Genomic DNA, 112,369 nt, shown 5'->3' with positions numbered 1-112,369 from the left:
ACGGCCGGATCACGCGGCCACCTGATATCGGGCATGACCCCGATTGGCAAGGACAACGCGGTTATCGAACCATACAGCCGTTACCTAACCCCGAATTAGCTTCCCAAACGTGACAGAAACCCACGCCAGCCGCCCACCTGGGCCTTGGGCGGGCCGATTTGTTCCGCAAATTCGTCCACCGGGCCGTCCTCGTCGACCCCGGGGTCGTCGGGGGCCCGGATGATCGGGATCACGGCCGGAATCGGCGCAGGCGCTGCCTTGGGCAGGTCGGTGCGGGACCGGAACGGGGGGGCCGGCGCCGGGGGCGCCGATTCGGCGACCGGAGGGGGAGCTGGTTCCGGCGCGGCGGGTTCGGCCGGGGCCGGGGCGGGCTCGGCCTCGATGGCCGCCGGGAGCGGGGCGTTGTCCTGCATCGTCGGCGCGGCCGGCTCCAAGGGCTTGACCTCGACTGGCTTGACCTCGACTGGTTTCACCTCGGCCGGCTTGACCTCGACCGGCTCAACCGGCCTGGCCACTTCAGGCTCGCTGGCGACTTCCTTTGGCGGCTCGACCCGGCGCGGCGCCAGCATCGCCTCCTCGAAGGGCGAAGGCTCGATCGCATGGCCCTTGTCGGACGGCAGCGCCGCCACCGGGGTCTGCCACTGGAAGGCATCGAGCCGGCCGCTGACCGGCGAGACCGGACGCCAGCGGTCCGAGACATAGCCGTCGGCGGTCCAGACCGGATCGTGCAGTGCGCGCACGGCGCGCAGGGTCCAGGCGCGCGCCCGGCCGCTGTCGCCATGCTCGGTGCGCTCGATCTCGGCCATCAACAGCGCGACGCGTTGCGTCGGCGCCGCGACAAACGGCTCCAGCGCCGCGCGCGCCTTGGCGAACTCGGCGGCGTCGATCGCGGCGCGCGCGATCGCCAGCGCGCCCTCGATATGGCCCGGCGTTTTCGCCGCCAGCGTCTCGACCCGCACCAGGCGCTGGCGAGCGGAATCGCCGAGCCGCACATGCGAATAGGCGTCGGCGAGATCGGGATGCGGCTGCGCCAGCCACGCGGTCTCGACGATGCGCATCGCGCGACGCACCTGATGCGCCTCGCTCTCGAACTTCGCTGCGAGCACGGCGGCCGGGATCAGCGTCGGCGCCAGCTTGACCGCCTCCATCGCGCTCGCGCGCGACAGGTCGCGATCGACGGTCTCGAACTCCAGCGCCCGCGCCGTCAGCAGCACGCCGCGCTGCCGCCGATAGGTCGCCTTGTCGATCAATCCGGCACTCTGGTTGTTGTCGATGATCGACAGCGCGCCGGCCCAATCGCCCTTGGCGCAGCAGAAGCCGAGCACCGCATGCGAGGCCCATGACGACGACGGCGACATCTTCAGCGCTTCCTCGGCGATCATCACGGCCGCAACCGGATCGTCGGCGCGCTGCGCCTCGATGAACAGACCGCGCAATCCAAGCAGCCGCGTGTCCTCGCGCTCGGCCATGGCGCGGAAGGCGCGCTGCGCGCCGTCGCGATCGCCGTCGAGCTGCGCCGATTGCGCGTGCAGCAGCAGCGCCAGCGGATCGTTTGCGGCGTGGCGCCGCGCCACTTCGGCATGCGCGCGCGCCGCCGAAGAATCGCCATGCCCGATCGCAAGCAGGCCTTGCGTGATGGCGTGGCGGCCGCGGGCGTGACGCCGCTCGCGCCGGCCGCGACGGATGTGCCCGGGAATCTTCCAGAGTCCGCGCAGGATCACGCCGGCGATCATCGCGACGACGACGACGAGGCCGAGCAGATACATCGGCTGCTTGGACGTGAAGCGCAAGCCGCCCCAATTCAGCACGAGATCGCCGGGCTGATCGGCCATCCAGGCCGCACCCGCTGCAGCGAGCGCGATCAGCAGCAGGAACAGAATGATCCGGATCATCAAAGACCTATTGCAAAGACTTACTGGTTGACCGTGGCGAGCGCCGCCATGGCGTTGTCGGCAAATTTACGCGACGCGTCGAGCGCGGCGCGGCGCGCGTCCACCTTGGCGAGCCAGGCTTGCGCCGCCGTGCGATCCGCGGGCGGCAGCGACTTCAGTTCACGCTCGGTCAATGCGAGGTCATTATGCAGGGCGGCCGATGTCACGCGCGCGACGATGCTGCCGCGATCGGTCCCCGTGCCGTCGGTCCGCTCGATCTGGATCAGCGTGGAGGCACCGGCCTTCAGACGATCGACCAGCCCGGCGCTGGCCGCCGCAGCCTCAGGCGGAGGCGGCGCAAGTTTCGGCACGATCTCGATCAGCTCGCGGCACAGCGCGTTCGGGTTCGGCACGCCCGACGTCGCAAACGTCGCGAGCGGCTTCAGCACCTCGGCATCATCCGACAGCGCCTTCGCGGCTTCGAGCGCGGAGGCATAGGGATCGCCGTGACGCACCGCGACGTCGAGCAGCGATGCCGCGACGACGCGGCGCAGCGGCACATCGTCGGCCTTCGCCTCGGCCTTGGTGTCGGCGATCTTGCCGTCCTGCCTCGCGATCGCAGCACCCTGCGCCTTCACCGCGCCCTCGACCTTGTCGATGCGCGCCGTGATGCCGGAGATATCAGCCGCAGCCGCGCCATCGCGCGGCGCGGCTTTCGCGTCATTGACCGCCGCCGCAAGCTTGTCGGATTGCGCCCGCGTCGCGGCGAGTTCGGTGCGCAGTGCGGCGATCGATTTGTCGAGCGCCTCCAGCCGCGCCGTCGCCGCGGGATCGGCGGCCGCCGCGACCGGCCTGCCGGCTTTCGATTCCAGCGCACTCAGGCGCGTGCCGAGTTCGTCGATGGCGGCACTGGGTTGCGGCGCCGAGACCGGCTGCACGACCGGCCAGCCGAGCAGCCAGCCGACCCCGATCACCAGGGCCGCAGCGACGGCGCCGGATATCGGAGCCACCACCCAGGGCGATACCGGCCGCGCCGGTTCGGCGTCCGGCGCCGCGGAGGCGGTCTCGGGCTGCGGCTCCGCTTGCGGTGCGGCGTCGCCTTGGGGCTCGGCCTCAGGCGTCGCCGCGTCCGCGGACGCCTTGCCGGCATCCTGGTCAGCCTCCCTGGCGGCTTCCTCGGCCCCCTCCGCCTTCGACGGTTCGCTGGAGATTTCGGTCGCCTGAAGATCGATGGTCGGCGGCGCGCGCTTGGGCCGGGAATCCGACGAAGATCCTGGGTCGTCTGGCCTTTCTTCAGCCATCGCGGGGGTCCTCAAAACTACTGGCCGCATACTCTACCAGAATCGGCCCAGGTTCTTAGAGCACGATCCGAATAACCGAGCATTGCCTAACATCATGGTCAGACGAAAGAATTATTCCGGTCTCGGTCGCAGGGTGCGGCTGAGCGCCTCCAGCAGGGCATTTTCGTCCGGCCGCGCCGCCACCACCACCTTGGTCGCGCCGGCGTCATGGAGCACCGCGGCGACGGCCGCCGAGATGCAGCATTGCGGCAAGGCGAGCGCCGAAATCTCGATCCCGTCGGCGCGCACGGTGTCCAGAAAGGCCTGCGCGCTGCGGCGGGAATAATGCAGCACCGCGGTGATCCGGTTCGCCATGAAGGCGTCGCTGACTTCCCTCGGGAAGCCGGCCACCGGCGCCATCCGGTAGGTGGTGTGGGTGACGACGCTGAGCCCGCGCTCGCCGAGCTCGCCCGCAAGATCGCGCGACAGGTCGGCGCCGGCGAGATAGAGCAGCGTCGCAGACGCCGGCAGTTCGCCGGCCTCGACCCGTGCGAGCACGAGATCGCGCAGCGAGACTGCATCGCCCTTCGCCACGATCAGCTTGTCGAAGCCCGCGGCACGCGCCGCATCGGCGGTGTGTGCCCCGACCGCAAACAGCGGCAGCCGCAGCAAGCGGCTGGTCGCGAGATCGACCGCGCGCAGCGCATTGGCGCTGGTCAGGATGACGGCATCATAATCCGCATCGTCGTCGCCGCGGAACGGCAACGGCTCGAAGCGCAGCACCGGCGCCGACAGGGCGTCAAAGCCGCGCTGGCGTAGGGTCGCGAGCGTCGCGTCATTGTCCGGATGCGGTCGTGTGACAAGGATTGTCAGGGTATCAGGCCTCCAGCCGTATAAATTGGACGTTGGCGACCGATTGCACTTTAAGACCTCGCAATGCTACCCCGGAGCGGACATTTTGATGAGCATCATCTTGCCGGAAACCGGTTCCGGCCGCCCGGATCATGCTCGTAGCACAAGGACCGAAATTGGGACACGAACCACCGATGCTGGTGCTGGGGATCGAAACCACCTGCGATGAAACCGCGGCCGCCGTGGTCGAGCGCGAGGCTGACGGGCAGGCGAAAATCCTCTCCAACGTCGTGCGCTCGCAGACCGACGAGCACGCCCGCTTCGGCGGCGTGGTGCCGGAGATCGCGGCGCGCGCCCATGTCGACCTGCTCGACGGCATCGTCGCCTCCGCGATGAAGGAGGCCGGCGTCGGCTACGGACAATTGTCGGCGGTCGCGGCAGCCGCGGGCCCCGGCCTGATCGGCGGCGTGATCGTCGGCCTCACCACCGCGAAGGCGATCGCGATGGTGCACGATACGCCCCTGATCGCGGTGAACCATCTCGAGGCGCACGCGCTGACGCCGCGGCTGACCTGCGCGCTGGCGTTTCCCTATTGCCTGTTCCTGGCCTCGGGCGGACACACCCAGATCGTCGCCGTGGTCGGCGTCGGTGAATATGTGCGGCTCGGCACCACGGTCGACGACGCGATGGGCGAGGCGTTCGACAAGGTGGCGAAGATGCTGTCGCTGCCCTATCCCGGCGGACCGGAGGTCGAGCGCGCGGCCGCCGGCGGCGACCCGACGCGGTTTGCCTTTCCACGCCCGATGCTCGGCCGCCCCGATGCGAATTTCTCGCTGTCGGGACTGAAGACGGCGGTGCGCAATGAGGCCAGCCGGCTGGAGCCGCTGGAGCCGCAGGACGTCAGCGATCTCTGCGCGAGTTTCCAGGCCGCGGTGCTGGAATCGACCGCGGACCGGCTGAGCGTCGGCCTAAAGCTGTTTCAGGAGCGGTTCGGCACGCCGCGCGCGCTGGTCGCGGCCGGGGGCGTCGCCGCCAACCATGCGATCCGCAGCGCGCTGCAGGAGGTTGCGGCGAAGGCGCAGACCACGCTGATCATCCCGCCGCCGGCGCTCTGCACCGACAATGGCGCGATGATCGCCTGGGCCGGTGCCGAGCGGATGGCGCTTGGCCTCACCGACACGATGGAGGCGCCGCCGCGCGCGCGCTGGCTGCTCGACGCCAACGCCAAGGCGCCGGCCGGCTACGCCAACAGCCGCGCCGGATATTGAACAATGTACGACGGGGCGCGCATCAGGCACCGTCGCACCTCGCCCCGCTTGCGGGGAGAGGTCGGATTGCGCAGCAATCCGGGTGAGGGGGTACAGGTCTCAACACTCGGCTCGCTCGCGGATAAAGCCCCTCACCCCAACCCTCTCCCCGCAAGAGCGGGGAGAGGGAGCGAAGACAGGCCCGCCTGATGCCGGCGCATATGTCAGTGAGCGTGATCGGAGCCGGCGCCTGGGGCACGGCATTGGCCGATGTCGCGGCGCGCGCCGGGCGCAAGGTGACGCTGTATGCGCGCAACGCCGAGCATGCCGCGCAGATCCAGGCGACGCGGGTCAATCCGCGGCTGGCTGGTGTCCAGCTTCATCCCGGCATCGCCGTGACGTCGGACATCGCCGCCGCGGCACAGGCCGACATCATCCTGGCCGTGACACCGGCGCAGCATCTGCGCGCGGCGGTTGGGCATCTTGCGCCGCATCTCAAACCCGACACGCCTGTCATCGCCTGCGCCAAGGGCATCGAGCACGGCACGCATAAATTCATGACCGAGGTGATCGCAGAAGCCGCGCCGCGCGCCGTCCCTGCGATCCTGTCGGGGCCGAGCTTTGCCGACGACGTCGCGCGCGGATTGCCCACCGCCGTCACGCTGGCCACCAGGGACGAAGCGCTGGCACGCGCGCTGGTCCAGGCGCTCGGCTCGGCGACCTTCCGGCCCTATCACACCACCGACGTGCGCGGCGTCGAGATCGGCGGCGCGGCCAAGAACGTGCTGGCGATCGCCGCCGGCATCGTGGTCGGCAAGAATCTCGGCGCCTCCGCGCTCGCCGCGCTGACCACGCGCGGCTTCAGCGAGCTCGCAAGATTGGGCCGCGCCTGCGGCGCGCGCACCGAGACGCTCTCAGGCCTGTCGGGATTGGGCGATCTCCTGCTCAGCTGCTCGACCGCGCAATCGCGCAATTTCGCGCTCGGCCTCGCGCTCGGGCGCGGCGAAGCCGCACCGATCGGCAAGCTCGCCGAAGGCGCGTTCACCGCACCGGTGCTGTGCGAGCTCGCCGCTGCGCAAAAGGTCGACATGCCGGTGTCAAACGCGGTCGCCGCGATCCTGGGCGACCGGCTGACCGTTGACGCAGCGATCGAAGGCCTGCTGACGCGGCCGTTCAAGGCGGAGTAACGCACGTCACGGTCGCGCGTGGCGGAGCTTCACGATCCGTGCGCGGCATACTAGCGTGGCGGCGAACCGTCGGATCCCGGTCCAACAAATCGAAAAACGGATCCCAAGGGAAAACCCATGCGTCAACCGCATCGCGCCATCCTTTCGATCAGCCTCGCCGTCGCATTCACCGCCTCATCCGCCATAGCCCACGCCCAAACGGCCGCCACCTACGACGACCTTGCCAAGAGCGAGGCCGCCGCCAATGCGGACAACGGCAAGCGGGTCGCGCCGCTCAAATCGATCGGCAACCCAACCGCCGACGTGTCTGCCGAGATGCAGGCAATGATCGGCGCACCCTATCCGCCGCATTTCAATGCCGACCCCAAAACCCCTGCGGAATGGAAGGAGTTGATCGATCGCCGCGCCAAGCTTCTGATCGCGGGTGTTCCGGCGCTGAAGGCGAAGCTCGGCGTCAAGGTCGAGGAAACCAGGCTTGCCGGCGTGCACTGCTACATCGTCACCCCGAACAAGATCGCGCTCGAGAACAGGCGACGCCTGCTGATCCACGTCCATGGCGGGGGTTACGTGTTCGGCCCCGGCGAAGCCGCGTTGCCGGAAGCCATCATGATGGCGGGCTTTGGCGGCTTCAAGGTCCTCTCGGTCGACTACCGGATGCCGCCGGACTTCCCCTATCCGGCCGCGATGGACGACGCGATGGCGGTCTGGAAGGAGGTTCTGAAATCGCACGAGCACCGCCGGCTGGCCATCTTCGGCACCTCGACCGGCGGGGCGATGACGCTTGCGATGGTATTGCGGGCGAAGGATGAGAGGCTGCCGCTGCCCGCCGCCATCGCGCCGGGCACGCCGTGGTCCGATATCGACAAGATCGGCGACAGCTACGCGAGCAATGAATGGGTCGACAATGTGCTGGTGACCTGGGACGGCTGGCTCGGCCGCGCGGCGAAGCTTTATGCAAACGGCACCAGCCTGAAGAATCCCTACATTTCGCCGATCTATGGTGACTTCAAGGGCTTCCCGCCGACCATCCTGACATCGGGCACGCGCGATCTGTTCCTCAGCAACACGGTTCGCACGCATCGCAAATTGCGCCGCGCCGGCGTGATCGCCGATCTCAATGTCTATGAGGGGCAGTCGCACGCCCAGTACCAGTTCAACGCCGACGCGCCCGAGACCAAGGAGGCGTTCACCGACATCGCCAGGTTCTTCGATCGATATTTGAAACAGTGAGTGCTGCGCTTCTTGATTTGACGCGTTTTCTTCACGCGAACCGGCATCCATCCCGCATCAAGTGCGGGACAGGCTTCGCTTGAAAACGCTCTGGATCGGGTGCCCGCGCTTGTCGCGGGCATCCACGTCGCTGTAGATTGCAGCGCAATCGAACGGGGTGAGTTGCGATGAATTACTGGCTGGTGAAATCCGAACCGTCGGTCTGGTCCTGGGACCATCAGGTCGCCAAGGGCGCGAAGGGCGAAGCCTGGACCGGCGTGCGCAACTTCACGGCACGGCAGAATCTCGTCAACATGAAGAAGGGCGACAAGGCGTTCTTCTATCATTCCAACGAGGGCAAGGAGATCGTCGGCATCGCCGAGATCATCAAGGAAGCCTATCCCGACCCGACCGACAAGACCGGCAAGTTCGTCTGCGTCGACATCAAGGCCGACAAGCCGCTGAAGACGCCGGTGACGATGGCCGCGATCAAGGCGGACAAGAAGCTCGCCGACATGGCGCTGGTCAAATATTCGCGGCTTTCGGTGCAGCCGGTGACCGCGGAGGAGTGGAAATACGTCTGCAAGATGGGCGGGCTGTGATGTCTCGTCCAACTCTACTGTCGTCCCGGCGAAGGCCGGGACCCATTACCCCAAATGTCGATTGCTGAAACGAGCTGGGGCCACAGCGAATTCTAATCACAGGCGGCTGTGGTTATGGGTCCCGGCTTTCGCCGGGACGACGATAGGGGACGCGGACCTACGCCCCGGTCGCCATCACCACCTGCGCCAGCAATTGCTCGCGCTTGCTTTGGGTGCGGTAGCCTCCCATCGTCGCGGCGAAGCGCTCGAGGATGCCGTCCTCGAACGCGGTGACGATGGTGTCGTGGACATAGCTCTTGCGGCAGATCGCCGGCGTGTTGGACAGCTGGTCGGCGGCGGCGCGGATCGCATCCAGCACCTGGCGCTTGCGGCCGCGCTGGCTGGTGGCCGGCGTGATCCGCGACAGCGATTCCACGACGACCGCCGACGCCATCAGGGTGCGGAAATCCTTCAGCGAGATCTTGATGCCGGCGATCTCGCGCAGGAACGCGTTCACCGCCGTGGTCGAGGCGGCCCGCACCACGCCGGAGCGGTCGCGATACTGAAACATGCGCTTGCCCGGGACGCCGCGCAGGATGCCGATCGCACGCACCAGCTTGGCCGCATCGCATTCCTTGCGCACGGCCTTGCCGCCCTTGGCCTTGAAGGTCAGCACCAGGGAATCGTCCTCCAGCGTGACGTTGGACTTCAAGAGCGTGGTGGCGCCGCGGGTGCCGTTGAGGCGCGCATAGGATTCGTTGCCGGGCCGGATCGCGGTGCGCGCGATCAGCTCGATCACCGCCGACAGCGCGAACTCGCGCGTCGGCTCGTCGCCGGACAGAAACGCCGAGACCTTGCGCCGGATCTTCGGCAGCGCGGCCACCAGCTTGGCGAGGCGATGCGCCTTGCGCTGCTCGCGGACCTTCTCCCAGTCGGCGTGATAACGATATTGCAGCCGACCCGCGGCATCGCGGCCGACCGCCTGCAGATGCGAACTCGGATCGCTGGAATAGCGCACCTGGCGATAGGCCGGCGGGACCGCCATCGCGTGCAGCCGGCGGATGGTGCGCGCATCGCGAATCCGCGAGCCATTGGCACGGACGAATGAATAGGTCTTGCCGCGCTTGATGCGGCGGATGGTCAATTCGTTCTGGTCGCCGAGCCGCAGGCCCAGATCGCGCGCCAGTTCTTCAACCGTCGTTCTGATGGCAGCGGGCGCGTCGAGCTTGAGTTTTGCCGGCGGCTGCAGCCTGGCCCGCGGCGGCTTGGACGGCCACTGGCCCAGTGCCTTTGCCAAGGCGACAGCGGGATCGGCGGAAACGGGCCGCACAGCCGCGATATTCTGCTGATCCATCATTACTCTCGCAAGACGCCTTGTTCCGCTGTTCTCCCGGTAATGCCGTTGCTTCGGGCTTCGTTCCGGTGGGCCGCCTAGCCTCGGAAACGCGATTTAGGGCGTCGGGGCCGACATTGCGAGTCGCGAATCAGTTATTGACTGTATTATATTACCTTTCATGGGTGCCATTCGCCCGCTAACGTTGATTTTGGACTGCCCGGGATCGGACAAAATGACGCGAGCGCGGTACCGGAAACCGGCCTTTGAACGCAGCCGGAGGTCCACCGCGGTCCCCCAGATCAGGTCAGCGACCTTGCCCTTTCGGGCGCCGCTCTCGCCGGGGCGCGGCTCGAGCTCGGCAGCCACGGGCCGGTCCAACCGCTGGCCGCAATCAAGGATTATGCGGTCACGAACGTGTTGGCGCAGCTCATCACCGCGGCGTCCGACAATTCGTTCAATTGTGCCCGAAGCCGTCGATCAAAATCGGCGTCAGCGCATCGTCGTCGCACGCGGCACCACTGCAGCGACGGCGAACGCGCAGAGAACGATACCACTACGACCAAGAGACCAGTGACCCCGAGCAAGCGATGGCGCATAGGTTTCTCTCGTCGATGCGTTGCGGTAAGCCGTCCTATCACAAGCGGAAGCCGGCGGACTATCCGGCGGCTTCAACGCGACGAAAGTGACAGTCCTTTTTCCTTGCCGGGCCGGAATGCGGCAACGCATAATCGCGGCAATGATCAAGACGGCTTGCCGTCGCGTCGTGCGCGATCGGCAATGAGTGGAGGAAAATGATGTCCGAGAAGATCTATGACGTGTCGGCCGACTGGGCCAAGCGCGCCTATATCGATGACGCCAAATATCGCGAGATGTATGCGCACTCGGTCAAGGACCCGAACGGCTTCTGGGCCGAGCACGGCAAGCGGATCGACTGGATCAAGCCCTTCACCAAGGTCGAGAACGTCTCCTTCGCACCGGGCAACATCTCGATCAAATGGTTCGAGGATGGCGTGCTGAACGTCGCCTGGAACTGCATCGACCGCCATCTCGACAAGCGCGGCGACCAGACCGCGATCATCTGGGAGGGCGACGATCCCTCCGAATCCAAGCACATCACCTACCGCCAGCTGCACGACGAAGTCTGCAAGATGGCCAACATCCTGCGCACGCGGAACGTCAAGAAGGGCGATCGCGTCACGATCTATCTGCCGATGATTCCGGAAGCGGCCTACGCCATGCTGGCCTGCGCGCGGATCGGCGCCATTCATTCGGTGGTGTTCGGCGGTTTCTCGCCGGACAGCCTCGCGCAGCGCATCAAGGACTGCGACTCGAAGGTGGTGATCACCGCCGACGAGGGCCTGCGCGGCGGCAGGAAAGTGCCGCTGAAGGCCAATGTCGATGCCGCCATCGCCAAGACCGGCGGCGTCGATTGGGTCGTGGTGGTGAAGCGCACCGGCGGCAAGATCGACATGAACCCGACGCGCGACCTCTGGTATCACGAGGCCGCTGCCATGGTGACGACGGAATGCCCGGCCGAGCATATGCACGCCGAGGACCCGCTGTTCATCCTCTACACCTCGGGCTCGACCGGAACGCCGAAGGGCGTGCTGCACACCTCGGCCGGCTACCTCGTATTTGCGTCGATGACGCATCAATATGTGTTCGATTATCACGACGGCGACATCTATTGGTGCACCGCCGACGTCGGCTGGGTCACCGGCCACAGCTACATTCTCTACGGGCCGCTCTGTAACGGCGCGACCACGCTGATGTTCGAGGGCGTGCCGAACTATCCGGACAATTCGCGCTTCTGGAACGTGGTCGACAAGCACAAGGTCAACATCTTCTACACCGCACCGACCGCGATCCGCGCGCTGATGCAGGGCGGCGACGAGCCGGTGAAGAAGACCTCGCGCAAATCGCTGCGCCTGCTCGGCTCGGTCGGCGAGCCGATCAATCCGGAAGCCTGGGAGTGGTATTACCGCGTGGTCGGCGACGACCGCTGCCCGATCGTCGACACCTGGTGGCAGACCGAGACCGGCGGCATCCTGATCACGCCGCTGCCCGGCGCGACGAAGCTGAAACCCGGTTCGGCGACACGGCCGTTCTTCGGCGTTGTGCCGGAGATCGTCGATGCCGACGGCAAGACGCTGGACGGCGAGACCTCGGGCAATCTCTGCCTGACCAGGTCATGGCCGGGCCAGATGCGCACGGTCTATGGCGACCATGCGCGGTTCGAGCAGACCTATTTCTCGACCTACAAGAACAAGTATTTCACCGGCGACGGCTGCCGGCGCGATGCCGACGGCTATTACTGGATCACCGGCCGCGTCGACGACGTCATCAACGTCTCCGGCCACCGCATGGGCACCGCCGAGGTCGAGAGCTCGCTGGTCGCGCATGAGGCGGTGTCGGAAGCCGCTGTCGTCGGCTACCCGCACGACATCAAGGGCCAGGGCATCTACGCCTATGTCACGCTGATGAAGGGCACCGAGCCGACCGAGGCGCTGCGCAAGGAGCTGGTTGCCTGGGTCCGCAAGGACATCGGCCCGATCGCCTCGCCGGACCTGATCCAGTTCGCGCCCGGCCTGCCCAAGACCCGCTCCGGCAAGATCATGCGCCGCATCCTGCGCAAGATCGCCGAGGACGAGTCGTCGAGCCTCGGCGACACCTCGACCTTGGCCGATCCGGCGGTGGTCGACGACCTCGTGCAGAACCGTCAGAACAAGAAGGGCGCGCCAGCGTAAGGCCAGCAGCAGCAAGGATCAGAAGACCAAAGAAGGGCCGCGCGCGATCACCGCCGCGGCCCTTCCCCGTTTGCTGCAACGGGCGCTTCACGGGATTGTCATAGGCAAGGCATGATTGAGGCGCGTTTGTGGCCAAGTGTTGTTTCCAGGTCATTTACTTTAATCCGAACTTTTCATTCTCTCCCGCCATCAGGACGTGTCTTGCGGCCGGTGTGAAACCACCCGGTTAACACACGCAGTTAATGTTGCGTGCGTGAGACCGGCAGGCCCGGTTTTTCAAGGGCTCTGCATTTTCGTTTTTGGCTTCCTTGCGGGAGCTGTTGGGAAGTGGAGAGGTTGATGTCGATGAAGTTTGCGGTGGCGCTGGCTGCCACAGCTGCTGTTACCCTTGGTGCTGTTGTCTTGACGTCGCAGGCGGCCGAAGCCCGGCCGGAAATGGTGGGAATACACGCCGACAACTATGAGCCAGGCACCATCGTGGTGAAGACCAACGAACGGCGGCTCTACCTCATTCTCGATTCCGGCCACGCGATGCGTTACCCGGTCGGTGTCGGCAAGTCCGGCAAGCAGTGGGCCGGCACCACGAAGATCGACGGCAAATATCGCAACCCCGCCTGGTCGCCGCCCGCCGAGGTCAAGCGCGACAAGCCGAGCATCCCGAACGTGATCGCCGGCGGCTCGCCGCATAACCCGATGGGCGTCGCTGCGATGACGCTGGCCGGCGGTGAATATGCGATCCACGGCACCAACGTGCCGGGCTCGGTTGGCGGCTTCGTCTCCTACGGCTGCATCCGCATGCTCAACACCGACATCACCGATCTCTATTCGCGCGTCGAGATCGGCACGACGGTCGTCGTCACCCGCTGATCAGGCAGAACGCTTCGCCGATAGAAAAGCCGCGCAACTGCGCGGCTTTTGGTTTGCCCGGTCCGGTTTGACGCTGTCGTCTAGCGTGCGAAATACCCGCACCAGCCGAACCGGTGCCCGCCATTGTAGGCCCGCGCATGACCGGCCGCGAGCAGCGCGGCCGAGACGTTGTCGGTCTTCCTGGTCGCGACGTCGGCGACGACACGGCCTTGATATTTGTCGGGACCGACATTGTAGATCGCGACGTCGCCCTGGCCGAGCAGGTCACGCAGCGCCACCGTCGCCGCTTGCGCCATCTGCAGTTCGCGCGCACACGACGCCTTCAGCTCCGGCGCATCGATGCCGCGTAGCCGGACTCGCGTGTACAGATCCGGGCCCGGCGAGAAATGCACCCGCGCCTCGAACGTGTCACCGTCGATCGTCCTGATCACATCAACGTTGTGCCTGATGTCGGGCGCGCCGGCCCGCTGCCAGATGATATCGGTGTCGCGAGACCTGCTCAGCGACCAATGCGGTGGCAGATGCACCCATTGCCGGATCGGCAGCGTACTGCCCACGGCGATGCCGAGAACGAACACCCATGGCAGCGCCGCCGAGACGCGCCGGCCCCAGGGTGATCTTCGGAAGGGCGGACGTCCCGTCCCCCGATAAGCATTTATTCTTTCGTATGGGGACATTTTCCCAGACTGGCGCGAGTCGAGCCGTCAGGCAAGGCTCTCAGAAGTCCGAGGCGATGCCCTTGGTCTCCCAATCGCCATAACGCGTCGGTTCCGGCCCCTTCGGACCCTGGAACTCCTTCGGCCGCGCGGCCGCGTTCTGCGCGGCTGCCTCCTCGGCGGCCTTGCGCCGCGCCGCGGCCTCGGCGAGCGCGCGTTGCGCGGCCGGCGTCAGCGGCTTGCGCGGCGCGGCCTCCGGCGGCGATGACGACGGCGATTTATCAGACATGGCAAAACTTTCTGCCTGCGGATTCCGTATCTCTGCGCCGGCTCAGTGACGACATCACGATCACGAAATCCCGCAAGGCGATTCTTACATTTGGCATATTCGCATGCCAGAGATGCTATGGAGTTGATGGGCATGAGCCGAATGTAACTCAGCACCTTCGAGATATCTCCGCTTCATGCCTCCTTCAAGATTTGCAGTACCTGCCGAAGTCCCCGGTCTCGCGGCTCGCCGCATCGCGGCCGACATCCTCGATGGCGTGCTGCACAAGCACCGCACGCTCGACGACCAGCTCGACGGTGCCGGCGCGCATCCCGGCCTGAAATCGCTCGCCGATCGCGACCGCGCGCTGATGCGCCGGCTGGTGTCGACCATCTTGCGCAAGCTCGGCACGCTCGGCCATCTGCTGTCGCGCCTGCTCGATCGCGGCATCCCGACCGATGCGCCGCGCGCGCAGAGCGCGCTCCTGATCGGCGCGGCACAGATTCTCTGGATGGACGTGCCCGATCACGCCGCGGTCGATCTCTCGGTGCGGCTGGTGCAGTCCGACCGGCGCGCCGCGAAATATGCCGGGCTCGTCAACGCCGTGCTGCGCCGCTGCGCGCGCGAGGGCCAGGGCCTGATCGACGAGATCAGCATGCAGACGCTGGACCTGCCGCCATGGATGCTGGCGCGCTGGAACGCGCATTACGGCGAAGCTACCGCGCGCGACATGGCGCTTGCGCTCGGCCACGAGCCGTCGCTCGATCTGACGGTGAAGTCGGACGCGGCGCAATGGGCGGCCCGCCTGCACGGCGAGACGCTGCCGACGGGAACCGTGCGCACGCTGCTGCAGGGTTCCGTCACGATGCTGCCCGGCTTTGCCGAAGGCCAGTGGTGGGTGCAGGACGCCGCCGCCGCGCTGCCGGTGCGGCTGTTCGGCGACATCAAGGACAAGGCGGTCGCGGATCTCTGCGCCGCGCCCGGCGGCAAGACCGCCCAGCTCGCGCTGGCCGGCGCGCACGTCACCGCAGTCGACCGCTCGCCGGCGCGTGTGGCGCGGCTGCGCGACAATCTCACGCGTCTGGCCTTGCAGGCCGAGACCGTCGTTGCCGACGCCGCCGAATGGCCCGCCGAGGCCGCAAGCTTCGACGGTATCCTGGTCGATGCGCCCTGCAGCTCGACGGGAACCATCCGCCGCCACCCCGACGTCGCCTGGCTGCGGCAGGAAGGCGACATCGCCGCGCTGTCGGCGCTGCAGAAGCGGCTGCTGCAAAAAGCCGCCAATCTGCTGAAGCCCGGCGGCACGCTGGTCTACTGCACCTGCTCGCTGGAGCCGGAGGAAGGCGAGCACGCGATCGCCGCGCTGCTGGCGAGCGAATCAGGCCTGCGCCGTGCGCCGGTCGAGACAAGCGAGGTCGCCGGCCTCGACGACATCATCACCGCCGACGGCGATCTGCGCACTTTGCCGAGCCATTTGCCCAATGCCGACCCGCGGCTCGGCGGGCTGGATGGATTTTACGCGGCCCGGCTGGTTAAATCCTGATTTTAAACTTCAGTCCTCTAAGCTCGAAGTGATTCGTGCGGTATCAAGAGGGTGCCTGGGCAAGTTTCTTGGCAGGTGTCTTGGCCGCGTTTCCGGACTAAATAAGGATTCGTTGAAAATTCCCTCCCCGCAAGGTTAGGCGTGTCGGTCGCTCAAAGCAGACGCATCTCGACGCTGATTGCTGGCCGCTTTGCCCGCAGCATGCTCGCACGCGCCAGCGGGAGCACGGTTGCGCTGTCGCGGCTCTGGCCCGGCCGCACCGACCGGCTGGTCATCGCCCCGCACGATCTGCGGACCGCCGACGCCACCCGCGCGGCCGAGATCTATGCCGGACGATTCGTCTTCGCCGGCAAGATCGTCACCTGCCACGGCCGCTCGATCTTCGATCTCGAACCGCCGTCGGAGGATTGGGAAGCCGCCCTGCTCGGCTTCGGCTGGCTGCGCCACCTGCGCGCCGCCGACACCGCGCTGACCCGCGCCAACGCCCGTTCGCTGGTCGACGACTGGATCTCCAACCAGGCCCGCAAGCGGCCGCTGGAGCGCCGCGCCGATGTGCGCGCGCGGCGGGTGATCTCGCTGCTGTCGCAGGCACCGCTGGTGCTCGGCGACACTGACGGAAAATTCTATCGCAAATATCTGCGCGGGCTGGCGCGCGAAATCCGCTATCTGCGCCACGCGACGCTCGACAATGACGGCGTTCCGCGCCTGCAGGTGCTGATCGCGCTGTGCTACGCCTCGCTCTGCCTCGCCAACCAGGCGCGCAACATCAAATCGGCGACGCGCAAGCTGTCCGACGAATTGCAGCGCCAGATCCTGCCCGATGGCGGCCACATCTCGCGCAATCCCGGCGCGCTGGTCGAGCTGCTCAGCGATCTCCTGCCGCTGCGGCAGACCTTTGCTGCACGGAATATCGCGCCGCCGCCGGCGCTGCTCAAACGCCATCGACCGCATGATGCCGATGCTGCGCTTTTTCCGTCACGGCGACGGCAGCTTCGCGCTGTTCAACGGCATGAGCACCGCGCCGTCCGATCTCGTCGCGACGCTGCTCGCCTATGACGACACCCGCGGCGTGCCGATGGCGAGCATGCCGCACACCGGCTTCCAGCGCCTTGATGCCGGCAACACCGCCTTGATCATCGATACCGGCCCGCCGCCGCCGGCCAGCGTCAGCCAGGACGCGCATGCCGGCTGCCTGTCGTTCGAGCTGTCCTCCGGGGTGAGCCGCATCGTCGTCAATTGCGGCATGCCGAGCACCGGCCGCGACAATTGGCGGCCGTTCGCGCGCTCCACCGCGGCGCATTCGACGCTGACCTATCGCGATACGTCGTCATGCCAGTTCGTCGAGCTGTCGGCGATGAAGCGGCTGCTCCGCGGCGCGCCCATCACCAGCGGCCCGAGCAATGTCGAGAGCTACCGCGAAGCCGTTCCCGACGGCGATGTGCTGACCGCCTCGCATGACGGCTATCTCTCGCGCTTCGGCGTGATCCACCGCCGCGTGCTGATGGTCTCCCAGGACGGCACGCGGCTGGAGGGCGAAGATTCGCTGTCGCCGGCGCCGGGCGGCCGCATCAAGGGCAGCGAGGCCGATTTCGCGCTGCGCTTCCATTTGCATCCTTCCGTGAAGGCGAGCCGGCTGTCGGATGCCCGCGGCGTGATGCTGGTGCTGCCCAACCGCGACGTCTGGACCTTCGAGGCGATGGACGACAAGGTCGATCTCGAGGACAGCGTGTTCCTGGCCGGCAATGACGGCCCGCGCCGCACCTCCCAGATCGTGATCCGGCAGGACGCGAGGCAGGCCAGCACCATCCGCTGGAGCTTCGTGCGCTCCTCGACCTCGGCCTCCGCCACCAACGCGCGCCGCAACGCCCGCCGCGAGCCGGAACTGCCGCTGTAGGACGGGTGAGTCCTCCGACCCGTCATCCTGAGGAGCCGCGAAGCGACGTCTCGAAGGATGCACGGCCCCGCCGGTGGCCGTCGACCCTTCGAGAGGCGCGGAGCCTGTCATCGGGCCGCGCTTTGCGCGGACCCGGTGGCGCTCCTCAGGGTGACGGGGAAAGAATACCGGACCACCCTCAATTTGCGGGGAATCAGGCGCATGTACCGGTTTCGTACCGCACAAAACCATGCTACCCGGCTGCCTTAACAGCCAGGGATTTTCCGATATGACCGAGCAGCTTCGCCGCGTGACCCGCGCTCTGTTGTCCGTTTCCGACAAGACCGGACTGATCGATTTCGCCAAGGCGCTGGCCGACCATGGCGTCGAGCTGGTCTCGACCGGCGGCACCGCCAAGGCGATCGCGGCGGCGGGGCTGAAGGTCAAGGACGTCTCCGAGCTCACCGGTTTTCCGGAGATGATGGATGGCCGGGTCAAGACGCTGCATCCAAAGGTGCATGGCGGCCTGCTCGCGATCCGCGACAACAAGGAACATGCCGCGGCGATGGCCTCGCACGGCATCGCGCCGATCGACCTCTTGGTCGTCAACCTCTATCCGTTCGAGGCCACCGTCGACAAAGGCGCCGGCTTCGAGGAGTGCATCGAGAATATCGACATCGGCGGCCCCGCGATGATCCGCGCCGCGGCCAAGAACCATGACGACGTCGCCGTGGTGGTCGAGGCGAACGACTATTCTGCCGTGCTCGACGAGCTCGCCGCGCACAAGGGCGCGACCTCGCTTCAGTTGCGCCGGCGGCTCGCCGCCAAGGCCTATGCGCGCACCGCGGCCTATGACGCCGCGATCTCGAACTGGTTTGCCGTGCAGCTCGACACCAAGGCGCCGGATTTCCGCGCCTTCGGCGGCAAGCTGATCCAGTCGTTGCGCTATGGCGAGAATCCGCACCAGACCGCGGCGTTCTACGCCACGCCGGAGAAGCGGCCGGGCGTTGCGACCGCACGCCAGCTGCAAGGCAAGGAACTGTCCTACAACAACATCAACGACACCGACGCGGCCTATGAATGCGTCGGCGAGTTCGATCCGCAGCGCACCGCGGCGTGTGTGATCGTCAAGCACGCCAATCCGTGCGGCGTTGCCGAGGGACCCGATCTCGCCACCGCCTATGCCCGCGCGCTCGCCTGCGACTCCACCTCGGCCTATGGCGGCATCATCGCGGTCAATCGCACGCTCGATGCGGATGCCGCGCGCGCCATCATCGGCATCTTCACCGAGGTGATCATCGCGCCCGACGCAACCGAGGAGGCGATCTCGATCATCGCCGGCCGGCGCAATCTGCGCCTGCTGCTCGCCGGCGGCCTGCCGAACGCGCGCGCGGTCGGCCTCACCGCCAAGACCGTCGCCGGCGGCCTCTTGGTGCAGAGCCGCGACAATGCCGTGGTCGAGGACATGAACCTGAAGGTCGCGACCAAGCGTGCGCCGACCGACGCCGAGCTGCGCGATCTCAAATTCGCGTTCCGCGTCGCCAAGCACGTGAAGTCGAACACCATCATCTACGCCAAGGACCTCGCGACCGTCGGCATCGGCGCCGGCCAGATGAGCCGGGTCGATTCCGCGCGCATCGCCGCGCGCAAGGCACTGGATGCGGCCGCCGAGCTGAAGCTCGCCGAGCCCCTGACCAAGGGCTCGGTGGTCGCCTCCGACGCGTTCTTCCCGTTCGCCGACGGCATGCTGGCCTGCATCGAGGCCGGCGCCACCGCGGTGATCCAGCCCGGCGGCTCGATGCGCGACGACGAGGTGATCAAGGCCGCCGACGAGCACGGCATCGCCATGGTGTTCACCGGCGTGCGGCATTTCCGGCATTGAGTACGACCTGTAGCCCGGATGGAGCGTAGCGAAATCCGGGGCGGTTTCTCCGCGGACCAAAGACCCCGGATTGCGCTTCGCTCCATCCGGGCTACAAACCTGTCGTCCCTGCGAAAGCAGGGACCCATAACCACCCATGTTGCTTGGTGAGGGACAACTAGCCCCAGCGCGCCTTCGATGGATCACGCGGTATGGGTCCCGGCCTGCGCCGGGACGACGGCGGTAGTTTACTCCCGGACCTTCGCCAGTAGCGCCAGTCCCGCCACGAAGAACGCCACCAGCACCGCCATGCCGGCCTTTTGGCTCGCGGTCGCCGCGGTGATCGCGCCGATCAGGAGCGGGCCGATGAACGACGTCACCTTGCCGGTGAGCGCGAACAAGCCGAAATACTGCGCAATGCGATCCTTCGGCGCGAGGCGGATCAGGAGCGAGCGCGAGGCGGCCTGCAGTGGCGCACCGGTGGCGCCGATCAGGCAGCCCAGCACGATGTAGGCGCGCTCGGCGGCGCCCGCGAACAACGCACCGCCAGGCACCGGCGGCGCGACCTGGATGAACAGGACGGAATCCTTGTTCACGGTGAGGATCACGACGATCGCAAACAGCAGGATCAGCAAGCTGGCGGTGATCACGCGCTTCGGTCCGAATGCATCATCGAGCTTGCCACCGATCCAGCCGCCGAACGTGCCGGCCACCGCGAGGATGATGCCGAAGGTACCGATCCGGATCGTGTCCCAGCCGAACGTGCCGGCGGCATAGATGCCGCCGAACGCAAACAGCGAGACCAGCCCGTCGGTGTAGATCATGTTCGCCAGCAGGAAGCGCGCCAGTGACTTCTGCTTCGGCAGGCTCGACAACGATTGCCTGAGCTCGCGCAGGCCTTCGCCGAGCGCCGCGCGCATCGGGCGCTTCGCCGGATAGTCCGGCGTGAACAGGAACATCGGCGTCACGAAGATGATGAACCAAAGCCCGGTCAGCGGCCCGGTGATGCGGTCGCCTTCATGCATGGCGGGATCGAGACCGAACAGCGGCGTGAAGCCGAACAGCGTCTTGCCGGTCTCGGCATTGGCGGCAAGGAAGCCGAGCACGAGAACAAGACTCAGGATGCCCCCGACATAGCCGGTGGCCCAGCCGGTGCCTGACAGTCGCCCGATCCGGTCCGGCGGCACCAGGGTCGGCATCATCGCATTGTTGAACACGGTCGCGAACTCGACGCCGACGCTCGCAATCGCATAGGCGAGCAGCAGCGCCGGGATGATGTCGGGATTGCCGGGCTTGCCGATCCACATCGCGCTGGCGCCGATCACGAGCAGCGCGCCGAAGCCCGCGATCCACGGCTTGCGCCGGCCGCTGGCATCGGCGATCGCACCTAGCACCGGGGACAGCAGCGCGATCGCAAGTCCGGCCGCCGCGGTGGCAAAGCCCCACAGCGCCTGGCCGCTCGCGGCATCAGGCGCGACGAAGCTCGCGAAATAAGGCGCGAACACAAAGGTCGTGATCAGCGTAAAATATGGCTGCGCAGCCCAATCGAAGAAGATCCAGCTGATGACGGCGGCGCGGCCAGGATAAACCTTGGTGGTGGCCTTCGCGTCACCGGCGCCCGTCTGCATTGTTGCCGTCATCGCGAAAGATATTCCCCAACTCGAACCACAGGCAGGCTTTTGCCGCTCCAATCCGCTCCCATATAGCATGGGCCGGTTTGACTGATACGGCGATGAACAGGGCAGGACATTTCGATGGCGCTGACGGCAACGATGTCGCGACGGCTGTTTGCCGCTCTCCTGGTGATTGGTATCGCGACGCCTGCCCTCGGCCAGGTCCAGCGCCGCTTCTATGAACCTTTAGCCGCGGACACGATTCGCAGCATTCACGCCGAAAACGGCATGGTGGTGGCGCAGGAGAAGCTGGCTGCGCAAGTTGGCGCCGACATCCTGCGACAGGGCGGCAACGCGGTCGACGCCGCGGTCGCCACCGGCTTCGCGATGGCGGTGACCTATCCGCGCGCCGGCAATATCGGCGGCGGCGGTTTCATGGTGATCCATCTCGCCGGGCGCAATGAGGATGTCGCGGTCGACTATCGCGAGACTGCGCCGCAGGCCGCTACCCGAGACATGTTCCTGAACGCCGACGGCAAGCCCGATCCCGACAAGTCGCGCAACTCCGCGCTCGCGATCGGCGTGCCCGGCACGGTCGCGGGCCTTTCGCTGGCGCTGGAGAAATACGGCTCCGGCAAGTTCACGCTGGCGCAGATCCTCAAGCCGGCGATCGATCTCGCGCGCGACGGCTTCATCGTCACCGACGACACATCGGACACGCTGAACGACATGTATCGCCGCATGTCACGCTGGCCGAATTCGGCCAGGACGTTCTCGCACGCCGACGGCACGCCGCTGCGCGAGGGCGACCGCCTGATCCAGGGCGATCTCGCCGGCGTATTGGCTGATATTGCCGAACAGGGCCCGCGCGGCTTCTACCAGGGCGCCGTCGCCGAGAAGCTCGTCAGCGGCATCAAGAATGCCGGCGGCATCTTCACGCTCGAGGATCTGAAATCCTACCAGCCGGTGATCCGCACGCCGATCCGCGGCAGCTATCGCGGCTACGACATCGTCTCGATGCCGCAGCCCTCCTCCGGCGGCGTCGTGCTGCTGGAGATCCTCAACATCCTCGAAGGCTTTCCGATGTCCGACATGAAGCAGGGCTCGGCCGCCTCGCTGCATGTGATGATCGAGGCGATGAAACGAGCTTATGCCGATCGCGCGCGCTATCTCGGCGATCCCGCCTTCGTCGACGCGCCGACGCAATTGCTGATCGACAAGGACTATGCCGCCAAACAGCGCGCGACCATCGATCTTGCCCGCGCCACGCCCTGGACCGATGTGCGCAACGCCAAGCAACCGCACGAGGGCGACAACACCACGCATTATTCGGTCGTCGACGCCGGCGGCAACGCCGTCAGCAACACCTACACGCTGAACTTCCCCTACGGCGTCGGCCTCGTCGCCGACGGCACCGGCGTGCTGCTCAACAACGAGCTCGACGATTTCACCGCAGCGCCCGGCGCCTCCAACGCCTTCGGCCTGGTCGGCTTCGAGGCCAATCTGCCGGGACCCGGCAAGCGTCCGCTGTCGTCGATGTCGCCGACCATCGTGCTGAAGGACGGCAAGCCGGTGCTGGTGACGGGCTCGCCCGGCGGCAGCCGCATCATCTCCGCCGTGACGCAGATCATCGTCGACGTGATCGACTACAAGATGGACATCGCGGCCGCGGTCGCCGCGCCCCGCATGCACCATCAATGGCTGCCCGACGAAGTCCGGATCGAGCGCGGTTTTCCCGACGCGGTGCTGGGCGATCTGCGCGCCAAGGGCCACAAACTGGTCGAGCCGCTCGGCTACTCCTCCGCGAACTCGATCCTCGTCACGACCAGCGGTCTGCTCGGCGCGCCGGATCCGCGCACGCGTGGCTCGGAGGCCGCGGGATACTAGTGTCCTGAACCAAAAGTTCATGGCATTTTATGCCTTGGCGGGCAGATTGTAAGCGCAGAAGCGTTCGATTGAGCCGAGAATGTCGTCAGCTGATTTGGTCCATCGGAACGGCATTGGGTCAGCGTTGTGATGGTCGATGAAGGAGGCAATCTCGGCCCGTAGCGCCGCCACACTGCGATAGATGCCGCGCCTAATCTTACGCTCGGTGATGAGTGCAAAGAAGCGTTCGACCTGATTGAGCCAGGATGAACTGGTTGGCGTCAGGTGGACGTGCCAGCGCGGCCTCTTTGCCAGCCAGTTGCGGATCAACGGCGTCTTGTGGGTTGCGTAATTGTCCATGACGAGGTGGACGTCCAGATCGTCTGGAACCGCAGCTTCGATCTCATCGAGAAACTTGCGGAACTCTTTGGCACGATGGCGTCCATAGCATTTGCCAATGACCCGGCCGGTTGCGACGTCGAGGGCGGCAAACAGCGAGGTGACGCCATGGCGTTTGTAGTCGTGACTACGGCGCGCCGGCTGGCCTGGTCGCATGGGCAGCATGGGCTGGCTGCGATCCAGCGCCTGGATTTGCGACTTCTCATCGACACACAGTACGATGGCGCGCTCGGGCGGAGCTACGTAAAGGCCGACGATGTCGCGAACCTTGGCGACAAAGTCGGGGTCGGTTGAGAGCTTGAAGGTCTCCAACCGATGCGGCTGCAAGCCGAAAGCGCGCCATATACGCTGTACTGTTGAGACTGACAGCCCGCTGGCCCGCGCCATGCTGCGCGAACTCCAGTGGGTGGCCCCGGGAGGCTGGGTCTCAAGGGTGCGAACGATCACCGCCTCGATCCGGGCATCCTCAATCGTGCGTGGCGTCCCCGATCGCGGCTCGTCCCAAAGACCTTCAAGCCGATGCTCGGAGAACCGCCGCCGCCATTTGCCGACCGTGTCGGGATCGACAGCCAAACGGGCCGCCACGACCTTGCTCTGCTCGCCCTCAGCACAGGCCAGGACGATCCGAGCCCGCAGCGCCAACGCCTGAGCAGTGCTTCGACGCGACGCCAACGATGTCAACTCAGCACGTTCCACCTCATCAAGCTCCAGCGGAGCAAAGCGCCGACCCATCGCCAATCCTCCCCAAATCAGGAGAGTCCGCTATCATCGAGTCGATTTGGAGTCCGCCGAACTTTTGATTCAGGACACTAGAACGTGATGGGATCCGGTTGAGCTGGAGCGGCGGTGCAGGCTCACCTCTCCCTTGGGAGCGGTCGGTGCATAGCGCCGGGTGAGGGGTTCCGCTCTCTCGTTGGAGCTGCAGTCCCTCACCCGATTTGTTGCGCAAATCACCTCTCCCCGCCGGGGAGCGGTGAGCGTGCGCGGGGCCAATTCGATTCAATCTTCATCTCGTTCTAAGAGCCTTGCAAACGCGGCTTTGCCCCGCCTGCAACATCGCGATAGATTGGCGGTCCGCGCACCTCCGGCCGCGGATCGCAAACAGCCGGTGAAAGATTTCTCCGGGGAACGCGCATGAGCACGGCCGAATCCAAGTCAATGGAAGTCGCAGAGATCGAGGACACCAGCCTCCTCGCCTTCTATCGCGACATGAACCTGCAGGAGCGGCGCACGTTCTGGGCCTGCGCGTCGGGCTGGACGCTCGACGGCATGGATTTCATGATCTATCCGCTGGTGATCGGCACCATCATCACGCTCTGGAAAGTTGACCCCGGCACCGCCGGCCTCGCGGGCACGGTGACGCTGCTGGCCTCGGCCGTCGGCGGCTGGCTCGGCGGCTATCTGTCCGACCGGATCGGGCGGGTGAAGACGCTGCAGCTCACCATCATCTGGTTCTCGTTCTTCTCGCTGGTCTGCGCATTGGTGCAGAATTTCGATCAGCTCCTGATCGCCCGCGCGCTGCTCGGGCTCGGCTTCGGCGGCGAATGGGCGGCCGGCGCCGTGCTGATCGGCGAAGCGATCCGCCCGCAATACCGCGGACGCGCGGTCGGCTCGGTGCAGTCGGGCTGGGCGGTCGGCTGGGGCCTTGCGGTGCTGGCGCAGGCGATCCTGTTCTCGGTGCTGCCGGCGGAGAACGCCTGGCGCTGGATGTTCGTGATCGGCGCGCTGCCGGCGCTGCTCGTGTTCTATCTGCGCCGCTACGTCACCGAGCCGGAAATCTCCGCCGCGACCATGGCGCAGGCGCAGGCCTCTGGCAGCGGCCCTGCCGCGTTGTGGGAGATCTTCCACGGACCGATCCTGAAGACCACGCTGCTGGCCTCCCTGGTCGGCACCGGCATGCAGGGCGGCTATTACGCCATCACCTTCTGGGTACCGCGCTTCCTCACCACCGAGCGCAAGCTCTCGGTGGTCGGCTCGACCGGCTATCTCGCGACGCTGATCATCGGCTCCTTCATCGGCTATCTGGTCGGCGCCTGGCTCGCCGACCGGATCGGTCGGCGCAATCTGTTCCTGATCTTCTCGATCGGCGCCATCGCGGTCGTGCTGCTCTACACCCAGCTGCCGCTGTCCAACGAGGTGCTGTGGGTGCTGGGCTTCCCGCTCGGCTTCTTTGCCTCGGGCTATTTCTCCGGCATGGGCGCATTCCTGACCGAGCTGTATCCGACCCGGTTGCGCGGCTCCGGCCAGGGCTTTTGCTACAATTTCGGCCGCGGCATCGGCGCGCTGTTCCCGTTCCTGGTCGGCGCGCTGTCGACCACGACCACGCTCGCCAACGCGATCGCGATCTTCGCGGTGGCGGCCTACGGCGTGTTCTTCCTCGCCGCCTACGCGCTGCCGGAAACGCGTGGGCGTGTGCTGCATGCGGATGGCTGAGATTGAGTAACGATCGTCGGACTTGCGCCGCTTCGCCTCTCCCCTTGTGGGAGAGGCCGGATTGCATCGAAGATGCGATCCGGGTGGGGGGTTGCGGTCTCTCCATGCAGTATGCCGTGTGGAGAGATACCCCTCACCCCCAACCCTCTCCCACAGGGGGAGAGGGAGCCTGACATGGTGCGTCCCTAACTGGAGGTCCCTACCATGACGTCGCTCAAAGGCAAGACGCTGTTCATCTCGGGCGCGAGCCGCGGCATCGGGCTGGCGATTGCGCTGCGCGCCGCGCGTGACGGCGCAAATGTCGCGATCGCGGCGAAGACCGCCGAGCCACATCCGAAGCTGAAGGGCACGATCTACACCGCCGCCGACGAGGTCCGCGCCGCCGGCGGCAAGGCGCTGCCGGTGCTCTGCGACATCAGGGACGAGGCGCAGGTGATGGCGGCGATCGAGCAGACCGTCGCCGAGTTCGGCGGCATCGACGTTTGCGTCAACAATGCCAGCGCCATCAGCCTGACCAATTCGCAGGCGACCGACATGAAGCGGTTCGACCTGATGATGGGGATTAACACCCGCGGCACCTTCATGGTGTCGAAATACTGCATCCCGCACCTGAAGAAGGCGGAGAATCCGCACATCCTGATGCTGTCGCCGCCGCTCGACATGAAGACGAAATGGTTCGAGCACTCGACCGCCTATACGATGGCGAAGTTCGGCATGAGCATGTGCGTGCTCGGGCTCGCGGGCGAATTGAAATCGGCCGGCATTGCCGTCAACGCGCTGTGGCCGCGCACCACGATCGCGACCGCCGCGGTCGGCAACCTGCTCGGCGGCGACGCCATGATGCGCGCGAGCCGCACGCCCGAAATCATGGGCGATGCGGCCTACGCGATCATCACCCGGCCGTCGCGCGAATTCACCGGGCATTTCTGCATCGACGACAAGGTGCTCTATGCCAATGGCGTCCGCGACTTCGAGCGCTACCGCGTCGATCCCTCGGTGCCGCTGATGTCGGACTTCTTCGTGCCCGACGACGACGTGCCGCCGCCCGGCGTCACCGTGCAGCCGCTACCGTCACACTAGGCTACACCGCGAACGCATTCAGCTCCGCGCGCCAATGCTGCACGCGCTCCTTCAGCAGCGTGTCGCGCACATAGGTGAGCTCCTCGTCCTCGATCCGCTCCAGCGTTTCGAGTGAGAGGTTGTCCGCGCCGTGGGCCGTCCAGGCGCGCTGCAGCTCCGCGTTGCGATGACTGCCCATCCGCAGCGTGAACCAGATGCGGTTCTCGATCTTGTCGAGGTCGAGCGCCTGCCCGACCCAGACCTCACCGGTCGCGCGGCAGCGGATCGCGAATACGCCGGCAACGCTCGCGCGCTTCTTGTAGTCGGCGATGGCTTGCTTGCGGTCCTCGGTCTTCATGGTGGCTCCTGTCATCCCGTCGGGCTATTTATATCCGGGTATTATTGACAAGGCAATTATGTCCGGGTAAAAAGTGCCGTCAACCTTCGATGGGACAACCGACATGGACACCGCCGCCTGCTATCTCGAGCCGACCTGGAACGCCGGCCGCGACTTTGCCCAGCGCGAGATCGCGGGCGAGCTGGTGATGCTCAATTTGCTGCGCTTCCGCGCGATCGCCGACTATTCGCAAAGCCCGGAGCTCGCCCCGCCGCAGCCGATCGCGGGAGCTGCGGCCTACGACCGCTATGTCGCGCACACGCTCCCGCATCTGCGCAAGAGCGGCGGCGACATCCTGTTCATGGGTGAAGGCGGCCCGTTCCTGATCGGGCCCGAGGGCGAGCGCTGGGACCGCGCGATGCTGATCCGGCAGAAGAGCCGTGGCGCGTTCCTCGCCTTCGCGGTGGCGGAGGCCTACCTCGCCGGCATCGGACACCGCACCGCGGCGCTGGCGGATTCGCGGCTGCTGCCGCTGGTCGAGCTGCCGCGATGAGCGCGAATTTACCGGCCGACCTGATACGGCCCGCCCTTCTCCAGCGCCCGCGCATAGGCCGGGCGGGCGTGAATGCGCTCCAGGAACGCGACACACTTGGGATGGCCGTCCTCGAGCCCGCCGCGCGCCGCGGCGGCCTCGAGCGGAAAGCTCATCTGGATGTCGGCGCCGGAAAACTCGCTGCCGGCGAACCATTCGCTCTTGCCGAGCTCGCCTTCCCAATAGGCCATGTGCTGCTTGAGCTGCGGATTGACCAGCGTGGACAGCGCCGTGTTGGATACCTTGCGCACCAAGGGCCGCAGCAGCGCCGGCGCGCGCTTCGGCATCAGCGTGAACAGGAGCTTCAGCAGCAGCGGCGTCATCGCCGAACCCTCGGCGTAGTGCAGCCAATAGGTGTAGCGCAGCCGCTCCGGCGTATCGGCCGGCGGGATGAGGCGCCCGTTGCCGTAGGTCGCGATGATGTATTCGAGGATCGCGCCGGATTCCGCGATCGTGTGGCCGTTGTCGGTGACGACGGGCGACTTGCCGAGCGGATGGATCGCGCGCAGCTCCTTCGGCGCCCGCATGTCGGGCTGCCGCTGGTAGCGCACGATCTCGTAGGGCACACCCAATTCCTCGAGCAGCCACAGTACGCGCTGCGAGCGGGAATTGTTGAGGTGATGAACCGTCAGCATGGGCATCCTCTGAAAGATCAGCGCAATCGGGCGACGTTTGGTGCCAGCGGGAAACCAGAAAGTCGAGATCCACGCGCCGCGATTGCCAAGAATTATCCGGCCAGTATGTCGCGCAATCTGAGAGGTCTACCATGAATCCTGCCTATGTCGCGTTCGAAGGCGAGCACCGCATCGGGGCCGGCGACCTCCCGGAGGTTGCGCGCGCCGCCAAGCAACACCTCGACCAGCGCAAGGACGCCGCGATCCTGGTGTTCAACGGCCGCACCTCGGCGCTGGTCGATATCGATTTCCGCGGCTCGGTCGACGATGTGCTGGCGCGGCTGCCGCAGCCCGCACCTGCGCGCGACGAGGAGCCGACGCCGACCGCGCCGCGCGGCCCGGGACGTCCGAAGCTTGGCGTCGTCGCGCGCGAGATCACGCTGTTGCCACGGCATTGGGACTGGCTCGCGCAGCAGAAGGGCGGTGCATCGGTTGCGATCCGCAAGCTGGTCGACGAGGCGCGCCGCGCGAGCGGCGACAAGGATCGCACGCGCAGCGCGCAGGACGCCGCCTATCGCTTCATGACTGTCATGGCCGGCAACCGGCCGAACTATGAAGATGCGATCCGCGCGCTGTTCGCCCACGACCGGCGCCGCTTTGCGACGCTGATCGCGGACTGGCCGGCCGACATCCGCGATCACGCGATCCGGCTCGCCTATAGCGATCAAGCGGACTGACTGGTTTCGAGTGACATGGATGGCGGCCCGGCCTGCCGGCGATTCGGTTCTGATCGAACTGAACCGCAGCCCCTGGTCCGCCGCCGTCCCTGACGTCGCAATTTTTGGAAGTTGAACGTGTCCAACCCTCCCTCCCTGCGCAAAGCCTTCCTCGCCTTCCTCGCGCCGATGCTGCTCAGCAACGTGCTGCAGTCGCTGTTCGGCACCATCAACGGCGTCTATCTCGGCCAGATGATCGGCGTCGACGCGCTCGCCGCCGTCTCGGTGTTCTTTCCGGTGATGTTCTTCTTCATTTCCTTCGTGATCGGCCTGAGCGCCGGTGCCTCGGTCATGATCGGCCAGGCCTGGGGCGCCGGCGAGCCCGACCGGGTGAAAGCGGTCGCCGGCACCACCATGACCGTGACACTGCTGCTCGCGCTAGCGATCGCGGTCCTCGGCGGCCTGTTCGCCCGCCCGCTCTTGATCGCGCTCGCGACGCCATCCGACGTCCTCGACGCTGCCGTGGCTTATGCGCGGATCATGATGATCACGATGCCCATAACCTTCGCATTCCTGCTGCTGACGGCGATGATGCGCGGCGTCGGCGACACCGTGACGCCGCTAGTCGCGCTGACGGTCTCGACCGCCATCGGCCTGGTGGTGACGCCGGCGCTGATCCGCGGCTGGCTCGGCCTGCCGATGCTCGGCGTCGCCAGCGCTGCGGTTGCCTCCGCGGTCTCGGGCGTGGTCACGCTGCTGTGGCTGCATGTCCATATGCTGCGGCACCGCCATGCACTGGCCTTCGACGCCGCGTTTCTGCGCGCGATGCGGCCGAACGGCGCGCTGCTGCGCATCGTGCTGCGGCTCGGCATTCCGACCGCGATCGGCATGGTGGTGGTCTCGCTTGCCGAGCTGGTGCTGCTCGGCCTCGTCAACGGCTTCGGCTCGGACGCCACCGCGGCCTATGGCGCGGTCAACCAGGTGATCGGCTATGTGCAGTTTCCGGCGATCTCGATCGCGATATCGGTGTCGATCTTCGGCGCGCAGGCGATCGGCCGCGGCGATTCCGCCCGGGTCGGCGCCATCGTCCGGACCGGGATCGAGATGAATCTCGCGCTGACCGGCGGGCTGGTCGTGCTCGGCTATCTCTTCGCGCGGCCGCTGATGGGCTTCTTCATCGTCGACAATGCCGTGCTCGGGCTGGCGCAGCAGCTGTTGTACATCGTGCTGTGGAGCATGGTGCTGTTCGGCATGGCGACGGTGTTTTCGGGCGCGATGCGCGCCGGCGGCACGGTGTGGATGCCGCTGTTGCTCTCGACGCTGGCGATCGCGGTGGTCGAGGTGCCGGTCGCGATCCTGCTCAGCCGCTCCATCGGTGTCAGCGGCATCTGGATCGCCTATCCCGTCACCTTCGCAACCATGTTCGTGCTGCAGATGGCCTATTACGCCCTGGTATGGCGCAAGCAGACCATCAAGCGGCTGATTTGACATCGCGCGCCGCGGCTCACATGATGACTATCATATTCTACTGATGGCGCCTGTGACAGCAGGTCCATGCTAAACAAGCCCAAACGAGACAGGCCGAGGGAGAGACCGCCGTGAGCCAAAATCCGCAATTCCTGTTCGATTTCGGCAGCCCCAACGCTTTCCTCAGCCATGAAGCGATCCCGGCGATCGAAAAACGCACCGGCGTCAAGTTCGAATATGTCCCGATCCTGCTCGGCGGCATCTTCAAGGCCACCAACAACAAGTCGCCGGCCGAGACGCTGGCGGGCGTCAGGAACAAGCCGGAGTTTCAGAAGATCGAGACGGAACGCTTTCTCAAGCGCTTCAACGTCAAGCCCTACACCTGGAACCCGTTTTTCCCGGTCAATACGCTGAACCTGATGCGCGCCGCGGTCGCCGCCCGGTTTGAGGGCGTGTTCGAGAAGTATATCGAGGCCGCCTTCCACCACATGTGGGTCGAGCCCAAGAAGATGGACGATCCTGAGGTCGCCGGTAAAGCCATCGCCTCCTCCGGCCTTGACGCCGCGAAACTGTTCGCCCGCGCACAGGACGCGGATGTGAAGGCCAAGCTGATCGAATATACCTCATCCGCCGTCGAGCGCGGCGCGTTCGGCTCGCCGACCTTTTTCGTCGGCAACGAGATCTTCTTCGGCAAGGAGCAGCTGCGCGAAGTCGAGGAAATGGTATCGGGAAAGTGAGATGAGCGAATGGCCAATAGCGAGTAGCGAATAGTCGAACAGTATCCTTATCTATTCGCTACTCCCTATTCGCTCGCCTCCTCGGGCAACAACAAAGAAGGACAAATTCCCATGCGCGTTCTCGTGGTCGGCGCCGGTGCGATCGGCGGTTATTTCGGTGGCCGGCTGCTTCAGGCCGGCCGCGACGTCACTTTCCTGGTGCGCCCCCGCCGCGCTTCCGAGCTCGCCTCCGCCGGGCTCGTGATCAAGAGCCCGAACGGCGATGTCACCCTGAACAACCCGCCGACCGTGCAGGCCGACAAGCTGTCGGACAAGTTCGACGTCGTGCTGTTGAGCTGCAAGGCGTTCGATCTCGAGGGTGCGATCAAGTCCTTTGCGCCCGCCGTCGGCAACAAGACCGCGATCATCCCGCTGCTCAACGGCATGCTGCATCTCGATGCGCTCGACAAGACGTTCGGCGCTCAGCATGTGCTCGGGGGTCTGTGCGCGATCGCGGCGACGCTGAACGAGAAACGCGAGGTGGTGCAGCTGCAGCCGATGCAGTCGCTCGGCTTCGGCGAGCGCGCCGGCGGCCTGTCGGACCGGGTGCGCGCGATCGCTGAAACTTTCTCGGCGATCAACGGCGCCAACGCCAGCGAGCATGTGATGCAGGACATGTGGGAGAAGTGGGTGTTCCTGGCCTCGCTCGCCGCCTCCACCAGCCTGATGCGGACCTCGGTCGGCAACATCCTGGCCGCGCCCGGCGGCAAGGATTTCCTGCTCGGCATCCTCGACGAATGCAGCGCGATCGCCGCCGACGCTGGCCATGGCCCGGGCGGCCCGTTCTTCCAGCGCACCCGCGGGCTCCTGACCACCGAGGGCTCGCCGATGACCGCATCGATGTTCCGCGACATCAAGGCGGGGCTGCCGGTCGAGGCCGATCACGTGATCGGCGACCTGATCGTGCGCGCCGACGCCGCCAAGATCCCGGTGCCGAAGCTGCGCACGGCCTACACGCATCTCAAGGCGTATGAGAAGCAGCGGGCTGGGTGATCTTGTAGCCCGGATGGAGCGGAACGAAATCCGGGAATCATCTCGCGGCAGATAGAGCGCCCCGGATTGCGCTGCGCTCCATCCGGGCTACGCACATTTTTCGTACCTACAAATGCGCCAGATAATGCGCGAGCGCGGTGATCTCTTCGTCGCTCAGCGGATAGGCAACATCGGCCATCGCGGCCTGGGCGCCGCCGGAGCGCTGGCCCGACTTGTAATCGTGCAGCGCCTTGACGAGATATTCCTCGCGCTGGCCGGCGATGCGGGCCACCGCCTTGGTGCCGGCAAACGTATCGCCATGGCATGAGGCGCAGCGGCGGCCGGCGGCGGCCTGCTTGCCCTTTTCGGACAAGTCCGGATTGTCGTCCTTGCCGCCCTTGAACGGCGTCAGCGACGCGAAATAAGCGCCGAGATTTCGGATGTCGTCGTTGTTGAGCTGCTCGACGATCGGCTGCATCTGCTCGTTCTTGCGCGCGCCGGCGCGGAAGAACACCAGCTGCCATTGAACGTACTGGTCGAGCTGGCCGGCGAGCGAGGGAATGTTCTCGGTCTGCGAGATGCCGTTGTCGCCGTGACAAGCGGCGCAGAGTTCGGCCTTCGCCTTGCCGGCGGCGACATCGGCGGCGTTGGCGGCGTTGGCGGACGACGCAACTGCGATCACCGCCGCGAACAGGATTGCAAAGAACGCAACACGCATTGCCAGTTTTCTCCACGGGTCATTGCCGGGCTTGGCCCGGCAATCCATCTGGCTTGCAGAAGGGTTTTTGTTTGGATGGATGCCCGGATCAAGTCCGGGCATGACGAATCTGTTCCGTCGTTGGGCTTGCCGAACCACGTAAACGGGGCTGCGGGTGCCTGATCGGCCACCGCAGCCCCGCATTGTTTCAACCGTTACTTCTTGCTGTAGCTGATGCGATAGATCGCACCGGCCCAGTCGTCGGCGACGAGGATCGAGCCATCCTTGTCGAGCAGGATGTCGGCGGGACGGCCGAGATAGCCCTGGTCACCCTGGATCCAGCCGTCGGCGAAGATCTCCTGCTTGGCGTTCTTGCCGTCAGGGCTCGCGGTGATCTTCACGATGCGGCCGCCCTGGTACTTATGCCGGTTCCAGGAGCCGTGCTCGGCGATCAGGATGCTGTTCTTGTACTCGGCCGGGAATTGGCTGCCGGTATAGAACTTCATGCCGAGCGGCGCGACGTGCGCACCGAGATTGTAGACCGGCGGAGTGAACTCCGAGCACTTGTGACCCATCGCGAACTTGGTGTCCGGCAGGTTGCCCTGGTGGCAATAGGGATAGCCGAAGTGCTCGCCGATCTTCGAGATCATGTTGAGCTTGTCGCTCGGCAGATCGTCGCTGATCCAGTCGCGGGCATTCTCGGTGAACCAGTACTTGCCGGTGCGCGGATCGACGTCGCCGCCGACCGAGTTACGCACGCCGAGCGCCCAGATTTCCGCGTTGCCGGTCTTCGGATCGACGCGGCGGATCTGCGACACCGAGGTCGGCGGAATGCCGATGTTGAAGGGCGGTCCGAACGGAATGTAGAACCAGCCTTCCTTGTCGACGGCGATGTATTTCCAGCCATGCGCCGCGTAGGACGGCATGTCGTCATACACCACCTTGCCGCTGCCGAGATTGTCGAGATTGGCTTCGGCGTTGTCGTACTTGATCAGCTTGTCGACCGCGATGACGTAGAGCGCGCCGTCGCGGAAGGCGAGGCCGGTCGGCATGTTGAGGCCCTTGAGGATGGTCTTGACCTCTTTCTTGCCGTTGTTGTCCTTGATCGCGTAGACGTTGCCGAGCCCGAACGAGCCGACGAACAGCGTGCCCTTGTCGCCCCAGGCCATCTGCCGCGCCGCGAGCACGTTCGAGGCATAGACCTCGATCTTGAAGCCCGGCGGCAGCTTGATCTTCTTCATCATCGCCGCGAGCTCGGAATCGGACGCGCCGGTCGGCGGACCGGACGGCGGGGCAAGGCCCTTCTGCGCTTCGGTCTCGTCGCCGAGGAACCAGTCATCCGGCGGATGGGTCCAGAATTCCTTGGTGCCCGATTCGTACTTCTTCAGCGCACGATTCTTGTCTGTCTGTTGCTGCGCACTGGCGAAGGTCGTCCCCGCCAGCAGCGCGATCGCCGCGAACGCAGTTATTGATCGATTGAAAGCGGATTTCATCGCGTCACTCCCCTACGCAAGCCGTTGCAGCTTGCCTGTTATTGATTTTGAACGCCCTGAGAGATGATGGTGGCGGTCTGTGAGGTAGGTCAGACGGCAAAATGGTAGCACATCCATCGAGGCTGAAAAGCGCGTGGAGCTGTGTGCGCTGCGTCAAAACTAGTTGAGACGATATTTGAGACGAAATTTTCCTGAGCAGTCTGCCTGATAACAAGGCATTCTGCACCGCAGCGTGATATTCGAATGAAGCTAACGCTCGTGATCGCCTCTATCGCGACGACAGGCGCGCCAGACCGAGCGCCTGCGCCTTGGCCTTCGACAGCGGCCTGAACAACACGCTGCGCCGCTGCCCGCTCGTGATCGCCGCGATCTTGAAGCCGTCATCGGCGGCGATGATGTCGCCGGTCCGAAGCGTCATGTCGTCCTCGATCGCAATCGGCGACAGGCCGGTGGACGCGCCGGCGCTGCAGGAGCATTGCGGCACCATCTCGCGCTGGAAGCGGAATGCATTGGCGAGCGCCTTGTAGGTCTCGCCCGCTTCGGTTCTGGCGCTGTCGATATCGGAGCCGGAGTACAGCTTCACCTCGGCAGCGGGACAGGCCGCCTCGCATGCCTTGACGTCCGCCGTCTCGCTGACGCGCGGCAACGGAAAGAAGCGGCCGTCGCAGGTCCTGACGCAGAAATTTTGCTGGCCGCCCCGGTGCGACCGCGCCGTGATGTAGACCCGAGCTCGCGGCCGTTCGGCCGGCTCGAAGTCAGGCGCCGGCCCAAAGCCAGGCATGGGAGAGAAGCTGGGCGCCGGGGCATACGCCGAGTCGCTCGGCAATTGCTGCGCTGATGCGCCCGAACATGTCCAGACGCCGACGAGCACGACCAGCGCAGCGACGTTTGCGCGAGCCAAGCGGCGATTTAACCCGGGAGCCGGCTTCCAACAGATCGACATCGTTCACGCGCTTGCCGCCCGGCAAAACCGGCGGCAACCATTCCAACACCAACACAACCACAGATTTCTGTCAGTTTTGAGAATGCAACGTTTGCCGGTTAACAAAAGCCGGAAACCGCCACGGCGGGCCGCGGCAGCTTGACCTCGCGATCGCGGCCTGGAGATGCGACCTTGGGCCGGACAGCAAAAAGCCCGCGCCAGTGGGCTGGCCTCATCAGCGGGCCTTCATCAGACTGTCAGCTCGGTCAGCGAGAAGTTTTGGAGCGGGCGAAGGGGCTCGAACCCTCGACCCCGACCTTGGCAAGGTCGTGCTCTACCACTGAGCTACACCCGCATCCGAAATGGCGGCGATCGCTCGCCGGCAACGGCAGACCTATGCCAAAAGCTGTCTGTGAATGCAACACAAGAGCGCGGTCCGAACCTCACGAAATCGCACGGTTTCTCTAAAAATTGACCCCGAATCGGCCGAAACCGGCTGCGCCGCCGATTTCTTTTTAGATTTCCGCCGGAACCGGCCTCAGGGCCATCTCGTCCCGGAGCGATTCGAGCCAGGTCGCGAACCAGCCGGCCAGCGTCTGCGCCAGCTCGACGCGGCGGGTCGGGTCGCAATCGAACACGGCCCACCATTCGATAAAGGCCCGGTCGCCGTCGATCACCGGGGTTACCCGCAGGGTCGCACTGAAATCCGTCACCGGCAGGGTCGGGGTGTCGACGAATTCGTAGGTCTGGAAGCGCTCGACGTCGGACTGCGCGAGCAGCCGCTGCCGGATCCGCCGCCCCCGGTACAGCACATTGCGCACGGCCCCGACGGTATTGCCGGATTTGCCGTCCTCGATCTCGCTCGCCCCCGCGCCCTGGACCCAGACCGGGTAATTGTTGAAATCGCGTATGATTTTCCAGACCTCGCCGGCCGGCTGTTCGAACACCGTGCTGTAATAGGCCTTTGCCACGGGCGCTCCCCTGCTGTCATGAAGGATCGCCATCATCGGCCGTTCCGCGGCACCAACCCACCCGATCTCCGATGGAACGGGACAGGCGGCCAAGCGATTGAATTTTGCCGGCTGACTGCCATTTACGGAGCATGATCCCGGAAACCGGTTCCCACTTTTCCGGGATCATGCTCTAGCTGACAGAACGGCTGAACGTGCCGTTCCGGGCGTGCTAGAACGCCCACCGGATTTCCGACCTCAGAAGCAGGCGAGGACAACGTGACGATAATGGAGCAGGGCGGCCCCACGCCCGAGGCAGCGCCCGATCTGATCAAGGAGACGACGACCCAGACCTTCGTCAAGGACGTCATCGAGGAATCGCGCCGTCAGCCGGTCATGATCGACTTCTGGGCGCCGTGGTGCGGTCCCTGCCGCCAGCTCACGCCGATCCTGGAAAAGGCGGTTCGCAACGCCAAGGGCCGGGTCAAGCTGGTCAAGATGAACATCGACGAGCATCCGCAGATCCCCGGCCAGATGGGCATCCAGTCGATCCCGGCCGTGATCGCCTTCGTGAACGGACAGCCCGCCGATGGCTTCATGGGCGCGGTGCCCGAGAGCCAGGTCAACGCCTTCATCGAGAAGATCACCAAGGGCGTGCCGGCCGCCGGCGAGCCCAATCTCACCGAGATCCTGGCCGAGGCCGACGCCGTGCTTGCCGAGGGCGACGCCGCCCAGGCCGCGCAGATCTATGCCGAGGTGCTGGCGCACGACGCCACCAACATCGCGGCGCTCGCCGGCCTCGCCAAGTGCTACGTCACGTCGGGTGCGATGGAGCAGGCCAAGCAGACGCTGGCGATGGTTCCGGAATCCAAGCGCAACGACGCCGCGGTGAAGGCGGTGCAGGCGGCGATCGATCTCGCCGAACAGGCGGAAGCGGTCGGCCCGGTCGCGGAGCTGGAACAGAAAGTCGCCGCAAACCCACTCGATCATCAGGCCCGATTCGATCTCGCCACCGCGCTCAATGCGATGGGCAAGCGCACGGAAGCGACCGAGCAATTGCTCGCCATCGTCAGGCGTGACCGCAAGTGGAACGACGACGGCGCGCGCAAGCAGCTGGTGCAGTTCTTCGAGGCGTGGGGCGGCACCGATGAGGCAACCGTCGAGGGGCGCAAGCGGTTGTCGACCATCCTGTTCTCGTAAAGCACGCCCGTCACAGCAGCGGGACCGCAGATGCCGATCAATGCCGAATATCGCGGACCCGGCGAGCTCCCGGAGGTGATTCCGGTGTTCCCGCTGCCCGGCGCGTTGCTGCTGCCGCGTGGCCAGATGCCGCTCAACATCTTCGAGCCGCGATATCTCGCGATGATCGACGACTCGTTGCGCGACGGCCATCGCCTGATCGGCATGATCCAGCCCGACGTGGCGCATTCGCAGAACGAGGCAAAGCCGGCCCTGTTCCGGATCGGCTGCGTCGGCCGCATCACCCAGCTCGCCGAATCCGGCGACGGCCGCTACATCCTCGAACTGACCGGCATCGCGCGCTTCAAGGTGGTCGAGGAGCTCACCGTGCAGACGCCGTACCGGCAGTGCAAGGTCGACTTCTTCTCCTTCGTCGGCGACTTCACGGCGCGCAAGGGCGAGGAGGCCGTCGACCGCAAGGCGCTGCTCGAAGTGCTGGCCGATTTCCTGGAAGCCAACAATCTGAAGGTCGACTGGGAAGGTATCGAGTCCGCGCCCAACGAGGCGCTGGTCAATGCGCTGGCGATGATGTCGCCCTATGGTCCCGCCGAGAAGCAGGCGATGCTCGAGGCGCCGGACCTGAAGACCCGCGCCGAGATCCTGATCGCGGTCACCGAGATGGACCTCGCCAAGAAGCGCACCTCGGGCGACCCGCCGGTGCAGTAAGGCGCTTCGAGTGAAGCGGCTACCGGCTCGCGTGAAGAAAACGCGTCAGACCAAAAAGGTTCCCGCCGATCAGCGATTGCGCAGTTGCTTGCGGCCGGTGAACATCGCGCGCACCAGGTTCTGACGCTGCAGCAAGCCGACCACGACGACGCCGAGCACGTGCAGCCCGACCAGCACCATGACCGCATCCGAGGCATAGGCGTGGGTGTCCTCGACCCACCAGACTCCGAAGAAGGTCACGGTGACCTCCATCACGCCCGTGATTGTCGAGATCGCAAGCAGGAACAGCAGCGCCACCAGCATCACGGTGCCCGCCGGATTGAGTCCGATATAGCGCCCGGTGATGCCGCGCCGGAGATTCCAGATGTAGCGCGGCGCGGCGCGCAGGCGAATGCCGAGCCTGCCGAAACGCGCGTAGCGCGTGCCGGCAAAGCCCCAGATCAGCCGGAACGCCAGCAGGGCGATCACCGAATAACCCGCCAGCCGGTGCAGCCGGTCATAGGTGCTGGGCGTCACCCAGGCGACCAAGACGAGGATGGCGAGCGCCCAGTGCCACAGCCGCAGCGGCAGGTCCCAGACCTGCACGCTGGTCGCGCCGCGGGCGCCCGGCGCCGCCTCCGTCATCGCGCCTGCTTCACTTCGCGATCGTGTGCTTCAGGCTGAGGTCTTCCGGGCTGTAGAACAGCTCGTAGAGCTTGCCTTCCTTGACGCCGTACACCTCGTAGCAGGAGCCCTCGATTTTCGACCGGCGCACCTCGTAGCCGAGCGCCTTGGCCTTGGCTTCGGCCTCGCTTGCCGGCTTCCACGACGCCTTGTCGAGCTTGGTGCAATTCTTGTAGCCGTCGGCGAACGCCGCCGATCCGGTCAGCCCAAGAACGCTCCCAAGAACGCATGCTGCAAGCGCAGCGCTCAAAATCACTCTCACGCGCATATCCCCTCCGTTGACAGTCATACCCACAACGCCTTCGCGCAGGGCACATGCGTGAAGAATGCTGAGGCGATTGCCAAGTCAAGGAAGCGCCGCGACGGCTGGCTTTAGAGGAATTCTAACGGCCGTCAAAACCGCTTTGCGCTCCACGCGCAGTTCGGTTTTGACGGCGTGCTGCGGCCTTACGCCTCATGCGTATCGGGACCGCCGGCGCAGCCCATCGATCAGGACGCGGCACCCGCCATTGCAAGACGGACCGCAGGCCGTTCGGCCGCTGCCGGAGTTCGCCCGCCGATCATCTGCGCGACCTTCTCGCTCTGGACCGGCGGGCTGAAGTGGAAGCCCTGCACTTCAACGCAGGCATCGGCGCGGAGAATGTCGAGCTGCTCCCTGGTTTCAACGCCTTCGGCCGTCGTGGTCTTGCCGAGGCTGACGGCAAAGCGCACGATCGCGCGCGCGATCCGGCGCGACTCGTCGCTCGCTCCCGAGAGTTCGGACACGAAGCTGCGGTCGATCTTGACCTTGTCGAACGGAAACTTCTGCAGAAAGCTCAGCGACGAGTAGCCGGTGCCGAAGTCGTCGAGCGCGATCCGCACCCCGAGATCGTGCAGTTGGCTAAGCGCGGTAAACACCGCTTCGCTGTCCTGAATGATGGCCGTTTCGGTGACCTCGAGCTCGAGGCGCTCCGGCGAAATTCCAGCACTCGCCAGCGCGTGCACGATCACCGGGACCAACTCCGGACTCCTGAATTGCACAGGCGACAGGTTGATCGCGATCTTGAGGTCGTCGGGCCATTTGGCGGCCTCCGCGCACGCGGTGCGCAGCACCCATTCCCCCAGCGGCACGATCAGGCCGGTCTCTTCCGCCAGCGGAATGAACTGCGCCGGAGATACCATGCCGCGGTGCGGATGGTGCCAGCGAAGCAGCGCCTCGAAGCCGCAGGTCTCCCCGCTCGCGACGTGGATGAACGGCTGATAGTGCAGCTCGAACTCGCCATTGGCGAGCGCACTGCGCATGTCGCGCTCGAGGCTGCGCCGGGCCTGCAGCAGCCGATCGAGCTCCGGCTCGAAGAAGCGGAATGAGCCGCGCCCGCCGCTCTTGGCCGAATAAAGCGCGAGATCGGCGCTGCGCAGCACCTCGTCCGAATCGGTGCCGTCGCGCGGCGCGATCGCAATGCCGATGCTGGTCGTGGTGGTCACCCGATGATCACCGAGATCGATCGGCTCGCTGAGCGCCTTCCTGATCTTCTCGGCGAGCAAGCCCGCTTCCGTGACCGGATCGCTGACATGGTCGATCACCGCGAACTCGTCGCCGCCGAGCCGCGCGACCAGCGTCGTATCGCTGACGGATCTGCGCAAGCGGGCGGCCACCGACTTCAGCAGCGCATCGCCAGCCGGGTGCCCGAGCGTGTCGTTGACGTCCTTGAAGCGGTCGAGATCGAGCATCAGCACCGCAAGGCTCGGTCCGCCGCACCGGGCACCGGAGAGCGCGCGCTCCATCCATTCCTTGAGCAACACGCGATTCGGCAGATCGGTCAGCGCGTCGTGCTGCGCCATATAAGTGATCTTGGCCTCGGAGCGCCGCTGCTCGGTGACGTCGCGATGCGTCGCCACCCAGCCGCCGCCGGGCATCGGCTGCCGCGTCACGCAGATCAGGCGACCGTCGGCGAGCTCGTCGACCCGGCTGTTGATCTCGCCGGCCGGGAGCGCGTTCAGTGTCGCGAGCACCTGCGTCGCGGCGCTGTCGCTGGTCTCGCCCTTGAGAATGCCGTTGGCGATGCGATGCCTGATGATCTCGCGATGGGCCGTGCCGGGCAGCAGCAATTCCGGCGGCAGCCGGTACATCTTGGCGTAGCGATCATTGCAAACGACGAGGCGCTTCTCCGCATCGAACATGCAGAGGCCCTCACCCATGTGGTTGATCGCCGTATCCAGCCGGAACCTCTGCTCCTCCAGCTCCTTCTGCGACGCCTCGACCTGCTGTCGCGCCGACGAAAGCTGGCTGATGATCTCCTCGAAGCGGCGGGTGCGAAGCGCCAGCCGGCGATCCGCGAGCACGCCGACCAGGCTCATCCCGAGCACCGACAGCGCCACGCCGGCGATCACGATGGCGAGGAAGGCAGGCGAGAGCGACAGGGCCGCCGGGGCCTGCAACGGATCCGGAACGATCTCGACCGCGCCCATCGCGGTGAAATGATGCGACACGATCGCAAGCGTCAGCAGCAGCGCCGCGACGAGCGACATCCAGCGGTCCTGACGGCGGACCGCGATCGCCAGCGCGGCGTAGCCGAACAGCATGCCGAGCACGACGGAGGCCGCCACGAGATCGAGCGACCAGACCACGTGGCCCGGTACTTCCAGCGCCCACATCCCGAGATAGTGCATGCTGGCGATGCCGGCTCCGATCACGGCGCCGCCGACCGGCGCGCGCCAAGGGCTGGAGTCGCTGGCGGCAAGGCCGAGGCCGCCGGATGTCAGCATCATCGCCGCGGCGAGCGACAGCGCGGTGAGGACGATGCCGTAGCCGGTCGGGATTCCCGGCTCATAGGCCAGCATGGCGATGAAATGCGTTGCCCAGATGCCGTAGCCGATCGCGGCTCCTGCGATCGCAATCCAGATCAGCCGGGTCCTCGCCTGCGATGCAATTGCACGATGAAAAATATTGACCGCCACAATACTGGCAACGAAGCAGACCAGTCCGGCGAGCAGAACGAGCCGCCAGTCATGCTCACCTGAAAGGCACGTAAGAACACGAAACATGCGTCGGTCCATGGTTGTCCGTACGCACAGGCTAGGCTGATTGAATTGTCTTCTCGATAATATTCTGCAACTTTCAGTGGCATGGTTATCCGCGCGTAAGCCGATTCCGCACCGAAATTGATGGCTCCATAAATTTCACAGCGATGCGCGATCCGCGCAGCTCAGCCTGCCAGCGGGACGAGTACGGTTTCACCGGTTGCAACCAACGAGGCTTCACCCTGCTCGTTCTCCGCAAAAAGTTCCGCGCGCGCGAAGACCTGCCTGCGTCCGGCACGCAATGTGGTTCCTCTGGCGATGAAGCAGCGGCCCAGCGCGGGCTTCAGGCAGTTCATCGAGAAATGCGATGCAGTGACGGAACCTACGATCGACGCCGCGGCGAAGCCGCAGGCGGTGTCGAGCAGCGCCGCGATCACGCCGGCGTGCATATGGCCCGCATATTGGGCGAGATCGTCGCACCACCGCATCCGTAGTTCCACCGTGCCGGCGCCGGCGGTGACGACCTCGAAGCCGGCAAGCCGATTGAAGGCCGCCGACGCATTGGTCGCAACGAGACGTTCGAGATCGAAGCCCGGGCCAATCGTCATGTAAAGCTCCATTGCGGGGGCCGCCGTTCGAGATTCGCCCTGACGGCCTCGATGTGATTGGGCGAGCCGAGCAGAAGCGCCTGTTCGGCCGTTTCGGCCGCGAGTCCGGTCGCCGCATCGCGATCGGCTGCACGATTGAGCAGCCGCTTGGCGGCGCGGATCGCATCCGGGCTGCGGTCCGCGATCACGCGCGCCGTCTCCAGCGCGGCCTCGCGCGGCTGTTCGACGATCCGGGTGGCGAAGCCATGACCAAACGCATCGTCCGCGGAAAAGACGCGCGCGGTGTAGGTGAGTTCACGGACCACATCCTCGCGCGCGAGATGGCGCATCAGCTGCGTGCCGGCCATGTCGGGCACCAACCCCCATTTGGCCTCGATGATCGCAAGGCGCGTGCCGGGTGCGAGATATCTGATGTCGGCACCGAGCATCAGCTGAAAGCCGCCGCCGAACGCAACGCCATGAACGGCGGCGATCACCGGCACCGGCAGCTCGCGCCAGAGCCACACCAGATGCTGCGCAAAGTTGGCAATGCCGTGGGTCCGCCGGCCGAGATCGGCAAAGGGCAGGATGGACTCGCCCTCCGTCGTTGCGACCAGCCGCTCCATGTCGAGGCCTGCGCAGAAGGCCTGCCCTTCGCCCGAGAGCACCACAGCGCGGAGCTTGCGGTTGTCCGCAAGCTGCGCACCGATCTCGGCGATCGCGGCGAACATCGCCGGATCGAGCGCATTGAGCTTGTCCGAGCGGTTGAGCCTGACGTCCGCGACGCCATCGGCGATGCTCAGGCTGATGCGATCAGTCGTCATGATCGCCCTCGCTAGTAGCCGGCGGCGGCGAGCGCCACCACGGCGCTCATCGCCATCCAGCCGAAGTGGCGGAAGCGGGTCGCCACCGCGTTGGCGAGCGCCGCGATGCCGAACACGACGCCGAGCGTCGCCACGATCCAGTGCCGCGCGGCATCGGAGGCCATCGCGGGCGCGGCGATCAGCAGCACGCCACCGCCGATCCAGGCGACGGTACCGGCCTGATAGACCAGGCGAAGCAAGATCCGCAGCCGCGGCGGCTCGACGGTGGCGCGCGCGAATATCCTGGTCTCGCCGAGCACGCCATGGATCAGGCTGACCAGAATGGCGGTGACGCCGGCGCCCTGCAGCAGAAGATCACGCATCGCGATGCCTCCATACACTACTGTATGGATATGATACCGGCCGCTGGCGCCTGTCAATACACTTGTGTATGGTGACGGCGGGACGGGGAACCATGACGGAACAGCTCTCGGTCAAGGACTGGCTCGATCAGGGCCTGAAGACGCTGGCGCGGCGCGGCTTCACGGCGCTCAAGGCCGAGCCGCTGGCCAAGGCCATGGGCGTCTCGCGCGGCAGCTTCTACTGGCATTTCGCCGACATCGGCGCCTACCGCGCCGCGGTCCTGACCCATTGGCGCGAGGTCGCGGCCGAGCAGGTGATCGCGGAGCTCGAGACCATTCCGGAAGGCGGCGACGCGCTGGCGCTGTTGCTGCGCCGTGCCTTCTCGGCGCGGCTGGCGCTGGAACGCGCGGTGCGCAGCTGGGCCACCGCCGATGCCGTGGTGCACGCCGCCGTGCTCGAGGTCGACGAGCGCCGGATCGGCTATATCGAAACCCTGCTGCGGCAGGCCGGATTCCCGGACGACGTGGCGCGCGGCCGCGCGCAGATCTTCTACTGGGCGTTCATCGGCTACGCGCTGTCCGAGCAGGCGCTGCCGAAGCCGCGTCAGCAGGCCGCGATCGATGAACTGCTGCGGATGGCCAAGCGCTGACAGCGCTTATTTGGATGTGCTACATCACGGCGAGCCGGAGACTCCCATGAATTCCACGACCGACCATCTCGAGAGCACCGCCGACCCAAAACTGCTGGAAATCCTGGTGTGCCCGATCACCAAGGGGCCGCTCGAGTTCGACGCCGCGCGGCAGGAGCTGATCTCGCGCTCGGCCAAGCTCGCCTATCCGATCCGCGACGGCATTCCGATCATGCTGCCGGAAGAGGCGAGGAAGATCGATTGATGTCAGCGCGTGGCCCGGATGAAGCGCCGCGCAATCCGGGAAAGTCTCACCGCGGATAGTCTGCCCCGGATTTCGCGGAGCCTGTCATCGGGCGCGCATTCGCGCGACCCGTTGGCTTCATCCGGGCTACGAGGGCTAAAGCGCCTCGCCCTTCAGCAGCCGCGGCACCTCGCCTGACAGTCCCGCCGCTTGGCGGATGAACATCTCCTTCAACGGCGGCGCGCGATCGACGAGACCGAGGCCAATGTCGCGCACGGTGCGCAGCAGTGTCGATTCGTTGGAGAACAGGAAGTTCAGCGAGTTGGTGGCGACGCCCATCGCCATCGTGTCGAAGCGGCGCCAGCGCTGGTAGCGCTCGAGCACGTCGGCCTGGCCGAGGTCCATGCCGAGCCGCGCCGCATCGACCACGACCTCGGCGAGCGCAGCGACATCCTTCAGGCCCATATTGAGCCCCTGCCCCGCGATCGGATGGATCACATGCGCGGCGTCGCCGATCAGCGCCAGCCGTTCGGCGATGAACGAGCGCGCGACGAAATAGCCGAGCGGGAAGGCGCGCGGCTTGTCGAGCGGCTTGATCTCGCCGAGATGCAGGCCGAAGCGCTGCTCGAGCTCGGCGTGGAATTGCTCTTCGTTCAAGGCGACAATGCGCGCGGCATCGTTGCGCGTCTCGGTCCACACCAGCGACGAGCGATTGCCGGTCAGCGGCAGGATCGCGAACGGCCCGGCGGGCAGGAAATGCTCCTCGGCGCGGCCGTGATGTTCGCGCTCGTGCCCGACCGTGACCACGATGCCGGACTGGTTATAGTCCCAGCCATGGGTCGCAATCCCGGCGCGCTCGCGCAGCTTCGAGCGGGCGCCGTCGGCGGCAACCAGCAGGCTCGCATCGATCACGGTGCCGTCGGCCAGCGTAACGCTGACGCCGTCGGGCCGCGACGCGAAGCTCGACACCGCGGCGGCACGCAGCTCGACGCCCTCGGCCTCGGCACGGCTCGCGAGCGCATCGATCAAATAGCGGTTCTCGACCATATGGGCGAACGGCTCGCCGGGCGCGACATTGCCAGCGAAGGTCAGGAATACCGGGCGCGTCGCGTCCTCCAGCTTGGAGTCGGTCACGACCATATCCGTGATCGGCTGCGCCGTCGGCGCCACCTGGCCCCAGACGCCGAGGGTCTCGAACAGCCGCCGGCAGGCCGCCACGATCGCGGTCGCGCGCGGATCGCGGCTCGGGCGCTGGCTCAGCGCCGGATCGGCCACGATGACCGGGATGTCGGGCCCCAGCCCCTGGCGCAGCGCCACGGCCAGCGCCAACCCTGCAAATGCGCCCCCGCAGATGACAATACTTCGCTGTGCCGGCATTGCCCTTCCCTTACGCGCCTCACGCTCTCAGACTATGCTTGCTACCTGATAATAGCTGGGCGAAACAGGGGCCAGAAACAAGGTCACGAACCTAACGGACGTCATTCCGGGGCGATGCGTCAGCATCGAACCCGGAATCTCGAGATTCCGGGTTCACGCTTGCGCGTGCCCCGGAATGACCGTTCAAGTCAAACCGAAAGCCGCCGATGTCCAAGAGCCTGATCGACCTGCTGTCCATCCTCGATCTCGAGCAGCTCGAGGTGAATTTGTTCCGCGGCAACAGCCCGAAGACGAGCTGGCAGCGCGTGTTCGGCGGCCAGGTGATCGGCCAGGCGATGGTGGCGGCCTGCCGCACCGTCGAGGGCCGCCTGCCGCACTCGATCCATTGCTACTTCATCCTGCCCGGCGATCCGCAGATCCCGATCATCTACCAGGTCGAGCGGCTGCGCGACGGCAAGAGCTACACCACCCGCCGCGTCACCGCGATCCAGCACGGCAACGCGATCTTCTCCATCATGGTGTCGTTCCATGCCGAGGAGGAGAGCAACTTCAATCATCAGGAGAAGATGCCCGACGTGCCGCCGCCGGAGAAGCTGACCGCGGAGGAAGTGTCGAAGCAGCCGATGTTCAAGGAGATGCCGGAGTTCATCCGCCGCTATTACGAGAGCGACCGGCCGATCGAGCTGCGCCCGGTCGAGCTCGGCCGTTATTTCGGCCAGAAGATCGACGACGGCCGCATCCATGTCTGGATCCGCACCGCGGCCAAGCTGCCCGACGATCCCGCGCTGCATCTGTGCGCGCTCGCCTATGCGTCGGATTTCTCGCTGCTCGATGCCGTGATGGCGCGCTACGGCCGCACGCTGTTCGACAAGCGCATGATGCCGGCGAGCCTCGATCACGCGATGTGGTTTCACCGCCCGTTCCGCGCCGACGAATGGCTGCTCTACGCGCAGGATTCGCCGAGCGCGCAGTCGGGCCGCGGCCTGACGCGCGGCCTGATCTTCAAGCCCGACGGCACGCTGGTGGCGTCTGTCGCGCAGGAAGGATCGGTGCGCGAGCGAAAGGCGTAGCGCTCACAGCGCGATCCGGAAAAAGCGCGGAGCGGTTTCCGGAGGCCTCACGCTCGAACAAAGCCGGTCGGCACGATGCGGTCGCGCTTACTGGCCGGCGTAGGCACCGCGCTCGGTCAGCGCGAATTGCGAGACGAACCAGTTGCCGTACCAGCGCAGCACCCACGGAATCGGGATCAGGAAGCCGCAGGCGATGGTGAACACGATGGTTCGCCACAGCACCTCGATGCCGGACGCATTGAAGCTGACCTCGCGGCGCGTGCCGTCGATGTTGCGGCAAATCCAGCGCATCCAGGCGGTCAGCACCCAGGCCCAGCCGATGATGGTGATGGCCGAGACCACCATCGCCACGTACCAGCCGACATAGGCGACCGGGCTGCCCTTGAACGAGATCGGCAGGTCCTGGCCGCTCGAGCTGAGATGGCCGATGATCCAGCGCACGATCATCCAGCTCAGAAAGCCCTGCAACAGCAGCGAGAGCAACGTCACGATGTTGCTGTTGGCCGCGCCGGCATAGGTCAGAAGGCCGAGCACGATGAAGACCCACCAGATGTCGAGCGGCTGCCCGGTGAAGGCGAAATGCGGGCGGCCCGGCACGCGGATATAGGGGATCGCAAAGCGGTACAGGCCGGTCGCGGTCCACGGCGCCGGGATGACGAGAATCTGGCCGATGAACATCAGGAGGCTGCGGCCGAACAGGCCCCAGATCGGGAAGTCGGCGGACAGCGTGCCGCCGCTATAGCTTCCGGACGCCACCACCGGCGGCGGTCCGCCGGCCTGCGGAAATGCCGGCGGCGCGCCGGCGCTCGGGACGAGGCCCGGAATCTCCCCGGCCTTCTGCCAGCCGGCCATGCCCTCGGTCCACACCAGGGTGTCGGCCCCCACCGTGCCCCGGGTGATCAGGTCGCGGAGCTGGGTTTCAGGCAGGGGGCCCTTTTGCTGGCCTTCGGATGCATAAAACCAGTTTCGGTTCGACATTTCTTGTTTCCTCGGGGCGCGCGCACAGGGACACGCGATAGGCGAAACGAACCAGCAAGAGCGCTGGCCGGGGCGGGAAAGCCACATTGTGGCCGAGCGTTTCCATTCCGTACAGTGAGGGAGCACACGCGCTGCGCATGTTTTCCGCTTCAACCTGCAAGTTTTTTATGCCATTTGCCCAGAAAGCTGCCAGATTTGGCGGACGCGAAGTGCCGCTCGGGGATGGCAAATTGCCGCTCCGGGAGGCAGCAGGTGCCGGCTCGCGGGACGGCAAGTGCCGCTCCGGGACGGGCGCACACGGAAAACCTCAAGGGAATGAAGGCCTGAACCATGAAACTCGTCGTCGCGATCATCAAACCGTTCAAGCTCGATGAGGTGCGCCAAGCGCTGACCGCGATCGGCGTCCACGGCATGACTGTGACCGAGGTGAAGGGCTATGGCCGCCAGAAGGGCCACACCGAGATCTATCGCGGCGCCGAATATGTCGTGAACTTCCTGCCCAAGCTTCGGATCGAGATCGCCGTCGATACCGAGCTCGCCGACAAGGCGGTCAGCGTCATCACCGAGCACGCCCGCACCGGCCAGATCGGCGACGGCAAGATCTTCGTGACGCCGATCGATCATGCGCTGCGCATCCGCACCGGCGAGACCGACAACGACGCGCTCTGAACCCTGGAGCCTGATCCCTCGCGACAAACGCGGAAAGCGTTTGCGCGGAGATCATGCCCAAACAAAACGATCGAGATCATCGCCGGCAACGACGCCGGCGCACGCCACAACCGCACACCAAGAAACGACGACCGCCGGGGAATGATGATGGGGGCACGAGCTCTTCGTGCAGCGATATCAGCTGCGCCGATCACTGCTGCAATCCTGTTCGCGCAAGCCACGCCGGCCTTCGCGCAAGACTCGGCATCCAGCGCCGGCGTCAACGCCGCCGACACCGCCTGGATGATCGTCGCCACCGCGCTGGTGCTGATGATGACGATCCCCGGACTGGCGCTGTTCTACTCCGGCATGGTCCGCAAGAAGAACGTGCTGGCGACGATGGCGCAGAGCCTCACCGCCGTTGCGCTCGTCTCGATCCTCTGGGTCACCTTCGGCTATTCGCTGAGCTTCGTCGGCGACGGTCCTTGGCTCGGCTCGCTCGATCGCTGGTTCCTGGCCGGCATCACCATGGACAGCATCAATCCGGCGGCGAAGACCATCCCCGAAGCGCTGTTCATGCTGTACCAGATGACGTTCGCGATCATCACGGTGGCGCTGGTCGCAGGCTCGGTCGCCGACCGCATGCGGTTCTCCGCCTATGTGCTGTTCTCGATCGGCTGGTTCATCTTCGCCTATGTGCCGCTGGCGCATTGGGTGTGGGGCGGCGGCTTCCTGGCATCAGCGGGCGTGCTGGATTTCGCCGGCGGTCTCGTGGTGCATCTCTCCGCCGGCATCAGCGGCCTGGTCGCGGCCAAGGTGATGGGCAACCGCCACGGCTATGGCCATGACAATCTTTCACCGTTCGATCTGTCGCTCGCGGTGGTCGGCACCGGCCTGCTCTGGGTCGGCTGGTTCGGCTTCAACGGCGGTTCGGCACTCGCGGCCAATTCGCGCGCGGTGATGGCGATCACCGCCACCCATCTTGCGGCCTGCGCCGGCGCGCTGACCTGGGGCGCGATCGAATGGGCGACGCGCCGCAAGCCGTCGGTGCTCGGCATGATCTCGGGCGCGGTCGCGGGGCTCGGCACCATCACCCCGGCATCCGGCTTCGTCGCGCCGTGGCACGGCGTCGTCATCGGCATCATTGCCGGCCTGGTCTGCTTCTGGGCCTGCACCTGGCTGAAGCATCGCTTCAAGTATGACGACTCGCTCGACGTGTTCGGCGTGCACGGCATCGGCGGCCTGACCGGCACGCTGCTTGCCGGCGTGTTCGCGGCCTCGGCAATCGGTGGCACGTCCGGCCTGCTCGAGGGCAATCCGAAGCAGCTGCTGATCCAGCTCTACGGCGTCGCGGTGACCTTTGTCTGGTGCGGCGGCGTCACCTTCGTGCTGCTCAAGCTGGTCAGTGCCTTCGTCCCGCTGCGCGTCTCGATGCAGCAGGAGCTCGAAGGTCTCGACATCTCCCAGCATGGCGAGGCGCTGCAGTAAGCGGTCCGGCTCGACCTGTCCTGAACGTCGAGCCAGTTCAGGCTTGCGCAACACATAAGTGTGTGCTTATGTGTTGTCATGGTCGACACCGACATCTTCAAGGCTCTGGCCGATCCGACCCGCCGCAAGGTCTTTGAGAAGCTGGCCGGCGGCAGCCTGAACGCCAGCGCCTTGCGCGACGGACTCGAAATCAGCCAGCCGGCGATGTCGCAGCATCTGGCGGTGCTGCGCGCGGCAGGACTGGTGCGCGAGCAGCGGCAGGGCCGCTTCGTGAATTATGAGGTCGACCCGGACGGCATCGCCAGCATCGGCACTTGGCTCGCCCGCTACCGCGCCTATTGGCCGAAGCGCATCGAAGCGCTCTCCGATCTGCTGAAGGACATGGATCAATGAGCGACACAGTTGAGCCTGATCATGCCGACGCCGACCTAGTGCTCGAATACGAGCTCGATGCACCGCCTGAAAAAGTATGGCGCGCGGTGACCATTCCGGCCCTGCGCGAACGCTGGCTGCCGGATTGCGATCTCGCGGACGCTGAACCCCTGTCATCGATCGCTGGCGAAGAGGTGCGCTTCCGGCTGCGCGAGTCCGAGCCGCCGTTTCGCGAAAGCCATGTCACCTTCCGGATCGAGCCGAACGAGGCCGGCGGCACAAGGTTTCGCATCATCCAGCAAGCCTGCGACATCAGGGCAAAACAGCCGCAACCGGCCAACAGCAACAACCGCACAATGATGCGCGCGGCCTGATCCCCAACCTCACCTACCGAGACTTCATCACCTGCAGCAATGGAGGTCGCCGATGCGCGACATGATGCAACTCGTCCCTATGGTCGTCGAACAGTCGAGCCGCGGCGAACGTTCCTTCGACATCTATTCCAGGCTGCTGCGCGAGCGCATCATCTTCCTGAACGGCGAGGTCAATGATGCGATGTCCGGCCTGGTCTGCGCCCAGTTGCTGTTCCTCGAAGCCGACAACCCTAACAAGCCGATCAACCTCTACATCAACTCCTATGGCGGCGTGATCACCAGCGGGCTTGCGATGTACGACACCATGCAGTTCATCAAGGCGCCGGTGCACACGCTGTGCATGGGCACGGCGCGCTCGATGGGGTCGTTCCTTTTGATGGCCGGCGAGCCCGGTCACCGCGCCGCGCTGCCGAATGCGAGCCTCCACGTGCATCAGCCGCTCGGTGGCTTCCAGGGCCAGGCGTCCGACATCCTGATCCATGCCACCGAGATGCAGGAGACCAAGCGGCGCATCATCCGGCTCTATGCGCAGCACTGCGGGCGCACCGAAGCCGACGTGGAACGGACCCTGGATCGCGATCACTTCATGTCCGCGCAGCAGGCGCTCGAATGGGGACTGATCGACAAGGTCTTCGCCGAACGCGACGCCGCCGAAAAACATGATCCGGTGCCGCGCTGATCTTCGTAGCTCGAGCGGCCAAACCGTTTCATGACAGCGCCATCGATTTAGGCTTCACCTCGGCATGCTGCGCCGTGACCCGCACGGCATCGGGACGGCTCGATCCTCCGCGCCTGCCGCCGCCGCGGTGGTCGATCAGGCGCGCGACGACGGCGCGCCGCGCATGACGAGGCGTCAGCGAATGGTCGGCGTTCGGCAGCGTCAACCGCGTCACTCCAGGGATGCTTGTGAGCCGTTTGCCGTCCTGACCGAAATGCCGTGCGATCTCCTGCAGGCTGAGATCGCCGTCCGAAGTGACCATGAGGACGCGCACGCCGCGGCTACAAAGCTCGCGCATCCAGCGCTCGACGCGGTTACGACCAAGCAAGGCGGACGGATGCATCGCCGACAGCGTCGACTTGACGGCTTCCAATCCGCGCCGCACCAGCCGCCTGGCACTATCTGACACTGACAGCTTCCAGGCGGACCTGGTCGTCATCGCAGGCCCCTCAGCCGGACCGATCTGCTGCTGGCTTCCGCGATTCGCCTTGGAGGCTTCGTATGCTTTCCAGGCCGTAAGCTCCAGCGCGTAGGAACTGTTCCAGGCAAAGCAGAGCGGGTTGATCATGGTCAGGGCGCGGACGCGGCGGTCCGCGCGCGCAGTGTGAAAGGCTTGGAAGGCGCCCGAGCATATGCCCACAAGCTCGACTTTGGCAAAGCCCGCCCGCTGCATCCAGTCAATCGCCGCGCCGACGTCGAAGCGGGTGCGGGAATCATAGAGGAACAGCCGATTGCTCCCGGCATCGTCGCTCAGGCCGAGGCCCGGCAGGTCAATGCGTAGCGACGCCACGCCGGCGGCGGCAAGCTCGCGCGCCGCCTCGACCGTGCCGCGCGCCCAACCCACATGCGGCACGCCGCCAGAGTTGAGGAAGATGACCGGATCGGCCGCAGCATGGCCGTCACGTGGCCGGGTCAGCACGCCACAGATCAATGGCGCCTGCCTGATCACAACCGGCTCTTCCGTGTAGTGCGATCCCTCCAATAGCTCGCGGCCGGTCAGGGACTCGACGCCCTGAGCTACGCCGGCGACGGCCCGGTCGGACAACCAATCCGCCCAGCAATCGACAACGTCGGCCGGGATCCGGTTCGCGGTCGGGTCGCACATGAGCAGGTGATAGTCCTTGAACTCCGCGATTGTCGCGCCTTCGAAAGAAGTTCGACCGTCGCGGATTTCAGAGCCTGCCAACGGCTTTCCGTTCGCGATCAAAAGCATCGGCAGGGGCGGAAGGGCCGCGACGGCCCGCCGCCAATCCAGCCTCGACAGATCGGCGAGCGTCTCATGCGAAAGCCGGAAGCCGACGGCCTCGCGGCCCTCGGCGAACGTCGCGTCGCTTGCCGCGCTGTTGGCGAGCGATCCATCGATCACGCGCGACATCGCGGTGATTTCGCGCACATAGGTTTTTCCGGAACTCGGTGGCGCAAGCAGCGCAAGGCCTGCCACGTCGTCCCGCCCCGCCGCAGCGAGCGGGGCCAGCAGCGCGCCGAGACGGAAGCCGGCGAGGATGACATCCTCCACGCCGCAATCCCGCTTCAACCGGTCGATCGCCGCGCCGATGCTTGCGGTCCAGGCCATCACCCGGCCCGGCGCCGAATGGTCGCCGGCAGCGTCGCCACAACCGGGATAGTCAAACAGCAGGACAGGCAGGCCCCCCGCGGCCGCCCTGTCGGACAACAGCTTCAGGAATCGGCGACTGCACAGATCCTCATGACCATGCGCGCCGGCAATGACAACGCCCCGCCGCCCCTTCGCTACGTTCAGCCAGCCGATGGTATCGGCAAAGACAACTGGTTTCATGTCATGCTCCCGGCGGACTCCTTTGTCCGCACGACTTCCAATTCTTCCGCTCTCGGCACCTCGTAGCTCGCGTCGCGATCGGCATTGAGCGCTGTCACCGCGCCGCCGGGCGTCGCCAGGGGCGGACCGTCAAGGCCGACCTCCCGCTCGATGCCCGGTATCAGGTGGAAATTGTTCTCCGTTGGAACGAACCGATCATCCTGGATGGAGACGTGGTAGGCCGCGCGTTTGCAGGCCAGCCGCAGCCGCCACGCGTCCTTCCGACGCACCAAACTCACGGTCAGGCCAACGTCGCGCTGCGCGGTCATGACACCCGGCAGCACATGGAAGGCCTCGGCAAAGACCTTCCCGTCGTCGCCTTCCAGCCTTGCAACGGTGACTTCATGGCCGGGCGGCCCGAAGCGATAGGCGTAGGAAATATCGAAAAAGGCGCCGAGTACCGAGACGGCCGAAAGCGACAGGCCGCCGTGCGCCGGCACGCTGATCGGTTGGCGCGCTGACACCACCGGCGTGACGCCGTCCCGCAGACAGGTCAGCGATAATGTCGCCCGAACGGTCTTCGCGGTATCGTTGACGGCATGGACGGTCAGCCCGTTGACGCCCTCGTCGCTCAGGATCAGCCGTAGCGGGGCAAATGCCCGCCTCAGCCCGTGCCAGACGGGCTTAGGCCGGCCGGTCGAATCGACCACGCCCCAACCCGCGCCCGGCCGCAAGTCCTTCCAGAAGAACAGCAGCGCTCCGGCTGTCGGCGAACAGGGTCTGCGCCATTCGTCGATGGTGCGCTCCACCACCTCGGTCGTCACCGCACGGGAGAGTTCGAGATAGCGTCTGGTATTTTCGATGCGCAGCCGGCGCGCGTCGACGGAAAAAAGCGTTTCCAGATAGTGCTCGCGCACATCCTCGAAGTCCCACGACGCGCCTACGTCGCGCGGCACACCCGCCTTCCAGCGCGGATCGTGCACCGGCGGCACCGGCAGATGCGCATCCAGCGTTGCCTGGTCAGGCACATTGGCAAAGGCAAGGCATTCGCTCGCGAAGCGTACTTCGGCGCGGCGCGCGTCATCCAGCGGACGGCAATAGGCGCCGACCCCGTAATAATGCATCGGCCCGCCATCAGCCGTGAAAGGCAGGTTGCCGCCGGATGGCGATGACGTCACAAGCACCAGGTCGGGACGCTTCGCTTCGGCGATGGGGCGCACCACCTTGTCGAACCAGGGCGTCGGATCCATCGACATCGGCATGCCCATCATCGCCGCCTGCTGCGCCACCTCGCTGCCGCCGCACAGAACGGCGAGTGATGGCGAATGCCTGAGCCGCCCGAGCAAATTCCCGACCTCGCGCGAGAGCGACGCGCACCAGGCCTCGTCCTTCGCCGGATAGTCGAAATTGGCGAGCATCAGATCCTGCCAGACCAGGATGCCCATCTCGTCGCAAAGCTCGTGAAATGCGTCGCTCTCATAGACGAACGTGCCGCCGATCCTGAGCATGTTGACGCCCGCCCGTCGTGCAAGATCGAGGTCGCGCGCGATCTCTTCGCGTGAGGACGGCAGCCGCACCGGATCGGACGGCGTCCACACCGCGCCGCGGCAAAAGACGGATACGCCGTTGACGACCAGCCGAAAGCCGCGTCCGGCGGTGCCGCGATCGATCTCGATATGCCGGAAGCCGACGCGGCCGAGCACTACTCGCATCGAGCCGAGCGTGACGACAACCTCGTGCAGCGCCGGATCGCCATGGCTGCTCGGCCACCATGGCGCAACGTTCGCAATATCCAGTTTCGCCGTCAGCCGCGTCGCTGTCTCCGAGGTCAATGCGGCGACAGCGCCCGCGCAGGCGACCGTGGCCGGCGCGTCATCAAACGGCTCGTCCAGCGTGATCGCGATGGAAAGATGCCCTGTTGTGCCGGCGAGGTCGGCCTGCATTTGCACATCGCGCACGCCTTGCCGGTTGGTATCGCGGATCAGCTTGATCGGTCGCCATGGTCCGACGATGTCGAAGCCAGGGGACCAACCCGGCATATGGCCGATCAGCGTGGTCCGTACGAGCCTCAGCCGCTGATCGTCGATCATGCACGGCCGCCAGCGCGCACGCGGACCAGTCAGGGTTTCCAGATGGCGGTCGAGGCTGCGGAATGCGATGGCCAGTTGCTCGCCGCCGGCAAGCGTCAGGGCCACATCATGGCGCTCGAACATCGAGGTCGAGGACAGCACGAGGCGATCGTCGAGCCAGACCTCTGCAACCGTCGCCAAGCCGTCAAATACGAGACGGGCCGGGCCGGTGACATCGAGCCGGCGACGATACCAGACGTCCTGGTCGTGCAGCGGAGTAGGATGGTTGCGGTCCCAGCGGCCAAGCCGCTCCAGCGCAGCAGCGGCCGTGCCGGGGCACGCCGCCTCCAGCCATTCGGCGCTGCCGTCGATCGCCGCCGGAGACGCCCACGCGCCAGCCGGCGAGACGACCATGCACCAGCCGCTGTCCAGAGGCTCGGCCGTGTCGGTCGTCGACACCAAAGCGTCCATACACATGCATTCCCATGACCGGCAGGCCGGTCCTACGCTGCCTTGCTGGCGAGATCCGCCATGCGACCGTCCAGAGCGTCCATCACCGTTTGCCAGGCCTTGGCCATCGGCCCGATGGCGTCCGCGAGCCCATCGAACCGATGCCGGGCCATGGCGCGGGCGAGCTTGAATTGCATGACCTTGGCGCCCTCGGCGATTGCCGCGGCGGCTTCGATCGCCTCGGCCAGACCGGCCTCGCCGTGCCGTCCCAGCCATTCCAGATGACTGGAGAGGAGTTCGAAATTGGCGCCCACCTGCCGCAACGTGTTGAAGGCGTAGACGTGAAAATACTCCGGTGACCGGGCGGCCAGTGCCTCGGCATGGCCGCCGAACACGGCCGCGTAGGCATCGAGCGGATTGCGCTTCGGCCTCCGCCGCAGATGCTGCGCGAGGATTTCCGTGGCCGCACTGACCGGATCGCGCGAGGGGCGCATGGTGTCGAACTTGACGAACTCGGCATAGGGAAATAGCGGCAGGCCGCCGGCCGGCGCGTCGTTGCGCTGCCCGAAAATGCCGTCATAGTCCTCGCCGTCCAGGGCGAAGTAGCCGTCGTTGTGGAAGTAGGCCATGTGGCGGCGCCCGGGAACGAGCACGTTGACGCCGATCGTCGTCTTGGAATGGCCACTGCGATAGGTGATGCCCTTCGTGTCGGGCAGGTAGAAGGCATCGACCTCGACCAGCGGCAGCCGCCCGCGCTCGATCTGATTGAGAACGTGCGCCTCCAGACGATCGAACACGGACAGTTCCTGGATATCCAGGCCGGCCAATCGCTGCAGGTCGGCCGTCGGGAACTTGAAGAACGTGAACTGGTCGCCTTCGAAATCCTGCGCCACGGTGAAGCCGAGCGCAGCGACCGGGTCATTCCCGTTCGCATGCATGACTTCGATCAGAAGATCGACATAGCAGTTGGTCTGCGGCCATCGCCGCTCCGCGTCGTGTAGCAGGTGCGGCTTGTAGTCGGCCGGATCGAGCCCGGCGATGGCACTCTGCATTTCAGTTGCCCCAAAGCGTGTCACGCACGGAAGCCGGCCATGCCTCGACCTCAGGGCCGTGATGGCGGAACAGCGCGAGCGCCACGCGCTCCAGCCCGAAGCCGACGCAGGCCGAGTGGCACAGGCTGCCATCCGCGAACTTCAGGCCCCAGGTCTGGCCAAAATGGTCGCGATGATAGTTGAAGGACAAGCAGGCCGTCGGTTTCTCGATACTGGTTACCGGGATCAGCAGCTCGAACTTGAGTCCCTCGTCGCGCTGGTTGTTGGCCATCATCTTGCCGCCGCGACCGAAGAACGGATCGTTGGCGAGATCAACCTCGCAGGGCAGGTCGAGGGATTCGATCATCGCCTTGCCGCGCTCCAGCCAGCTTTCGCGGAAGGCGCACACCTGCTCGGCCGTACCGATGCGGACGAATTCGCGCATACGGAACAGCTGCATGCGCGCGGGATCCTTGGAAGGCTCATGACGGAAGCAATAGGAGGAAAGCTCGAACAGCACACCGTCATCGGGCACCGGACCGCGCGCGGCAACGGTCGGATAGAGCGGATAGCAGGCGGCTGGCGTCAGCACGACGTTCGTCGCCTGCTGCAGCTCGGTCCAGTCCTCTCCCGCAGCCATCATGCCGAGAAGCCGCGCATGCTCGCGCTCGCCGCCCATGAAGGAATGTACGCAGCCTGCAAGCTGCGGGAAGCTTTTCATATAGCCACTGCCTTCAAGCGTGGCGCGGCTCATGCCCGGTGGGAAGTGGATGCGGGTTGCCTTGTCTGGCGCTCCGATGCTGGTCACGAGCCGCTCAAAGCGCTCGATCACGTCTTCGAAAACGCCGGAGCGGCCATAAAGCCCGTCTACTCCGGTCTTGAACAGGATGCTCTTGTCGAACAGGGTGTCGAGCAGGCTCTTGGCATCGAACGTCTTGGCGTCCATCTCAACCTCTCAGGCTGGTGTCAAAGCGGCTCATCAGCAGGAGCGTCGCGGTGTTGGAAAGAATACGGTCGTTCGAAATCATCAGCGGCGCTGAGCTCACATCGCGCAGGTGCCTGCCGACGCTGAACGGCGTGCCGTTCTTGTAGCCGACGATGCCGTTGATCAGCATGGCGAGCCGCACGATCGCCCCAGCCTTCTCGCTCGCAGCGACCTTCAACGCGTTGATCTCGGCGGTGAAGCCAATCGAGGAGAGCGCGTCGTCATTGCCCTTGGCCGCATCGAAGCGGTCAATGGCGGCCGTGAGGTGACCCTTCATCTCCTGAAGCAGGGCGGCCGCCTCGGCGAGCCGAAGCGCGCCCGGCGGCAGACTTCCATCCGCCTGCTTGCGCGCCGCAGCCTTGACGAATGCTTGCGCGCGATTGAAGGCATCGGTGGCGATACCGAACCAGGTCGCCGCCCAGAAGATATGCGAGCTCGCCAGCATCGACTGTGCCGCGATCTCCGAGAACGGCTTGGGGAAGATCTGCGCCGCGTCACCGTGCGCGACGAGATGGAAACCGTCCGAACAGGTGCCGCGCATTCCGAGCGTATCCCATACGGAGGTGCGCTCCAGCGTGCGGTTCAGGTCCGCGGGAATGACGACCATCACCTGATCGGAGCTTGCCGCGTCGGGAGCGCGCCGCGCCGTGGCAAGAATCGCGTCGGCGTGGCGGCCGTAGGAAATAACGGTTGCTTCCTTTGTCAGCGAGAAGCGGCCGTCTGCCACTTCGACCGCACAGATCGAATTGCGCAGATTGCCGCCGATGCCGGCTTCCGTGGTCGCCGAGGCCATCAGCAACTGCTCCGCCGCAATGCGGCGCATATAGGCCAGATGCCAGTCGCTGGCGCCGCCATGGCTGACGAAGCTCGACGTCTTGATCTGGTGCATGGCGTAGATCATGGCGCTCGAGCCGCACGCCTGGGCGAGCTGAACGATCAGCTCCGCGATCTCCATCGTGCCCAATGCCTCCCCGCCATGCTCGACGGGAATCGCAACGCCGAGCAGGCGCTCGCGCTTCAATGCTTCGATGGTATCGGCCGGGAAGCGGCCCTCACGGTCTACCGCATCGACCTGCTGCGCCGCGACCTTGGCGACCAAACGCATGCGCTCGGCCGGCGTGGCGGCAGAGGCCGGCACGGGCTCTATCTTTCTCACCACGTTCATGGTTTTACGCCGCCCGCTGTGTCAGCCGTGAAACGGCATCGGCGACGTTGGCGAGCGACGAGAAGGTCCGTCGCGTGAGCATCGCCTCGGGAAATTCGATGTTGAACCCTTCCTCTAGCGCCAGCATCACCTGCACCGTGGCGAAGGATGTCAGCCCTGCGTCATAGAGATTCGCGTCGTCGGTGATTGTGTTGAAATCCAGCGAAATCATCGGCTGCTGCTCGAGCAGCGCGCGGATACGATCAATCATTGGTTGCCCCACCTGTCATTGAAGTTCTTATGCGGCGGGAATAGCGCAACGACGGCAACCGCGGCGTTAACGCCGGAACGACAATGTTACAGACAGCTAACGATCGGTAACGAGCGCCGGCAAAAGTCCAGCATTTGCCGTCCGGGCGGGCGTACCTGATGCGAGCCCTTGTCCGATTCGCGCAGAACGACGCGGCGAGGATGCCCGCAACTGTCTTCGCGCCGGTCCCGTTTCGGGTGGGAACCCAAACAAGCCGATGAAACCCAATATCAAATTCCCATCGCGCAATCGTCCGACAGACGCGAATGGCGAAATGATCGAGAGGGTGTTCGCGAACCGCGGGGCGGGCCCGGAAGCCCTCGCCGGATACCGCCTGCTGCCCCGCGGCTGAGCAGAATTGTGTCCGGAGTTAGCCGTGCCTGCATTCTAGACAGGCCTGACCATATTTTAGGCGCGGCGGAATAGCGCAGGGGCACCTCCCACCCGTAAAGCGGGAAAAGGTCCGGATTCATAATCCATTAGCGAACTCCGGCCGTTTGGCACGGCATTTGATTCTAAGGGTCCAGGCTGTGCCCGCGTAGTGGATGTCCTCCGCGTGGTGAACCTCAGTCGAAACTCCCGGTGTTCATTCGCACCGGGCCCAAGCGGGGATAGGACTCATGAAAATTGTTATGGCGATCATTAAGCCATTCAAGCTCGAAGAGGTCCGTGACGCCCTGACCGCCATTGGCGTTCACGGTCTCACGGTGACGGAAGTCAAAGGCTACGGCCGTCAGAAAGGCCACACGGAAATCTATCGCGGCGCCGAATATGCCGTGAGCTTCCTGCCGAAGATCAAGATCGAGGTCGCGGTCAATTCCGATCAGGTCGACAAAACCATCGACGCCATCACCTCCGCCGCCAAGACCGGCCAGATCGGCGACGGCAAGATCTTCGTCATCAGCCTCGAACACGCCGTGCGCATCCGCACCGGCGAGGCCGATGCCGCGGCCCTCTGATTTCGCGCTCAAACCTTAAGACCTCAGGAGTGAAATAACATGACGTTCAAGCGTCCCTATGGCGCGGGACTGGCGGCCCTTGCAGTCGGCCTGTTCGCCGCGACCGCCGCCTACGCCGAGCCGACCGTCAACAAGGGCGACAACGCCTGGATGCTGACCTCGACGGTGCTGGTGCTGCTGATGACCATCCCGGGCCTCGCGCTGTTCTACGGCGGCTTGGTCCGCTCCAAGAACATGCTCTCGGTGCTGGCCCAGGTGTTCTACACGGTCTGCCTCGTCACCGTGCTCTGGGCCCTCTACGGCTACAGCCTCGCTTTCACCGGCGGTTCCGACTTCATCGGCGGCTTCTCCAAGGCCTTCCTGATGGGCGTCACGCCGGACTCGAAGGCGGCGACCTTCTCGGTCGACGCCAACATCTCGGAACTCATCTATATGTGCTTCCAGATGACGTTCGCGGCGATCACGCCGGCCCTCATCGTCGGCGCCTTCGCCGAACGCATGAAGTTCGCGGCGATCGCGCTGTTCATCCCGCTCTGGGTCACCCTGATCTATTTCCCGATCGCGCACATGGTCTGGTACTGGCCGGGCCCGGACGCGATCCAGGATGCCGCCAAGGCGCTCGCCGCTGCGGCTGACGGCGCGGCCAAGACCGCGGCGCAGGCCAAGCTCGACGAGATCAACGCCGATGCCGGCTGGATCTTCAAGAAGGGCGCGATCGACTTCGCGGGCGGCACCGTCGTGCACATCAACGCGGGTATCGCCGGCCTGGTCGGCGCACTGCTGATCGGCAAGCGGACCGGCTACGGCAAGGAGCTGATGGCTCCGCACTCGCTGACCATGACCATGATCGGCGCCTCGCTGCTCTGGGTCGGCTGGTTCGGTTTCAACGCCGGCTCCAACCTCGAAGCCAATGGCGGCGCTGCGCTCGCCATGACCAACTCCTTCGTGGCCACTGCCGCGGCGGCGCTGGCCTGGATGTTCGCGGAATGGATCATCAAGGGCCATCCCTCGCTGCTCGGCGCGCTCTCGGGCGCGGTCGCGGGCCTCGTCGCAGTGACCCCGGCGGCCGGCTATGCCGGTCCGATGGGCGCCATCGTGCTCGGCCTCGTGGTCGGCGTGGTCTGCCTGTTCTTCTGCACGGTCGTGAAGAACGCGCTCGGCTATGACGACTCGCTCGACGTGTTCGGCGTCCACTGCGTCGGCGGCATCGTCGGCGCGCTCGGCACCGGCATCCTGGTCAACCCGGCGCTCGGCGGTGCAGGCATCATCGACTACACCGCGATCCCGCCGAAGGTCGCCGATTATGACTTCGCGGCGCAGATGATCTCGCAGGTTTGGGGCGTCTGCACCACGCTGGTGTGGTCGGGCATCGGTTCGGCGATCCTCTACAAGATCGTCGACGTGATCGTCGGCCTGCGCGCCAACGTCGAGACCGAGCGTGAAGGCCTCGACATCACCGAGCATACGGAGCGCGCCTACAACATGTAAAATTAACGGCCCTTGAGGGCCGTTAATTTGGGTTCTCCCGGGACTCTGGCTCCCTCCGGGGCCGGGTCCAGAACTACGGTTCGGGCACATACCCGGCAATGTCCGGACCGTTGAGGGGCTCCAGCGCAAGCTGGGGCCCCTTTCTTTTTTCCGCGGCTTGAGAAAATATTGTCGGAATTGCCTGCCATTGTGGAATGACAGGCCACAAACAACGAAAACGGGAGGACGTCATGAAGGTGCAGGGCAGATGCTATTGCGGCAATGTGCGCTATGAGGCCGAGGGCGAGCCGATGATGGCGGCGCAGTGCCTGTGCCGGGAATGCCAGTACATCACGGGCGGCGGGCCGAACATGTTCATGGCGATGCCGACCACCGGCTTCAAATACACCGCCAGCGAACCCAAGCAGTTCACCCGCAAGGATCTCGACCGCGCCGTGACGCGCGAGTTCTGCCCGGAATGCGGCACGCATCTCGTGACCAAGGTGCCGGGCCTACCCGCCACCATCCTGAAGGTCGGCACCTTCGACGACCCCTCGGTGTTCACCCCGCAGATGACGATCTACACCTGCGACAAGCAGACCTTCCACCACCTGCCCGAAGGCAAGCCGTCGTTCGAGAAGCTGCCGGCGCGGTAGAGGTCACCCATCGCGCGCGTAGCCCGGATGGACCGGCAAATTCGAATCGTCATGGCCGGGCTTGCCCCGGCCATCCATCCCGCTTCGCAAGATTCTGGCCTAGTCGATGGATGCCCGGGTCAAGCCCGGGCATGACAAGTTGTGGGTCACGCCATCGAGCCGCGTCAGTTGATCAAAACTTCCTCATCCGGCAGCTCGCTCGGTGCACCGTCGCGCAAATAGCGCTCCAGGATGTCGGCAAGCGACAGCGGCGTGAGGCGCTCGCTCGCACCGGATAGGTCGGCGATCGGCCACCAGCGGAAGCAATCGAGCACGCGCGCCTCGGCTTCGTCGGCCATCACCGGCGTGAAGCGATCCGCGTGAACGATCCGGTATTCCTCTTTCTGGGAAATCCGCCTGCCGCCCCAGTTGAAGGTGTGGTGCCGCCGCCAGACGGCGGGCCCGGGCTCGAAATCGATCAGCCCCAACTCCTCGGCCAGTTCCCGCTGCAGCGTCGCTTCAGCCGTCTCGTCGCCCTCGACGCCGCCGCCCGGCGCGATCCAGAAGCAGTCGCCGCCCTGCGGCGGGCGAATCCGCATCAGCAGGACTTCGCGCTCGCCGGTGATGATGAGCGCCCGGACGGCGCGGCGGTGGATCATGTCTCGGAGCAATTTCGATGCGGTTTTCTGGCGTCAGCACTGATATCACGCGCCGCCGATCGTGCCGCGCCGCCGATGGTTAATCGCGTCTTAACCTCGCCCTATCTATGGTGACTTGATCGGTTTACGGTCGGCGCCCCTCCCCTCCGACCGCAGTGAAAGTGCTGGCATTTCAACCATGGCAATGACCGCCTCATCCGGCTTGGCGCAGAGCGCCGGCGATGTCGCATCCGCCGGCCAGGCCGAGCGTTCCCCTTTCCTGCGCACGACCGAGCTGCTGGCGCCGTATCAGCCCGCCAAACCCTTGATTACGCTGTCATTAGGCGAGCCGCAGCACCCGGTGCCCGATTTCGTCGGGCCGGTGCTGGCAAAGCATACCGCCGAGTTCGGCCGCTACCCGATCGCCAAGGGCATCGAACCGTTCCGCCGCGCCGTCGCGACCTGGCTGGGAAGCCGGTTCCAGTTGCCGCGGCCGGTCGATCCCGAGAGCGAGGTGATGGTGCTGAACGGCAGCCGCGAGGGGCTGTTCTTCGCCGCGATATCAGCCTCGCGCTATGTCGCGCCACGCAAGGGCCGGCCGGCGATCCTGATGCCGAACCCGTTCTATCCGGCCTATGGCGCCGGCGCCCGCGCGGCCGGCTGCGAGCAGATCTACCTGCCGACGACGCTCGGCAACGGCTTCCTGCCCGACCTTGATTCGATCGACGAGGCGACGCTGGCGCGCACCGTCGCGTTCTTCATCGCCTCGCCCGCCAATCCGCAGGGCTCGGTCGCCTCGCGCGCCTATTTCACGCGGCTGAAGGAACTCGCCGATCGCTTCGGCTTCATCATCCTGAGCGACGAGTGCTATTCGGAGATCTACACCCGCGAGGCGCCGGGCAGCATTCTGGAATGCGCCGGTCCCGACTTCAGCAATGTCGTGGCGTTCCAGTCGCTGTCGAAGCGCTCGAACCTGCCGGGCATGCGCGTCGGCTTCGCCGCGGGCGATAGAAAGTTTCTGGCCGCATTCCACGAGCTGCGCAATGTCGCCGCACCGCAGGTGCCGGTGCCGCTGCAGCATGTCGCGGTCGCCGCCTATAGCGACGAGGCGCATGTCGAGGAGAACCGCCGGCTCTATCGCATCAAGTTCGATTTCGCCGACCAGATCCTCGGCAACCGCTACGGCTACAAGCGTCCCGCCGGCGGCTTCTGCGTCTGGCTCGACGTCTCCGAGCGCGGCGGCGACGAGGCTGCGGCGGTCAGGCTCTATCGCGACGCCGGCGTGCGCGTGATTCCCGGCAGCTATCTGGCGCGCCAGCAGAACGACGGTTCCAATCCGGGCGCGGGCTATATCCGCCTTGCGCTAGTCTCCGACAGTGAATCGACGGCCGAGGCGATGCATCGCCTGGTCGAAACCCTGGGTTAATCGCGAAGCGCGAAGATTGAGTATGCCAGCGATCGAACGTGTCATCCCCCTGGTCGGCCATCTGCCGCTCTCGCTCCGCGAGGCGCTGGCGCGACGGCTGCGCGAACTCACCGGGCTCGGCCTGATCGCGCTGTCCGGCGCCATCACGGCGGCGCTGATGACCTGGTCGGTGCAGGATCCGTCGCTGAGCCACGCCACCTCGCGCGCGATCCGCAACGTGCTCGGCTATCCCGGCGCGATTGGCGCCGACCTCCTGATGCAGATTCTGGGCCTTGGCGCGATCATGCTGGTGCTGCCGGTCGCTGTGTGGGGCTGGCGGATGCTGACGCATCGCCCGTTCGACCGCGAGGCGCTGCGGCTCGGCTGCTGGATCCTGTGCACGGTGATCGCGGCGGGCTTCGCCAGTTGCTGGCCGCACAACACCGCATGGCCGCTGCCGACCGGGCTCGGCGGCGTGGTCGGCGACGCGCTGCTGCGTGCGCCGGCCGTCGTGTTCGGCCCGCCCGGCTTCATCTATCGCGTCGTGCTCGGCCTGATCCTGTTCGTCGCGATGGCGGCAAGCTTCCTGTTCGCCTGCGGCTGGGGCGCCAAGGAACAGGACGACGAGCTGACGCCGATCTCCGACGACGACGAGCCGTTCGTCGAGGACGAAGACAACGACCGCAGCTCGGTCTCGCTGGGCTGGCTGTTCCATGCGCTGATGAGCGCGAAAGCGCGGCTCGGCTGGCTGCTGACCACCGCCTACAAATCGCTGGTCTCGAGCGGCGCGCAGGGTCGCAGCGCTGCGTTCGAGCGCCAGGAGCCGAATATCGGCGGCGGCCGCTCGGCGCCCTCGATCGCGCCCGCGCATGAAGACCATGATGAGGACGAGGCTGAGGCTTTCGACGACGACGAGGAAGAGGAGGACGAGGAGGACGAAGCTCCCGCCGCCCGCGCCCCACGCAAGAAGGCCGAGCCGAAGCCGAAGAAGAAGAATTCCGACAAGTTCGAGCTGCCCTCGGTCTCCGTGCTCAGTGCGCCGAAAGCCAGCGATCGCCAACCGCTGAGCAAGGCCGAGCTCGAAACCAATTCGCGCTCGCTCGAGGGCGTGCTGCAGGACTTCGGCGTGCGCGGCGAGATCGTCAAGGCCAATCCAGGCCCGGTGGTCACGCTGTACGAGCTCGAGCCGGCGCCCGGCATCAAGTCGTCGCGCGTGATCGGGTTGTCCGACGACATCGCGCGCTCGATGAGCGCGCTGTCGGCCCGCGTCGCGGTCGTCGCCGGCCGTAACGCGATCGGCATCGAGCTGCCGAACGCGCATCGCGAGAAGGTCTATCTGCGCGAGCTTCTGGTCGCCAAGGAAAGCGTCGATTCGGTTGCGAAGCTGCCGCTGTGCCTCGGCAAGACGATCGGCGGCGACCCCGTCATCATCGACCTGGCGCGCACGCCGCATATGCTGATCGCCGGCACCACCGGCTCCGGCAAATCGGTCGCGATCAACACCATGATCCTGAGCCTGGTCTACCGGCTGCGGCCGGATCAATGCCGCCTGATCATGGTGGATCCGAAGATGCTCGAACTCTCCGTCTATGACGGCATCCCGCATCTGTTGACGCCCGTCGTCACCGATCCGAAGAAGGCGGTGGTGGCGCTGAAATGGGCCGTGCGCGAGATGGAAGAGCGCTACAAGCGGATGGCCAAGCTCGGCGTGCGCAACATCGACGGCTACAATGCGCGCCTCGTCGAAGCCAAGGCCAAGGGCGAAGAGCTGACGCGCACCGTCCACACCGGCTTCGACAAAGAGAGCGGCAAGGCGATCTACGAGGAAGAGAAGCTCGACCTCGAGCCGCTGCCCTACATCGTCATCATCGTCGACGAGATGGCCGACCTGATGATGGTCGCCGGCAAGGATATCGAAGGCGCGGTGCAGCGCCTCGCGCAGATGGCGCGCGCCGCCGGCCTGCATGTCATCCTCGCCACGCAGCGTCCGTCGGTCGACGTCATAACCGGCACGATCAAGGCGAACTTCCCGACGCGGATCGCCTTCCAGGTGACGTCGAAGATCGACAGCCGCACCATCCTTGGCGAGATGGGCGCCGAGCAGCTGCTCGGCCAGGGCGACATGCTCTACATGGCGGGCGGCGGCCGCATCAGCCGCGTGCACGGACCGTTCGCCTCGGACGAGGAAGTCGAGAAGGTCGTGCGTCACCTCAAGACGCAAGGCGCACCGGAATATCTCGAAGCCGTCACCGCGGAAGAGCCGACCGACGAGGACGGCGCCGTGTTCGATGCCACCGGCATGGGCGGCGACGGCGGCGGCGATCTGTTCACGCAGGCGGTTGCGATCGTCAAGCGCGACCGCAAGGCGTCGACCTCCTACATTCAGCGCCGGCTGCAGATCGGCTATAACCGCGCGGCCTCGCTGATGGAGCGGATGGAACTTGAGGGCATCGTCGGTCCGGCGAATCACGCCGGAAAGCGCGAAATCCTGGTCGGGGAGGAAGAAGGCCAGTTCTGATCGGGGACGATCATCACGGAAAAACCATATCTCCCTCGGAAGAGGCGGGATAAAATCCGGCGCAGCGGGACGAGCGTCGAACAGAGACCTGACATATCTGATGGCAAAACACCTCATTGACCGCGGCACGCGCACCGCGCTGGCTCTTCTCGTCACCGCCGCGATCGCCGGCGCTGCGACTGCGCAGAATGCGCCGCCCCCGAAGCCCGCGCCCAACGCCGGATCCAAGGCTGCGCCAAAGAAGGACGCCGGCGCGCAGACCAATGCGGACAAGGGTCCGACGACGACGGGCGCCACCCAGGCACCGCCGAACCCGGTGATTCCCGATCCGCGCCGCAACGTGCCCGCCAACATCTTCCAGACCTTCGACGCCAACCAGAAGGCGCAGGCCGCCAAGGTCTCGGCCTATCTCTCGTCGCTGCAAACGCTGGTCGGAAATTTCGTCCAGGTCGGCCCCGACGGCACCAAGACCAAGGGCGATTTCTACATCCAGAAGCCCGGCAAGCTGCGCTTCGAATATGACGATCCGAGCCCGATCGAGGTGATCGCGGACGGCTCCTCGGTCGCGGTGCGCGACCGCAGGCTCGCCACCCAGGACGTCTATCCGCTGTCGCAGACCCCGCTGCGCTATCTGCTGTCGGACCGCATCGACCTGATGAAGGACACCAACGTCATCAGCGTCACCGCCGACGACGTGTTCGTCAGCATCACGATCGAGGAAAAGCAGGCGCTGGTCGGCACCAGCCGCTTCCTGCTGATGATCGGCGCCAAGGACGGCAAGCTCAAGCAGTGGACCGTCACCGACCCGCAGGGCTACGACACGACAGTTGCGGTCTACAATCTCGACGCGACGCAGAAGCCCGATCCGGCGCTGTTCAAGATCGACTTCACGACCTATCCCGGCACCTCGCCGGGCTGACCGCCTTTCCTTCTCCCTCGCCCCGCTCTTGCGGGGTCGAGACGAGCGAAGCTCGCTCTTGGAGGGTTGGGTGAGGGGCTGTCTCCAGGAATCCGAAAGACGCGAGTACGCGGTGAGTCCCCTCACCCGGATCACATTGCGCTTCGCTCCATGCGATCCGACCTCTCCCCGCAAGCGGGGCGAGGTGGGAGCCTCCCTGTGGACAATTGAAATCCGCACGGAGAACCGTGCTAAGAGGCACCTCTCATGCGGTTCTCCGTCACCACCTGGAACATCAATTCGGTGCGTCTGCGCATCGACACCGTCGCCAAGTTCATCAAGAGCGCGCGGCCGGATGTGCTGTGCCTGCAGGAGACCAAATGCATCGACGATGCGTTTCCGCTCAAGCGCTTCAAGCGGCTCGGCTATGAGCACGTCGCGCTGAACGGACAGAAGGGCTATCACGGCGTCGCCATCGTCTCGCGCCTGCCGTTCGAGACGACCGACATCAGGACGTTCTGCGACAAGATCGATTCACGACACATCTCGGTGTCCTTCGGCGAGAAGGCGCAGCTGTCAAAGCCACTGGTGCTGCATAATTTCTACGTGCCGGCCGGCGGCGACATTCCCGATCCCGCGCTCAATCCGAAATTCGAGCACAAGCTGCAATTCCTCGACGAGATGAAGGCCTGCGAGCCGCTGCATCCGCGCGGCGACGACCGTCACATCCTGGTCGGCGACCTCAACGTCGCGCCGCATGAGAACGACGTGTGGTCGCACAAGCAGCTGCTCAAGGTGGTCTCGCACACGCCGGTCGAGACCGAGAAGCTGCTCGCCGCGCAGGCGCATGGCGAATGGTTCGACATCGCGCGCGAGCGGATCCCGATGTCGGAAAAGGTCTACACCTGGTGGAGCTACCGCGCGGCGGACTGGACCGTCGGCGATCGCGGCCGACGGCTCGATCACATCTGGGTCTCGCGCGCGCTGAAGGATCAGGTCAGCGATTTCAAGATCACCCGCGACGCCCGCAGCTGGGAGCGCCCGTCGGACCACGTGCCGGTGACGGCGGTGATGGAGGTTTAAGGGCGCCGCCGACCCTCGACCCGTCATCCTGAGGAGCGCGGAAAGCGCGTCTCGAAGGGTGCACGGCCCGGCTGGTGGCCGTCGACCCTTCGAGGCTCGCCCAGCGGCGCAATTGCGCCGCAAGGCTCGCACCTCAGGGTGACGGTTCAATGAACTTGCGGAATGACGCGCGGAAAGATCACGTACTCAGCTTCCCGCCCGCCATCAGGATATCGCTTGCGAGCTGGCTGGTGCGCAGCGCGAGCTCGTCGCGCAGCCGAAGGGCCGCGGCGGGATCGCTTTCCAGCACGCGCTGGAACAAGCTACGCGCGACTCGGATCACCGAGCCGCGCTCCAGCGCGGTGGCGGTCGATGGCCGCTTCATCGCGACGATCAATGCGAGCTCGCCGATCAGCGCGCCGGGACCGGCGATGATCTCGGCGCCGCCTTCCTCGACGCGGAAGGTGCCGCGCTGCACGACATAGCCGGCGTCCGCGGCGTCGCCGGCCTTGAACAGCACGTCGCCTGCGTTGAAATCACGTTGCTCGGAGCCGATCGCCAGCATGCGCAAGGAGCTTTCGCCCAACAGACGCATTGTCGGGACCCGCTCGAGCAGGGCTACGTCATCATCGATCGACATTCAGGTCCGGTAACCGCGGTGCGCCTCGATTTCACGAATCGTTGAGCGCAAAGCGTATCACGGCACCAGCTTGTAGCCACCGGCTTCCGTCACCAGGATTTCCGGGTTGGCGGCGTCCTTCTCGATCTTCTGGCGGAGGCGATAGATGTGGGTTTCCAGCGTGTGGGTGGTGACACCGGAATTGTAGCCCCAAACTTCCTGGAGCAGCGTCTCGCGCGACACCGGCATCTGGCCGGCGCGGTAGAGGAAGCGGAGGATCGCGGTTTCCTTCTCGGTCAGCCGCACCTTCCTGGCATTGGCGCCGGTCAGCATCTTCGAGCCGGGCCGGAACGAGTACGGACCGACCGAGAACACCGCGTCCTCGCTGGCCTCGTGCTGGCGGAGCTGCGCCCGGATCCGGGCCAGCAGCACCGCGAAGCGAAATGGCTTCGCCACATAGTCGTTGGCGCCGGATTCGAGCCCCAGGATCGTATCGGAATCGGTGTCGTGGCCGGTCAGCATGATGATCGGAGCCTTGAAGCCGCCCTTGCGGAGCGAGCGGACCACTTCGCGGCCGTCGGTGTCGGGCAGGCCGACGTCCATCAGGACCAGATCGGGGGAATTAGCTTTGGCGGCAGTGGCGCCCTTGGCGCCGGTGTCGACTGCGGAGGCTTCGAATTCCTCGTGCAGCGACAGCTGCTCGACCAGCGTATCGCGCAGATCGGTATCGTCATCCACGATCAAGATCTTGCGGGCATTGGCCATAGGTACAATCCTTCGGGGACGGGCGGTCAGAAGCAGAGGACGCTTATGGCCGTAACATCGGCTAGATATGTGTTCAGGTAGGCGATTGTTACCGATTCACAAGGTAACGCAGTCTACCTCAAATCCGGCGGGGCAGGACGTGAATGTCCTGTAATGCCGGGAGATAGAATGTTCTGAACCTCCAAGGCAAGCTCAGTTTGGAACGATTCTTAAGGGAAGGTCAGCTATTTCAATCACTTATATGACAGCCAAACGTGATCGCCCGCTCTCCATCATCGAGGTCCGAGCAGCCGCCGGCGACCCGCGCCGGGGCTGGCTGTCGGCCGACGGCTGGACCGTGCCGGTGGCGCTCGGGCGCGGCGGAATCCTCGCCAACAAGCGCGAGGGCGACGGCGGCACGCCGCGCGGCGTCTTCCATCCGCGCCAGCTCTGGTGGCGCGCCGACCGGCACCAGCGTCCGGCGACTTTCCTGCCAACCCGGCCGATCCGCCGCGAGGACGCCTGGTGCGAGGACCCCGCCGACCGTCACTACAACCAGCCGATCCGGCTCGATCGGATGCAAGGCGGCGACCGCCTGACTCGCGAAGACCATCTCTACGACTTCATTATCGAGATCGACCACAACGCCGCACCGCGCGTCGCCGGCCGCGGCAGCGCCGTATTCCTGCATCTGGCGCGGCCGAACTTTTCGCCGACCGCGGGCTGCGTCTCGATGACAAAGGCCTCGATGCTGCGGCTGTTGCGGCGGATGTCGCCGCAAACCCGGATCGTTATTGGGTAGGGTGGTGGAGTAGCTCAGCATCGGTTTTCCCACGCGACAGGCGCGACGCGTTTGTGCTGAGATTGCACACAACAGAAAATAATTCCCGCGGGAGTGAAAAAGCATGCTCGACAACGAAAAAATCGCGGCCGCCGCAAAAGTCCTGCACGATCACTGGCACGCGGGAACAAAACTCGGCGCGCTCGATGGCGCAATTCGGCCGCGCGATCGCGCCGCGGGCTATGCGGTGCAGGCCGGGCTGGAAAAGAAGTCGCGCGAAAAACTGTTCGGCTGGAAGATCGCGGCGACCAGCGCGGCCGGCCAGAAGCACATCAATGTCGCCGGACCGCTCGCCGGGCGCATCCTTGCCGAGACGGTGATACCGGATGGCGGCACCGCGTCGATGCAGGGCAACGAGATGCGCGTCGGCGAGCCGGAATACGCCTTCCGCATGGCGCGCGATCTCGCGCCGCGCACGACGCCTTACAGCGTGCAGGAGGTGTTGGAGGCCGTCGGCACGCTGCATCCGGCGATCGAGATTCCGGATTCGCGTTTCGCCGATTTCGCCTCCGCCGGCGAAGCGCAGCTGATTGCCGACAACGCCTGCGCGCATCTGTTCGTGCTCGGACCCGCAACGACAGCGGACTGGCGCGCGATCGATCTGGTCGAGGACCGCCCGGTCATCACGCTGCGCGGCGAGCGCTATATCGGCCATGGCAAGAACGTGCTCGGCGATCCCCGCGCAGCGCTCGCCTGGTGCGCCAACGAGCTGCGCGCGCTCGGGCTGACCTTGCGGGCAGAGGAAGTCGTCACCACGGGCACCTGCCATCCCCCGCTGCCGATCACCGCCGGCGATAAATTCGCCGCCGATTTTGGCGCGATCGGAAAAGTGTCGGTGCGGTTCGTGTAGGCCGCGCACGCGCCACACACACCGCTGTCGTCCCTGCGAAAGCACTAGGGGATGCACACATCTGGTGCGACGGATTGACTCGGGTCAGAGATTGGGGATTCCAGAATCGGGGGTCTCGGTGACTTCTATTACGGCACTTCGGCTTGGGCGGAGGTGCCAGCATGTTGTCGCGGATTGACTGGACGTTGGGCCGGTTCGAGGATGGTCGTCTCGATAAAGGGGGGCGGCGCTCATCGGACGCATGGTCGCGGGCAAGGATGTATGCCTTCGGCGGCTTTCCAAGGGAGACCGCGCGCTGGAGGTGCGGTTCAACCGCTTTCTCGGTAACTCCAAGGTGACGAAGGAGCGCATCATCGAAAGCTGGAGCGAAAGCACGGCTGCGGCGGTTACAGGCCGCCATGTTTTGGCGATCCAGGACACCAGCGAGATCCACTTCAACACCACGCCGCAACGCCGGCGCGGGCTCGGGGAGATCGGCAAGGGCAATCACCACGGCGTGCTGCTGCACCCGATGCTGGCGGTGGATGCGGACAATGGCACCTGCCTGGGACTTTTGAGCGGCGAGGTGTGGACGCGTGAAGGCCCTCGGAGCGTCTCGCATGACAGCCGCGACCTGTCGGACAAGGAATCGCAGCGCTGGATTGCCACCGCCCTTGCGGCCAAGCCGCTGCTTACCGGTGCTGCAATGGTGACCCTGCTTGGTGACCGCGAGAGCGACATCTTTGCTCTTTATGCCAGCGCAGCCGAGCAAGACTACCGCGTGATCGCCCGCAGCATGCATGATCGCAAGCTGGCCGACACGACGGGTTTGTATGCGGCGATCGACGCCATGACGGCGGTAGAGCGTCGCATCATCGAGTTGCCTGCGCGTGCGGGGCGGCCTGCACGTCCGATGGACCTCGAACTTCGCTTCGGCGCAATCGAGCTGGCCCGGCCGCAAAGCAAGTTCCTGCGCCATTTGCCGAAAAGCCTGCATCTGGCCATCGTTGACGTCCGCGAGATCAATGCCGATCCCAACGTCGAGCCGTTGCACTGGCGTCTTCTCACCTCTCACGAGGTCACCAGTTCAGACGATGCCTGGCGCATTGTCGCCTGGTACAAGCAGCGCTGGATCATCGAGCAGTTCTTCCGCGTCCTCAAGACGCAGGGCTTCAAGCTCGAGGATAGCCAGATCGGCACCGCCGGCCGGCTTCTCAAATTGGTTGCCATCGCTGCCAAGGCCGCGATCATCACCATCCAGCTCCTGCAAGCGCGCAACGGGAGCCAGCAGTCGCTTCACGTTGCCTTCAATCCCAGCGAGATCGATGCGTTGACCGCCCTCAATCAGCAGCTTGAAGCCAGGAACAGACGACTGAAGAACCCGCATCCGTCCGATCGTCTTGCCTGGGCGGCCTGGATTATCGGCCGCATTGGAGGATGGGACGGCTATCCGTCCTCCAAGCCACCAGGCCCCATCACCTTCAAAAACGGTCTCGATTACTTCCGCGCCGTCGCTCTCGGATGGAGCCTCAGAAATGTGTGCATGCCCTAGCACTACTTTGGCAGATTGTTGATTTTGCCGCGTTTTATAGGATTCCCGAATCAATTTTTCAATGATTCATGGGTGGTCGGCTCTTGGAGGGCTGACCATGCCGAGATGGGAAGACGAACTCGAACGCTGGCTAATGCCGTTCTTGGACCGGCTGGGTCATAAGACCCGGCAGCGGATGTGTCCTCTGTATGTTGCGGGATTGATCGGTCCGGGCGATCGCAAGAGCGTTCAGCCGATGGCGGAACGCCTTGCCACGAGCAACTACGACCAGTTGCACCATTTCATTGCGGACGGTGTCTGGGATGCGACGCCGCTGGAGACGGAGCTGCTCAACCAGGCGGACCGACTTGTCGGCGGCAGGGATGCGATGCTGGTTATCGATGACACCTCACTTCCCAAGAAGGGTGAGCGATCGGTCGGTGTTGCGGCTCAATACGCGTCGGCTCTCGGTAAAACCGCAAATTGCCAAACGCTGGTGTCTTTAACGCTTGCACGCGGCGAAGTGCCAGTGATGGTCGCGTTACGTCTCTTTCTGCCTGACAGCTGGACAAGCGACATGTCTCGTTTGAAGCGCGCTCGCGTGCCAGTCGAACACCGAACGCCACGGTCCAAGCCGGAGATCGCTTTGGCCGAGATTGACCGCGCGATGGCAGCCAACATGCGCTTTGGATGTGTGCTGGCGGATGCAGGATACGGCCTCAGCGCACCGTTTCGACAAGGGCTAACAGAGCGCGGGCTGACCTGGGCTGTCGGTATCCCTCGGCACCAGAAAGTGTATCCGGTCGATGTGAAGCTCATTTGGCCGATCACCAAAGTCCGTGGCAAACCACGAAAGCACCACGTGCCCGATATCTTATCGATTGCGGCCGAACAAATGCTGGCCAGCGCCAAATGGAAAACCCTGAGTTGGCGTAGCGGGACGAAAGGTCGGCTCAAAGCTCGATTTGCTGCTCTCCGTGTCCGCACCGCCAACGGCCCTCCGCAGCGAATATGGGATAAAGGTCAGCAGCATCTGCCAGGCGACGAAGCCTGGCTCATTGGTGAGCAACGTGCCTCCGGGGAGAAGAAATACTATCTCGCCAATCTTCCGGCGGCGACGGATCTGCGCACGCTGGCCGCCACCATCAAGGCACGGTGGATTTGTGAGCAGGCGCATCAACAGCTGAAGGAGGAGCTTGGACTTGATCACTTCGAAGGGCGGTCATGGCAAGGTCTTCATCGCCACGCCTTGATGACAATGATTGCCTACGCCTTCCTGCAACATCGTCGCCTCGCATACGCGGGGCGGAAAAAAAAGAATCAACGGGCCTCCGCCTCAGCCAACCATGCCAGCCGTACGTCACGCCATCGTCGATCTCATCCTTCGGCCGCCGCCTCAGCAGTGCCCATATTGCCGAAAGGAAATCCCTGAAAAACAGCGGCGAAAACACAATCTGCCAAAGTAGTGCTAGTGCGAAAGCAGGGACCCATAACCACCGAAGTGAATTGTTGTCCGCCGATCTGGCCGCGTGTCCCTTGCAATGGCCGCGGAGTATGGGTCCTGGCTTTCGCCAGGACGACACTAGTTATGCGGTACCGTCCGCGTCCCGAAGATCGCCGAGCCCACCCGCACATGGGTGGCCCCCATCTGGATCGCGACGGCAAAGTCCGCGCTCATGCCCATCGAGAGATTCGTCAGCCCGTTGCGCGCGGCGATCTTGGCGCAGAGCGCGAAGTGCGGCGCCGGCGCCTGGTCGACCGGCGGGATGCACATCAGTCCTGATATCTGCAGGCCGTAGGTGTCACGGCATGCCGCGATGAAGGTATCTGCGTCCTGCGGCGCGACGCCGGCCTTCTGCGGCTCCTCGCCGGTATTGATCTGGACGAACAGTTCCGGGTGCTTGCCTTGATTTTTGATTTCCTTGGCTAACGCTTCGCAAATGCTGGCGCGATCGACCGAATGGATCGCATCGAACAGCGCGACGGCCTCCTTGGCCTTGTTCGACTGCAACGGTCCGATTAGATGCAGCTGCAATCCCGGATGAGCCTGGGTTAGCGCCGGCCACTTGCCCTTGGCCTCCTGGACGCGATTTTCGCCAAATACGCGCTGTCCGGCGCCAATAATCGGCAAAATTGCGTCGGCCGCGAACGTCTTCGACACCGCGATCAAGGTCACCGACGCGCGGTCGCGCCGCGCTTCCTTGCAGGCATGCGCGATCTCGCGTTCGACGGCGGCTAGGCCATGTGGTGAATCGGCCGGTAACGGCGTGGTCGGGCTTTGCGTCATGCTTGTGCCGTTCTCTGACAGGTGCGGGGGTTGGCTCGAATTTTACCAAATTCGGGAAAGGCTTTTTGAAGCCCTGCATTCTAACTTGCGCACGGGCAAGGGAATAGAATGTCGGGCGTCACTTTCAACCGCAACCGGGTCAGGCTCAAGAAGGTTCTGGGAATTCGTGCCCGGCTGGCCTTGCTTGCGCTGATGCTGGTCGCGCCCCTGATGCTGGACCGCGTCCGCACGCTGGAGGATTCCCGCAGCAAGCAGATCGCGCAGGCCGCGGCCGGCTATGCCAGCCTCACCGCGCATGCCGCGGAAACCCAGCGCGAGGTGGTCTCCTCGGTCGAGACCATGCTGAAATCCGCCGCCTATATCCGCGCCTCCGGCGGCATCGCGCAGAGCTGCGAGGTGCTGCGCGCCAGCCTGCCGACGGTGCTGCCCTGGATCCGCAGCATCATGTTCGTCTCCAGGGACGGGCTGGTGCAATGCTCGACCCTCAACGTCCAGGTCGGCCTCAATGTCGGCGACCGCGAATATTTCAAGAAGGCGCAGGACAACCGCGGCTTCGTGTTCAGCGACTATCTGCGCGGCAGGACCAATGGCCGCCCGATGATGATGGCCGCCTATCCGGTCGCCGCGATCAATCCGGAGCAGGATGCCGTGGTGGTCGCCGGCATCAATATCGACTGGCTGTCGCAGATCATGGCCAATCTCGGCGGCCAGCCCGGCATGTCGGCCGTGCTGGTCGACTCTACCGGCGTCGTGATCGCCGCGCCCGCCGATCATGCGAGCCTGATCGGCCGCTCGCTCGACACCATCCCGCTGATGGCGGCGATCGCCGAGAAGGCGCTGAGCTATGACGAGCCGTCCGGCTCGGTGTCGTTCACCGCGTCCGACGGCGCACAGCGCACGCTGAGCTTCGCGCGCATCGCCGGCACGCAATCCCGGCTGATCGTGAGCATGGACGAGGCCAAGGTGACCGCGGCGATCAACCGCGAGATCCGCACCGCCTATCTGCAGCTCGGCTTTGTCTGCCTTTTCGTCTTGTTGGGTGCACTGGTCGGCGCCGAGCGGCTCGTCATCCATCCGATCGAGCTGATGACCGGCATGGCGCGGCGGTTCGGCGAGGGCGACTGGTCGGCGCGCGTCGCCAAGCACAAGCTGCCGGCGGAATTCGTGCCGCTGGCGCGCGCCTTCAACGCGATGGCGGCGCAGCTCAGCCAGCGCGAGCGCGAGCTCGTCGCCTCCAACGATCGTCTCACCGTGATGGCCTCGATCGACGCGCTGTCGGGCCTTGCCAACCGCCGCGGCTTCCAGAGCCGGCTCGACTTCGAATGGATGCGGGCGCAGCAATATGAATGCGAGCTGTCGCTGATGATGATCGATGTCGATCACTTCAAGCTCTACAACGACACCTACGGCCATCCCGAAGGCGATGCCTGCCTGACCCGAATCGGCGAAGCGCTGTCCGGGATCGCCGCCGACGCCATGGGCTTCGCCGGCCGCTATGGCGGCGAGGAATTCTGCCTCTTGCTGCCGAACACCGACGCCGCGCATGCGCTCGCGATCGGCGAGACCGTGCGCACCGCCGTGCTCGGCCTCGCCGTGCCGCACGCGTCCTCGAGCCATTGCGTCGTTACCGTCAGCGTCGGCGTCGCGACGACCAAGCCGAACGAGACCCAGCGCCCCGGCGACCTGATCGAAGCGGCGGATGCCGCCCTCTACGCCGCCAAGCGCCGCGGCAGGAATGCCGTGATCGAGCACGGGTTCCTGCAGACGCTGGACGAAGCCGGGATGGCGCTGGCGAGTTGAGATCGTGCGTGATCGAGCCGCGCCATGAGCGCGGAACCATAACCATCGGCGACGCCGCATATTCAGCGTCGTCCTGGCGAAGGCCAGGACCCATTACCCCCACCGTTTATTATTGCGCGAAGCTGGGGCCACGATCCCTTCCTCGACAAAGCTCTGTGGTCCAGGCCTTCGCCAGGACGTCGAGAAGGCTGCAGACGGCGCCCCTGCGACAGCGGCAGGGCGGCTGCGCGAGGGGATGGGACGTTTAGAGGCCCAAGCCGTTGACCGCGCAGGCGCTTTTGTGGCCTAGTCCGCCGTCCCCGGACGGGGCCCGAAAATCACCCAGAGCCACCCAAAATCCCTGCGATTTCATGACCGCCGAACGCTATAACGCCCGTGAATCCGAGCCCCGCTGGCAGCGCCTGTGGGACGAAAAGGCGATCTTCGCCTCCAAGAACGACGATCCGCGGCCGAAATACTACGTGCTCGAGATGTTCCCCTATCCGTCGGGGCGCATCCATATCGGCCATGTCCGCAACTACACGCTCGGCGACGTGCTGGCCCGCTTCATGCGCGCCAGGGGCTACAACGTGCTGCACCCGATGGGCTGGGACGCGTTCGGCCTGCCGGCGGAGAATGCCGCGATCGAGCGCAAGGTGGCGCCGAAGGCCTGGACCTACGACAACATCGCCGCGATGAAGAAACAGCTGCGGTCGATCGGCCTGTCGCTCGACTGGTCGCGCGAGTTCGCGACCTGCGACCCCGGCTACTACAAGCATCAGCAGAAGATGTTTTTGGACATGCTGCGCGCCGGCCTCGCCGAGCGCGAGAAGCGCAAGCTGAACTGGGATCCGGTCGACATGACCGTGCTCGCCAACGAGCAGGTGATCGACGGCCGCGGCTGGCGCTCGGGCGCCGTCGTCGAGCAGCGCGAGATGAGCCAGTGGGTCTTCAAGATCACGAAGTACTCGCAGGAGCTCCTGGAAGCGCTGGATGGTCTCGACCGCTGGCCCGACAAGGTGCGGCTGATGCAGCGCAACTGGATCGGCCGCTCCGAGGGCCTGTTGATCCGCTTCGCGCTGGATGCGGCGACCACGCCGGCCGGCGAGAGCGAGCTGAAGATCTTCACCACGCGGCCGGACACGCTGTTCGGCGCCGAGTTCATGGCGATCTCGGCGGATCATCCGCTGGCGGTAGCGGCTGCCGCGAAGAACCCGAAGCTCGCGGAGTTCATCGCCGACATCAAGAAGATCGGCACCGCGCAGTCGATCATCGACACCGCCGAGAAGCAGGGTTTCGACACGGGCATCAAGGCGGTGCATCCGTTCGATCCGAGCTGGAAGCTGCCGGTCTATGTCGCGAACTTCGTGCTGATGGAATACGGCACCGGCGCGATCTTCGGCTGCCCGGCGCACGACCAGCGCGACCTCGACTTCGTCAACAAGTACAATCTCGGCAATACGCCGGTGGTCTGCCCCGAGGGCCAGGACCCGAAGACGTTCGTCATCACCGACGTCGCCTATGACGGCGACGGCCGCATGATCAATTCGCGCTTCCTCGACGGCATGACCATCGAAGCGGCCAAGGAAGAGGTCGCCAAGCGGCTGGAAAGCGAAGTCCGCGGTAATGCGCCGGTCGGCGAGCGGCAGGTGAATTTCCGGCTGCGCGACTGGGGCATTTCACGCCAGCGCTACTGGGGCTGCCCGATCCCGGTGATCCACTGTCCGAAATGCGACGTGGTGCCGGTGCCCGACGACCAGCTGCCGGTGACGCTGCCGGAGGATGTCAGCTTCGACAAGCCGGGCAACGCGCTCGACCATCACCCGACCTGGAAGCACGTCAGCTGCCCGAAGTGCGGGGCCAAGGCCGTGCGCGAGACCGACACGATGGACACCTTCGTGGACTCGTCCTGGTATTTCGCGCGCTTCACCGACCCGTGGAACGAGACCGCGCCGACCACGCCTGCGGTCGCCAACCGGATGATGCCGGTCGATCAGTATATCGGCGGCGTCGAGCACGCGATCCTGCATCTGCTCTACAGCCGCTTCTTCACCCGCGCGATGAAGGCCACCGGCCACGTCGACATGAGCGAGCCGTTCGCCGGCATGTTCACCCAGGGCATGGTGGTGCACGAGACCTACCAGAAGGCCGACGGCAGCTGGGTCACGCCGGCCGAGGTGAAGATCGAGGTTGGCGGCAACGGCCGCCGCGCGGTGCTGATGGCGACCGGCGAGGACGTCGCGATCGGCCCGATCGAGAAGATGTCGAAGTCGAAGAAGAACACCGTCGACCCCGACGACATCATCGCGAGCTACGGCGCCGACGTCGCGCGCTGGTTCATGCTGTCGGACTCGCCGCCGGACCGCGACGTGATCTGGAGCGACGAGCGCGTGCAGGGCGCCTCACGCTTCGTGCAGCGGCTGTGGCGGCTGGTGAACGAATCGGCCGAGATTGCCAAGACGGCGCCGGCGGCCCGGCCGGCCACGTTCGGAGCCGAGGCGCTGGCGCTGCGCAAGGCCGCCCATGGCGCGCTCGACAAGGTGTCGTCCGGGATCGAGCGGCTGCATTTCAACGTGTGTCTCGCCCATATCCGCGAGTTCGCCAATGCGCTGTCCGAGGTGCTGGCAAAGGGCGACAAGCCGGCGCCGGACCTGGCTCCAGATGTTTCTTGGGCCGTCAAGGAGGCGGCGACCATCCTGGTGCAGCTGTTTTCGCCGATGATGCCGCATCTGGCCGAGGAGTGCTGGGTGGTTCTGGGCCAGACCGGGCTGGTTTCCGAGGCCGATTGGCCGCAAATCGAACGCGATTTGCTGGTCGAAGACAGCGTGACCCTGGTCGTCCAGGTCAACGGTAAAAAACGAGGTGATGTTACCGTGCCACGGGCGGCCCAAAATGCGGATATAGAGGCTGCCGTTTTGGCGCTCGATGCGGTAAAAGCCGCCTTGGGCGGCAAACCCGTCCGCAAGGTGATCGTGGTGCCCATGAGGATCGTCAATGTTGTCGGCTAGGATCAGGATCGCCGCCCGGCTCGTGGCCGTGGCTGCCTTGGCCGCGCTGACGGCCGGATGCTTCCAGCCGATGTATGCCGAGCGCACCCTCGACGGCCAGTCGTCCGCCCTGCGCGAGAAGCTGATGGGCGTCGAGGTTCCGCCGGTCGACAAGCCGAACGCCTCGCGCGAGGCCCGGGTCGGCGTCGAGGTCCGCAACGCCCTCGCCTTCAAGCTCTACGGCACCGCCACCGGCATGCCGCCGACGCATCGGCTGGTGCTGCGCTTCAACACCAGCCGCTCCTCGCTGATGATCGATCCGGCCACCGCGCTGCCGACCAGCGAGAACTACGCCATCGACGCCCAGTTCAACCTGATCGAGATCGCCTCGAACAAGTCGGTCATGACCGGCACCACGTTCTCGCGCGTGTCCTATGACATGCCCGGCTCCTACCAGCGCTTCGCCCGCGCCCGCGCTTTCCGCGACGCCGAGGACCGCGCCGCGCAGGAGATCGCCGACAACATCCAGACCCGCCTCGCCTCCTTCTTCTCCACCGGAACCTGAGGCGGGAGGTCATTCCGGGGCGCGCCACCGGCGCGAACCCGGAATCTGGAGATGATGGATCGAGATTCCGGGTTCGCCTCTGACGAGGCGCCCCGGAATGACAGTTTAAGGCGAGATGGTCGCGCTTCGCGGAAAAGAGATCGACAGCTTCCTCACCCGGCCTGACGCCGGTCGTCCGATCATCCTGCTGTACGGCCCGGACCTCGGGCTGGTGCGCGAGCGTGCCGACGCGCTGATGGCCTCCGCGGTCGACGATCCCAACGATCCATTCTCGCTGGTGCGGCTCGATGGCGACGAACTCGCCGCCGAACCGTCGCGGCTGGTCGACGAGGCCATGACGGTGCCGCTGTTCGGCGGCCGCCGCGCCATCCGCGTCCGCGCCGGCTCGCGCAACTTCTCAAGCGGCGTCGAGACGCTGACCGAGACCACGGCGCTCAGGGATTGCCGCATCGTGATCGAGGCCGGCGAGCTCAGGCCGGAATCGCCGCTGCGCAAGATCTGCGAGCGCGCCAAGAATGCAGTGGCGATCGGCTGCTATCCCGACACCGAGCGCGATCTGACCAAGCTGATCGAGGACGAGCTGCGCGTATCGAATCTGCGGCTCGCGCAGGATGCGCGCGCGGTGCTGATGTCGCTGCTCGGCGGCGACCGCATGGCCTCGCGCAACGAGCTGCGCAAGCTGGCGCTATTCGCGCACGGCAAGGGCGAGATCACGCTCGAGGACGTCATGACCGTGGTGTCCGACGCCTCCGAGCTGAAGCTCGATCCGATCGTCGACGGGGCCTTCGCCGGCAACGCCGCGCTGGTCGAGAGCGAGTTCACCAAGGCAATGGTCGCCGGCACCTATCCCGGCGTGATCATCTCGGCCGCGCAGCGCCAGGCGGCATGGCTGCACAAATCAGCGCTCGCGATCGCGGACGGCACGCCGGCGTCAGCCGTGCTCGAAGGCGGATTCCCGCGGCTGCACTTCTCGCGCAAACCCGCGGTCGAGATCGCGCTGCGCAATTTCACGCCGCCGCGGCTGGTGAACGTGATCGATCAGCTCGCCACCGCGGCACTCGACATGCGCAAGCAGGCCTCGCTCGCCGCCGTGATCGCGCAGCGCGCGCTGCTCTCGATCGCGGCGAATGCGAAGCGGCGGGGGTGATATCGAGCTGTATTTGGAGACGTCATTGCGAGCGAAGCGAAGCAATCCACCGCTCCGCACGCGCGGAAAGATGGATTGCTTCGTCGCTATCGCTCCTCGCAATGACGTGGAGGGACGACGGAAAAACTAACCGCCCTCCAGCCGCCGCACCACTTCGTCGAGCTGCTCGAGGTTGCGGTAGCTGATCTGGACGGTGCCGCCGGGATCGCGATGGCTGACGGTGACGGCAAGGCCGAGCGCATCGCTGACGCGCTTCTCGAGCGCCAGCGTGTCGGCATCCTTGTCGACCTTGGCCGCGCTGCCACTGCGCGCCTTCTGCGGCTTGCGCTCCGGCACGCCCTCCTCATGCGCCAGCGCCTCGGCCTGGCGAACGTTGAGACCCTCGGCGACGATGCGCTTCGCTGCAGCGAGCGGATCCGGCACGCCGATCAGCGCGCGGGCGTGGCCGGCGGAGAGATCGCCCTTCGAGATCAGCGCCTGCACCTCAGGCGGCAGCTTGGTCAGCCGCATCATGTTGGCGACATGGCTGCGGCTCTTGCCGACGATCTTGGCGATCTCTTCCTGGCTGCGTTTGAACTCGTCGGCGAGCGCGTGATAGCCCTGCGCCTCTTCCATCGCATTGAGGTCTTCGCGCTGGACGTTCTCGATGATCATGATCTCGAGCGCGTCGGAATCAGAGACCTCGACCGGCACGATCGGCACTTCGTGCAGGCCGGCGAGTTGCGAGGCGCGCCAGCGGCGCTCGCCGGCGATGATCTCGTAGCGGTCCTGCGCGCCCTTGATCGCACGCACCACGATCGGCTGGATCACGCCGCGCTGCCTGATCGAATCGGCAAGCTCGCCGAGCTCGGTGTCGGCGAAGGTGCGCCGCGGGTTGCGCGGGTTGGCCTTGAGGAATTCGATCGGCACCTTGCGCTGGTTGCGCGGCCGCTCGACATGCGCGGCCGCCTCGCCGCCGACATCTCCGATCAGGCTTGCCAGCCCGCGCCCCAGTCGCGAACGCGCTTCATCGGCCATTGTTGCGAGCTCCCTTGGATTCACACGCAGTACTCCAGACTTGAATTTCAAAAGAAACGTAGGATGGGTAGAGCGAAGCGAAACCCATCGCGGCTCGCAATGAGAGTGATGGGTTTCGCTTCGCTCTACCCATCCTACGCAACGTCAATGCGTGCGCAGCTCGCGCTCGCGCTGGATCACCTCGGTGGCGAGCTTGAGATACGCATCGCTGCCGGCGCATTTGAGGTCGTAGACCAGGACCGGCTTGCCGTAGGAGGGTGCTTCCGAGATGCGCACGTTGCGCGGGATCATGGTGTCGTAGACCTTGTCGCCCATGAACTGGCGCACGTCGGCAACCACCTGGTTGGAGAGGTTGTTGCGCGAGTCGAACATGGTCAGCACGATGCCGTGGATCGACAGGCTCGGATTGAGCGTCGAGCGCACCTGCTCCACGGTCTGCAGCAATTGCGACAGACCTTCGAGCGCGAAGAACTCGCATTGCAGCGGCACCAGGATCGCGTCCGACGCCGCCATCGCATTCACCGTGAGCAAATTGAGCGAGGGCGGGCAGTCGATCAGCACGTAGGTGTAGTCGGCTTCCGGCGAGACGTTGTTGTTCAGCCCTGCGATCGCATCGCGCAGCCGGAACGCGCGGCCCGGCGTGGTGCCGAGCTCGAGCTCGAGGCCGGAGAGGTCCATGGTGGAAGCCGCGATGTGCAGCCGCGGCACCGCGGTCGCGACCACGGCATCGCGCAGCGGCGCTTCGCCGATCAGGACGTCGTAGGTCGAGCAGCTGCGGTTGCGGCGATCGATGCCGAGGCCGGTCGAGGCGTTGCCCTGCGGATCGAGATCGACGATCAGGACGCGCTCGCCAATCGCAGCGAGTGCGGTCCCAAGATTGATCGCTGTGGTGGTCTTGCCGACGCCGCCCTTTTGGTTGGCGAGCGACAGGATGCGCGGATGGCCAGGCGGCTGGGACGCCTTATCCTCTTGATAAACCTCGTCCATCACAGTCATACCAAAATACCATTTGCTCTCGCGGAGTCCCCTAGCGCCGCTCGATTGACCCGAGTTCGACGATCCAGCCCTGTCCGCCGGTCCGGCTGGAGTGTAGCTTTGGCTCAATAGTCCAATATTTAGTGGCCTCGGTCAATTCAGCCTCTACATCTTGACCCTTCAAAAACAGCGCCTTGGCGCCCTTTTTGACCCAGGGCTCCGCAAAGCCGATGAGTTGATGTAACGGAGCCAGCGCCCGCGCGGTGACGCAATCGATGGGCCCCGGGATTCTATCCACAGTATCCCCGATATCAGCCAGATGCACCGCCCCCGGGGACTCCGTCACCCGTATCGCCTCGCGCAAGAATGCCGCCTTCTTGGCGATTCGCTCAACCAAATGAATCGACGAGCCCGGAGTCTCGGCCAGCGCGCAGGCGAGCACGACACCGGGGAAGCCGCCGCCGCTGCCGAGATCGACCCACGACTTCGCCGTCGGCATCAGACTCAGGAGCTGCAGCGAATCGGAGACGTGGCGGGTCCAGAGGGTCGGCAGCGTCGATGGCGCGACGAGATTGGTCTTGGCCTGCCACGTGAGGAGGAGGGCGATGTAGCGGTCGAGCCGCGCCTCTGTTTCACGTGAAACAGGCGTCAGCGCGAGCGCCGCGGCCTTGTCCTTGGCGGAGACACTGAGTTCGGCGGATTGCGAAATTGAAGCCATTCTCTGGAATGCCGGTCGGGCTCGTCATTGCGAGCGAAGCGAAGCAATCCATAGTGCCACCTGGGAAAGCGATGGATTGCTTCGTCGCTTCCGCTCCTCGCAATGACCGGGGCCTGCCGTTTCACGTGAAACGCTAGGCGGATGCCTTCGCAGTCTTCCGCCGCGCTTCCCGCCGGAGATAGGCCGCCAGAATACCCAGGGCCGCCGGCGTCATGCCGTCGATCCGGCCGGCCTGGCCGACCGTCCGCGGCTGCGCCTTCTGCAACTTGGCGCGCGCTTCGTTCGAGAGACCGGGGACATCGGTATAGTCGACGTCGGTCAGAACCAGACCCTCGTCACGCCGGAAAGCATCGACATCGGCGGTCTGGCGCTTCAGATAGACATCGTATTTGGCATCGATCTCGAGATGCACCGCGATTGCAGGGTCAATGGCCGACAGCTCCGGCCAGATCGCCCGGACCGCGGGCCATTCGATCTCCGGATAAGCCAGAAGCTCGAAGGCGGAGCGGCGATTGCCGTCACGATTGAGGGCAAGCCCGTGCTTGGCGGCCTCATTCGGTGTGATCGTGAGCGACTTCGCCAAGATCTTGGCCGCCTCCAGCGCCGCCATCTTGGTCCGATGGCGCTCGGCGCGCGCCGTTCCGACGCATCCGAGCGCAACGCCCATGTCGGTCAGGCGCTGGTCGGCGTTGTCGGCCCGCAGCGTCAGCCGGTATTCGGCGCGCGAAGTGAACATGCGATACGGCTCGGTGATCCCGCGGGTCACGAGATCGTCGATCATCACGCCGAGATAGCCATCGGCGCGGTCGAACACGATCGGATCGGCATCGCCGGCAGCGAGCGCGGCATTGAGCCCGGCGACAACGCCCTGCCCCGCCGCCTCCTCATAGCCCGTGGTGCCATTGATCTGGCCGGCCAGGAAAAGCCCGCGCAGACGCTTGGTCTGCAGGGTCGGATCGAGCTCGCGCGGGTCGACGTGGTCGTATTCGATCGCATAGCCCGGCCGGACCATCGTCACCCGTTCAAGGCCGGGGATGCTGGCGAGGATCGCAAGCTGGACCTCTTCCGGCAGCGAGGTCGAGATTCCGTTCGGGTAGACCGTGGTGTCGTCGAGCCCTTCCGGCTCCAGGAAGATCTGATGGCCGTCGCGGTCGCCGAAGCGGACGATCTTGTCCTCGATCGAGGGGCAATAGCGCGGTCCGGAGCTCTTGATCTGACCGGAATACATCGGCGAGCGATGCACATTGGCGCGGATCACCTCATGGGTCGCCGGCGTGGTCCGGGTGATGCCGCACTGGATCTGCGGGGTCGTAATCCGGTCAGTCATGACCGAAAACGGTTCCGGAGGCTCGTCTCCGGGCTGCATTTCGACCGCGGACCAGTCGATCGTGGTGCCGTCGAGGCGCGGCGGCGTCCCGGTCTTGAGCCGGCCGAGCACAAACCCTGCACGTTCAAAGGAAGCCGACAGGCCCATGGCCGGCGCCTCGCCGACCCGGCCCGCCGGCCAGTTCTTCTCGCCGAGATGGATCAGACCACGCAGGAAGGTCCCGGTCGTGATGACAACCGCCCCCGCCGATAGCCGGCGGCCATCGCCCAGGCAAATGCCGGCCACGCGACCATCGACGACGACCAATTCATCCGCCTCGCCTTCGATGACGTTGAGGTTCGCGGTCTCGGTGATCGCGGCCTGCATCGCGGCCGCATAGAGCTTGCGGTCGGCCTGCGCCCGGGGGCCACGAACCGCTGGACCTTTCCGACGATTCAGCATGCGAAACTGGATGCCGCCGGCGTCGGCCACCCGGCCCATCAAACCGTCCAAGGCATCGACTTCGCGGACCAGATGGCCCTTGCCGAGCCCGCCGATGGCGGGATTGCACGACATCGCGCCGATCGTCGCGAAACGATGGGTCACCAAGGCGGTCTTTGCGCCCATCCGGGCAGAAGCGCTCGCGGCCTCGCAGCCGGCATGGCCGCCGCCGATGACGATGACGTCAAATGAGTCTGCCCTGGAAGTCATGCCGGGACTTCTATCGTGGAGTCATGAAAGCCGGAAGAACGAAGTTGGGATCGCCGCTCTGAGACCGAAGCCCGAGGCAAATATGGACTGCTTCGCTTCGCCCGCAATGACGGATGGGACCGTTTCACGTGAAACAGTGCGGCTGTATGATCGGCAATTGTTTCACGTGAAACAGGATGAGGGTTCCTTAACCAGATCGAAACCATGTTTCACGTGAAACAGATGGGGCACCCGCTACTTCCCGACGCAGAATTCGCGGAAGATGACGTCCAGGATGTCTTCAACATCCACCCGGCCGAGCAGACGACCGAGTGAGTAAGCGGCCCGCCGCAGTTCCTCCGCCGCCAGTTCTTCGCCCTGCCCGACCACGTCGATGCTGCGCTGAAGGGATTCGACGGTGTCCTGCAACAATCCGCGCTGCCGCGTCCGACTGATCAAGCCGCCTTCGCTGGTTCCAAAATAGTCCTGAGCGAACCCGACCAGCGCGGCGATCAGCTCTGACAACCCATCGCCACGAGCAGCCGAGATCCTGAATTCGGGGTAACTGCCGCCCTCACCCGCCGCGGTCCTGACCAGGTCGATCTTGTTCCGCACCAGCCAGGTCGGCGTCGCTCCGCCATGTCCCGCCTTTGCATCGCCGCTGTCGGCCAGCCACAGCACGAGGTCCGCCTCCGCGGCGCGGGCGCGGGCGCGGCGGACGCCCTCCTGCTCCACCGGGTCGTCGGTCTCGCGAATGCCGGCGGTGTCGATGACCGTCACCGGATAGCCGTCGAGGTCGAGCTGCACCTCGATCACATCGCGGGTCGTGCCGGCATGCGGCGAGACGATCGCGACCTCGCGCTTGGCGAGCTGATTGATCAGGGTTGATTTGCCGACATTCGGCGGACCGGCGATCGCGACCACCAGGCCGTCGCGCAACCGCTCGCCAAGCCCCTGCCCTGCAAGGACTTGCTTGATCTCATCATGCAGCGCGCGGATCTTCTCGAGCGCCGGCCCGATCAGCTCGGCCGGCACATCGCCTTCATCTGAGAAATCGATGCCGGCCTCAATCAGCGCCGACGCCGCGATGATCCGCTCGCGCCAGTCGCGCGCGCGGTCGCCGAGCAACCCCTTCAACTGGCGCAGCGCCTGGCGCCTTTGACGGTCGGTGTCGGCGTGGATCAGGTCGTCGAGGCCCTCGGCCTCAGTCAGGTCGAGCTTGCCGTTCTCGAAAGCCCGCCGGGTGAACTCGCCCGGCTCGGCCGGCCGCACATTGTCGAATGCCGCGATCGCATCGAACATCGCCGCCAACACCGCGCGTCCGCCATGGACATGAAATTCGGCGACGTCTTCGCCGGTGGCACTGGCCGGGCCTGGAAACCACAGCACGACCGCGTCATCGATCGGTTGATGGTTCGAATCGCGGAGCAGCGCGCGGGTCGCCAGCCGCGGCACCGGCGTCTTGCCCGCCAGTCCTGCAATGACCGACTCGGCCATTGGGCCAGACAACCTGACGATGGCGATCGCACTCGGCGGCCGTCCGGAGGACAATGCGAAGATGGTCTGGTCGCGCGGATGCATCGCCTATTTCTTCCAGCAAATCGGCAAAGGCAATGCCGCTTCGATTGCGCACCCCATACCGCAAAATGCCGCGACGCAGCATGATCTGATTTCACTGCAGCAGCCGCGCAGCAATTTTGCTGCGGTGTCGTCACCTAGATCACAAAGCTACGATATAAATATAAATAAATTCAGATAGTTATATGAAAAATCAGTGCGGGGGCCGCTCCTTTTATGCTGCACTTCGCTGCAGCAAATCCGCAGCATGAAAAAAGGCGCCCCGTTTGTGCGGAGCGCCCTGTTCTTTTCGGCCGTGGCCTCAGGTGTTCATGGAATCGAAGAATTCCGAGTTGCTCTTCGTATTGCGGAGCTTGTCGAGCAGGAAGTCGATGGCGTCCATGGTGCCCATCGGATTGAGGATGCGGCGCAAGACGTACATCTTCTTCAGCACCTGCGGATCAGTGATCAGCTCCTCCTTGCGGGTGCCGGAACGGGCAATATCGATCGCCGGGAAGGTCCGCTTGTCCGAAACCTTGCGGTCGAGGATCAGTTCGGAGTTACCGGTGCCCTTGAACTCTTCGAAAATGACTTCGTCCATGCGGCTGCCGGTATCGACCAGCGCGGTCGCGATGATGGTCAGCGAACCGCCCTCCTCGATGTTGCGCGCGGCACCGAAGAAGCGCTTCGGACGCTGCAGCGCGTTGGCGTCGACACCGCCGGTCAGCACCTTGCCGGATGACGGCACGACGGTGTTGTAGGCGCGGCCGAGGCGCGTGATCGAATCGAGCAGGATCACGACGTCGCGGCCGTGCTCGACGAGGCGCTTGGCCTTCTCGATCACCATCTCGGCGACCTGGACGTGACGCACCGCAGGCTCGTCGAAGGTCGACGACACCACCTCGCCCTTCACCGAGCGCTGCATGTCCGTAACTTCTTCCGGACGCTCGTCGATCAGAAGCACGATCAGATAGCAGTCGGGATGATTGGCGGTGATGGAGTGCGCGATGTTCTGCATCAGCACCGTTTTGCCGGTGCGCGGCGGCGCCACGATCAGCGCGCGCTGGCCCTTGCCGATCGGCGCGACGATATCAATGACGCGGGCGGAAAGGTCCTTCTTGGTGGAATCCTCGAGCTCCATGCGGAAACGCTGATTGGGAAACAGCGGCGTGAGGTTGTCGAAATTGACCTTGTGCTTCGACTTTTCCGGATCTTCGAAATTGAGCGTGTTGACTTTCAGCAGCGCGAAATAGCGTTCGCCTTCCTTCGGGCTGCGGATATGGCCTTCGATCGTGTCGCCGGTGCGCAGGCCGAAACGGCGGATCTGCGACGGCGAAACGTAGATGTCGTCGGGGCCGGGCAGGTAGTTCGCGTCGGGCGAACGAAGGAAGCCGAAGCCGTCGGACAGCACCTCGACAACGCCTTCACCGATAATGTCGGTCTCGGCGATCGCGAGCTGCTTGAGAATTGCGAACATCAGCTCCTGCTTGCGCATGGTGCTGGCATTCTCGACCCCATTCTCTTCCGCGAACGAGACGAGCTCGGCCGGCGTTTTCGATTTGAGGTCCTGGAGTTTGATTTCCCGCATTGGGGTCGTCCTGTGAGGAAGTAGGTAGGGAAGGGGTGCGAGGTGGCTCTGGAAAAAGCGGACGCCAAAGGAAGGTCCGCAGGTCTCAGCCAGGAAAGTGCCGTTTGGGCTTTCAAACCTGATGCGGCGCCGGTCCGAAAAGAACCGGAACGCGACCACATCCGCCTGCGTGGGGTGGGATAAATCCTATATAGAAAATCGATTCGTCCTTCGCAAGAAGGACTGAAGCATGCGTCTTGACCATCGTGATGTCTAGAACGGCTTCACCACCACCATGATCACGATCAGGATCATCAGGACCGTCGGCACCTCGTTGATAATACGATAGAATTTCTGGGTTCGCTGATTCCGGTCGGCGGCGAAATCCTTCACGCAACGGGACAAAAAGCCGTGGATACCCGACATGGCGAGCACCAGCGCAAATTTGACGTGAAACCAGCCGGATAGGTACCAGTGTCCGGCCCAGACCAGGAAAAGTCCGGCCAGCCAGGTTACGATCATCGCGGGGTTGATGATCCCCTTCAAAAGCCGCCGCTCCATGACCTTGAAGGTCTCGGACTGCCTGGAGCCGACCTCGGCCTCGCAATGATAGACGAACAGCCGCGGCAGATAGAGCATGCCGGCCATCCACGAGATCACGGCGACGATGTGCAGGGCCTTGACCCAGGCATAGATCGGCAGGGCGTTGATCCAGTCGAACATCGCAGTGATGCCTTTCGGGGAACAGTTCGGGAGGGCTCAGCGCTGCGCGCAAGGCTTCGCCGGCGAGGGACGGATACATATCCGCACACACGGCTCTCCTAAACCTAATTAATTTTAGAATCTAAGGTTTGAGTCTTAATGGCAGTGAATTTGACTCATGCAATCCGGTCCAGCGGTTGCTGCGCGCTTGTTCACATCCCTCAACATTCCGGTCGGCGGCGGCGGATATCCGGAATCTGTCGCAGGACTCAGTTGGTTGCGCGCCTCTGTGGCCAGCTTATGAAGAGACAAATCCACACTGCTTCACTATCATCCCCGCCATGACGTCGACTTATCCTTTTGCGACGTGCTGTGAAGAATGGGGCGAGATATACAGGGGCCTGGCCATGGACCCGGATTCTTCTCCTCGACCTCCACAGGGATTCACAGGATAGACAGGGGCTCTGGTGCCGACGACCTCCAACTACTTCCATTTGCATCTGGTGTCGGACTCGACCGGCGAGACGCTGATCACCGTGGCGCGCGCGGTCGCCGCGCAATACGCCAATGTGACCGCGGTCGAGCATGTCTATCCCCTGGTGCGCAGCCAGAAGCAGCTCGATCGCGTGCTCGACGAGATCGAGGAATCGCCCGGCATCGTCCTGTTCACGCTGCTGGAGAAGGATCTGGTCGGCCGGCTCGAGGGCAAGTGCAAGGAGATCAACGTTCCGAGCCTGTCGATCATCGGGCCTGTGATGCAGTTGTTCGAGGCGTATCTGGGTGCCGCGACGACCGGGCGCGTCGGCGCGCAGCACGTGCTGAACGCGGAGTATTTCCGCCGCATCGATGCGCTGAACTACACGATGATGCATGATGATGGTCAGCATGTCGAAGGCCTCGAGGAGGCCGATGTCGTGCTGGTCGGGGTATCCCGTACCTCGAAGACACCGACCTCGATCTATCTCGCCAACCGCGGCATCCGAACGGCGAATGTGCCGCTGGTGCCGGGCATCCCGCTGCCGCACCAGCTCGAGACCTTGAAGAAGCCGCTGGTGGTCAGCCTGCATGCGACGCCCGAGCGCCTGATCCAGGTTCGGCAGAACCGCCTGCTCACCATGGGCGACCGCGACAATGACACCTACATCGACAAGCAGTCGGTAGCCGACGAAGTCGCCTTTGCCCGGCGCCTCAGCGCGAAATTCAACTGGGCGCTGCTCGACGTCACACGGCGTTCGATCGAGGAGACCGCGGCCGCGGTGATGAAACTCTTCAACGACCGCCAGCGCGCGCGGCCGTCGGAATGATTCTCACGTCATGAGCATCTGGCGCGGCCCACAGAAGCTGATCCTCGCGTCGCAGAGCCGCGCGCGAAAGATGCTGCTTGAAAATGCCGGCCTCGATTTCGAGGCGCTGCCGGCCGACATCGACGAACGCGCGGTGCAGAAGAATTCCGGCCTTTCGGCGCCGGGCGAGATCGCATCGCTCCTGGCGCGCGAGAAGGCGCTGTTCGTCTCCAGGCAGAGGCCCGGTCAATATGTCGTCGGCGCCGACCAGACGCTGGCGCTGGGGCAGCGCATGTTCAGCAAGCCCGCCGGCCGCGCGCAGGCTGCCGAGCAGCTCGGCCTGCTCGCCGGACGGACCCATGAGCTGCATTCCGCCGTCTCGGTCGCACGCGATGGAAAGGTCCTGTTCAGCGATGTGGGTGTGGCCCGCATGACGATGCGGCGGCTCGCCGCCGGCGAGATCGAGAGCTATCTCGACCATGCCGGGGAGGCGGTGACGACCAGCGTCGGCGCCTACCAGCTCGAGGGCCTCGGCGTGCATCTGTTCGAGCGGATCGAAGGTGACCATTTCACCATCCTCGGCCTGCCGCTATTGTCGCTGCTGGCGTTCCTGCGTGCTGAGAAACTGCTCGCGGTGTGAGGCGTGGCGACGGGAGAGATGCTGAACCGATGTTGATGCGATGCTGATTGTTGGACTGACCGGCTCGATCGGGATGGGGAAATCCACCACGGCCAAACTGTTCATGGAGGCCGGCGTGCCGGTGTACGACGCCGATGCGGCCGTGCATCAGCTCTACGAAGGCGAAGCTGCGCCGGCGATCGAGGCCGCCTTTCCCGGCACCACTGCCGGCGGCAAGGTCGATCGCGCGAAACTGTCGGCGCGCGTGGTGCACGATCCTGCTGCGATGAAGCAGCTCGAGCAGATCGTGCATCCGATGCTCGGCGCGTCGCGCCAGAAATTCTTCGCCGATGCGGAAGCCGCAGGTAACCCGATCGTCGTTGTCGACGTGCCGCTATTGTTCGAGACCGGCGGCGAGAAGCGTGTCGATGCCGTCGTTGTCGTCACCACCTCGCCGGAACTGCAACGCGAGCGGGTGCTGGCCCGCGGCACGATGGATGCCGCCAAGCTCGACGCCATCATCGCCAAGCAGATGCCGGACGCCGAGAAGCGCAAACGCGCGGATTTCATAGTGGATACCTCGCACGGCCTCGATCCGGTGCGGGCGCGTATCCGCGACATTCTGGCCGAGGTTGTTAAGATGCCGAAGCGGCGCGCCTGATTCGCCCGCCTTTTCGGATTCCATCACGTCATGCGCGAAATCGTTCTCGATACCGAAACCACTGGCCTCGATCCGCTGCGCGGCGACCGGCTGGTGGAGATCGGCTGCGTCGAGATTTTCAACCGCATGCCGACGGGACAGACCTACCACGTCTACATCAATCCCGAGCGCGACATGCCGGCGGAAGCGTTCGCCGTGCACGGGCTGTCGACCGAGTTCCTTGCTTCCAAGCCGCTGTTCACTGAAGTGGTCGACGAGTTCCTGGCCTTCATCGGCGATACGCCGCTGGTGATCCACAACGCGTCGTTCGACATCAGCTTCATCAACGCCGAGCTCGACCGCATCAAGCGGAAGGCGATCCCGAAGGACCAGCTGGTCGATACGCTGCTGCTGGCACGGCGCAAGCATCCCGGCGTGTCGAACCGGCTCGACGATCTCTGCTCGCGTTATCAGATCGACAATTCCCGCCGCACCAAGCACGGCGCCTTGCTCGACGCCGAGCTGTTGGCCGAGGTCTATATCGACCTGATCGGCGCGCGGCAGTCGCAGCTGATCCTGGCATCGGAAACGTCGGATGCGCGTGTGGGCGGCCATAGTGGTGACATGCCGCGGCGGCAGCGCGAAACCCCGCTACTCGCGCGGGTCAGTGACGCCGATCGAGAGGCCCACAGGGCCTTCATTGCCACGCTCGGCGACAAGCCGATCTGGAACGATTACCTGCCGCCGCCAGCGCCTGCTGCAGCACCGGCGGCTTGAGCCCCTATTGCGCTCTATCCCCGTCATCCTGAGGCGCGAGCGGAGCGAGCCTCGAAGGATGCGCGGCCGCAGTCGGGCCGTCGATCCTTCGAGACGCCCGCAAGCGCGGGCTCCTCAGGATGACGGATCACACTTCCGCGCGTGTTACATTTTTTCGAGTTTAGAACTCAGCTCGGCTTGACGCCGGGAGCGGCCTGGGCGGCCGCCTGCCGCTCCATGTTCTGGCGGTAGAGACCGAGGAAATCGACGGGGTCGAGCAACAAGGGCGGGAAGCCGCCGTCGCGGACCGCGGTCGCGACGATCTCGCGTGCGAACGGGAACAGCAACCGCGGGCACTCGATCATCACCAGCGGGTGCAGGTTCTCCTTCGGCACATTCACGATCCGGAAGACGCCGGCATAGGCGAGGTCGAAGCTGAACATCACCTTGCCTGCGGTCTCGGCCTTGCCCTCGATCGAGAGGATCACCTCGTACTCGTTCTCCGACAGGTTGTTGGCGGAGACGTTGATCTGGATGTTGATCGCCGGCTGCTGTTGCTGCTGGCCAAGCGAGGCCGGCGCATTCGGGTTCTCGAACGACAGGTCCTTGGTGTACTGCGCCAGTACGTTGAGCTGGGGAGCGGGTTGTTCGACGGGGGCGCCGTTGCCATTGGTCATGAAAATGTCTCCTGGAGCAGCGCTCGATGGACAGAATGTCCGACGGCACGCGTTAAGGTGTTGAGAATGCCGATGCCGGGCGAGTGGCTATCATAGGCCCGGCTCGGTCCACAAGGACGACGAAAGGGCGGGCCGGCGGCAAATTCTCCCGGCAAAGGACAGCGCGCGCGAGCCTGCCCAATCTCTTAACAGCTTCCTAAATTATTGAAGATGCGCGATTTCCTGAAAAGGAACGGTTTCCCCCGGGGGTCAAAACGCGCTACACTACCCGTGCCAAAAAGCGCCATTGGCCGGGCATAGTTTCGTGCCTACATCTTCGGACTCTATCGGTGATGTGATCTCTGCTGTTCCCGACCGGGAACGCTTTGACGGCCGGCCCGTTGCCGGCAGAGACCAGAAAGCGAATTCGACGTGGATATTTACACCATCATCTTCCTGGCGCTGGCCGTGTTTATCTTCCTGCGCCTGCGCAGCGTTCTCGGACAGCGCACGGGAAGCGAGCGGCCGCCTTATGATCGCGCCGCGCCCAACGTCGTGCAGCGCGGTCAGGACAACAACGTCGTTCCGATCCCGGGATCGGTGATCGACCAGCCGGCCTCGGCGGCGTCCGCCGAGCCGGTCGAGCCCACGGAACGCTGGAAGGGCATCGCCGAGCCCGGCACGGCGCTGGCGCAGGGTCTCGACGCGGTGGCCGTCCAGGATTCCTCGTTCGATCCGCGGCATTTCCTCTCAGGTGCCCGCTCGGCCTATGAAATGATCGTGCTGGCGTTCGCCAATGGCGATCGCCGCGCGCTGCGCGACCTGCTGTCGACCGAGGTCTATGAAAGCTTCGAGGCCGCGATCAAGGATCGCGAGAAGCACGAGCAGAAGACCGAGACGCGGTTCGTCTCGATCGACAAGGCCGAGATCGTCAGCGCGGAGACGCGCGACCGCTCGACTCAGCTCACCGTCCGCTTCGTGTCGCAGATGATCTCGGTCACGCGCGACAAGGCCGGCACCATCGTCGACGGCAGCCCGGACAAGGTCGCCGACATCACCGATATCTGGACATTCGCCCGCGACTCGACTTCCCGCGATCCGAATTGGAAGCTGGTTGGCACTGGAAGCGCTCACTAAGCATCTCAGCTACGGGCGGCTCGCGGTGGCGTGCTGCGCGCTCGCGGTGCTGTGCTCCACCGCAGCGATTGCCGCGCGCTACAGATCAAGCCGGCACCCTCCGCCGCGACACGAGCATAGCCACCCGATCCCCTATCCCAATCTGGAAATGCCGCTGCAGGTCAGCGGCAGCCAGTACGAGCCGCTCGCCTGGTCCAACGTCGCCGGCTGGAGCGCCGACGATCATCTCGCGGCCTACAAGGCGTTTCGCGCCAGCTGCAAGCCGATCGCGGCCCAGCAGGGTGCGCCTGCAGATTCGAAAGCGCTCGGGAGCTCGCTGCGCGATCCCTGCCGGATCGCCAAGGGACTCGCGCTGAGCGACGGCGTCAAGGCGAAGGACTTCTTCGAGCAGAATTTCGTGCCGTTGCGCATCTCGCGGCTCGGCGAGGACGCCGGCTTCGTCACCGGTTACTACGAGCCGGTGCTCGATGGATCGCGGACCCAGACCGACGTCTACAACGTGCCGGTCTATCGACGCCCGTCCAACCTGTTCGTGCGCGGCAAGACGCAGAATTCGGTCGGGCTGCCTAATGGCGGCGCGGTGTATCGCAAGATCGGTCGCCGCAAGCTCGTGCCCTATTACGACCGCGGCCAGATCGAGGACGGCGCGATCGCCGGCCGCGGGCTCGAGATCTGCTGGCTGAAGAGCCAGACCGATCTCCTGTTCGCGCAGATCCAGGGCTCGGCGCGGATCAAGCTCGAGGACGGCATCACGCTGCGCATCAATTACGACGCGCATAATGGTTATCCCTATACGCCGGTCGGACGCGTCCTGATCGACCGCGGCATCATCCCGAAGGATCAGATGTCGATGCAGAAGATCAGGGAGTGGATGGAGCAGAACCCTGACGGCGCCAAGGACCTGCGGCGGCAGAACCGTTCCTACGTTTTCTTCCGCGAGGTTCCGCTGTCCGACAAGGACGAGGCCGTCGGCGCGCAGGGCGTGCCGCTGACGCCGGGCCGCTCGATCGCGGTCGACAAGGCGCTGCATGTCTACGGCACGCCGTTCTTCATCGCCGGCGAGCTGCCGATCGAATCCGAACAGTCGAAGACGCCGTTCCACCGGCTGATGATCGCGCAGGACACCGGCTCTGCGATCGTCGGCCCGGCGCGCGCCGATCTTTATTTCGGCGCCGGTGCCGAGGCCGGAAAGGTCTCGGGCCGGCTGCGGCACAACATGCAGTTCGTCATGCTGGTGCCGAGGGGTCTCGACCCCGTCGCGCGTGGCCACAAGCTGCCGGTTCCGGATGAGCGGCCTTCGGCCAAGATCGCAAAGCTGTTTCCGCAGACCGAGCCGCCGAAGGACAAGCCGGCGGCGAAGGCTGCGGATGTGCCGACCGCCGGCATGGCCAAAAGCGCGGCGAAAGACTCAGGCAATAGCGCCGCCAGGAACCCGGCCGCGAAGGATGTCGCGCCCGTAGCGCCGGCAGCAACGACCCCTGTCGCGCAGGCCGCACCTGTGGCAGAACCGGTGCCGTTGCCGGTCGCCCGGCCCGATATTCCGCAACCGGAGAAGCGGCGCTTCCGGCGCTATCGCCATTACCGCGATCAATGAAACGACCCGCGCCGATTCCCGATCTGTCCGCTCCGTCGCGGCGCAAGCGCGCGCTGAGCGAAGAGGAGCGCGCGCTCTGGGAGAGCGTGGCAAAGCAGGTCAAGCCACTGCGCAAGCGGCCGGCCGCCGCGAAGGCCCACGCCGTCGCCTCTGATCCGGCTGTCCATCACGCGATTGCCAAACCCATCCCGGTCAAGCCGGTGGCAGCGGTCAAGGCCGCGCCGGCGCAACGCCCGCACGTGCCGCCGCTGGCGCCGATCGGCCGCCGCGAGCGTACAAAGCTCTCGCGCGGCCGGCAGGAGATCGATGCGCGGCTCGATCTGCACGGCATGACCCAGCTGCGCGCGCATCGCGTGCTGTTCACCTTCCTGCAGCGCGCGCACAGCGACGGGCTCACTTTCGTGCTCGTCATCACCGGCAAGGGCAAGGTCGGTGGTCTCGATTCCGAACGCGGCGTGCTGCGCCGCCAGGTTCCGGAATGGCTCAGCCTGCCGGAATTCCGCTCGCTGGTCGTCGGTTTCGAGGAAGCGCATATCGGCCATGGCGGCGAGGGCGCGCTCTATGTGCGCGTCCGGCGCGCGCGCTGAGCATGCTCAGCGAAAATGTTAGAACGGTCGGACGATTCCGACGCGCGGGATCACCGTCACGATCCAGCCGAGGATTGTGGTCTTGCTATCGTCCGCCGGGATCGCCGGCACGTCCTTCGACGCCGGCAGCATCCTGGTGGCATGCAGCATCAGGAACATGCAGACCGCCCAGTTCGAGATCCAGCGCGAATAGTCGAACACGGTCACGAACATCACGAAATAGCCGGCGCTGATCATGACGAGCGCGCCGAGCACGGTCCGGCGATGCAGGTCGCTCGCGAGCGCGCCAATCAGCCGCGCGAAATAGCGCCATAGCGGCGTGTGCAGCCAGATCAGCAGCGCAAATACCGGAACGCCGAGGATGTTCGAGGGCATGCGCGCCCAGGTGTCGGCGAACTCCTTGGACAGCGGCTGGTACCAGATGTAGCCGAACTGAAGCAGGTCGGTGCGTGATGGATCGGCCATCCGGCTCTGCAGATGACGGATGAATTCGTCATAGGGCACGTCGACCGTGCCAGCGAATTGCGCGACCAGGAACAGGATGCCGACCGCGGCGAGCGCCGCGATGCCGAAGACGGCGTTCCGCGGCGTCACGCCCTGCACCAGATAAAAGCGCAGCACCACGATCGCCGTGATGGTCGGCACATACATCAAGACGAAGATGTGATGGACCAGGATCAGCAGGATCGAGAACAGCGCGGCAATCAGCACATACGCCACTGAGCGCGCCGGGATCAGCAGCAGCACGATCGTCAACGCACAGCCATAGATGTCGAAATGGCCGAGCGTGTGCATGAAGTTCTTCAGGAAGAACGGCGAGCCCGCGATGAAGACGAACAACGGCCAATGCGCGTCGTTGAAGCCGAATGTGCGGCGGAACAATTTGATGAACAATCCGAGCGTCACCAGCCAGATCGCGCCGGCCAGCGCGAACACCAGCCAGACGGTCACCTTGTCGGTGAACAGCGACACGATCGCCCCCACCAGCGCGCGCTTGGTGAAGCCGTAATGATAGTCGACCAGCAGATGGATGTAGGGAACGAAGGGCGGCAGCGCGATCTTGTGCAGGAACACGCCGACCAGTACGGCCGCATTGACGGCCAGCATCAGGCGCCAGGGGTTTTGCCACACCCGCAGATTCATCGATCGCCCACTCTCGTCGTCCCGGGCAAGCGAAGCGCGACCCGGGACCCATAACCACCGAAGGTAGTTCTAGAAGGAATGTCGGCCCGAGTCTTTGTCACCGCGGACTGTCGGGGTTATGGGTCCCGGCTTTCGCCGGGACGACTATGGTGGCCGCCTACAAAATAAACCGGCTCAGGTCGGCGTTCTTCGCGAGGTCGCCGACATGCTTGGTGACGTAGTCGGCGTCGACCTGGATGGTCTCGCCGTGGCGATCGGGCGCGGTGAAGGAGATCTCGTCCAGCACCCGCTCCATCACGGTCTGCAGCCGCCTTGCGCCGATGTTCTCGACCGTGGAATTCACCGCCACGGCGACATCGGCCAGCGCGTCGATGGCGTTGTCGGTGATGTCGAGCGTGACGCCCTCAGTCTTCATCAGCGCGACATATTGCTTGATCAGCGACGCCTCCGGCTCGGTCAGGATCCGGCGCATGTCGTCGCGGCTCAGCGCTTGCAGCTCGACGCGGATCGGCAGGCGGCCTTGCAGCTCCGGCAAAAGGTCCGACGGCTTGGCGATATGGAACGCACCCGAGGCGATGAACAGGATGTGGTCGGTCTTGACGGCGCCGTGCTTGGTCGAGACCGTGGTGCCTTCGATCAGCGGCAGCAGGTCGCGCTGCACGCCCTCGCGGGAGACGTCGCCGCCGGCGCGGTTCTCGCGCACGCAGATCTTGTCGATCTCGTCGAGGAACACGATGCCGTTGTTCTCGACCGCGTTGATCGCCTCCTGCACCAGCTGATCGGTGTCGAGCAGCTTGTCGGATTCCTCGTTGACGAGGATTTCGTGCGAGCCCTCCACCGTCAGGCGGCGGGTCTTGCTGCGTCCGCCCATCTTGCCGAAGATGTCGCCGAGCGAGATCGCGCCCATCTGGGCGCCGGGCATGCCGGGGATTTCAAACATCGGCATGCCGCTGCTGCCCGACTGCGTCTCGATCTCGATTTCCTTGTCGTTGAGCTCGCCGGCGCGCAGCTTCTTGCGGAACGACTCGCGCGTCGCCGGGCTCGATCCCGGACCGACCAGCGCGTCCAGCACGCGTTCCTCGGCGGCAAGCTGGGCGCGGGCCTGAACGTCCTTGCGCTTGCGCTCGCGGGTCTGTGCGATCGCGACCTCGACGAGGTCGCGGACGATCTGCTCGACGTCGCGGCCGACATAGCCGACCTCGGTGAACTTGGTGGCCTCGACCTTGAGGAACGGCGCGCCGGCGAGCTTGGCCAGCCGCCGCGCGATCTCGGTCTTGCCGACGCCGGTCGGCCCGATCATCAGGATGTTCTTGGGCAGAACCTCCTCGCGCAGGGAACCGGCGAGCTGCAGCCGCCGCCAGCGGTTGCGCAGCGCGATCGAGACGGCGCGCTTGGCGTCGGTCTGGCCGACGATGAAGCGGTCGAGTTCAGAAACGATTTCACGGGGAGAGAAGTGAGTCATTGGCTCTAGCTAGGTTGGAATCGCGGTCTCGGCAAGCGGCAGTCCTCCAAGGCATGGTCCCCTAAAGAATCGGCGGCCCGGCCTGCCACTGCCTGATCGCCTCGAACGGGTGGATCAGCATGATGATGTTCAGTGTCAGATTGTCGCGAATGTGAAGCAGCAGCACGGTTTCGAACAACACGCCGAGCGCGACGGTTGCCGCGATCGGCAGCCTGCGCGCCAGCAGGAAGCCGACAACCATCGCAAGCGTGTCCGACACCGAATTGACGATGGTGTCGCCGTAATAATCGAGCGAGATCGTGCCGGCGCGGTAGCGCTCGATGATCCAGTTGGAATTTTCGACGAGCTCCCAGCTGCCTTCGATCAGCATCGCGACAATCAGCCGCCCGGGCCAGGCGAGGCGCGGCAGCAGGAGGAAGGTCAGACCGTAGAACAGCAGGCCATGCAGCACATGCGACAGCGTGTACCAATCGGCGATGTGCTGCGAGTTCTCCGAGCTCTGAACCGAGCCATGCCAGAGCTTGACGTAGCCGCAGGCGCAGATCGGCAGACGGCCCATCGCATAGAGCAGCGCCGCCTGCAGCACGAGCAGCGCTGCTGCGATCGCCAGCCAATGCCACGCTGAAACGCCGGTGATGGGCTTGTGCGCGATCGTCATGCGTCGCGTGCCATCAGCAGCGCCGGCCCGTCCGGCGTATCGACCATACCCACCTTCTGAAAACCCGCCTTCTCATAGGCGCGGATCGCGCGCGCATTGGCCGGATCGGGATCGGTGACGATGCGTGGCGCGCCCTGCGCCAGCCGGTCGTCGACAAAGGCGCGGATCAGCGCCGAGCCGTGGCCACCTGCCACCATGTTGGGCTCGCCGATGAAGAGGTCGATCCCGCGCGTGCCCTCCGGCTGGGCCCCGAAGCCGGAATTCCAGGCCGTCAGGTCGTAGCACTGGACATAGCCGAGGTCGCCGCCATCGGCCGCGACGATGAACTGGTCCATGGCCGGCTCGTCGAGGTCGCCGCTGACCAGCGCATATTGCTCGGCCGGATCGCCCCACCATTCCCGGACATGCGGCAACGCCAGCCACTGCTTGATCAGCGGCAGGTCGGCCGGCGTCATCGGGCGGAAATGATAGGGGCGGGCCATGCTCAGCCGCCGATCGTCTCGATCGTCACGTTCCGGTTGGTGTAGACGCAGATATCGGCGGCGATATCCAGCGCGCGGCGGACGATGGTCTCGGCGTCCTTGTCGGTATCGACCAGCGCGCGGGCCGCGGCGAGGGCGTAATTGCCGCCGGAACCGATCGCCATGACCCCGGATTCGGGCTCCAAAACGTCGCCGGTACCGGTCAGCACCAGGGAAACGTCCTTGTCGGCCACGATCATCATGGCCTCCAGCCGGCGCAGGTAGCGGTCGGTCCGCCAGTCCTTGGCGAGCTCGACGGCCGCCCGGGTCAGCTGCCCCGGATATTGCTCCAGCTTGCTTTCCAGCCGCTCGAACAGGGTGAAAGCGTCGGCGGTGGCGCCGGCAAAGCCGCCGATCACGTCGCCCTTGCCGATCCGGCGGACCTTCCTGGCATTGGCCTTGATCACGGTCTGACCGATCGAGACTTGCCCGTCGCCGCCGATCACCACCTTGCCGCCCTTGCGGACCGTGCAGATTGTGGTGCCATGCCAGACCGGCAGCTCATTTGGGGATGCTTGCATAGGTTACCTCTCTTCCGGGCAGATTTAGGCGGTCGGGCAGGGGGTTACAATCGGGGGATTTAGCAACGAATTCCGGTCACCATGGCCCCAAGTTGGGCGTTTCGAGGTCATCCCGCAGTAGCGAAGGTGAGATCAGCCTGTTAAAAGACCGGCGTTTTCGGCACGGGAAAGCTCAATTTTCATGCGCACCGCAACCATCAAGCGCAAGACCAAGGAGACCGACATCGAGGTGACGGTCAACCTCGACGGAGCAGGCGTATCCACGGTTTCGACCGGGATCGGCTTCTTCGACCATATGCTCGACCTCCTGGCCCGGCATTCGCGCATCGACATCACGGTGAAGGCGGATGGCGATCTCCATGTCGATTACCACCACACCACCGAAGACGTCGGGATCGCGCTCGGACAGGCCGTGAAGCAGGCGCTCGGCAACATGGCCGGCATCACCCGCTACGCCTCGATCCACATGCCGATGGACGAGACGCTGTCGCGCGTCGTGATCGACATTTCCGGCCGCCCCGTGCTGGTGTTCAAGGCCGAATTCCCGCGCGACAAGATCGGTGAGTTCGACACCGAGCTGGTGCGCGAGTGGTTCAACGCCTTCGCGATGAACGCCGGCGTGACTCTGCACGTCGAGACCCTATATGGCGAGAACAGCCATCATATCGCCGAATCCTGTTTCAAGGGTCTGGCGAGGGCGCTGCGGACGGCAATTGCGATCGATCCGCGTGCCCAGGGCGAAGTGCCCTCGACCAAGGGTCAGCTCGGCGGCTGATCTCTGGAGCATGATCCGGAAGAGTGGATGCCGGTTTTCCGAAAGATCATGCTTTAAATAAGAGTCCATCCTCGGCGGAGCGTTCGATGCCGGTCTATACAGTGCATGCCCCCGTGGCCAATGGCGCCGATCTCGCGGCGACCGACAAGTTTGTCTTCGTGCGCGACGGCTTCCATTTCTGGGCCGCGGTTGCGGGCGTGATCTGGCTGGCCTGGCATCGGCTCTGGCTGGCGCTGATCGGCTGGTTCGTTCTTACTTTCGTGATCGATTACGCGCTGGCCAAGCTTGGCGTCGGCCGCAGCGCGATCTTCTTCGTCGACCTGGTGCTGATGGTGTTGCTCGGCCTCGAGGCCGCGACCCTGCAGCGCTGGACGCTGTCGCGGCGCAGGTGGCGCCAGATCGACATCGTCGTGGGTGACGACGTGGAGGCCGCCGAGCGCCGTTTCTTCGCGCGCTGGACCGCGCGGCATCGCGGCGCCGTCAACGACCAGCGGTCGGTCGATCGCGGCGCGCCGCCCCCGACCCGCGACGTTCCGGGTCAGTCATTCTCAAAACCCCCGTCGATGCCGCAGGGCGGCATCATCGGATTGTTTCCAGAGCCAGGAGGATCGCGATGACCGTTGCAATCATCGATTACGGCTCCGGCAATCTGCATTCGGCGGCCAAGGCCTTTGAGCGCGCCGCACGCAGCATGGAGGATCCGCAAGCCATCAAGGTGACGCGCGATCCCGATGCGGTGTATCGCGCCGATCGCATCGTGCTGCCCGGTGTCGGCGCCTTCGCCGATTGCCGCCGCGGCGTCGACGCGGTCGACGGCATGCTGGAGGCGCTGACCGAGGCGGTGCGGGTCAAGGCCCGGCCGTTCTTCGGCATCTGTGTCGGCATGCAGCTGATGGCGACGCGCGGCAAGGAGCACGTGATCACCGAGGGCTTCAACTGGATCGGCGGCGATGTCGAGAAGATCGAGCCGCGCGACGAGAGCCTGAAGGTCCCGCATATGGGCTGGAATACGCTCGACGTGGTGCGCGAGCATCCGGTGCTAGAGCGGCTGCCGCTCGGGCCGAAGGGACGTCACGCCTATTTCGTGCACTCCTATCACCTCAACGCCGCCAATGAGGCGGACGTGCTCGCGCGCGCCGACTATGGCGGGCCGGTGACCGCGATCGTCGGCAAGGACACCGCGATCGGCACCCAGTTTCACCCCGAGAAGAGCCAGCGCTTCGGCCTCGCTTTGATCGCCAATTTCTTGAAGTGGAAGCCGTGATTCTCTTTCCAGCGATTGATCTGAAGAACGGCCAGTGCGTGCGCCTGGAGCAGGGCGACATGGCGCGCGCCACCGTGTTCAATCTCGATCCGGCGGCGCAGGCGGCGAGCTTCGCCGCGCAGGGCTTCGAATATCTCCACGTTGTCGATCTCGACGGCGCCTTCGCCGGCAAGCCGATGAATGCGCATGCGGTGGAGGCGATGCTGAAGGCCGTCACCATGCCGGTGCAGCTCGGCGGCGGCATCCGCGACCTCAAGACCATCGAGGCCTGGCTCGACAAGGGCATCACGCGCGTCATCATCGGCACCGCCGCGGTGCGCGATCCTGAGCTGGTGAAGGGCGCGGCGAAGACATTCCCCGGCCGTGTCGCCGTGGGCCTCGATGCGCGCGACGGCAAGGTCGCGGTCGAAGGCTGGGCCGAGACCTCGCATGTGACCGCGCTCGAGATCGCGCAGCGCTTCGAGGATGCCGGCGTCGCCGCGATCATCTTCACCGACATCGCCCGCGACGGCCTGCTCAAGGGCCTCAACCTCGACGCCACCATCGCGCTTGCCGACCGCATCTCGATTCCGGTGATCGCCTCCGGCGGCTTTGCCTCGATCGACGACGTCAAGGCGCTGCTGGAGCCGCGTGCGAAGAAGCTGGCCGGTGCGATCGTCGGCCGTGCGCTCTATGACGGACGGCTCGATCCGGCCGCTGCCCTTCAGCTGATCCGCGGCGCGTAGGAGGAGATCATGTTCAAGGTTCGCGTGATCCCGTGCCTCGACGTCAAGGACGGCCGCGTGGTCAAGGGCGTCAACTTCGTCGATCTGCGCGACGCCGGTGATCCGGTCGAGGCCGCGATCGCCTATGACGCCGCCGGCGCCGACGAGCTCACCTTCCTCGACATCACCGCCACCCATGAAAACCGCGGCATCATGCTGGATGTGGTCCGGCGGACCGCGGAGGCCTGCTTCATGCCGCTGACCGTGGGCGGCGGCGTCCGCACCGTCGAAGACATCAAGACCCTGCTGCGGTCTGGCGCCGACAAGGTCTCGATCAATTCGGCGGCCGTCAGCCGGCGCGAATTCGTCAAGGAAGCGGCCGAGAAATACGGCGAGCAATGCATCGTGGTCGCGATCGACGCCAAGCGGGTCAAGCGCGCCGGCGGCTCGGACCGCTGGGAGATCTTCACCCATGGTGGACGGAATGCCACCGGGATCGACGCCATCGAGTACGCCCAGGAGGTCGTCTCGCTCGGCGCCGGCGAAATCCTGCTGACCTCGATGGACCGGGACGGCACCAGGCAGGGCTTTGACCTGCCGCTGACCCGGGCGATCGCGGACAGTGTCCCCGTACCGGTCATCGCGTCCGGTGGTGTCGGCAATCTCGACCACCTGGTCGACGGCGTCCGCGAGGGTCACGCCACCGGCGTGCTGGCCGCATCGATCTTCCACTTCGGGGAATTCACCATCCGCCAGGCCAAGGATCACATGGTGCGCGCCGGCCTGCCGATGCGGCTCGATCCCTAGCGTGAGCGTGGTCAGGAAAAGTGGAAACCGGTTTTCCGTGAAGACCACGCTCAAACAGGGAGAGCTGGGACTCCTTGTCACAAAAATGCTAAGTCCCCACCTAAGGGTGGCACCCGTGCGGTGCCGCTGTGCATGCTTGAGTTGAGTTGATGTCGCGTTTCACGGTCCACGATCTGGCCGCCACTATCGACGCCCGCGCTGCAACGGGCGGTGAGGCGTCCTACACCCGTAAGCTGCTCGACAAGGGCGCGGAGCATTGCGCCAAGAAATTGGGCGAGGAAGCGGTCGAGACCGTGATCGCCGCGGTCGAGAATGACCGCGATCACCTCATCGCGGAAAGTGCCGATCTCGTGTTTCACCTGCTGGTTCTGTTGAAATCCCGCGGCGTGAAGCTGGAGGACGTCGAGGCCGCGCTGGAGAAGCGCACCTCGATGTCGGGACTGGAAGAGAAGGCGTCGCGCAAGCGCGACTAGCGCAAATGATCGAGCGCATCGAGAGGGGCGGCCTCATGGACATCCGGGCACCAGATCAACAGTACAACCCCTACCGCATCTTCACGCGCCAGCAATGGTCGCATCTGCGTGACGACACGCCGATGACGCTCGAGCCGGGCGAGTTCGATCGCCTGCGTTCGATGCACGATCGCCTCGATTTGCAGGAGGTCGAGGACATCTACCTGCCGCTGTCGCGGCTGCTCTCGATCTATGTCGATGCGACCCAGCGGCTGTATTACTCGCAGCGCCAGTTCCTCAACATCCGCGACCGCAAGATGCCCTACATCGTCGGTGTCGCCGGATCCGTCGCGGTCGGCAAGTCGACCACGGCTCGCGTGCTGCAGGCGCTGCTGGCGCGCTGGTCGCCGCGGCCGAAGGTCGACCTGATCACGACCGACGGTTTCCTGTTTCCGAATGCCGTGCTCGAGCGGCAGGGCATCATGCAGAAGAAGGGCTTCCCGGAAAGCTACGACCTGCCGACGCTGCTGTCGTTCCTCAGCGACATCAAGGCGGGGCGGCGCCGCGTGCGCGCGCCGGTCTATTCGCATCTGACCTACGACATCGTGCCGAACAAATGGGTCGAGATCGACCAGCCGGACATCCTGATCGTCGAGGGCGTCAACGTGCTGCAGACCGGGCGGCTGCCGCGCGACGGCAAGGCGGTGCCGTTCGTCTCCGACTTCTTCGACTTCTCGGTCTATATCGACGCCGACGAGGCCGTGCTGCGGGAGTGGTACATCAAGCGCTTCCTGGCGCTGCGTGACACCGCGTTCACCGATCCGAGGTCCTACTTCCACCGCTACGCGCCGCTGTCGGACGAGGAAGCAACGGCGACCGCGATCGCGATCTGGGAGCGCACCAACCTCGCCAATCTCGAGGACAACATCCTGCCGACCCGCCCGCGCGCGACGCTGATCCTGAAGAAGGGCGCCGACCACGTGGTGCAATCGGTCGCGCTACGCCGGCTGTAGTCGGCACCGTATCCCGGCGAACGCGCCACATCACAGCTGTCGTCCCTGCGCAAGCAGGGACCCATAGCCACAGGTGTCTGTGATTTGCAGGGCTGTGGCCACGGCGAGCGCAAAACTGGCTTCGGTGGTTATGGTCCCTTGCTTGCGCAGGGACGACGGGCATTGTGCGGCTACTAGGCCGCAATGTGCCGCGCGGCGGCGAGGCTCGCGAGCGCTTCTTCCAGCTTTTCGCGGTCGAGCGGCTTGATCAGAAAGCCGTCCATACCGGCTTCGAAGCAGGCATAGCGGTCCTCCACCAGCGTATTTGCCGTCAGTGCCAGGATCGGGGTCCGGCGGACGGATTGCGCCGCTTCATGGGCGCGGATCTGCTTGGTGGTCTCGATGCCGTTGAGGCGCGGCATCTGGATGTCCATCAGCACGAGATCATAGGGCGTGCCGGCCGAGGTCGCCGACAGCCAGGACTCCATCGCCTGCTCGCCGTTGGTGGTGATGACCACGTTGTGGCCGAGCCGGGTGAGCAGCGAGCGCATCAGGAGCGCGTTGATCTCATTGTCCTCGGCGACCAGGATCGAGAGCCCCTTGTCCGGCAGCGCGGATGCAAGCGCAGCGGGCGCGGACTCGGCGGCCGCCTCGATCGCGAGGCTCGGCGCAGCGATTTCCGGCGATGCGGTCAGGCGCGCGGCGAGCGACGACGCGCGCAATGGCTTCACCAGGTAGCCGGTGAACATGGCGGACTCGGAGGCCGAAAGATCCTGCCGCGTCGCCGGCGTGAACATCACGATGCGATGGGTTGCATGGAGGCGGGCGGCGTCGGCAAACGCCTCCATCGCCGGCGTGCCGAGCGTGTGATCGATCAGCACCGCGTGCCAGCTCCGCTCCGGCAACAGCGCCTCGGCGACGTTGGCATCCGACACGATGCAGGTCTGCGCGCCCCAGCGTTGCAACCGCCGCGAGATCAGCGAGACCTCGATGCTGTGCGGCGCCACCAGCATGATCGACTGTCCCGTCAAGTCGGGCGCGGCGAAGCCGTTGGCCTCGCCGGTATCGGCGGCGGCGAGCGGGATCGACACCTCGAAGGTTGAGCCGACGCCCGGCGTGCTTGCGAGCGTGATGCGGCCGCCCATCCGCTTGACGATGCGGTCGCTGATCGAAAGGCCGAGGCCGGTGCCGCCATAGCTGCGCGCGATCCGGTCGTCGGCCTGCTCGAACTCCCGGAAGATACGCTGCTGCGCATCCGGTGCGATGCCGATACCGGTGTCGCGGACCAGGAAGCTGATCTCGTTCGGCCAGATGCCGGCCTCGACGATCAGCGCCACGCCACCGGTCGCGGTGAACTTGATGGCGTTGCCGGCGAGATTGAGCAGCACCTGACGCAGCCGCGCGGCGTCGCCGGTCACCTGCATCGGCAGCCGTTCGTCGACATAGGCGGCGATCTCGATGCCCTTGGTCTGCGCACGCGGCGCCAGCAGCTCGGTGATGTCCTCGATCAGGCCGGACAGCGCGAACGCGCGGTGTTCGAGATCGATCTTGCCGGCCTCGATCTTGGAATAATCGAGCAGCTCCTCGATCAGCGCGAGCAGCGCGTCGCCGGATGTCTTGACCGCCTTGACGTAGGTCATCTGCTCCAACGTCAGCTGCGTATCCATCAGCAATCCGCTCATGCCGATGATGCCGTTCAGCGGGGTGCGGATCTCGTGGCTCGCCATCGCAAGGAAGCGCGACTTGGCGCGGTTGGCGGCGTCGGCCTGATCGCGCGCTTCGGCGAGCGCGCGCTCGCTCTCGGTGCGGTCGGTGACGTCGCGGCCGACGCTCTGCATCTCCGCGGGCGCGCCGGCATCGTTGCGCACGAGGCCTTCACGCCAGGCGATCCAGCGCGGCCCGAGCGGTCCCTCGATCTTCTGGTCGTAGACCCGCGTGCCGTTGGATTCGAGCGCGGTGTCGCCTTGCTCGAGCACCTTCAGCGTTGCGGTGCTGCCGATCAATTCGCTGCGGGGCCTCTGCGCCAGCTCGCAATAGGCGTCGTTGGCATAGGTGATGAGCCCGTCGAGATCGCGCAGCACGATCAGATCGTCCTGCGCCTCGAACAGGGTGGAGGCGCGCTGCTCGGCCTCCTGCAGTTCCCAGTTGCGGTCGGCCATCGCTTCATTGTGCATGGCGATGGTGCGCAGCCGCTTGCGTATCAGCCGCAGGCGGATGCCGAGCGTCACGATCCAGAGGCAGGCGAGCGCGAACAGGAAGCTGACCCCGATCGCGAATGCATTGGGATCGTAGCCGCTCTGTTGCGAGAGCGCGCCCGAAATGAACCCGAAGGCGCTGCCGAACGCGACGGAGAAGATCGTGAACGAGCGCACGATCGTCGCGAGCCAGGAATGGCGCCGGAGGAAGCGGCGAAGGCGCAACTTGATCCGGAAGAAACGCCCCATCAATGGTGACCCTGAGACAGCTTGATCTGGCGCTGACGATGCGTCGGCCAGCTTGCAAAGTGCTTGAAATTGGTGGCCATTTCGCGCTGCCCTCAGAACAAGGTTAGCGGGAGGTTAATTCCGCCATGACCCGGTTCGGGACGCGCTTGTCAGGTTCGGGCGTTGCGGCTTCAAGGCGGCGGTGTCCGCCGCGGGCGCTGACGATCAGGGCCGCGGCATCCCGCGCTGAGAAGGTCTTCGACTGCACGAAGACACGATAGTCGGACGGGCCAGCATCACGCGTCAGATAGATGACGGGGCCGGTTGCCGAGGCATCGCCGGAAATCCCGATCAGCTGCGCCGTCGCGCCGCTCTCGCAGGCGCCGGCCTCGGCATCGTCGATGTCGTCGATCACGGTGAAGTCGGCGGCGTCGGCGCTGTCGGCGATCTGGACCCGGACGGTGGCCTGGCTGGGGTCGTCGGTGAAGCTGACGTGAAGCTGCGCCAGCCAAGGGATCGATGCGATCTGCATCGTGGCGCCACCCACCTCGATGCAGGGCCGCGGGCCCGGCAGGAACTCGGCGCGGGCAAGGACCGCGGCCACGGCAAGGGGGACCACCGAGGTCAGAATCTTCAAACGCAACATGACACAACTCGCTCGACCCAAGCGTGCCGCCGATCGCGGTGCTTATGGTTTGCGGAGCGTAAACAAAACTCGTTACCGCCGCGTTGACGCGGGGCATTCCGGCACGAATCGGGACAGCGCTGGGTTCGGTCAGGCGGCGCGGCGCAAATCGTCGGCCAATGCACGATAGGACAGCGCTTCGGCAAGGTGCAGCCGGCCGATCGTCTCGGCGCCGTCGAGATCGGCAAGCGTGCGCGCCACCCGCAGCACGCGGTGATAGCCGCGCGCGGTGAGGTGCATAGTGTCGGCGGCCTCGCGCAGCAGCTTCTGCCCATGCGCGTCGGGCTGCGCGATGGTCTCGAGCAGCGAGCTCGGCGCTTCCGCATTGGTGCGGACATGCGGCATGCCGGCTGCCGCATAGCGCGCGAGCTGGATGTCGCGCGCGGCCGCGACGCGGGCGGCGACCTCGGCCGATCCCTCCGCCGGCGGCGGCAGGATCAGATCAGCCGCAGTCACGGCGGGCACCTCGATCCGCAGGTCGATGCGATCCATCAGCGGGCCGGAGATCCGCATCTGGTAGTCGGCGGTGCAGCGGTCGAGCCGGCCGCGCTTGCAGGAATAGCCGGGCTCATAGGCATGGCCGCAACGGCACGGGTTCATGGCCGCGACCAGCATAAAGCGCGCCGGATAGGTGACGCGGTGGTTGGCCCGGCTCACCGATACCTCGCCGTTCTCCAGCGGCTGGCGCAGCGAATCCAGCACGCGCGGATCGAACTCCGGCAGTTCGTCGAGGAACAGCACGCCCTGATGCGCCAGCGAGATCTCGCCCGGCTTGGCGCGCATGCCGCCGCCGGTCAGCGCGGCCATGCTGGCGGAATGATGCGGGCTGCGGAACGGGCGTCGCGCCGTCAAGGCGCCGTCGCGGATCTCGCCGGCAACCGAGGCGATCATCGAGACTTCGAGCAGCTCCGACGGCGATAGCGGCGGCAGGATCGAGGGCAGCCGCGCCGCCAGCATCGATTTGCCGGCGCCGGGCGAGCCCATCATCAGCAGATGATGACCGCCGGCGGCGGCGATCTCGAGCGCGCGTTTCGCGCTCTCCTGGCCCTTGATGTCGCGCAGGTCGAGCAGCGCTTCCTCGCGCTCATGCACCTTCGGCTGCGGTCGCGACAGCACCTGCGTGCCCTTGAAGTGGTTGGCGATCTGGATCAGCGAATGTGCCGCGATGATCTGGATGTCCGGACTGGCCCAGGCGGCTTCCGATCCGCAGCCGGCCGGGCAGATCAATCCCTCGTCGCGCGAATTGGCGCCGATTGCCGCGGGCAGCACGCCCGCCACCGGCGCGATCGAGCCGTCGAGCCCGAGCTCGCCGAGCACGGTGAAGCCGTTCAGCGCATCCGGCGGGATCGCGCCGATCGCCGCCATCAGGCCGAGCGCGATCGGCAGGTCATAATGGCTCCCCTCCTTGGGCAGGTCAGCCGGTGCGAGGTTGACGGTGATGCGGCGGGCGGGAAGCGCGAGGCCGGAGGCGATCAGCGCCGAACGCACGCGTTCGCGGGCTTCCGACACCGCCTTGTCGGGCAGGCCGACGATCGCGAACGCGGGCAATCCCGGCGCGACCTGCACCTGCACGTCGACCACGCGGGCCTCGATCCCCTCGAATGCGACGGTGGAAACGCGCTGGACCATGCTGCCCCTATTCTTCCGCAATCGAAGGTAGCGGAACCGAGCGGCAAGTGCAAGAACATTACAAGAACGTTCGCGGCGCCGAGGGCTGGTCGCCCGGTACCAATTCACCGCGCGGAGCATCTGCGTCCGGCCCGTGCGGAAGCGTCAGGCGTCGCTCGCGATGACGCGCGCCTCGCGCGATCGAACACAGCTCGCGTCGTCGACAACTGCAGAAATCATTTTCAAGAATCATTCCAGCATGATGAGCATCGCGCGCTTATTGTCGCAGCGCGTCGTCGATTTCCCCGCTGTTTCAGTGTTCGCACGCTGATCGCGCGCGCAGTCTCGATCTATTCCAACTGCCGAGGTCTGTA

General features: G+C 65.2%; 106 protein-coding genes, 1 tRNA gene and 1 pseudogene. 58 read left to right on the top strand and 50 right to left on the bottom strand.

Annotated elements, in window-relative coordinates; translation table 11 throughout:
- Positions 1–95 precede the first annotated feature (95 nt).
- From ACVIYL_RS09635 to ACVIYL_RS09625, 3 genes are all read right to left on the bottom strand, one after another.
- The gene (locus tag ACVIYL_RS09635; RefSeq protein ID WP_456778382.1) at positions 96–1,892 is read right to left on the bottom strand and encodes a heme biosynthesis HemY N-terminal domain-containing protein; all 1,797 of its coding nucleotides are present in this window, start codon (positions 1,890–1,892) and stop codon (positions 96–98) included.
- A 20-nt stretch (positions 1,893–1,912) separates the two neighbouring features.
- Positions 1,913–3,172 carry a hypothetical protein gene (locus ACVIYL_RS09630; protein WP_456778381.1) on the bottom strand — a complete coding sequence of 420 codons (1,260 nt, stop codon included), beginning with the start codon at positions 3,170–3,172 and terminating at the stop codon, positions 1,913–1,915.
- 111 nt (positions 3,173–3,283) lie between these two features.
- Positions 3,284–4,024: a uroporphyrinogen-III synthase gene (locus ACVIYL_RS09625; RefSeq protein ID WP_456781802.1), complete on the bottom strand. Its 741-nt coding sequence runs from the start codon at positions 4,022–4,024 to the stop codon at positions 3,284–3,286.
- A 173-nt stretch (positions 4,025–4,197) separates the two neighbouring features.
- Here ACVIYL_RS09625 and tsaD point away from each other — a divergent pair, with 173 nt between their 5' ends.
- The 4 genes from tsaD (at position 4,198) to ACVIYL_RS09605 (ending at position 8,248) form a co-directional block, all read left to right on the top strand.
- On the top strand, positions 4,198–5,271 hold the full coding sequence (gene tsaD / locus ACVIYL_RS09620) for a tRNA (adenosine(37)-N6)-threonylcarbamoyltransferase complex transferase subunit TsaD (protein WP_456781801.1): 1,074 nt from the start codon (positions 4,198–4,200) through the stop codon (positions 5,269–5,271).
- A 188-nt stretch (positions 5,272–5,459) separates the two neighbouring features.
- A complete protein-coding gene (locus tag ACVIYL_RS09615; protein WP_456778380.1) occupies positions 5,460–6,437 on the top strand; it encodes an NAD(P)H-dependent glycerol-3-phosphate dehydrogenase in 978 nt (325 codons plus the stop codon).
- Positions 6,438–6,554: 117 nt separating this feature from the next.
- Positions 6,555–7,667, top strand: coding sequence for an alpha/beta hydrolase (locus tag ACVIYL_RS09610; protein WP_456778379.1), 1,113 nt, complete (start codon positions 6,555–6,557; stop codon positions 7,665–7,667).
- A 167-nt stretch (positions 7,668–7,834) separates the two neighbouring features.
- Positions 7,835–8,248 (top strand): EVE domain-containing protein, encoded by a 414-nt coding sequence (locus ACVIYL_RS09605; RefSeq protein WP_057021328.1) that lies wholly within the window; start codon positions 7,835–7,837, stop codon positions 8,246–8,248.
- A gap of 157 nt (positions 8,249–8,405) precedes the next feature.
- Here ACVIYL_RS09605 and ACVIYL_RS09600 read toward each other — a convergent pair whose 3' ends face one another.
- A complete protein-coding gene (locus ACVIYL_RS09600; protein ID WP_456778378.1) occupies positions 8,406–9,584 on the bottom strand; it encodes a DNA topoisomerase IB in 1,179 nt (392 codons plus the stop codon).
- A gap of 773 nt (positions 9,585–10,357) precedes the next feature.
- Between ACVIYL_RS09600 and acs the strand changes: the two genes are divergently transcribed.
- Positions 10,358–12,310, top strand: a complete 1,953-nt coding sequence (gene acs, locus ACVIYL_RS09595; RefSeq protein ID WP_057021358.1) for an acetate--CoA ligase — start codon at positions 10,358–10,360, stop codon at positions 12,308–12,310.
- Positions 12,311–12,649: 339 nt separating this feature from the next.
- Entirely contained in the window at positions 12,650–13,177 is a 528-nt protein-coding gene (locus ACVIYL_RS09590; RefSeq protein ID WP_028342054.1) for a L,D-transpeptidase, read from the top strand.
- 80 nt (positions 13,178–13,257) lie between these two features.
- On the opposite strand, the gene ACVIYL_RS09585 is transcribed toward ACVIYL_RS09590, so the two are convergent.
- Together ACVIYL_RS09585 and ACVIYL_RS09580 are read right to left on the bottom strand one after the other, a co-directional pair.
- Entirely contained in the window at positions 13,258–13,854 is a 597-nt protein-coding gene (locus ACVIYL_RS09585) for a thermonuclease family protein (protein ID WP_456778377.1), read from the bottom strand.
- A gap of 40 nt (positions 13,855–13,894) precedes the next feature.
- On the bottom strand, positions 13,895–14,122 hold the full coding sequence (locus ACVIYL_RS09580; protein ID WP_225164629.1) for a DUF1674 domain-containing protein: 228 nt from the start codon (positions 14,120–14,122) through the stop codon (positions 13,895–13,897).
- A gap of 175 nt (positions 14,123–14,297) precedes the next feature.
- On the opposite strand from ACVIYL_RS09580, the gene ACVIYL_RS09575 reads away from it, so the two are divergent.
- From ACVIYL_RS09575 to purH, 3 genes and pseudogenes are all read left to right on the top strand, one after another.
- Positions 14,298–15,644: an RsmB/NOP family class I SAM-dependent RNA methyltransferase gene (locus tag ACVIYL_RS09575; protein ID WP_168858082.1), complete on the top strand. Its 1,347-nt coding sequence runs from the start codon at positions 14,298–14,300 to the stop codon at positions 15,642–15,644.
- Between the two features lie 201 nt (positions 15,645–15,845).
- A pseudogene (locus tag ACVIYL_RS09570) lies at positions 15,846–17,538 on the top strand (heparinase II/III family protein).
- Positions 17,539–17,806: 268 nt separating this feature from the next.
- Positions 17,807–19,399: a bifunctional phosphoribosylaminoimidazolecarboxamide formyltransferase/IMP cyclohydrolase gene (gene purH, locus ACVIYL_RS09565; RefSeq protein WP_283066355.1), complete on the top strand. Its 1,593-nt coding sequence runs from the start codon at positions 17,807–17,809 to the stop codon at positions 19,397–19,399.
- Between the two features lie 227 nt (positions 19,400–19,626).
- Here the strand turns inward: purH and ACVIYL_RS09560 are convergent, their stop codons facing one another.
- Entirely contained in the window at positions 19,627–21,006 is a 1,380-nt protein-coding gene (locus ACVIYL_RS09560; RefSeq protein ID WP_310883104.1) for an MFS transporter, read from the bottom strand.
- 126 nt (positions 21,007–21,132) lie between these two features.
- Between ACVIYL_RS09560 and ggt the strand changes: the two genes are divergently transcribed.
- On the top strand, positions 21,133–22,878 hold the full coding sequence (gene ggt, locus ACVIYL_RS09555) for a gamma-glutamyltransferase (RefSeq protein WP_456778376.1): 1,746 nt from the start codon (positions 21,133–21,135) through the stop codon (positions 22,876–22,878).
- Positions 22,879–22,905: 27 nt separating this feature from the next.
- Here the strand turns inward: ggt and ACVIYL_RS09550 are convergent, their stop codons facing one another.
- Positions 22,906–23,988 carry an IS630 family transposase gene (locus tag ACVIYL_RS09550; protein WP_253604297.1) on the bottom strand — a complete coding sequence of 361 codons (1,083 nt, stop codon included), beginning with the start codon at positions 23,986–23,988 and terminating at the stop codon, positions 22,906–22,908.
- 402 nt (positions 23,989–24,390) lie between these two features.
- On the opposite strand from ACVIYL_RS09550, the gene ACVIYL_RS09545 reads away from it, so the two are divergent.
- The gene (locus ACVIYL_RS09545; protein ID WP_456778375.1) at positions 24,391–25,689 is read left to right on the top strand and encodes an MFS transporter; all 1,299 of its coding nucleotides are present in this window, start codon (positions 24,391–24,393) and stop codon (positions 25,687–25,689) included.
- Positions 25,690–25,893: 204 nt separating this feature from the next.
- Positions 25,894–26,769 (top strand): SDR family oxidoreductase, encoded by an 876-nt coding sequence (locus ACVIYL_RS09540; RefSeq protein WP_076833615.1) that lies wholly within the window; start codon positions 25,894–25,896, stop codon positions 26,767–26,769.
- Position 26,770: 1 nt separating this feature from the next.
- Here ACVIYL_RS09540 and ACVIYL_RS09535 read toward each other — a convergent pair whose 3' ends face one another.
- Positions 26,771–27,106 (bottom strand): GIY-YIG nuclease family protein, encoded by a 336-nt coding sequence (locus ACVIYL_RS09535; protein WP_456778374.1) that lies wholly within the window; start codon positions 27,104–27,106, stop codon positions 26,771–26,773.
- A 103-nt stretch (positions 27,107–27,209) separates the two neighbouring features.
- Between ACVIYL_RS09535 and ACVIYL_RS09530 the strand changes: the two genes are divergently transcribed.
- A complete protein-coding gene (locus ACVIYL_RS09530; RefSeq protein WP_456778373.1) occupies positions 27,210–27,638 on the top strand; it encodes a DUF1330 domain-containing protein in 429 nt (142 codons plus the stop codon).
- A gap of 8 nt (positions 27,639–27,646) precedes the next feature.
- On the opposite strand, the gene ACVIYL_RS09525 is transcribed toward ACVIYL_RS09530, so the two are convergent.
- Positions 27,647–28,312, bottom strand: coding sequence for a glutathione S-transferase family protein (locus ACVIYL_RS09525; RefSeq protein ID WP_076833619.1), 666 nt, complete (start codon positions 28,310–28,312; stop codon positions 27,647–27,649).
- A gap of 131 nt (positions 28,313–28,443) precedes the next feature.
- Here ACVIYL_RS09525 and ACVIYL_RS09520 point away from each other — a divergent pair, with 131 nt between their 5' ends.
- The 4 genes from ACVIYL_RS09520 to panE all read left to right on the top strand — a co-directional run bounded on the left by ACVIYL_RS09520 (position 28,444) and on the right by panE (position 32,243).
- Positions 28,444–29,028, top strand: coding sequence for a DUF2239 family protein (locus tag ACVIYL_RS09520; RefSeq protein WP_057021341.1), 585 nt, complete (start codon positions 28,444–28,446; stop codon positions 29,026–29,028).
- 117 nt (positions 29,029–29,145) lie between these two features.
- Positions 29,146–30,495 carry an MATE family efflux transporter gene (locus ACVIYL_RS09515; RefSeq protein ID WP_456778372.1) on the top strand — a complete coding sequence of 450 codons (1,350 nt, stop codon included), beginning with the start codon at positions 29,146–29,148 and terminating at the stop codon, positions 30,493–30,495.
- Positions 30,496–30,605: 110 nt separating this feature from the next.
- The gene (locus ACVIYL_RS09510; RefSeq protein ID WP_456778371.1) at positions 30,606–31,211 is read left to right on the top strand and encodes a DsbA family protein; all 606 of its coding nucleotides are present in this window, start codon (positions 30,606–30,608) and stop codon (positions 31,209–31,211) included.
- A gap of 111 nt (positions 31,212–31,322) precedes the next feature.
- On the top strand, positions 31,323–32,243 hold the full coding sequence (gene panE, locus ACVIYL_RS09505; RefSeq protein WP_456778370.1) for a 2-dehydropantoate 2-reductase: 921 nt from the start codon (positions 31,323–31,325) through the stop codon (positions 32,241–32,243).
- 106 nt (positions 32,244–32,349) lie between these two features.
- Here the strand turns inward: panE and ACVIYL_RS09500 are convergent, their stop codons facing one another.
- From ACVIYL_RS09500 to ACVIYL_RS09475, 6 genes are all read right to left on the bottom strand, one after another.
- Positions 32,350–32,940 carry a c-type cytochrome gene (locus ACVIYL_RS09500; RefSeq protein WP_456778369.1) on the bottom strand — a complete coding sequence of 197 codons (591 nt, stop codon included), beginning with the start codon at positions 32,938–32,940 and terminating at the stop codon, positions 32,350–32,352.
- A gap of 194 nt (positions 32,941–33,134) precedes the next feature.
- The gene (locus ACVIYL_RS09495) at positions 33,135–34,412 is read right to left on the bottom strand and encodes a PQQ-dependent sugar dehydrogenase (protein WP_456778368.1); all 1,278 of its coding nucleotides are present in this window, start codon (positions 34,410–34,412) and stop codon (positions 33,135–33,137) included.
- Between the two features lie 268 nt (positions 34,413–34,680).
- On the bottom strand, positions 34,681–35,193 hold the full coding sequence (locus tag ACVIYL_RS09490; protein ID WP_456778367.1) for a DUF2865 domain-containing protein: 513 nt from the start codon (positions 35,191–35,193) through the stop codon (positions 34,681–34,683).
- A complete protein-coding gene (locus tag ACVIYL_RS09485) occupies positions 35,168–35,410 on the bottom strand; it encodes a hypothetical protein (protein ID WP_456778366.1) in 243 nt (80 codons plus the stop codon). Before ACVIYL_RS09485 ends, ACVIYL_RS09490 begins: the two co-directional genes overlap by 26 nt.
- A 204-nt stretch (positions 35,411–35,614) precedes the next feature.
- Positions 35,615–35,689: transfer RNA gene (locus tag ACVIYL_RS09480), tRNA-Gly, on the bottom strand.
- 160 nt (positions 35,690–35,849) lie between these two features.
- Positions 35,850–36,341 carry an SRPBCC family protein gene (locus tag ACVIYL_RS09475; RefSeq protein ID WP_456778365.1) on the bottom strand — a complete coding sequence of 164 codons (492 nt, stop codon included), beginning with the start codon at positions 36,339–36,341 and terminating at the stop codon, positions 35,850–35,852.
- Positions 36,342–36,563: 222 nt separating this feature from the next.
- On the opposite strand from ACVIYL_RS09475, the gene trxA reads away from it, so the two are divergent.
- Positions 36,564–37,484, top strand: a complete 921-nt coding sequence (trxA, locus tag ACVIYL_RS09470; protein ID WP_069279107.1) for a thioredoxin — start codon at positions 36,564–36,566, stop codon at positions 37,482–37,484.
- Positions 37,485–37,514: 30 nt separating this feature from the next.
- Positions 37,515–38,189 (top strand): LON peptidase substrate-binding domain-containing protein, encoded by a 675-nt coding sequence (locus tag ACVIYL_RS09465; protein ID WP_456778364.1) that lies wholly within the window; start codon positions 37,515–37,517, stop codon positions 38,187–38,189.
- A gap of 69 nt (positions 38,190–38,258) precedes the next feature.
- Here the strand turns inward: ACVIYL_RS09465 and ACVIYL_RS09460 are convergent, their stop codons facing one another.
- The 6 genes from ACVIYL_RS09460 to ACVIYL_RS09435 all read right to left on the bottom strand — a co-directional run bounded on the left by ACVIYL_RS09460 (position 38,259) and on the right by ACVIYL_RS09435 (position 43,625).
- Positions 38,259–38,813 carry a cytochrome b/b6 domain-containing protein gene (locus ACVIYL_RS09460; protein ID WP_456778363.1) on the bottom strand — a complete coding sequence of 185 codons (555 nt, stop codon included), beginning with the start codon at positions 38,811–38,813 and terminating at the stop codon, positions 38,259–38,261.
- Positions 38,814–38,823: 10 nt separating this feature from the next.
- Complete coding sequence (locus tag ACVIYL_RS09455) at positions 38,824–39,120, bottom strand: PepSY domain-containing protein (protein WP_212060594.1); 297 nt, start codon at positions 39,118–39,120, stop codon at positions 38,824–38,826.
- A gap of 221 nt (positions 39,121–39,341) precedes the next feature.
- The gene (locus ACVIYL_RS09450; protein WP_456778362.1) at positions 39,342–41,876 is read right to left on the bottom strand and encodes a bifunctional diguanylate cyclase/phosphodiesterase; all 2,535 of its coding nucleotides are present in this window, start codon (positions 41,874–41,876) and stop codon (positions 39,342–39,344) included.
- 161 nt (positions 41,877–42,037) lie between these two features.
- Positions 42,038–42,460, bottom strand: coding sequence for a PaaI family thioesterase (locus tag ACVIYL_RS09445; RefSeq protein WP_456778361.1), 423 nt, complete (start codon positions 42,458–42,460; stop codon positions 42,038–42,040).
- On the bottom strand, positions 42,457–43,263 hold the full coding sequence (locus ACVIYL_RS09440; RefSeq protein ID WP_456778360.1) for a crotonase/enoyl-CoA hydratase family protein: 807 nt from the start codon (positions 43,261–43,263) through the stop codon (positions 42,457–42,459). Before ACVIYL_RS09440 ends, ACVIYL_RS09445 begins: the two co-directional genes overlap by 4 nt.
- An 11-nt stretch (positions 43,264–43,274) precedes the next feature.
- Entirely contained in the window at positions 43,275–43,625 is a 351-nt protein-coding gene (locus ACVIYL_RS09435) for a hypothetical protein (RefSeq protein WP_456778359.1), read from the bottom strand.
- Between the two features lie 92 nt (positions 43,626–43,717).
- Here ACVIYL_RS09435 and ACVIYL_RS09430 point away from each other — a divergent pair, with 92 nt between their 5' ends.
- Positions 43,718–44,254 (top strand): TetR/AcrR family transcriptional regulator, encoded by a 537-nt coding sequence (locus tag ACVIYL_RS09430; RefSeq protein WP_456778358.1) that lies wholly within the window; start codon positions 43,718–43,720, stop codon positions 44,252–44,254.
- Between the two features lie 46 nt (positions 44,255–44,300).
- The gene (locus ACVIYL_RS09425; protein ID WP_018269337.1) at positions 44,301–44,498 is read left to right on the top strand and encodes a Trm112 family protein; all 198 of its coding nucleotides are present in this window, start codon (positions 44,301–44,303) and stop codon (positions 44,496–44,498) included.
- Between the two features lie 135 nt (positions 44,499–44,633).
- Here ACVIYL_RS09425 and ACVIYL_RS09420 read toward each other — a convergent pair whose 3' ends face one another.
- Positions 44,634–45,854 carry a ubiquinone biosynthesis hydroxylase gene (locus ACVIYL_RS09420; protein ID WP_456778357.1) on the bottom strand — a complete coding sequence of 407 codons (1,221 nt, stop codon included), beginning with the start codon at positions 45,852–45,854 and terminating at the stop codon, positions 44,634–44,636.
- Between the two features lie 206 nt (positions 45,855–46,060).
- On the opposite strand from ACVIYL_RS09420, the gene tesB reads away from it, so the two are divergent.
- Positions 46,061–46,924 (top strand): acyl-CoA thioesterase II, encoded by an 864-nt coding sequence (gene tesB / locus ACVIYL_RS09415; protein ID WP_016841424.1) that lies wholly within the window; start codon positions 46,061–46,063, stop codon positions 46,922–46,924.
- An 87-nt stretch (positions 46,925–47,011) separates the two neighbouring features.
- Here the strand turns inward: tesB and ACVIYL_RS09410 are convergent, their stop codons facing one another.
- Positions 47,012–47,902 (bottom strand): DUF4339 domain-containing protein, encoded by an 891-nt coding sequence (locus ACVIYL_RS09410; protein ID WP_225161893.1) that lies wholly within the window; start codon positions 47,900–47,902, stop codon positions 47,012–47,014.
- Positions 47,903–48,232: 330 nt separating this feature from the next.
- On the opposite strand from ACVIYL_RS09410, the gene ACVIYL_RS09405 reads away from it, so the two are divergent.
- From ACVIYL_RS09405 to ACVIYL_RS09385, 5 genes are all read left to right on the top strand, one after another.
- The gene (locus tag ACVIYL_RS09405; protein ID WP_028335836.1) at positions 48,233–48,571 is read left to right on the top strand and encodes a P-II family nitrogen regulator; all 339 of its coding nucleotides are present in this window, start codon (positions 48,233–48,235) and stop codon (positions 48,569–48,571) included.
- A 147-nt stretch (positions 48,572–48,718) separates the two neighbouring features.
- The gene (locus ACVIYL_RS09400) at positions 48,719–50,038 is read left to right on the top strand and encodes an ammonium transporter (RefSeq protein WP_456778356.1); all 1,320 of its coding nucleotides are present in this window, start codon (positions 48,719–48,721) and stop codon (positions 50,036–50,038) included.
- A gap of 78 nt (positions 50,039–50,116) precedes the next feature.
- Positions 50,117–50,431 (top strand): ArsR/SmtB family transcription factor, encoded by a 315-nt coding sequence (locus ACVIYL_RS09395; RefSeq protein ID WP_016841428.1) that lies wholly within the window; start codon positions 50,117–50,119, stop codon positions 50,429–50,431.
- Positions 50,428–50,784 carry an SRPBCC family protein gene (locus ACVIYL_RS09390; RefSeq protein WP_316395420.1) on the top strand — a complete coding sequence of 119 codons (357 nt, stop codon included), beginning with the start codon at positions 50,428–50,430 and terminating at the stop codon, positions 50,782–50,784. Before ACVIYL_RS09395 ends, ACVIYL_RS09390 begins: the two co-directional genes overlap by 4 nt.
- 52 nt (positions 50,785–50,836) lie before the next feature.
- Positions 50,837–51,463 (top strand): ATP-dependent Clp protease proteolytic subunit, encoded by a 627-nt coding sequence (locus ACVIYL_RS09385; RefSeq protein WP_057020311.1) that lies wholly within the window; start codon positions 50,837–50,839, stop codon positions 51,461–51,463.
- Between the two features lie 28 nt (positions 51,464–51,491).
- Here the strand turns inward: ACVIYL_RS09385 and ACVIYL_RS09380 are convergent, their stop codons facing one another.
- The 6 genes from ACVIYL_RS09380 to ACVIYL_RS09355 are packed head-to-tail and all read right to left on the bottom strand — an operon-like array spanning position 51,492 to position 59,226.
- Positions 51,492–53,297 carry an alpha/beta fold hydrolase gene (locus tag ACVIYL_RS09380; protein WP_456778355.1) on the bottom strand — a complete coding sequence of 602 codons (1,806 nt, stop codon included), beginning with the start codon at positions 53,295–53,297 and terminating at the stop codon, positions 51,492–51,494.
- Positions 53,294–55,804 (bottom strand): glycoside hydrolase family 2 protein, encoded by a 2,511-nt coding sequence (locus ACVIYL_RS09375; RefSeq protein WP_456778354.1) that lies wholly within the window; start codon positions 55,802–55,804, stop codon positions 53,294–53,296. The genes ACVIYL_RS09380 and ACVIYL_RS09375 overlap by 4 nt, the downstream gene beginning before the upstream one ends.
- A gap of 44 nt (positions 55,805–55,848) precedes the next feature.
- Positions 55,849–56,847, bottom strand: a complete 999-nt coding sequence (locus tag ACVIYL_RS09370) for a DUF1839 family protein (protein ID WP_253609838.1) — start codon at positions 56,845–56,847, stop codon at positions 55,849–55,851.
- A 1-nt stretch (position 56,848) separates the two neighbouring features.
- A complete protein-coding gene (locus tag ACVIYL_RS09365; protein ID WP_253605673.1) occupies positions 56,849–57,772 on the bottom strand; it encodes an amino acid--[acyl-carrier-protein] ligase in 924 nt (307 codons plus the stop codon).
- 1 nt (position 57,773) lies between these two features.
- Positions 57,774–58,976 carry an acyl-CoA dehydrogenase family protein gene (locus tag ACVIYL_RS09360; protein ID WP_456778353.1) on the bottom strand — a complete coding sequence of 401 codons (1,203 nt, stop codon included), beginning with the start codon at positions 58,974–58,976 and terminating at the stop codon, positions 57,774–57,776.
- A gap of 4 nt (positions 58,977–58,980) precedes the next feature.
- A complete protein-coding gene (locus tag ACVIYL_RS09355; protein WP_456778352.1) occupies positions 58,981–59,226 on the bottom strand; it encodes an acyl carrier protein in 246 nt (81 codons plus the stop codon).
- A 659-nt stretch (positions 59,227–59,885) separates the two neighbouring features.
- Between ACVIYL_RS09355 and ACVIYL_RS09350 the strand changes: the two genes are divergently transcribed.
- From ACVIYL_RS09350 to ACVIYL_RS09340, 3 genes are all read left to right on the top strand, one after another.
- Positions 59,886–60,224: a P-II family nitrogen regulator gene (locus ACVIYL_RS09350; RefSeq protein WP_024583097.1), complete on the top strand. Its 339-nt coding sequence runs from the start codon at positions 59,886–59,888 to the stop codon at positions 60,222–60,224.
- A gap of 39 nt (positions 60,225–60,263) precedes the next feature.
- Positions 60,264–61,712 (top strand): ammonium transporter, encoded by a 1,449-nt coding sequence (locus ACVIYL_RS09345; protein ID WP_057020316.1) that lies wholly within the window; start codon positions 60,264–60,266, stop codon positions 61,710–61,712.
- Between the two features lie 230 nt (positions 61,713–61,942).
- Positions 61,943–62,347: a GFA family protein gene (locus tag ACVIYL_RS09340; RefSeq protein WP_016841439.1), complete on the top strand. Its 405-nt coding sequence runs from the start codon at positions 61,943–61,945 to the stop codon at positions 62,345–62,347.
- A 164-nt stretch (positions 62,348–62,511) separates the two neighbouring features.
- On the opposite strand, the gene ACVIYL_RS09335 is transcribed toward ACVIYL_RS09340, so the two are convergent.
- Positions 62,512–62,985, bottom strand: coding sequence for an NUDIX hydrolase (locus ACVIYL_RS09335; protein WP_456778351.1), 474 nt, complete (start codon positions 62,983–62,985; stop codon positions 62,512–62,514).
- A 178-nt stretch (positions 62,986–63,163) separates the two neighbouring features.
- Here ACVIYL_RS09335 and ACVIYL_RS09330 point away from each other — a divergent pair, with 178 nt between their 5' ends.
- From ACVIYL_RS09330 to ACVIYL_RS09315, 4 genes are all read left to right on the top strand, one after another.
- Positions 63,164–64,390 (top strand): aminotransferase class I/II-fold pyridoxal phosphate-dependent enzyme, encoded by a 1,227-nt coding sequence (locus ACVIYL_RS09330; protein WP_456778350.1) that lies wholly within the window; start codon positions 63,164–63,166, stop codon positions 64,388–64,390.
- Positions 64,391–64,406: 16 nt separating this feature from the next.
- On the top strand, positions 64,407–66,887 hold the full coding sequence (locus tag ACVIYL_RS09325; RefSeq protein WP_456778349.1) for a DNA translocase FtsK: 2,481 nt from the start codon (positions 64,407–64,409) through the stop codon (positions 66,885–66,887).
- 100 nt (positions 66,888–66,987) lie between these two features.
- Complete coding sequence (locus tag ACVIYL_RS09320; RefSeq protein ID WP_028335823.1) at positions 66,988–67,806, top strand: outer membrane lipoprotein carrier protein LolA; 819 nt, start codon at positions 66,988–66,990, stop codon at positions 67,804–67,806.
- Positions 67,807–68,052: 246 nt separating this feature from the next.
- The gene (locus tag ACVIYL_RS09315; protein ID WP_028335822.1) at positions 68,053–68,868 is read left to right on the top strand and encodes an exodeoxyribonuclease III; all 816 of its coding nucleotides are present in this window, start codon (positions 68,053–68,055) and stop codon (positions 68,866–68,868) included.
- A gap of 178 nt (positions 68,869–69,046) precedes the next feature.
- On the opposite strand, the gene ACVIYL_RS09310 is transcribed toward ACVIYL_RS09315, so the two are convergent.
- Positions 69,047–69,487, bottom strand: coding sequence for a cyclic nucleotide-binding domain-containing protein (locus ACVIYL_RS09310; RefSeq protein ID WP_076833662.1), 441 nt, complete (start codon positions 69,485–69,487; stop codon positions 69,047–69,049).
- 57 nt (positions 69,488–69,544) lie between these two features.
- Positions 69,545–70,231, bottom strand: coding sequence for a response regulator transcription factor (locus ACVIYL_RS09305; RefSeq protein ID WP_016841446.1), 687 nt, complete (start codon positions 70,229–70,231; stop codon positions 69,545–69,547).
- Positions 70,232–70,472: 241 nt separating this feature from the next.
- Between ACVIYL_RS09305 and ACVIYL_RS09300 the strand changes: the two genes are divergently transcribed.
- From ACVIYL_RS09300 to ACVIYL_RS09285, 4 genes are all read left to right on the top strand, one after another.
- Positions 70,473–71,012, top strand: coding sequence for a L,D-transpeptidase family protein (locus tag ACVIYL_RS09300; protein ID WP_253605687.1), 540 nt, complete (start codon positions 70,473–70,475; stop codon positions 71,010–71,012).
- A gap of 103 nt (positions 71,013–71,115) precedes the next feature.
- A complete protein-coding gene (locus ACVIYL_RS09295; protein WP_456778348.1) occupies positions 71,116–71,901 on the top strand; it encodes a 2-keto-4-pentenoate hydratase in 786 nt (261 codons plus the stop codon).
- 241 nt (positions 71,902–72,142) lie between these two features.
- Entirely contained in the window at positions 72,143–73,432 is a 1,290-nt protein-coding gene (locus ACVIYL_RS09290) for an IS4 family transposase (protein WP_225642830.1), read from the top strand.
- Between the two features lie 61 nt (positions 73,433–73,493).
- Positions 73,494–74,843, top strand: coding sequence for an IS701 family transposase (locus ACVIYL_RS09285; RefSeq protein ID WP_456778199.1), 1,350 nt, complete (start codon positions 73,494–73,496; stop codon positions 74,841–74,843).
- A gap of 150 nt (positions 74,844–74,993) precedes the next feature.
- Here the strand turns inward: ACVIYL_RS09285 and ACVIYL_RS09280 are convergent, their stop codons facing one another.
- Positions 74,994–75,698, bottom strand: coding sequence for a YggS family pyridoxal phosphate-dependent enzyme (locus ACVIYL_RS09280; RefSeq protein ID WP_253605691.1), 705 nt, complete (start codon positions 75,696–75,698; stop codon positions 74,994–74,996).
- A 108-nt stretch (positions 75,699–75,806) separates the two neighbouring features.
- On the opposite strand from ACVIYL_RS09280, the gene ACVIYL_RS09275 reads away from it, so the two are divergent.
- The 4 genes from ACVIYL_RS09275 (at position 75,807) to holA (ending at position 82,176) form a co-directional block, all read left to right on the top strand.
- The gene (locus ACVIYL_RS09275; RefSeq protein ID WP_456778347.1) at positions 75,807–77,498 is read left to right on the top strand and encodes a sensor domain-containing diguanylate cyclase; all 1,692 of its coding nucleotides are present in this window, start codon (positions 75,807–75,809) and stop codon (positions 77,496–77,498) included.
- Positions 77,499–77,848: 350 nt separating this feature from the next.
- Complete coding sequence (leuS, locus tag ACVIYL_RS09270) at positions 77,849–80,485, top strand: leucine--tRNA ligase (protein ID WP_456778346.1); 2,637 nt, start codon at positions 77,849–77,851, stop codon at positions 80,483–80,485.
- Positions 80,472–81,029 carry an LPS assembly lipoprotein LptE gene (lptE, locus tag ACVIYL_RS09265; RefSeq protein ID WP_076833672.1) on the top strand — a complete coding sequence of 186 codons (558 nt, stop codon included), beginning with the start codon at positions 80,472–80,474 and terminating at the stop codon, positions 81,027–81,029. Before leuS ends, lptE begins: the two co-directional genes overlap by 14 nt.
- A gap of 115 nt (positions 81,030–81,144) precedes the next feature.
- The gene (holA, locus tag ACVIYL_RS09260) at positions 81,145–82,176 is read left to right on the top strand and encodes a DNA polymerase III subunit delta (RefSeq protein ID WP_456778345.1); all 1,032 of its coding nucleotides are present in this window, start codon (positions 81,145–81,147) and stop codon (positions 82,174–82,176) included.
- A 126-nt stretch (positions 82,177–82,302) separates the two neighbouring features.
- Here holA and ACVIYL_RS09255 read toward each other — a convergent pair whose 3' ends face one another.
- The 5 genes from ACVIYL_RS09255 to mnmE form a co-directional block, all read right to left on the bottom strand.
- On the bottom strand, positions 82,303–83,193 hold the full coding sequence (locus ACVIYL_RS09255) for a ParB/RepB/Spo0J family partition protein (protein WP_229190427.1): 891 nt from the start codon (positions 83,191–83,193) through the stop codon (positions 82,303–82,305).
- A gap of 144 nt (positions 83,194–83,337) precedes the next feature.
- Positions 83,338–84,189 carry a ParA family protein gene (locus ACVIYL_RS09250; RefSeq protein ID WP_028342002.1) on the bottom strand — a complete coding sequence of 284 codons (852 nt, stop codon included), beginning with the start codon at positions 84,187–84,189 and terminating at the stop codon, positions 83,338–83,340.
- Between the two features lie 31 nt (positions 84,190–84,220).
- Positions 84,221–84,886 carry a 16S rRNA (guanine(527)-N(7))-methyltransferase RsmG gene (gene rsmG, locus ACVIYL_RS09245; protein ID WP_456778344.1) on the bottom strand — a complete coding sequence of 222 codons (666 nt, stop codon included), beginning with the start codon at positions 84,884–84,886 and terminating at the stop codon, positions 84,221–84,223.
- Between the two features lie 133 nt (positions 84,887–85,019).
- Positions 85,020–86,903, bottom strand: a complete 1,884-nt coding sequence (gene mnmG / locus ACVIYL_RS09240) for a tRNA uridine-5-carboxymethylaminomethyl(34) synthesis enzyme MnmG (protein ID WP_456778343.1) — start codon at positions 86,901–86,903, stop codon at positions 85,020–85,022.
- Between the two features lie 234 nt (positions 86,904–87,137).
- Positions 87,138–88,463, bottom strand: coding sequence for a tRNA uridine-5-carboxymethylaminomethyl(34) synthesis GTPase MnmE (mnmE, locus tag ACVIYL_RS09235; RefSeq protein ID WP_456778342.1), 1,326 nt, complete (start codon positions 88,461–88,463; stop codon positions 87,138–87,140).
- Here mnmE and ACVIYL_RS09230 point away from each other — a divergent pair.
- Positions 88,363–88,641 (top strand): hypothetical protein, encoded by a 279-nt coding sequence (locus tag ACVIYL_RS09230; RefSeq protein ID WP_283072194.1) that lies wholly within the window; start codon positions 88,363–88,365, stop codon positions 88,639–88,641. The genes mnmE and ACVIYL_RS09230 overlap by 101 nt on opposite strands.
- 120 nt (positions 88,642–88,761) lie before the next feature.
- On the opposite strand, the gene rho is transcribed toward ACVIYL_RS09230, so the two are convergent.
- Entirely contained in the window at positions 88,762–90,027 is a 1,266-nt protein-coding gene (gene rho, locus ACVIYL_RS09225) for a transcription termination factor Rho (protein ID WP_021078151.1), read from the bottom strand.
- Positions 90,028–90,279: 252 nt separating this feature from the next.
- Complete coding sequence (hemJ, locus tag ACVIYL_RS09220) at positions 90,280–90,702, bottom strand: protoporphyrinogen oxidase HemJ (protein ID WP_028335809.1); 423 nt, start codon at positions 90,700–90,702, stop codon at positions 90,280–90,282.
- A 473-nt stretch (positions 90,703–91,175) separates the two neighbouring features.
- Between hemJ and ACVIYL_RS09215 the strand changes: the two genes are divergently transcribed.
- The 4 genes from ACVIYL_RS09215 to dnaQ are packed head-to-tail and all read left to right on the top strand — an operon-like array spanning position 91,176 to position 94,027.
- A complete protein-coding gene (locus tag ACVIYL_RS09215) occupies positions 91,176–92,012 on the top strand; it encodes a pyruvate, water dikinase regulatory protein (protein WP_016841463.1) in 837 nt (278 codons plus the stop codon).
- 10 nt (positions 92,013–92,022) lie between these two features.
- Complete coding sequence (locus tag ACVIYL_RS09210) at positions 92,023–92,631, top strand: Maf family protein (RefSeq protein WP_456778341.1); 609 nt, start codon at positions 92,023–92,025, stop codon at positions 92,629–92,631.
- Between the two features lie 40 nt (positions 92,632–92,671).
- Positions 92,672–93,271: a dephospho-CoA kinase gene (coaE, locus tag ACVIYL_RS09205; protein ID WP_057020333.1), complete on the top strand. Its 600-nt coding sequence runs from the start codon at positions 92,672–92,674 to the stop codon at positions 93,269–93,271.
- 30 nt (positions 93,272–93,301) lie between these two features.
- Positions 93,302–94,027 (top strand): DNA polymerase III subunit epsilon, encoded by a 726-nt coding sequence (gene dnaQ, locus ACVIYL_RS09200; protein WP_168856141.1) that lies wholly within the window; start codon positions 93,302–93,304, stop codon positions 94,025–94,027.
- Positions 94,028–94,194: 167 nt separating this feature from the next.
- Here dnaQ and secB read toward each other — a convergent pair whose 3' ends face one another.
- A complete protein-coding gene (gene secB / locus ACVIYL_RS09195) occupies positions 94,195–94,683 on the bottom strand; it encodes a protein-export chaperone SecB (protein ID WP_069279084.1) in 489 nt (162 codons plus the stop codon).
- A 411-nt stretch (positions 94,684–95,094) separates the two neighbouring features.
- On the opposite strand from secB, the gene ACVIYL_RS09190 reads away from it, so the two are divergent.
- The 3 genes from ACVIYL_RS09190 (at position 95,095) to ACVIYL_RS09180 (ending at position 97,980) form a co-directional block, all read left to right on the top strand.
- Positions 95,095–95,799 carry a Tim44/TimA family putative adaptor protein gene (locus ACVIYL_RS09190; RefSeq protein ID WP_456778340.1) on the top strand — a complete coding sequence of 235 codons (705 nt, stop codon included), beginning with the start codon at positions 95,095–95,097 and terminating at the stop codon, positions 95,797–95,799.
- A gap of 148 nt (positions 95,800–95,947) precedes the next feature.
- On the top strand, positions 95,948–97,393 hold the full coding sequence (locus ACVIYL_RS09185; RefSeq protein ID WP_456781800.1) for an MltA domain-containing protein: 1,446 nt from the start codon (positions 95,948–95,950) through the stop codon (positions 97,391–97,393).
- A complete protein-coding gene (locus ACVIYL_RS09180) occupies positions 97,390–97,980 on the top strand; it encodes a Smr/MutS family protein (RefSeq protein WP_456778339.1) in 591 nt (196 codons plus the stop codon). Before ACVIYL_RS09185 ends, ACVIYL_RS09180 begins: the two co-directional genes overlap by 4 nt.
- Positions 97,981–97,998: 18 nt before the next feature.
- Here the strand turns inward: ACVIYL_RS09180 and ACVIYL_RS09175 are convergent, their stop codons facing one another.
- The 5 genes from ACVIYL_RS09175 to hslV all read right to left on the bottom strand — a co-directional run bounded on the left by ACVIYL_RS09175 (position 97,999) and on the right by hslV (position 102,285).
- Positions 97,999–99,123 (bottom strand): hypothetical protein, encoded by a 1,125-nt coding sequence (locus ACVIYL_RS09175; RefSeq protein ID WP_456778338.1) that lies wholly within the window; start codon positions 99,121–99,123, stop codon positions 97,999–98,001.
- Positions 99,124–99,280: 157 nt separating this feature from the next.
- Complete coding sequence (hslU, locus tag ACVIYL_RS09170) at positions 99,281–100,585, bottom strand: ATP-dependent protease ATPase subunit HslU (RefSeq protein WP_456778337.1); 1,305 nt, start codon at positions 100,583–100,585, stop codon at positions 99,281–99,283.
- 61 nt (positions 100,586–100,646) lie between these two features.
- On the bottom strand, positions 100,647–101,243 hold the full coding sequence (locus ACVIYL_RS09165) for a DUF2585 domain-containing protein (RefSeq protein ID WP_456778336.1): 597 nt from the start codon (positions 101,241–101,243) through the stop codon (positions 100,647–100,649).
- A complete protein-coding gene (locus ACVIYL_RS09160; protein WP_456778335.1) occupies positions 101,240–101,725 on the bottom strand; it encodes a GNAT family N-acetyltransferase in 486 nt (161 codons plus the stop codon). Before ACVIYL_RS09160 ends, ACVIYL_RS09165 begins: the two co-directional genes overlap by 4 nt.
- Positions 101,726–101,727: 2 nt before the next feature.
- Positions 101,728–102,285, bottom strand: coding sequence for an ATP-dependent protease subunit HslV (hslV, locus tag ACVIYL_RS09155; protein WP_028335798.1), 558 nt, complete (start codon positions 102,283–102,285; stop codon positions 101,728–101,730).
- Between the two features lie 181 nt (positions 102,286–102,466).
- On the opposite strand from hslV, the gene hisB reads away from it, so the two are divergent.
- From hisB to coaA, 7 genes are all read left to right on the top strand, one after another.
- Positions 102,467–103,060 carry an imidazoleglycerol-phosphate dehydratase HisB gene (gene hisB, locus ACVIYL_RS09150; RefSeq protein ID WP_016841476.1) on the top strand — a complete coding sequence of 198 codons (594 nt, stop codon included), beginning with the start codon at positions 102,467–102,469 and terminating at the stop codon, positions 103,058–103,060.
- An 86-nt stretch (positions 103,061–103,146) separates the two neighbouring features.
- Positions 103,147–103,677 (top strand): DUF2628 domain-containing protein, encoded by a 531-nt coding sequence (locus ACVIYL_RS09145; RefSeq protein ID WP_456778334.1) that lies wholly within the window; start codon positions 103,147–103,149, stop codon positions 103,675–103,677.
- On the top strand, positions 103,674–104,324 hold the full coding sequence (gene hisH / locus ACVIYL_RS09140; RefSeq protein WP_456778333.1) for an imidazole glycerol phosphate synthase subunit HisH: 651 nt from the start codon (positions 103,674–103,676) through the stop codon (positions 104,322–104,324). The genes ACVIYL_RS09145 and hisH overlap by 4 nt, the downstream gene beginning before the upstream one ends.
- Positions 104,321–105,049: a 1-(5-phosphoribosyl)-5-[(5-phosphoribosylamino)methylideneamino]imidazole-4-carboxamide isomerase gene (gene hisA / locus ACVIYL_RS09135; protein WP_028335795.1), complete on the top strand. Its 729-nt coding sequence runs from the start codon at positions 104,321–104,323 to the stop codon at positions 105,047–105,049. Before hisH ends, hisA begins: the two co-directional genes overlap by 4 nt.
- A 9-nt stretch (positions 105,050–105,058) precedes the next feature.
- Positions 105,059–105,835: an imidazole glycerol phosphate synthase subunit HisF gene (hisF, locus tag ACVIYL_RS09130; RefSeq protein WP_456778332.1), complete on the top strand. Its 777-nt coding sequence runs from the start codon at positions 105,059–105,061 to the stop codon at positions 105,833–105,835.
- 149 nt (positions 105,836–105,984) lie between these two features.
- Entirely contained in the window at positions 105,985–106,308 is a 324-nt protein-coding gene (locus tag ACVIYL_RS09125; protein WP_028341982.1) for a phosphoribosyl-ATP diphosphatase, read from the top strand.
- A 35-nt stretch (positions 106,309–106,343) separates the two neighbouring features.
- Entirely contained in the window at positions 106,344–107,300 is a 957-nt protein-coding gene (gene coaA / locus ACVIYL_RS09120) for a type I pantothenate kinase (protein WP_026192056.1), read from the top strand.
- Positions 107,301–107,473: 173 nt separating this feature from the next.
- On the opposite strand, the gene ACVIYL_RS09115 is transcribed toward coaA, so the two are convergent.
- From ACVIYL_RS09115 to ACVIYL_RS09105, 3 genes are all read right to left on the bottom strand, one after another.
- Complete coding sequence (locus tag ACVIYL_RS09115) at positions 107,474–109,723, bottom strand: response regulator (protein WP_456778331.1); 2,250 nt, start codon at positions 109,721–109,723, stop codon at positions 107,474–107,476.
- A 103-nt stretch (positions 109,724–109,826) separates the two neighbouring features.
- Positions 109,827–110,348, bottom strand: coding sequence for a protease-associated domain-containing protein (locus tag ACVIYL_RS09110; RefSeq protein WP_225161925.1), 522 nt, complete (start codon positions 110,346–110,348; stop codon positions 109,827–109,829).
- 129 nt (positions 110,349–110,477) lie between these two features.
- Positions 110,478–112,016 carry a YifB family Mg chelatase-like AAA ATPase gene (locus ACVIYL_RS09105; protein WP_456778330.1) on the bottom strand — a complete coding sequence of 513 codons (1,539 nt, stop codon included), beginning with the start codon at positions 112,014–112,016 and terminating at the stop codon, positions 110,478–110,480.
- A 160-nt stretch (positions 112,017–112,176) separates the two neighbouring features.
- Here ACVIYL_RS09105 and ACVIYL_RS09100 point away from each other — a divergent pair, with 160 nt between their 5' ends.
- Positions 112,177–112,326 (top strand): hypothetical protein, encoded by a 150-nt coding sequence (locus tag ACVIYL_RS09100; RefSeq protein WP_456778329.1) that lies wholly within the window; start codon positions 112,177–112,179, stop codon positions 112,324–112,326.
- Positions 112,327–112,369 lie beyond the last annotated feature (43 nt).

Source organism: Bradyrhizobium sp. USDA 3315 (assembly GCF_054056795.1).
This window is presented reverse-complemented; position numbering and strand designations above follow the sequence as displayed.

Bases quoted from the DNA above. Each gene is read 5' to 3' on its own strand.
- ACVIYL_RS09320 (WP_028335823.1), top strand. From the start codon at position 66,988: ATGGCAAAACACCTCATTGACCGCGGCACGCGCACCGCGCTGGCTCTT.
- ACVIYL_RS09275 (WP_456778347.1), top strand. From the start codon at position 75,807: ATGTCGGGCGTCACTTTCAACCGCAACCGGGTCAGGCTCAAGAAGGTT.
- ACVIYL_RS09605 (WP_057021328.1), top strand. From the start codon at position 7,835: ATGAATTACTGGCTGGTGAAATCCGAACCGTCGGTCTGGTCCTGGGAC.
- panE (WP_456778370.1), top strand. From the start codon at position 31,323: ATGCGCGTTCTCGTGGTCGGCGCCGGTGCGATCGGCGGTTATTTCGGT.
- ACVIYL_RS09250 (WP_028342002.1), bottom strand. From the start codon at position 84,189: ATGACTGTGATGGACGAGGTTTATCAAGAGGATAAGGCGTCCCAGCCG.
- ACVIYL_RS09460 (WP_456778363.1), bottom strand. From the start codon at position 38,813: ATGACGGAGGCGGCGCCGGGCGCCCGCGGCGCGACCAGCGTGCAGGTC.
- ACVIYL_RS09300 (WP_253605687.1), top strand. From the start codon at position 70,473: ATGACAGCCAAACGTGATCGCCCGCTCTCCATCATCGAGGTCCGAGCA.
- ACVIYL_RS09430 (WP_456778358.1), top strand. From the start codon at position 43,718: ATGACGGAACAGCTCTCGGTCAAGGACTGGCTCGATCAGGGCCTGAAG.
- ACVIYL_RS09175 (WP_456778338.1), bottom strand. From the start codon at position 99,123: ATGAATCTGCGGGTGTGGCAAAACCCCTGGCGCCTGATGCTGGCCGTC.
- ACVIYL_RS09400 (WP_456778356.1), top strand. From the start codon at position 48,719: ATGGGGGCACGAGCTCTTCGTGCAGCGATATCAGCTGCGCCGATCACT.
- ACVIYL_RS09395 (WP_016841428.1), top strand. From the start codon at position 50,117: ATGGTCGACACCGACATCTTCAAGGCTCTGGCCGATCCGACCCGCCGC.
- ACVIYL_RS09350 (WP_024583097.1), top strand. From the start codon at position 59,886: ATGAAAATTGTTATGGCGATCATTAAGCCATTCAAGCTCGAAGAGGTC.
- rsmG (WP_456778344.1), bottom strand. From the start codon at position 84,886: ATGGCTTCAATTTCGCAATCCGCCGAACTCAGTGTCTCCGCCAAGGAC.
- ACVIYL_RS09295 (WP_456778348.1), top strand. From the start codon at position 71,116: ATGCTCGACAACGAAAAAATCGCGGCCGCCGCAAAAGTCCTGCACGAT.
- hslV (WP_028335798.1), bottom strand. From the start codon at position 102,285: ATGCAAGCATCCCCAAATGAGCTGCCGGTCTGGCATGGCACCACAATC.
- ACVIYL_RS09305 (WP_016841446.1), bottom strand. From the start codon at position 70,231: ATGGCCAATGCCCGCAAGATCTTGATCGTGGATGACGATACCGATCTG.
- ACVIYL_RS09550 (WP_253604297.1), bottom strand. From the start codon at position 23,988: ATGGGTCGGCGCTTTGCTCCGCTGGAGCTTGATGAGGTGGAACGTGCT.
- ACVIYL_RS09290 (WP_225642830.1), top strand. From the start codon at position 72,143: ATGGTCGCGGGCAAGGATGTATGCCTTCGGCGGCTTTCCAAGGGAGAC.
- ACVIYL_RS09585 (WP_456778377.1), bottom strand. From the start codon at position 13,854: ATGTCCCCATACGAAAGAATAAATGCTTATCGGGGGACGGGACGTCCG.
- ACVIYL_RS09310 (WP_076833662.1), bottom strand. From the start codon at position 69,487: ATGTCGATCGATGATGACGTAGCCCTGCTCGAGCGGGTCCCGACAATG.
- hisF (WP_456778332.1), top strand. From the start codon at position 105,059: ATGTTCAAGGTTCGCGTGATCCCGTGCCTCGACGTCAAGGACGGCCGC.
- ACVIYL_RS09410 (WP_225161893.1), bottom strand. From the start codon at position 47,902: ATGTCGAACCGAAACTGGTTTTATGCATCCGAAGGCCAGCAAAAGGGC.
- dnaQ (WP_168856141.1), top strand. From the start codon at position 93,302: ATGCGCGAAATCGTTCTCGATACCGAAACCACTGGCCTCGATCCGCTG.
- ACVIYL_RS09330 (WP_456778350.1), top strand. From the start codon at position 63,164: ATGGCAATGACCGCCTCATCCGGCTTGGCGCAGAGCGCCGGCGATGTC.
- ACVIYL_RS09210 (WP_456778341.1), top strand. From the start codon at position 92,023: ATGAGCATCTGGCGCGGCCCACAGAAGCTGATCCTCGCGTCGCAGAGC.
- ACVIYL_RS09610 (WP_456778379.1), top strand. From the start codon at position 6,555: ATGCGTCAACCGCATCGCGCCATCCTTTCGATCAGCCTCGCCGTCGCA.
- ACVIYL_RS09530 (WP_456778373.1), top strand. From the start codon at position 27,210: ATGGACACCGCCGCCTGCTATCTCGAGCCGACCTGGAACGCCGGCCGC.
- ACVIYL_RS09280 (WP_253605691.1), bottom strand. From the start codon at position 75,698: ATGACGCAAAGCCCGACCACGCCGTTACCGGCCGATTCACCACATGGC.
- ACVIYL_RS09560 (WP_310883104.1), bottom strand. From the start codon at position 21,006: ATGCAGACGGGCGCCGGTGACGCGAAGGCCACCACCAAGGTTTATCCT.
- coaE (WP_057020333.1), top strand. From the start codon at position 92,672: ATGCTGATTGTTGGACTGACCGGCTCGATCGGGATGGGGAAATCCACC.
- ACVIYL_RS09340 (WP_016841439.1), top strand. From the start codon at position 61,943: ATGAAGGTGCAGGGCAGATGCTATTGCGGCAATGTGCGCTATGAGGCC.
- ACVIYL_RS09630 (WP_456778381.1), bottom strand. From the start codon at position 3,172: ATGGCTGAAGAAAGGCCAGACGACCCAGGATCTTCGTCGGATTCCCGG.
- ACVIYL_RS09435 (WP_456778359.1), bottom strand. From the start codon at position 43,625: ATGCGTGATCTTCTGCTGCAGGGCGCCGGCGTCACCGCCATTCTGGTC.
- ACVIYL_RS09635 (WP_456778382.1), bottom strand. From the start codon at position 1,892: ATGATCCGGATCATTCTGTTCCTGCTGCTGATCGCGCTCGCTGCAGCG.
- ACVIYL_RS09545 (WP_456778375.1), top strand. From the start codon at position 24,391: ATGAGCACGGCCGAATCCAAGTCAATGGAAGTCGCAGAGATCGAGGAC.
- ACVIYL_RS09440 (WP_456778360.1), bottom strand. From the start codon at position 43,263: ATGACGACTGATCGCATCAGCCTGAGCATCGCCGATGGCGTCGCGGAC.
- ACVIYL_RS09385 (WP_057020311.1), top strand. From the start codon at position 50,837: ATGCGCGACATGATGCAACTCGTCCCTATGGTCGTCGAACAGTCGAGC.
- ACVIYL_RS09355 (WP_456778352.1), bottom strand. From the start codon at position 59,226: ATGATTGATCGTATCCGCGCGCTGCTCGAGCAGCAGCCGATGATTTCG.
- ACVIYL_RS09420 (WP_456778357.1), bottom strand. From the start codon at position 45,854: ATGCCGGCACAGCGAAGTATTGTCATCTGCGGGGGCGCATTTGCAGGG.
- ACVIYL_RS09495 (WP_456778368.1), bottom strand. From the start codon at position 34,412: ATGAAATCCGCTTTCAATCGATCAATAACTGCGTTCGCGGCGATCGCG.
- coaA (WP_026192056.1), top strand. From the start codon at position 106,344: ATGGACATCCGGGCACCAGATCAACAGTACAACCCCTACCGCATCTTC.
- ACVIYL_RS09165 (WP_456778336.1), bottom strand. From the start codon at position 101,243: ATGACGATCGCGCACAAGCCCATCACCGGCGTTTCAGCGTGGCATTGG.
- ACVIYL_RS09115 (WP_456778331.1), bottom strand. From the start codon at position 109,723: ATGGGGCGTTTCTTCCGGATCAAGTTGCGCCTTCGCCGCTTCCTCCGG.
- hisH (WP_456778333.1), top strand. From the start codon at position 103,674: ATGACCGTTGCAATCATCGATTACGGCTCCGGCAATCTGCATTCGGCG.
- ACVIYL_RS09450 (WP_456778362.1), bottom strand. From the start codon at position 41,876: ATGTTTCGTGTTCTTACGTGCCTTTCAGGTGAGCATGACTGGCGGCTC.
- ACVIYL_RS09455 (WP_212060594.1), bottom strand. From the start codon at position 39,120: ATGCGCGTGAGAGTGATTTTGAGCGCTGCGCTTGCAGCATGCGTTCTT.
- ggt (WP_456778376.1), top strand. From the start codon at position 21,133: ATGGCGCTGACGGCAACGATGTCGCGACGGCTGTTTGCCGCTCTCCTG.
- ACVIYL_RS09360 (WP_456778353.1), bottom strand. From the start codon at position 58,976: ATGAACGTGGTGAGAAAGATAGAGCCCGTGCCGGCCTCTGCCGCCACG.
- ACVIYL_RS09615 (WP_456778380.1), top strand. From the start codon at position 5,460: ATGCCGGCGCATATGTCAGTGAGCGTGATCGGAGCCGGCGCCTGGGGC.
- ACVIYL_RS09105 (WP_456778330.1), bottom strand. From the start codon at position 112,016: ATGGTCCAGCGCGTTTCCACCGTCGCATTCGAGGGGATCGAGGCCCGC.
- mnmG (WP_456778343.1), bottom strand. From the start codon at position 86,903: ATGACTTCCAGGGCAGACTCATTTGACGTCATCGTCATCGGCGGCGGC.
- ACVIYL_RS09315 (WP_028335822.1), top strand. From the start codon at position 68,053: ATGCGGTTCTCCGTCACCACCTGGAACATCAATTCGGTGCGTCTGCGC.
- ACVIYL_RS09490 (WP_456778367.1), bottom strand. From the start codon at position 35,193: ATGCCTGGCTTTGGGCCGGCGCCTGACTTCGAGCCGGCCGAACGGCCG.
- ACVIYL_RS09535 (WP_456778374.1), bottom strand. From the start codon at position 27,106: ATGAAGACCGAGGACCGCAAGCAAGCCATCGCCGACTACAAGAAGCGC.
- ACVIYL_RS09380 (WP_456778355.1), bottom strand. From the start codon at position 53,297: ATGAAACCAGTTGTCTTTGCCGATACCATCGGCTGGCTGAACGTAGCG.
- leuS (WP_456778346.1), top strand. From the start codon at position 77,849: ATGACCGCCGAACGCTATAACGCCCGTGAATCCGAGCCCCGCTGGCAG.
- ACVIYL_RS09445 (WP_456778361.1), bottom strand. From the start codon at position 42,460: ATGACGATTGGCCCGGGCTTCGATCTCGAACGTCTCGTTGCGACCAAT.
- ACVIYL_RS09405 (WP_028335836.1), top strand. From the start codon at position 48,233: ATGAAACTCGTCGTCGCGATCATCAAACCGTTCAAGCTCGATGAGGTG.
- ACVIYL_RS09110 (WP_225161925.1), bottom strand. From the start codon at position 110,348: ATGTTGCGTTTGAAGATTCTGACCTCGGTGGTCCCCCTTGCCGTGGCC.
- ACVIYL_RS09145 (WP_456778334.1), top strand. From the start codon at position 103,147: ATGCCGGTCTATACAGTGCATGCCCCCGTGGCCAATGGCGCCGATCTC.
- ACVIYL_RS09160 (WP_456778335.1), bottom strand. From the start codon at position 101,725: ATGGCCCGCCCCTATCATTTCCGCCCGATGACGCCGGCCGACCTGCCG.
- tsaD (WP_456781801.1), top strand. From the start codon at position 4,198: ATGCTGGTGCTGGGGATCGAAACCACCTGCGATGAAACCGCGGCCGCC.
- ACVIYL_RS09500 (WP_456778369.1), bottom strand. From the start codon at position 32,940: ATGCGTGTTGCGTTCTTTGCAATCCTGTTCGCGGCGGTGATCGCAGTT.
- ACVIYL_RS09575 (WP_168858082.1), top strand. From the start codon at position 14,298: ATGCCTCCTTCAAGATTTGCAGTACCTGCCGAAGTCCCCGGTCTCGCG.
- ACVIYL_RS09520 (WP_057021341.1), top strand. From the start codon at position 28,444: ATGAATCCTGCCTATGTCGCGTTCGAAGGCGAGCACCGCATCGGGGCC.
- ACVIYL_RS09600 (WP_456778378.1), bottom strand. From the start codon at position 9,584: ATGATGGATCAGCAGAATATCGCGGCTGTGCGGCCCGTTTCCGCCGAT.
- acs (WP_057021358.1), top strand. From the start codon at position 10,358: ATGTCCGAGAAGATCTATGACGTGTCGGCCGACTGGGCCAAGCGCGCC.
- ACVIYL_RS09230 (WP_283072194.1), top strand. From the start codon at position 88,363: ATGACCGACTCGGCCATTGGGCCAGACAACCTGACGATGGCGATCGCA.
- ACVIYL_RS09335 (WP_456778351.1), bottom strand. From the start codon at position 62,985: ATGATCCACCGCCGCGCCGTCCGGGCGCTCATCATCACCGGCGAGCGC.
- ACVIYL_RS09365 (WP_253605673.1), bottom strand. From the start codon at position 57,772: ATGGACGCCAAGACGTTCGATGCCAAGAGCCTGCTCGACACCCTGTTC.
- hslU (WP_456778337.1), bottom strand. From the start codon at position 100,585: ATGACTCACTTCTCTCCCCGTGAAATCGTTTCTGAACTCGACCGCTTC.
- ACVIYL_RS09465 (WP_456778364.1), top strand. From the start codon at position 37,515: ATGCCGATCAATGCCGAATATCGCGGACCCGGCGAGCTCCCGGAGGTG.
- purH (WP_283066355.1), top strand. From the start codon at position 17,807: ATGACCGAGCAGCTTCGCCGCGTGACCCGCGCTCTGTTGTCCGTTTCC.
- ACVIYL_RS09425 (WP_018269337.1), top strand. From the start codon at position 44,301: ATGAATTCCACGACCGACCATCTCGAGAGCACCGCCGACCCAAAACTG.
- ACVIYL_RS09345 (WP_057020316.1), top strand. From the start codon at position 60,264: ATGACGTTCAAGCGTCCCTATGGCGCGGGACTGGCGGCCCTTGCAGTC.
- ACVIYL_RS09580 (WP_225164629.1), bottom strand. From the start codon at position 14,122: ATGTCTGATAAATCGCCGTCGTCATCGCCGCCGGAGGCCGCGCCGCGC.
- ACVIYL_RS09100 (WP_456778329.1), top strand. From the start codon at position 112,177: ATGACGCGCGCCTCGCGCGATCGAACACAGCTCGCGTCGTCGACAACT.
- ACVIYL_RS09255 (WP_229190427.1), bottom strand. From the start codon at position 83,193: ATGGCCGATGAAGCGCGTTCGCGACTGGGGCGCGGGCTGGCAAGCCTG.
- ACVIYL_RS09180 (WP_456778339.1), top strand. From the start codon at position 97,390: ATGAAACGACCCGCGCCGATTCCCGATCTGTCCGCTCCGTCGCGGCGC.
- hisB (WP_016841476.1), top strand. From the start codon at position 102,467: ATGCGCACCGCAACCATCAAGCGCAAGACCAAGGAGACCGACATCGAG.
- tesB (WP_016841424.1), top strand. From the start codon at position 46,061: ATGTCCAAGAGCCTGATCGACCTGCTGTCCATCCTCGATCTCGAGCAG.
- ACVIYL_RS09590 (WP_028342054.1), top strand. From the start codon at position 12,650: ATGTCGATGAAGTTTGCGGTGGCGCTGGCTGCCACAGCTGCTGTTACC.
- mnmE (WP_456778342.1), bottom strand. From the start codon at position 88,463: ATGCATCCGCGCGACCAGACCATCTTCGCATTGTCCTCCGGACGGCCG.
- ACVIYL_RS09525 (WP_076833619.1), bottom strand. From the start codon at position 28,312: ATGCTGACGGTTCATCACCTCAACAATTCCCGCTCGCAGCGCGTACTG.
- ACVIYL_RS09475 (WP_456778365.1), bottom strand. From the start codon at position 36,341: ATGATGGCGATCCTTCATGACAGCAGGGGAGCGCCCGTGGCAAAGGCC.
- holA (WP_456778345.1), top strand. From the start codon at position 81,145: ATGGTCGCGCTTCGCGGAAAAGAGATCGACAGCTTCCTCACCCGGCCT.
- ACVIYL_RS09370 (WP_253609838.1), bottom strand. From the start codon at position 56,847: ATGCAGAGTGCCATCGCCGGGCTCGATCCGGCCGACTACAAGCCGCAC.
- ACVIYL_RS09125 (WP_028341982.1), top strand. From the start codon at position 105,985: ATGTCGCGTTTCACGGTCCACGATCTGGCCGCCACTATCGACGCCCGC.
- ACVIYL_RS09285 (WP_456778199.1), top strand. From the start codon at position 73,494: ATGATTCATGGGTGGTCGGCTCTTGGAGGGCTGACCATGCCGAGATGG.
- ACVIYL_RS09540 (WP_076833615.1), top strand. From the start codon at position 25,894: ATGACGTCGCTCAAAGGCAAGACGCTGTTCATCTCGGGCGCGAGCCGC.
- lptE (WP_076833672.1), top strand. From the start codon at position 80,472: ATGTTGTCGGCTAGGATCAGGATCGCCGCCCGGCTCGTGGCCGTGGCT.
- rho (WP_021078151.1), bottom strand. From the start codon at position 90,027: ATGCGGGAAATCAAACTCCAGGACCTCAAATCGAAAACGCCGGCCGAG.
- ACVIYL_RS09390 (WP_316395420.1), top strand. From the start codon at position 50,428: ATGAGCGACACAGTTGAGCCTGATCATGCCGACGCCGACCTAGTGCTC.
- secB (WP_069279084.1), bottom strand. From the start codon at position 94,683: ATGACCAATGGCAACGGCGCCCCCGTCGAACAACCCGCTCCCCAGCTC.
- ACVIYL_RS09185 (WP_456781800.1), top strand. From the start codon at position 95,948: ATGCCGCTGCAGGTCAGCGGCAGCCAGTACGAGCCGCTCGCCTGGTCC.